We start from the raw sequence: 115,343 nt of genomic DNA, 5'->3' as shown, positions 1-115,343 counted from the left end.
AACGTCCTGTACGTGGTGGCGAACAACAGCGGGCAGCTCGCGCTCGTCGCCCCGCTGGCGTCGCTGTACCCGGCGAGCACGGTCGTGCTGGCGCTCGTCCTCGATCACGAGCGGGTACGCGGCTGGCAGCTGCTCGGCCTCGGTCTGGCCGGTACCGCACTGGCCCTGCTCGCCGCGACCGGATAGGAAAGAGCCATGCGGGTAGCGGTGTGCCAACTCAACACGCGGGACGATCGGGCGGCGAACCTCGCCGAAGCGCGGCGTCTGCTGGAACGAGCCGCGGCGGCGGGCGCCGATTTCGCGGTGCTCCCGGAGTTCGTCGACTACCTCGGACGTCGTCGCGGTGAACCGGAACCGGAGCCGGTCGACGGCGAGTTCGCCACGTTCTTCGCGGACGCCGCCCGGGACCTGAACCTCTGGGTGCTCGCCGGTTCGTTCCGGGAGCGCGCCGAGGACGGTGAGCGTGCCTACAACACCAGCCTGGTGTTCGACCGGTCCGGTGAGCGGGTGGCCGCCTACCGCAAGATCCACCTGTACGACGTGGAGATCCCCGGCCGCGTCTCGTACCACGAGTCGAAGACGATCGCGCCGGGCAGCGAGCTGGTCGTCGCCGACGTCGAGGGTGTCCCCGTGGGACTCTCGATCTGCTACGACCTGCGGTTCCCCGAGCTGTACCGCGCGCTGGCGGTGGCCGGTGCGCGGGTGCTGGTGGTCCCGGCGGCGTTCATGGCCCACACCGGCCGGGACCACTGGGAGGTCCTGCTGCGCGCCCGGGCGATCGAGAACCAGTGTTACGTCGTCGCCGCCGGCCAGATCGGTGACCACGAGCCGGACCGCACCTGCTTCGGCCGCAGCATGGTCATCGACCCCTGGGGCACGGTCGTCGCCCAGGCACCGGACGTTCCTGGCGTCGTCATCGCCGACCTCGACCTCGACCGGGTCGAGTCGGTGCGCGCCGAGTTGCCGAGCCTCGCCAACCGGCGCCTGCCCGATCAGGACGCCGTGCTGCGTAACTACAGCGCAAAGAGCCAGGTCTCGCCGGTCGCGACCGGACGGTAGCCGATCCGCTCGTAGACGCCGTTGCTGGTCGGGTTCGCCGCGTCGGTGAACAGCAGGACACCGCGGGCGCCGATGTCCAGCAGGTGCTGGCTGAGCTCGGCGGTCGCGGCCGCCGCGTACCCGCGCCGACGCTGCTCGGGGGGCGTGTAGACCATGCTGATCCGGTAGACGCCGGTGGCGGGCGGGCGGTTGACCAGCAGCGTCACCGGCTCGCCGCGAACCTCCCAGAGCCAGGCCAGGCGCGCGCTGAGCAGCTGGTCGACGGTGCGGACGGCGTCCTGCTCGGTGAACTCGGCCGGTTCGTCGCTCGGGGTGTCCCGCTCGAACCCGAGGACGGCGCGGATCAGCCAGGTGCGGTAGGTCCAATCCGCCTTGATCAGCCGGCCGGGGACGTCGGTGGGCGGCCGCAGCGCGTCGAGCACCAGGAGTTTTGTGGCCATGCCCGGCCGGATCACCGCGCCGGTCCGCGCGGCCCAGATCCGGGCCACCGCCGACGGGCCCGGCGACATCCCGGTGACGCCCGGCGGCGTGTCACCGGCCTCGATCAGCGCGTCGACGAGGGCGGTCGCGGCCGCGTCGTCGAGTTCGGGGACGAGGAGCAGGTGCGGGGGCGTCCAGGTCGCGACCCACTCGGGTGGCGCGCCTGCCCGCTCACGGAGCAGCGCCCAGACCGCGTCTGGCTCGGTGGGGAGTTCGCCGTCGGCTCTCTGGCTGACGACGGTCGCGAGGTGGTTGTGGCGTACCGGATCGCGGGTCAACCAGGCGGCGGCAGCGGGAACGAAGGCGGACAGGCCGATCGACCCGCGGAGCAGTTCACAACGCACCCTGGAATCCTGGTGCGCCGCGCGCTCGCGCGCACCGGGTTTCCGCGGTCAGGGCTGGACGACCGCGTTGCCCGGCGTGCGGTCGGCGGAGCCCGAGCAGCCCTCGGCCGCGACCCCGATCAGGACCACCGCGACGATTCCGCCGCCGACCGTGATCATCGCGCGGCGCATCGGCAGCGAGCCGGGACCCCGGAGGCGCACCGCCGCCGCGACGACCGCGACCAGTACGAGGAGGCCGATGAACGGTCCCCACATCGGGTCGACGAAGTCCACCGTCCCTACACCCCCCACCCGCCGCCCTGATGCGGAATTGGGTCGTCCCCTTCACCCTGCCACGCCGGACCCTCCGTGGCGAACGACCGCGCCGCCCGGGACGCAAACCCGATCGCGCTCCGAACTAGGATTCAGGCGTGACCACTGAGCCCGATACCCAGGCACCGCTGACGCCGTCGACCGAGCTGTCGACCAAGTACACGCCTGCGGAGGTAGAGGGGCCGCTCTACGAGCGGTGGGTCGAGGCGGGCTACTTCACTCCGGATTCGTCCAGCGACCGGCCGCCGTACTCGATCGTCATCCCGCCACCCAACGTGACCGGCACGCTGCACCTGGGTCACGCGCTCGACCACACGCTGATGGACGCGCTGACCCGGCGCCGCCGCATGCAGGGCTACGAGGTGCTCTGGCTGCCCGGCATGGACCACGCGGGCATCGCCACGCAGAACGTCGTCGAGCGGGAACTGGCCAAACACGAGGGCAAGTCGCGTCACGACCTCGGCCGCGAGGCGTTCGTCGAGCGGGTGTGGAAGTGGAAGGAAGAGTCCGGCGGCAAGATCACCGGCCAGATGCGCCGGCTCGGTGACGGCGTCGACTGGTCCCGGTCCCGGTTCACGATGGACGAGGGCCTGTCCCGCGCCGTCCAGACGATCTTCAAGCGGCTCTACGACGACGGCCTGATCTACCGTGCCGAGCGCATCATCAACTGGTGCCCGCGGTGCCAGACCGCGCTGTCCGACATCGAGGTGGAGCACTCCGACGACGAGGGCGAGCTCATCAGCATCCGGTACGGCGACGGGGAGAACGCGATCGTCGTCGCGACCACCCGGGCCGAGACGATGCTCGGTGACACCGCGGTGGCCGTGCACCCGGACGACGAGCGGTACGCGCACCTCGTCGGCACCGAGGTGGAGCTGCCGCTGACCAACCGGCGGATCCCGATCATCGCCGACGAGCACGTCGACCCGAGCTTCGGCACCGGCGCGGTGAAGGTGACCCCCGCGCACGACCCGAACGACTTCGAGATCGGTCAGCGTCACGGGCTGCCGAACATCACGGTGATGGACGAGAGGGCGGTCATCACCGCCTCCGGTCCGTTCTTCGGACTGGACCGGTTCGAGGCACGCCCGGCGGTGGTGGCCGCGCTCCGCGAGGACGGGCGGATCGTCGCCGAGAAGCGTCCGTACGTGCACGCCGTGGGGCACTGCTCGCGGTGCGACACGGTGGTCGAGCCGCGACTGTCGCTGCAGTGGTTCGTGAAGGTCGAGACGCTGGCCAAGGAGGCCGGCGACGCGGTGCGCGACGGCCGGGTGAACATCCACCCGCCGGAGCTGGCGAAGCGGTACTTCGACTGGGTCGACAACATGCACGACTGGTGCATCTCCCGCCAGCTCTGGTGGGGTCACCGGATCCCGGTCTGGTACTCGCCGGACGGCGAGGTGCGCTGCGTCGGCCCGGACGAGGAGCCGCCGGGGCGGGAGTGGACGCAGGACCCGGACGTGCTCGACACGTGGTTCTCGTCCGGCCTCTGGCCGTTCTCCACCCTCGGCTGGCCGGACGACACCGCCGACCTGCGCAAGTTCTATCCGACCAGCGTGCTGGTGACCGGCTACGACATCATCTTCTTCTGGGTCGCCCGGATGATGCTGTTCGGCCTCTACGCGATGGACGGCAAGCAGCCGTTCGACGTGGTGGCACTGCACGGCCTCGTCCGCGACAAGTACGGCAAGAAGATGTCGAAGTCGCGGGGCAACACCGTCGACCCGCTCGACTGGATGGACGCCTACGGCTCGGACGCGCTGCGCTTCATGCTGGCGCGCGGTGCGAACCCGGGGTCCGACCAAGCCTCCAGCGAGGAGTGGGTGGCCGGCGCCCGGAACTTCTGCAACAAGCTCTGGAACGCCACCCGGTTCGCGCTGCTCAACGGCGCGGACGCGAGCGCTGAGCTGCCGAGCGAGCTCTCGCCAGCCGACCGGTGGATCCTGTCGCGCCTGCACACGGTGCTCGCCGAGGTCGACGATCTCTACGAGCGGTACGAGTTCGCGAAGCTGACCGACATCCTCTACCACTTCGCGTGGGACGAGGTCTGTGACTGGTACGTGGAGCTGGCCAAGCCCGAGCTGGCGGCCGGCGGCGCCCAGGCCGACACCACCCGGGCCGTGCTCGGCCACGTGCTCGACCGGCTGCTGCGCGTGCTGCACCCGGTGACGCCGTTCGTCACCGAGGCGCTGTGGACGGCGCTGACCGGCCAGGAGTCGGTCGTCATCGCGGAGTGGCCGAAGGCCGACCCGAGCCGCCACGACCCGGCCGCAGAGGCCGAGATCGAGGCGTTGCAGCGGGTGGTGACCGAGGTCCGCCGATTCCGCTCCGACCAGGGCCTGAAGCCGACCCAGCGGGTGCCCGCCCGCCTCGACGGCCTCGACACGGCCGGCCTGGCCGCGCACTCGACGCTGATCCGCTCGCTCGTGCGGCTCGACCCGCCCGGTGACGAGTTCGCGCCGTCGGCGTCGGTGTCGATCGGTGGGTTCGCCGGCTCGGCGCAGGTGGACGTGGCGGTCGACACCTCCGGGACGATCGACGTCGCGGCCGAGCGTCGTCGGCTGGAGAAGGACCTGGCCGCGGCCGAGAAGGAGCGCGCGCAGAACGCCGGGAAGCTCGGCAACGAGGCGTTCCTGGCCAAAGCACCGGACGCCGTCGTGGTGAAGGTGCGGGAGCGGCTGGCCGCCGCCGAGTCCGATCTGACTCGGCTCCAGGCCCAGCTCGCCGCGCTGCCCACGGCGTGACCAGCGTTCGCGCTACGACGGCCCGCCCCGGTTCCGGCCGGGGCGGAGCCGCGGGGGAAGCGGGGGAGTCGTGGTGAGCAAGGACCGGGCCGCCGATCAGCGGGCGGCCGAGGAAGCGGCGGAGCTGGCACGGGCCGAGGCGGGCCTCAACGCCCGCGGCCCGGGCCGGATGGTGCCCGACCGGGAGCGGATCGTCGCGCTGCTCGACCTGCTCGGTAACCCGCAGCGGGCCTATCCCGCGATCCACCTCACCGGCACCAACGGCAAGACCTCGACGTCCCGGATGATCGACAGCCTCCTCAAGGCCTTCGGGCTACGGGCGGGCCGGTACACCAGCCCGCACCTGGAGTCGGTCACCGAGCGGATCTCGCTCGACGGCGACCCGATCCCGGCCGGGAAGTTCGCCGCGGCCTACGACGAGGTCGCGCCGATGGCCGACCTGCTCGACGCCAAGAACAGTGCTTCCCAGGCCGGTGGGGACCCGGTCACCTACTTCGAGTTCACGACCGCGATGGCGTTCGCCGCGTTCGCCGACGCCCCGGTCGACGTCGCGGTGGTCGAGGTGGGCCTCGGCGGCGAGTGGGACGCGACGAACGTCCTGGAGGCCGGCGTCGCGGTGGTCACGCCGATCAGCCTGGATCACGCCGCGCTGCTCGGGGGTTCGGTCACGAGCATCGCGACCGAGAAGGCCGGCATCATCCACGAGGGCGCCAGCGTGATCACCGCGGTGCAGCCGGCCGAGGCCATCGAGCCGCTGGTGTCTCGTGCGGCGTCGGTCGGTGCGTCGGTCGCCCGTGAGGGCGTGGAGTTCGGCGTCCTCGATCGGGCGATCGCGGTCGGCGGCCAGCAGCTCCGGCTGAAGGGTCTGGCCGGCGAGTACGACGAGATCTTCCTGCCGCTGTACGGCGCGCACCAGGCTCAGAACGCCGTGCTGGCGCTCGCCGCGGTCGAAGCCTTCCTCGGCGCGGCTCCCGGACGTCCGCTCGCCGCCGACGCGGTCCGGGACGGCTTCGCGGCGGTTCGTTCGCCCGGACGCCTGGAGCGGTTGCGCACGTCGCCGACCGTCCTCGTGGACGCGGCTCACAACCCGGCCGGGATGACCGCGACCGTGCAGGCGATGGCGGAGGCGTTCGCGTTCCGCAAGCTCGTCGCGGTGGTCGCGGTCCTCGACGACAAGGACTACCGGGGGATGCTGGAGCTGCTCGAACCGGTGGCGGACGCGATCGTGGTGACCGAGAACTCCTCGCCGCGGCGGCTGCCGGTCGACGCGCTCGCCGCGGTGGCGGTCGACGTCTTCGGCGCCGACCGGGTCGACGTCGCATCCCGGCTGGACGACGCGATCGAGTCGGCGGTGACGATCGCCGAGGAGGACGACGGCGGCGACGCACCGCTGGCCGGGGCAGGCGTGCTGGTCACCGGGTCGGTCGTCACCGCAGCGGACGCACGGAGGCTGCTGGCCCGATGACCGGTACCGACGACGACGTCCCGAACACGGACGAGGAGCCGGCGCGGCCGTCCGGGCTGAAGAATCCCGGCGCGGCGGTCCGTGGTGTCGGCGCGGCCACGCTCGGGCTCGAGTTCCTGGTGCTGCTGCTGGCGATCCAGCCGCTGCGCACGCTGGTCCCGGATGCCTCGGGCGCTGCGGCCGGGCTGGCCGGCGGGCTCGCGCTGCTCTGCCTGCTGGCCGCGGGGCTGCTCCGGTACAGCTGGGCCTGGACCGCGACGACCGTCCTGCAGGTTCTCATCGTCGTGAGCGGCGTCGTGCATTGGATGCTGGGCGCGGTGGGCATCATTTTCCTTCTCGTGTGGATCTATGTCCTCAACGTCCGGAAAACCGTGCTGGGTAGCGCGCAGTAATCAGCTGCACTCAATGAGTTATTTTTTGTAAGCCTGGATCGCTATCTGTGTGATTCGTGTGTTTCCTGAGTGACGAAAAATATTCGCTGAGGAGAAGCAACGTTCGGCGGTTCTCGGGCGTCTTACAGGTGTGCCACGAAACTCGCCCGAATCCGATCGCTCTGTCGAATGCGTAGCGATCTGGTGTCTTTCCGTAACCGTCGACCGGCTGCTCCGGTTGCGTCACGTATACAACGTGGAGTGTCAGTAGGGAAACACTGTGGTGTCCGCTCGGTGACGTATCAGGGCGCTGTGACCTGGCAGGATGCTCGATGAACGGGTGCTGCGGGGGCGCGAGAGGCCACTCTGGTCCGCGACGCCGTCACTACTCCCGGTAATTTTTTTCGTCCTCCGGGCGAACCGAGCCGACGGGGTGGACGTCTGAGTTTTAAGACGCCCGGCCCATATCGGATCTGTACCGGCGAGTCTCGTTCCGTCGAACAGTTGAGGTTCTATGTCAGATAGGTGACTTCGGATTAACAGTACTGTCCATGATGCCCGTTTCACCCCTCCATGTCCGTCCGAAAATGAACTAACTGGGGCGGAAGTCTTTCTTGTCGGTTTCGTTGACGTCTTTGAGATATCGCTTAAGGTGCACACGTGGAATCAGGGCTGAATTCCGATACGGTGCAGGTCGAGGTCTTACCTGAAGACATCGTCGTCGCTCCGGTTTTCGTGGACTCGACCGGTAAGCGCAAGCGGCGGTTTCGGACCCTCGGCTTCGTCGCTGGTGGCCTCGGCGTCGCGTACGCGGCCATGCTCGGACTGAGCTTCGCAGGCGGGCCGATCGCCCCCAACGCACTTCTTCCCGTTCCCGGCATGCCGACCGCCGCCCCGCTCGCGAACCCCGAGCCCGAGAGTTCGATGTCCGCGGTGAGCGACGAGCAGATCGCCCGTGGCGACAGCAACGAGCGCGGCTTCCGGATCGGCAGCACGGCCACACCCAAGCCCGGCTCGACGAGCGGCACCCCGAAGCCGGGGGCCCCGACGCCGAAGCCGAGTGCCACCACGGCGAAGCCGCCGGTGGTGCCCGCGCCGACCAAGACCACCGTGGTGCCGACGCCGAGCAAGACGACGCCCGCGCCGACCACCCCGGCACCGACGACGCCCGCCGCGACCACCCCGGCACCGACGACGCCTGCCGCGACCACCCCGGCAGCCACCACCGCTGCCCCGACGACGGGCACCGGCGGTGGCACCGGTGGCGGCGGGTCGCAGACCAGCGCTCCGGCCGACCCACCGGCGACCACGTCAGCGCCGACGACCGCCGCCCCCATCACCGCGACCCCTGAGTCCTCCACGGAGAGCTGACCGAGATGCAGCCTGGGCAATACGGGCGCGTCCCGCAGCCGACCCAGTACCCCCAGCCGCAGTACCCGCAGCAGCGCTACCCGCAGCCGGCCAACCCGGCTGCGGCCCCGTCTCCGCAGCAGGTGCCGCAGTTCCCGCAACAGCGTCCGCCGGTGAACCCACCGACGTTCGGTGAAGGCGGCGGACCCGCCAACCTGCCGCCCGGCGGCGGTGGCGGTGACGGCGGCGAGGCCCGCAAGGTCCCGCCGCGCCCGCGCTTCCTGTTCGTCGGGTTCCTGCTGCTCGTGCTGGTCGCGGTCCTGATGGTGCAGGCGTACGTCCAGGCGCAGGTGGCCACGCCGAAGAACATCCACAACTCGGGTGCGAACGACGAGGTCCCGGAGGACATCCTCACCGGCGGCCCGATCATCGACACCACGCACGACAAGCCGTACGACTACTCGTTGCCGGCCAAGCACATCGCGCTGACCTTCGACGACGGACCGGATCCCAAGTGGACGCCGAAGGTCCTCGATCTGCTTGCCAAGTACGACGTCAAGGCGACGTTCTTCGTCGTGGGCTCCGCCGTCACCGAGCATCCCGACCTCGTCGAGCGGATGGTCGAGGAAGGCCACGAGGTCGGCATCCACAGCTTCACCCACCCCGAGATGTCCGAGATGAGCGAGTGGGAGCGCAAGCTCCAGTACTCGCAGACGCAGATGGCGATCGTCGGCGCCGCCGGCGTCACGACGTCGCTCCTGCGCTTCCCGTACTCCTCGCAGCCGGGCGCGATCGACAACATCTACTGGCCGATCGTCGTGGAGGCCGGGAAGCTCGGCTACCTCAACGTCGTCAACGACACCGACAGCTTCGACTGGGAGAAGCCCGGCGCCGAGAAGATCGTCGAGAACGCCTACCCCAAGAAGGGGCAGGGCGCCGTCTCGCTGTTCCACGACGCCGGTGGCGATCGTCGGCAGACGCTCGAGGCGATGGAAATCATGCTGCCCCGGTTCAAGAACGAGGGGTACACGTTCGTCACGGTCGGCGAGGGCCTGAAGCTGTCGCCGGACTGGAACAAGACCGGCGGCAACACGTTCAACGCGATGCAGCCGGCGACGTCCGGGGAGATCTGGCGAGGCAAGGCCATGATCTGGGTCGTCCAGGCGTCCGGCTGGTTCGTCAAGGGCCTGGTGGCGCTGCTGACGGTCGTCGGAGTGCTGACGCTGGCCCGCCTGGTGCTGATGCTCGTGCTGGCCACGGTCCACGCCCGCAAACGAAGGTCGAAGAACTTCCGCTGGGGGCCGGAGGTCCTCGAACCGGTCTCGGTCGTGGTGCCTGCCTACAACGAGAAGGAAGGCATCGCAGCCGCTGTCAGATCGCTGGCGACCAGCAACTATCCGATGGTCGAAGTGATCGTGGTCGACGACGGCTCCAGCGACAACACCGCGGAGATCGCCGAGAGCCTCGGCTTCGCGAACGTCCGTGTGGTCCGAGTACCCAACGGCGGTAAACCCGCAGCGCTGAACATCGGCACCGCGTGGGCGCGCGCCGACATCATCGTCATGGTCGACGGCGACACGATCTTCGAGCCCGACTCGGTGTACGAGCTCGTGCAGCCGTTCGCCGACCCGCGGGTCGGCGGCGTCGCGGGCAACGTGAAGGTCGGTAACCGGCAGAGCATCGTCGCGCGCTGGCAGCACATCGAGTACGTGATCGGCTTCAACCTCGACCGGCGGATGTACGACATCCTCCAGTGCATGCCGACGATCCCGGGTGCGATCGGCGCGTTCCGCCGCGAGGCGCTCAATGACGTCGGCGGGGTCTCGCACGAGACGCTGGCCGAGGACACCGACCTCACGATCGCGATGGGCCGCGCCGGCTGGAAGGTCGTCTACGAGGAGAAGGCGCGCGCCTGGACCGAGGCGCCCTCGACGATCCAGCAGCTGTGGAAGCAGCGGTACCGCTGGAGCTACGGCACGATGCAGGCGATGTGGAAGCACCGCCACGCGGTGGTCGAGAAGGGCCCGTCGGGTCGGTTCGGGCGCTTCGGCCTGATCTTCCTCGGCATCTTCCAGGTCGGTCTCCCGCTGTTCGCGCCGCTGATCGACGTCTTCGCGCTCTACGGGCTGGTCGCGTACGACGCGGCGCTCTCCGCGGCGGCCTGGATCGGCATGCTCGCGCTCCAGTTCTTCCTGGCGGTCTTCGCCTTCAAGCTGGACAAGGAGAAACTCGGGCCGCTGTGGTCGCTACCGGCCCAGCAGTTCGTCTACCGGCAGCTGATGTACGCGGTCATGATCCAGTCGGTCGTGACGGCGCTGACCGGCGCCCGGTTGCGGTGGCACAAGCTGCACCGCACGGGGCTCACGGCCCCTGGCCAACCGAACTGATCGAACGACGAAGGGCCTGCCGGCGAACACCGGCAGGCCCTTCGTCGTGTGGTGCGCCGAGTCCGCGTGGCAGAGTGTCCGCGTGAAGGTGCTCGTGGTCGAGGACGACGCCGACCTGGGATACGCGGTCGCGGCGGCGCTGCGCGGCGCCGGGCTGGCCGTCGACCTGGTGGGGGACATCCCGGCGGCGGACGAAGCCGTGCTGATCAACGCGTACGCCTGTGTGGTGTTCGACCGCATGCTGCCCGCCGGCGACAGCGTCGACTACGTGGCCGGGCGGCGTCGGCAGGGCTGGACCACACCGGTGCTGTTCCTGACCGCGCGCGACAGCGTCGCCGACCGGGTGGCGGGCTTCGAACACGGCGGCGACGACTACCTGGTCAAACCGTTCGCGGTGGCCGAGCTCGTCGCACGGGTGCTGAGCCTCGGCAGGCGGTCGCTCGCGACCGGCCCACCGGCTTCGCCGGTTCTGCAGGTCGCGGACCTGGAGATCGACGTCCCCCGACGGCAGGTGCGGCGTGGCGGGGTGTTGCTGACGCTGACCGCGAAGGAGTTCGCGGTACTCGAGCTGCTGGCCAACCATGCCGGTGAGGTGGTCAGCCGCACGATGCTGATCGAGCACTGCTGGGACGCGATGGCCGAGCCGATGTCGAACGTCGTCGACGTGCTGGTGGGGCAGCTCCGGCGGAAACTCGGCGGGCCTTCGCTGATCCAGACCGTGCGCGGCGCCGGTTATGTGCTGGCGCGCGAGGACGCAGGCGACCGGGCGTACGGCTGACCGTGGTCGCCACCCCGCCGGTCGAGTCCCCGGCCCCCGCGTCGTCACCGCGACGGCGTCCGGGCCGCTGGTTCCGGCGGCGGCGGACGCCGCAGCAGGGCACGGTCGGCGTCCGCCGGTCGCTGCGGCTGCTGCGGTGGCGGCTGACCGTCCTCTACACGGTGGTGGCCGCCTGCGGGCTGGTCGCGCTGGCCGCCCTCGCGGTGAATACCGACACCCACCTGCGCGAGACCCGGCTCGACAACGCGATGGAGACCAGGGCGCGGACCGCGGTCGCGCTGCTCTACTTCACCGACTCCGGCATCCAGCTCCAGGACATCTCCCAGGACGAGGTGTCGTCCGGATCGCCGCAGCTGGTCGTGCTGCTGGGGACGCCGCCGCAACGGTCGGTGTTCACCAGCACCGATCCGGCGCTGGAGGTCCGGGCGTCCCGTCTGTACGCGATTGCGGCGGAGGCGGTGGACGAGGGCACGATCGTCCGGGGCGACGGTACGGACGACGACGGCGAACCCACCCGGCTGCTGGCAGCACCGCTCTACAACAACGAGGGGGACGCCGCAGGCGCGGTCGTGGTGGTCGGCGACCCGACCGAGGGCCAGGAGGAGCACGACAAGCTGGTCGCCGCGCTCATCCTCGGGTGCGTCACGCTCGTGACGCTGGCGGCGCTGGCCGGCCATGCCGTGTCCGGGCGGAGCATGCGGCCCGCGGTGGACGCGCTCGAACGGCAGGAGGCGTTCCTCGCCGACGCCGCGCACGACCTGCGCACGCCGGTCGCGACGCTCCGGACGCTGGCGGAGGCCGCCCTCGCCGACCCCGGGCAGCGGTCGGACCTGCTGCCCCGTGCGGTCGCGCTCTCCGCGCGCATGGGCGGCATCATCGACGACCTGCTGACCAGGGCCCGGCTCAACGCGGGCGTCCAGCACCTGAACAAGGAACCGCTCCGGCTCGATCAGCTGGTGGAGAGCATCGTCGAGCAGATGGTCGACCCGGTGGGCGGCCCCGGCGCCCGCGACCGGGTCACGTTCACCGCCGACGAGTGCACGATCCGCGCCGACGCCCACCTGGTGACCCGAGCGGTCGCCAACCTGATCGAGAACGCGCTGCGGCACGGCCACCACCCGGGCGTCCCGGCGGAGGTCGACGTCGTCGTACGGCAACCGGGCCGGATCACGGTCAGCGACCGGGGCCCGGGGGTGGATCCGGCGGTGGCCTCGGCCCTGTTCGGCCGGTTCCAGAGCAGCGGTGGATCGATCGGCCTGGGGCTGTCGATCACGCTGTGGGCCGCAGACCTGCACGGGGGGACGCTGACCGCGGCGCCGCGGCCGGGCGGCGGCGCCGTCTTCGACCTGTCCCTCCCGGCCTGACGCCCTCTCCCTCCCGGCCTGACGGTGGGCCGTCTCCGACGTCTCCCTCCCGCTTGACGCGGGGCGGTCTTCGGCCTTTCCCTCCCGTCTGACGTGGGGCGGTCTTCGACCTGTCCCTCCCGTCTGACGCGGGCGCCGGCGGGCGGGGCTGGTTACCGGTTGCGGGGCGGACCGCCGCGCCGCGAGGGACCATCGTTCGGGGGCTGCTCGGCCGGGTAGGCGCTCCAGCCGACCTCGCCGCGATGCTGATGCCGCGGCGGCTCGTCGTAACGCGGCTCCGGCGCTGATCCGTAACGCGGCTCCGGCACTGGCTCGTAGCGCGGCTCCGGCGTTGACCGGTAAGGCGCCTCCGGCGCTGGTCCACTGCGCGGCTCCGGCGCTGATCCGCGGCGCGGCTCCGGCGCTGATCCGCGGCGCGCCTCCGGCGCGGCGACGTGGGTGAGTACCACCGTGCTGTCGTGCAGACCCGCGGTCGCCGGGGCCTGCGCGGCACCGGCCTCGGGGGCGGCAGCCGGGGTCGGCGAGCCGGCCTTCTTGCCCAGGTCCTTCGGCAGCAGCTGCGGACGGCGCTGCGCGGCGACGTCCTCGATCCAGCCGAACGCGAGCATGCCCGCGAGCGTCAGCAGGATCGCGATCACCGCGCAGATCGCAGTACCCGCGGTCTCGCCGTACTGCCAGACGTTGATCTTGTCGCCGACCGGGTAGCTCAGCTCGATCGCGACGTTGTGCCACAGGTAGATGACCATCGCGCGGCCGTTGATGATCGTGATCGTCCGGTCGAGCGCCTTGCTGCGGCCGACCCAGCTGAACTTCGGGGCGAAGCGCAGCAGAATCAGCACGATGCCGAACGAGTAGATGGCCTGACCCGCCGGGATCAGGTTGAAGTCGTAGCTGTTCCCCTGCTGGTGAGTCAGTGCCCAGAACGTCGCGACGCCGGCGAGCACCAGGCCGAGCGTGACCACCGCCCAGACCGGGATCTTCTTCAGCATGCCCTCGCGGTGCGCGAAACCCAGCAGCCACAGCGAGAGGAACGTGAAGCCGTCGGTGAGCGCGCCCTCGGCCAGCTCACCGCCCCACCCGAAGCCGATCTTCCCGAAGGCGACCCCGACCATCACCGCGAGCGGAATCGCGATCATCGTCTTCGGATACCAGCGGAACAGAATCAGCAGCAGCGGCGAGAGCAGGATGAACCAGACGATGCTCCGCATGTACCAGAGCGGCTCGGTGAGCGAGGCGCCCCATTCGGAGCCCGGGGGGTCGCCGAGCGGGAAGATCCAGAACACCAGACGCCAGAGCGGCGGACGCTCATCGGCCGGCCAGCCGTGCCAGAACATCAGCGGGACACCGATGAGCCCGGCCAGCCAGAGCACCGGAAGCAGCCGCTGGAGCCGGTTCTTGATCGTCTGGAGCGCCCCACGGTCGAGCGATCGGACCATCAGCGAACCGGAGATGGCGAAGAGTAAGCCCATGGCGGGCCAGAATCCGAGCCAGGCTTGGGTCGAGAAGATGTGGTAGACGACCACCCACAGAATGCAGAGGAACCGGAGGACGTCGAAGTACCGGTCCCGGCTGCCGGTCGCAGCGCGCGCAGGCGTGGATTGTGTGGTCACCGGACCATGATCGCCTTCCTATCGGGCGCGCAAGGATGATTCGGCGACATAACACAAGCGCGCAATGTGTCTAGTTCACGGTTATAAACAGGTGTTCGTTGGCGTTCAGCGCTGCGCGGGATACCGGCCGCGGTCGGGCTGTCCCGCGTCCGGGTCGTCGTTCCGACCGCCCGGACGTGGTCGGGGCGCCGCGCCGTAGCGTGCGTCGTACCGGCCGTCAGCCGGAGCTCCGTGCTGCGGCGGCTGCGGGCTCGCCCGCCCGTACCGCGGATCGCTCACACGCGGATCGACGTACCCCGAGCCGCCCTGTCGCGGGTCGCTGTGCCGGGCGTCGCCGTGCCAGGCGTCGTCGTAGCGCGCGCCGCCTTGCTGAGGGTCGCCCTGTCGCGGGTCGCCCTGTCGCGGGTCGCCCTGTCGCGGGTCGCCCTGTCGCGGGTCGCTGTGGCGGGCGTCGTCGTAGCGCGCGCCGCCCTGCCGCGGGTCGGTGTGCTGGGCGTCGCTGTGCCGGGCGTCGGCGTACGGCGGGTCGTAGCGGGGCGCGTCGTAGCGGGGCGCGTCGTAGTGGGGCGCGTCGTAGTGGGGTGCGTCGTAGTGGGGTGCGCCGCCGTAGGCGGGGGCGGGCTGACCGGCTCGGCGGTACGGGTCGTACGGCTGCTGCGGCCCCGCGTGGCCGTACGGGGCCGCGGATCCGTAGTGACCGCCACTTACCGGCCCTGCCGGTGCCGGTGAAGCCGGCGCTGCGGTCTCCGGCGCGCCGGTACCCGGCGCGTCCGACGACCCCGGCTGAACGGAGATCGCGGGTGCCTTCGTCTTGCCGGGAAGCAGCTCCGGCTTGCGCTTGGCCGCGACGTCCTCGATCCAGCCGAACACCAGGACGGCGACGCCGATCAACACCCAGGCCAGCGGGAACCAGACGATCCAGGGGTACAAGCCGACCCGGTCGGTGATCCCCATCGCCACCACGAGCGCCGCGTTGTGCCAGAGGTAGATCGTCACCGCGCGGGAGTTGAAGATCGTGATGATCCGGTCGATCACCCGGTGGCGCTGGAGCCACTCCATCCGCGACGAATACCGCATCAGGATGAAGACGACCCCGAACGAGTACAGCGCCAGCGTGAGGCTGCTGTTCTCGACGAACCAGGCCTGTCCGCCCGCCTCGAGCGCCTGGGTGTTACCCGGCCCGGCCAGCCAGCCGAGCGCGGCGGCTATCGTCACGCCGCCGATCGCGAAGAGCGCGGGCAACGGCAGGCGCTTGATGATGCCCTCGGCGTGCGCGAAGCCGATCAACCAGCAGCCCAGGTAGACCAGCACGTCGTTCAGCGTGCTGCCCCACCAGTCCTCCATCGGCAGGATCCCGAGTTCGGCGAGGCCCAGCAGCGCGAACGGCGAGAGCAGCACCAGCCACGGCGCCTTACGGAACACCTTCAGCAGCAGCGGCGACAGCGCGACGAACCAGAGATACGTCTTCAGATACCAGAGGACGCCCCACGCGGTTTCGCCCCACTCGCTGCCGGGCGGGTCACCGAGCGGCAGGATCCAGAACGCCAGCTGCCAGATCGGGGAGTCGCCGTTCGTCCCGAAGCCCCACTCCGACGGTGCGCCGTCGTGCCAGATCATCAGCGGGATCCAGATCGCCGCGAACGCCCAGAGCACCGGGAGGAGGCGGCGGTACCGGCTCTTGACCGCCTGGAACGGTGACTTGTCGACCGATCGCACCATCAGCGTCCCGGCGAGCGCGAACATGACGCCCATCGCCGGGAACCAGGGGAACCAGGCGAAGCCGAACGCGTGGTAGGTGACCACGCGAATGATCGCCACCGCGCGCAGCGTGTCGAGATAACGATCTCGACCTTTTGCGGGCGCGGTTTTCGGCGCGGGGGCGGTCACGGACACGATCACATATTCCGTGAGCTACATGAGGTTTGGATGAGGCGAGCCCCTCGGGTTTGCTTTGAGTGTTCACAGGTGCGGGCGCAAAGCCGCTGTAATGCCGCGGATCGTCCCCCACACGGGGGCGTATGAGAGGGGTGTCACGCGGGCGGTACGCTCCGGTGGCGGGTCGATGCGCGTCTGCTGCCGGTGTTCACCCCCGGTGGCCCCTACCCGCCGAAGCTGTCCGCCGAGTGCCGCGACGCCCGGCCGAACGAGGAGTCACCCTGTGTCCGAGCGCACGCTGGTCCTGATCAAGCCCGACGCCGTCCGCCGCGGTCTGGTCGGGGAGGTGCTGGGGCGGTTCGAGCGCAAAGGCCTGACGATCGACGCGATGAACCTGCGGACGATCGACGCCGCACTCGCCGACGAGCACTACGCCGAGCACCTCGAGCAGGCCTGGTACCCGCCGCTGCGTGACTTCATCACGTCCGGGCCGCTGGTGGCGCTCGTCCTCTCCGGCGATCAGGCGATCTCGGTCGTCCGCGCGCTGATCGGCGCCACCGACGGACGCAAGGCCGCCGCCGGCACGATCCGCGGCGACTACTCGCTCTCCAACCAGCAGAACCTGGCGCACGCGTCCGACTCGCCCGAGTCGGCGGCGCGCGAGATCAAGATCTGGTTCCCCGAGGCCTGAGCCACCCGTGTTCACGCGAAAGCGGGCTTTAAGCGACGCTTAGAGCCCGCTTTCGCGTCAGTCGCTGCCGGGGGTTACGGCAGCAGACGCGGCGAGTCGGGGTCCGGGTCGTCCGGGCGGTCACGGGCCACGCGCTGGTTCGCGCGGGGCGCCGGGGAGACCGGTGCCGCGTCCAGCTCGGCGGGCGGGGGAGCCAGTAGTGCGGCGTCCGCGGCCTGATCCGGCGTCGGACGCCGCACCCCGCCCGGCAGCAGCTCGGGCTTCCGGCGGGCGGCAACGTCCTCGATCCAGCCGAACAGCAGGACCGCTGCGCCGATCAACACCCAGCCGAACGGGAACCAGATGTACCACTGGTAGACCCCGATCTGGGAGAACACGTTCACCGCGATAGCCAATGCGATGCCGTGCCAGAGGAAGATCGTCACCGCGCGTGAATTGAAGATCGTGATCGTGCGGTCGAGCAGCGGAAAGCGCGTGAGCCATTCCATGCGGAATGAGAAGCGCATCAGGATGAAAACGCTGCCGAAATAGAAGAGCCCGATCGCCAGGTTGCTGTTCAACAGTGACAGCGGGTTCTCACCGTTCGCCGTGGCGTCCGCATTGCCGGGACCGAGCAGCCAGGCGACGCCGGCCAGTGCCACCGCCCCACCGATTGCGAGCAGCGCCGAGAGGCGCATCCGCTGCAGTATCCCGTCGGCGCGGGCGAACCCGATGAGCCAGCAACCCAGGTAGGTCAGCGCGTCGCCGATCGAGGAGCCCCACCAGTCGCGGATCGGCAGCACCTCGGTCTCGACGAGCGCGAGCAAGACGAACGGCGCGGCCATCGTCACCCACGGAAGCCTGCGGAAAACCGGGAGCAGCAGTGGCGAGAGGGCGACGAATAGCAGATACGTCTTGATGTACCAGAGAACACCCCAGCCGATGACACCCCAGGTGCTGCCCACCGGGTTCCCCACCGGGATCAGCCAGAACACGAGCTGCCAGGTCGGTACCGAGCGGCCATCGGCGTCCACCCATTGACCCGGCGTGCCGTCGTGCCAGATCATTACCGGAATCCATATGGCACCAAAAACCCATAGGACAGGTAGGAGACGCCGTAGACGGTTGAGCACGGCCCGCGGAGCGGACTTGTCCATCGAGCGGACCATGAGCGACCCGGCGAGGGCGAACATGATGCCCATCGAGGGGAGCCATTTGAACCACATGACCGGGGATGCGTGGTAAGCGACCACCCGGAAGAGGGCTAATGCCCGGAGCGTGTCGAGGTACCGATCACGTCCTTGATGCGTGGCGGTGTTCGGCAGTGGCGCCGAGGCCGTCGAAGGCATGTCCTCATACTGGCGCAGCCCGGCGATGTTGTGCTGCGTCAGGGCGGCGTGGGTATTTCGACGTCGCGAACTCTGGCGATTGGTCGAATGAACTCGGCACACTTGGCGACTGGTTGAATGCGCAAGAAACTGCTAGTAATGCTCTACGCACTTTCTGTTTCGGACGCGTTTCGAAGAGCAGTCGACGAAAGGGCTCCATCCGAGCTGCGGATGAGGCCCTTTCACTGTGTTTCCGCTCAGTAACGCTCGCTTGGGCCGCCGTGGCGGGGTGCCGAGCGCTGGACCGGATACGCGTGCGTGGGCTGCTCCCGATACGGGCCCCGGGGTCGCGCGGCGGCGTGCTGGGGGCGCGCGGGGACCGGCGCAGCTCCGACGGGCGTCGGCGGCTCGGCCGCGGCGGCCCGCTCCGCGGCGTACTCTGCGCGCCGCTCCGCGGCGTACTCCGCCCGCCGTTGGGCGGCGGATGGACCGACCGGGAACAGCCGCGGCTTGCGCCGCGCCGCCAAGTCTTCCACCCAGCCGAACAGCACGACCGCCCCAGCGGTGAGGATCCAGATCATCAGGAAGTCCCAGGCCGGGCTCTCGACCACGCCTGCGACGGGCCCGAACCGCGTCAACCAGTCGTCGACCGGGAACGACGCGTCGATCATCACGTTGTGCCAGAGGTAGATCGTCACCGCCCTGGCGTTGACCAGCGCGACCAGACGCCCGAGGAACGGCGTCCGGCCGATCCAGCCGGCGTCCGGCGCGAACCGTAGCAGCGGGATGATGAACGCGATCGACCACAGCGCCTGCCCGAGCGGGATGCCGTTGAGGTCGTAGGTCGACCCCGGCTCACCCTCGATCGGGTGGTTGAGCGCCCAGGCCACACCCGCGACCCCGCACGCGGCCGCGATGCCGAGCAGCGCGGGCAGCGGAACCTTCGCCAGCTTGCCGGTGCGGTGCGCGAAGCCGAGCATCCAGCACGGCGCGAACATGCCGAGCGTCGACAGCAGGTCCCAGACCTGGCCCTCGTCCGGCCCCGGAATGATGCCGAACGACTGCACGACGACGATGGCCAGCGGCGCGATGAGCGTCGGCACCGGCCACCGGCGGAACGCCTTGAGCAGAAGCGGGCTCAGCGCGACCAGCCACAGGTACGTCCGCAGGTACCAGAGCACGACCGTGAAGTTCGTGCCGAACTCGTTGCCGGGCGGGTCGAAGACCGGCAGCACCCAGAAGACCAGCTTCCAGAGCGGCACCGGCTCGCCGGTGTTCGGGTCGGTCCAGGTGTTGAGCGCGCCGCCGCCCCAGATCATCACCGGGATGATGACGAGGCCGAACAGCCACAGCGCCGGGAGCAACCGGCGGAACCGGTTGCGCACCACGGTGAGCGCGGGCTGTCGGTCCAGCGACCGCACCATCAGGCCACCCGCGAGCGCGAACATCACGCCCATCGCCGGGAAGACCCAGCTCAGCCAGCTGCCACCGAACGTGTGGTACGTGACCACCCGGATGATCGCCGCAGTGCGGAGAGCATCCAGGTAGAGGTCGCGGTTACGGGTGGGGCGTTCGCTCACATCCGTGATCATCCGTCCGTCTCCATGAGAGGAACGTGAGGAACGATTCAGAACTCGCGCTGATCACTGCGCCGTCCGCGCTCCGGCTCGTCCTTGCCGGGGTAGGCCGACCACGCGACCTCGCGCACGAGCACCGGTGCCGGCCCGACCCTGACCTCGGCGCCCGCGATGCCGACCGCGTGGACCACCTGGATCGGGTGGCTCTGCTCCGCGGGGATCTGGTCGGCGCGGAGCAGGCGCAGCGCCCACGGGTCCCACGCGGTCTGCTCACCGGTGCCCTCGACGTCAGCCTGCTCCGCCGCCGCGCCCCCAGGCCCGGGGCCCGGACGTGCGTCTGCCGGCCCGGGGCTCGGACGTGCGTCTGCCGGCCCGGGGCCCGGACGTGCGTCTGCCGGCCCGGGGCCCGGGCCTTCGGCCGACGGCGCGGCGGTTTCTCGCCGTTCGGGCAGCCGAGGTAGCAGCATCGGACGACGTCCGGCGGACACGTCCTCCACCCAGCCCACGGCCACAACCCCCGCGCAGATCAGCACCAGCGTGATCACACAGCAGGCCGCCATGCCGCCCACGGTCCCGAGCGTCCAGACGCCGAGCGCCGTCCCGATCGGGAAGCTCAGCGCCAGCGCCACGTTGTGCCACAGGTAGATCACCACCGCGCGCCGGTTGACGACCAGCACCAGCCAGTTCACCGGCTGGTACGGCCACCAGCGACGCTCCAGCCCGGCCCAGCGCGGCGTGGCCCGCAGCAGGAGCAGCCCGATCCCGGCCGAGTACAGCAGCTGGGCCAGCGGGATCGCGTTGAGGTCGACCGAGCCGGACTCCGGGTGCGCCAGGGCCCAGACGACGCCGGCGAGTACGAGTGCCACCCCGCCGACCAGGACGAGCCGGCGTCGGGCGTGCGCGATCCACCCGTCCCGGTGGGCGAAACCGAGCAGCCAGCACGGGAGGTACACCGACGCGTCCCGCACCACCGCACCGAGGTGCGCGCCCAGCGTCCACACATCGAACAGGCCGGTGCCGATCGCGACGGCCACCGTGACCGGGACCAGCACCGTCGTCCGGGGAAAGCGCCGGAAGAGCGGCAGCAGCAGCGGGGACAGCAGGAGCAGCCAAAAATACGTGCGCAGGTACCAGAGGACCTCGGTGAGCGGACCGGCCCACGGCGCGCCGGGCGGGTCGGCGAACGGCACCACCCAGAACAGCAGTTCCCAGCCGGCGTCCGGACGCCAGCCGAGGCCGAGCATCAGCGGAACGGCGATCAGCGCGGCGACCCAGAGCGGCAGCAGCAGACGACGCAGCCGCGTGCCCACCGCCCGCCGGACGTTCGTGTCCAGCGACCGGGCGGTGAGCGAACCCGCGATCGCGAACAGCAGGCCCATCCGTGGCCAGTACGAGAGCACTGCCAGCGGAAACGTGTGATACAGCACGACGCAGGCGATGGAGGCGGCGCGGAGGACGTCGAAGTAGCGGTTTCGTTCCGATCTGCCCTTTTCCGGCGGGGGAGAGACGTGAGCTCGGACAGCGTCCGGTAAGTCGACGGCGGTTTCAGCGGTCTTCTCGAGAGCTGTTGCGGTCACCGCGCCATGGTGGGACGGGTCGCTGCCGGGCTGGGGGGCACATCATGGCGATCACCGCCAAAAGGGGGTGATCAGCCGTGTCATTGTGACCGGACGGACAGGCGTGATTCGGATTTACCTGTGTGGTTTGTGCGGCACCGAGGTGCTCGAGCGCCGGCTGTCAGGCCGGCCGTGCGCGCAGGACCTCGAGGGCCTTGTCGGCGTGGACGGACATGCGGAGCTCGCTGCGGATCACGGCGAGCAGGCGGCGGTCCACGTCGATGACGAACGTGTGGCGCTTGACCGCGAGCGGCCCGAGGCGGCGCTTGACGCCGTACTCGGCCGCGACGACGCCGCCGAGGTCGGACAGCAGCGGGTAGTCGAGGCTGTGGCGGCCGGCGAACTCCTGCTGGACCTCGACCCGGTCGTTGCTGATGCCGATCCGCTGGGCGCCGACCGCGGCGAACTCCTTGGCGAGATCGCGGAAGTGGCAGCTCTCGGCGGTGCAGCCGGGGCTCATCGCCGCCGGGTAGAAGAACAGCACGACGGGGCCGCCCTCGGCCAGCAGCGTGGTTAGCCGGCGTGGGACGCCGTCCTGGTCGGGCAGCTCGAAGTCCGGTGCCAGATCGCCTGTGTCCATCGTCGACCTCTGTCAGTGTGGATACGTCTGTGGCCACTCTGGCAGCACGGCCCGCGTCTCGCCAGTCAGTGCGGGCAAGACCACGCCCGCCCCGCGATCGAGCTGCGGAGCGGGCGTGAGTGGATCGATCAGGCGACCCGGCGGGGCCGACGACGGCGACCGCCGGAGCGCTCGCTGTGCGCGGCCGCGCCGCCGCTGTAGCCGCTGGTGCCGTCGCTGCTGGAGGTGTAGACGGAGCCGCCCCGGCCGCCTGCGCTCCGCCCGCTGGTGGTGCGGTCGCCTGCGGTGCGCCCACCAGCAGTCCGGCCGCCTGCGCTGCGGTCAACCGCACCCCGGCCGCCTCCACGCCCGCCGACGGCGCCCGCGCTACGGCCGCCGGTGTCCCGGCCGCCGACACCCGGGTCAACCGCGCCGCGGCCGTTCGTGCTCCGGCCACCGAGGTTCCGGCCGGCGCCGCTGCGCCCACCGGCGTTCGCGCCGTTGCGGCCACCGGCGATCCCGCCGTTGCGCCCACCGGCGTTTCCGCCGCTGCGGCCACCAGCGCGCCCGCCGCCGTTCGCGGCCGGTGCGGCCACCGGCGGCGTCACGTACTCCGCGGGCGGCCCGGTCAGCGCCAGGATCTCGGCCGCGCCCGGCCGCACCGTTACGGTCTTCGGCGCGATTCCCGCCTTCCGCGCGAGCACCCGCACGTCCGACTGCTGGTCGGGCGTCGCGATCGTGACCACGACCCCGTCCGCACCGGCCCGCGCGGTCCGCCCCGACCGGTGCAGGTACGCCTTGTGCTCGGCCGGCGGGTCGACGTGGACGACCAGCGTGACGTCGTCGACGTGCACGCCACGCGCCGCGATGTCGGTCGCGACCAGCACCTTCACCGAACCGGACGAGAACGCGGCGAGGTTACGCTCACGGGCGTTCTGCGCCAGGTTGCCGTGCAGGTCGACGGCCGGGACACCGGCGGCGGTCAGCGATCGTGCCAACCGGCGGGCGCCGCTCTTGGTACGGGTGAACAGCAGGCTGCGGTCCCGGCCCGAGGCCAGCTGCCGGACGACGTCCGCCTTCGTGTCGGCCGCCACCAGGAACACGTGGTGCACCATCGTCGCGACCGGAGCCACCGCCGGGTCGACCGAGTGCGTGACCGGCGCCGTGAGGTACCGGCGAACCAGCACGTCGACGCCGTTGTCGAGGGTGGCCGAGAACAGCAGCCGCTGACCGTCGGCCGGAGTGCGGTCGAGCAGGCGCTTGACTGACGGCAGGAAGCCCAGGTCGGCCATGTGGTCGGCCTCGTCGAGCACGGTGATCTCGACGCCGCCGAGGTCACAGTGCCCCATCCGGATCAGCTCCTCGAGCCGCCCGGGGCACGCGACCAGGATGTCGATGCCGCCGGCCAGCGTGCTGATCTGCTTTCCGAGGCCGACGCCGCCGAAGACGGTCGTCGTGGTGAGGCCGGTGGCGTCCGCCAAGGGACGGAGCGCCGCATGCACCTGGGTGGCCAACTCGCGGGTCGGGACCAGGATCAGCCCGCGCGGGCGACCGGCCCGACGCCGGGTGGGAGCCGCCGCCAGGCGGCTGACGACCGGGAGCACGAAGGCGAGCGTCTTACCGCTGCCGGTGCGTCCACGACCGAGAACGTCCTTACCGGCGAGCGTGTCGGGCAACGTGGCGGCCTGAATCGGGAACGGCGTCAGAACGCCGCCGGTCGCGAGTGCGTCGACAACGGGGGCGGGCACGCCCAGGTCGAGGAACGACGGCTCCTCGGGAGTGCGTTGGTGCGGGGTGGTGCGGGCACGGGTGTGCGACTGCTCGGTTGAGAGCAACGAAGTCCTTCCAGACGACGGCGTGGCCGCGCTGAGGTCGCCCGTTGGATGGCGGGGCACCGATCAGCCGGCCGTGCGGCGCCGACGTGACGCCGCTCGCGCGGTGACGAAACCTCTCGCGTCCAGGGCTCGCCACACTGCGCGCCTCTACACCCAACCGGCAACCAGGCCGGCGGATTCCGTCGTTCCGTCGCCCACTCTACCGGCACTGACGGCGCCGGGCCCGGTCGCGTGGCCGAGCCCGGCCACGCGACCGCGGATGGATCACACCGTGAGCGGCGGCGGAGTGTGCGTGGTGATCGCGATCCGGTTCCAGAGGTTGATCGTGCCGATGGCCAGGATCAGGTTCGCGAGTTCCTCCTCCGACCACACCGCGGCGGCCTCCTCCCAGACGTCGTCCGGGACGCCGTGCTCGCCGAGGCGGGTCACCGCGTCGGTCAGCGCGAGCGCCGCCCGCTCCCGGCGGGTGAAGAATGGCGCCTCCCGCCACGCGGCCACCGCGAACAGCCGCCGAGTGTCCTCACCGGCCGCGGCGGCGTCCCGCGAGTGCATGTCGACGCAGAACGAGCAGCCGTTCAGCATCGACGCCCGCAGCTTCAGCAGCTCGAACACGACGTGGTCGACCTTGCTCGCGACGTACTTCTCCAGCGCCAGCACCGCCCGGTAGCCCTCCGGCGCGAACTGGTGCACGGCGAGGCGCGGGGTGATCTCGACGCGGTCCGTGGTGTCCGTGGTCTCTGTAGTCATCATCATCTCCCGTTCGTGCGGACTGTCGAACGGAGGACTGGTCAGCCCGATCAGACGTGACGCGGTGTGACACAGGTAACTGGTTCGGTCAATTCCCGGGGCCGCGCTACGCTAGCCGGACAGGCATCGACCCGGCCATCACCGGTGAGCCTCCGGAAGAACGGCTCTCAGGAGCTCAGTAGAACCGGACGGGTAAGGCCCGTCACAGCCTCCAACGAGCGGATCTCTCGGCTGAGGGATCAAGCGAGGTGGTACCGCGGGCGTTCGCGCTCGTCCTCGCACACGTGTGACGACAGAGACCGTGTGCGAAGGGAACGAGCCGACCATGGCGTATCCGCAGAACGACCCGAAGAAGCCGGTTCCGGCTGCCGCGTCGTTCCCCGAGATCGAGCAGCGAGTGCTCGACCACTGGAGCAGCGACGCCACTTTCCAGGCCAGCATCGACACCCGCCCGGCCGGTGAGAACGGCAGCAACGAGTACGTCTTCTACGACGGCCCGCCGTTCGCCAACGGACTGCCGCACTACGGCCACCTGCTCACCGGGTACGTGAAGGACCTGGTTCCGCGCTACCACACGATGCGGGGCAAGCACGTCGAGCGGCGGTTCGGCTGGGACACCCACGGGCTGCCCGCCGAGGTCGAGGCCGAGCGTCAGCTGGGCATCTCCACCAAGGCCGAGGTGCTCGACCTGGGCATCGCGAAGTTCAACGAGGCCTGTCGCACCTCCGTCCTCCGCTACACCAAGGACTGGGAGCGGTACGTCACTCGCCAGGCGCGCTGGGTCGACTTCGAGAACGACTACAAGACGCTCGACCTCGACTACACCGAGAGCGTCCTCTGGGCCTTCAAGACCCTGTTCGACAAGGGGCTGGTCTACGAGGGCTTCAAGGTGCTGCCGTACTGCTGGCGCTGCGAGACGCCGCTGTCGAACACCGAGACCCGGATGGACGACGTCTATCGGGCCCGGCAGGACCCGGCGGTGACCGTCGCGTTCGCGCTGGAGACCGGGGAGAAGCTCTGGGTCTGGACGACGACGCCGTGGACGCTGCCGAGCAACCTGGCGGTCGCGGTGGGGCCGGACATCGATTACGCGGTTCTCGAGAAGGCGGGCGAGAAGGTCATCCTGGGCGCGGCCAGGGTCGGCGCGTACGAGAAGGAGCTGGAGGGCTACGAGCAGGTCGGCACCGTCAAGGGCGCCGATCTGGTCGGACGGAAGTACACCCCGCTCTTCGACTTCCTCACCGGCCGCGACGACGTCGCCAACGCCTGGCAGGTCCTCGCGGGTGACTTCGTCACGACCGAGGACGGCACCGGCGTCGTGCACATGGCGCCGGCGTTCGGCGAGGACGACCAGAACCTCTGCAACGCCAACGGCATCCCGACGATCGTCACGGTCGACGAGCACACGCGCTTCACCGCGCTGGTGCCCGCCTACCAGGGCCTGCAGGTGTTCGAGTCGAACAAGCCGATCTCGCGCGATTTGCGTGACCGGGGTCTCGTCGTCCGGCAGGACTCCTACGAGCACCCGTACCCGCACTGCTGGCGCTGCGACACGCCGCTGGTCTACAAGGCCGTGTCGAGCTGGTTCGTCCAGGTCACGAAGTTCCGTGACCGGATGGTCGAGCTGAACCAGCAGATCACCTGGGTGCCCGGCCACGTCAAGGAGGGCTCGTTCGGCAAGTGGATCGGGAACGCCCGGGACTGGTCGATCAGCCGGAACCGCTTCTGGGGTGCGCCGATCCCGGTCTGGAAGTCCGACGACCCGAACTACCCGCGGGTCGACGTCTATGGCTCGCTGGACGAGATCGAGCGTGACTTCGGTGTGCGCCCGACCGACCTGCACCGGCCGTACGTCGACGAGCTGACCCGCCCGAACCCTGACGACCCGACCGGACGCTCCACGATGCGGCGCGTCCCGGAGGTGCTCGACTGCTGGTTCGAGTCGGGCTCGATGCCGTTCGCCCAGGTGCACTACCCGTTCGAGAACACCGAGTGGTTCGAGAACCACTACCCGGGTGACTTCATCGTCGAGTACATCGGGCAGACCCGCGGCTGGTTCTACACGCTGCACGTGCTGGCCACCGCGCTGTTCGACCGCCCGGCGTTCACGACGTGCGTCTCGCACGGCATCGTGCTGGGCAACGACGGCACGAAGATGAGCAAGTCGCGCCGGAACTACCCGGACGTCTACGAGATGTTCGACGTCTACGGTGCCGACGCGATGCGCTGGTTCCTCATGTCGTCGCCGATCCTGCGCGGTGGGGACCTCGTCGTCACCGAGAGCGGCATCCGGGACAGCGTCCGCCAGGTGCTCAACCCGCTGTGGAACGCGTACTACTTCTTCACGTTGTACGCGAACGCTTCGGGCTACACGGCGTCCCGGCGCACGGACTCGGAGCACGTGCTCGACCGGTACGTGCTGGCGAAGCTGCGTGACCTGGTCGACGAGACGACCGAGGCGATGGATGTCTACGACATCTCCGGCGCCTGCGCGGACGTCCGGAGCTTCCTGGACACGCTGACGAACTGGTACATCCGCCGGTCGCGGGACCGGTTCTGGGCCGGCGACGCGGACGCGTTCGACACGCTCTACACGGTGCTGGAGACCGTGTCCCGGGTGGCGGCGCCGCTGCTGCCGATGCTGGCCGAGGAGGTCTGGCAGGGGCTGACCGGCGGCCGGTCGGTGCACCTCACCGACTGGCCTTCGGCCGACGAGCTGCCTGGGGACGCCGAGCTGGTGGCCGCCATGGACCGGGTGCGCGACGTGGCGTCGTCCGCGCTCTCGCTGCGCAAGGCGAAGAAGCTCCGGGTCCGGCTCCCGTTGGCGTCGCTGACCGTCGCTGTTCCGGACGCCGTGGCGCTGGAGCCGTTCCGCGAGCTGCTCGCCGACGAGGTGAACGTCAAGGAGGTGCGGCTCCAGCCGGACGTCGACATGGCGTGTTCGACCGTGCTGACCGTGGTGCCGCGCGTACTCGGCCCGCGGCTGGGCAAGGACGTGCAGCGGGTGATCAAGGCGGTGAAGGCCGGTGACTGGTCGTCCGCGAGCGGAACCGTCGTCGCCGGCGGCGTCGAGCTGAACGAGGGCGAGTACGACCTCAAACTGGTGCCGGCCGAACCGGACCGGTCGGCGGCGCTGCCCGGCAACGTCGGCGTCGTCGTGCTCGACACCGACCTGACGCCGTCGCTGCAGGCCGAGGGCGTCGCCCGGGACGTCGTCCGCGCGGTCCAGCAGGCCCGCAAGGACGCCGGGCTCGACGTCTCCGACCGGATCACGCTCCGGCTGGAGGCTCCGGACGAGGTCGTCGAGGCGGTGAAGGAGCACCAGGACTTCGTCGCGGCCGAGGTACTGGCCGAGGAGCTCGTTTACGGCCCGCTCGGCGACGTCGACGCGGTGCACGAGGCCGAGGTGGGCGAGCGCGCGGCGATCCGGGTCGGCGTCGCCAAGCTCTGACGGTCGGCTTTCACCACCGTGACCGTTATGTACCATTGGTGACGTGCTGGGGGAATGGCGACTGGGGGTCGGGAAGAGTACCGGGGGAGCGATCCTTCTGGTCTCGGTGGTGCTCGCGGGTGCGCTGGTGTTCACCGGCTGGCAGATCGGTCAGACTCGTAACGAGGGCCCGCTGCTCGTCAACCGCGGGCCGGTGCGGCAGGGTCCGACGGTCTGGCCCACCGCGTCCGAACCCGGCGGTGAGCGGGCCGAGCAGGGCGCGATCGCGCCCGGCCCGCCACCGGAGTCCGTCCAGCCCACCGCGTCCCCCAGCCCGACCCGGCCGCGCCGCCCGGTCCCGGTTCCGACCGGGCGCTGGGCGGGGCCGGCCAGCATCACGGTGACCGGACAGGAGCTGGGCTGCCGCGCGGTCACCAAGACGTTCCGGATGCCGGCGACGCTGCGCATCGAGGCGCCGCTTCCGGGCGACGACAACGCGGTCCGGATCACGCTGGAGACCGACAACCCGGCGGCCGAGGGCTCGTTCCGGCTGGCGTCCAGCGTGGCGTCGACCGGCCCGCGCGGCTCGGTGGGCTACTGGACCCTGTCCGGCGACGGTGCCGGCGGTTTTGTCGGCCGGCTGCGGCGTCCCGCGTCGGCACCGGTGCAGCAGGCGGGCGAGCTGGACAACCTGCTGTTCGCGACCCGGGGCCTGGACGACCAGTGCGGCGCGCTGCTCTCCGCGCCGCTGAGTTATCCGATGGCGTCCGGTTCGGCGTTGCGGCTGACCGGCGCCGGAACCCGGCGCAGCCTCCAGGTGACCGGCCGGACCAGCGACAACACCCGTACGTTCCGGATCGCCTGGGCCTCGCTCTGACGGCTCAGCGCCGCGGTGTCCGGATGAGCAACGCGGCCTCGACGTCGTCCGCGCCGGCCGCGTAGGTGTGCGGTGTGTCCGCGGCCCACCGCAGGTAGCCGCCCGCGCTCGCCCGGAGCGATGCGTCGACCGGGCCCGCCGTCACCTCGCCGCGGAAAACGGTCAGGTGCTCGGTGACGCCGGCCGGGTGTGCCGGGGAGACCTGGGTGGCGCCGGCCCGGACGCGGATCCGGTAGAGCTCGTACGTCGCGTCCGGATCGTCGAAGACCTCGAGCAGCGTCGCTTCGACCGCCGCGCCGTGCACGACGACCGGCGCGTCGGTCTGTGGTTGGCCCGCGGCCTGCGGGCCGAGCAGGGCCGCGAGCGGGACGCCCAGCTGCCCGGTGACCGCGTACAGCGTCTCCAACGTCGGGTTGCGGACGCCGGTCTCCAGGCCGGAGAGCGTCGCCTTGCCGATGCCCGCGCGCCGCGCCAGCGCGGACAGCGAGATGCCACGTTCCTCGCGTAGCGCCCGGATCCGCCGTCCGACGACGGCCGGATCATCGGAGAACGCGCTTGGAGGTTGCTCGGCCATCCGGCTATCGTTCCGCATCGAGCGAGCGTTCCGTTTATGGAACGCCTGCCGTGGCGGAGGAGGCGGGATGCGCGGAGTGCTCCAGCCGGTGCTGGCCGGTGTCGTGACGGCGCTGGTCGGCTTCGCCAGCTCGTTCGCGGTGGTGGTCGCCGGGTTGCGGGCGGTCGGTGCCGACCCGGGTGAGGCCGCGTCCGGTCTGCTCGCGGTCTGCCTGGCGACCGCGGCTGCCGCGCTCTGGCTCGGGTTGCGGTACCGGATGCCGATCACGATCGCCTGGTCGACGCCGGGCGCCGCGCTGCTCGTCTCGACCGGCGCCGTGCCCGGCGGGTTCGCTGCCGCGGTCGGGGCGTTCCTGATCTCCGCCGCGCTGATCGTGGTCGCCGGGATGTTCGCGCCGCTGGCGCGGTGGATCGCCGCGATACCGGCGCCGGTGGCCAGCGCGATGCTCGCCGGGGTGCTGCTCGATCTGTGCCTCTCGCCGGTGCGTGCGGTGGTCGAGACCCCGCTGCTGGCGCTGCCGGTGATCCTCGTGTGGGCGGTGCTCACCCGGTTCGCCCGCGCGTGGGCGGTGCCCGCGGCGCTGGTGGTGGCCGCGATCGGCGTCGGCGTGACGCAGTGGGACGACGGGTTGGACGCGACGCTGCGGCCGGTCGTCGACCTCACCGCGCCGACGTTCGGGGTGAGTGCGGTGGTGAGCATCGCGCTGCCGCTGTTCCTGGTGACGATGGCGGCTCAGAACGTGCCGGGCATGGCGGTGATGGCCAGCTACGGGTACCGGCCGCCGCTGCGTCCCGCGCTCGTCACGACCGGATTGGGCAGTGCGCTCGCGGCGCCGTTCGGCGGCCACGCGATCAACCTCGCGGCGATCAGCGCCGCGCTCGCCGCCGGGCCGGACGCGCATCCGGACCCGGAGCGGCGGTGGATCGCGTCGGTCGCGGCCGGCGCGGGGATGGCCGTGCTCGGGCTCGGAGCCGGGCTGGCGACCGCGCTCGTCGTGCTGGCACCGCCGGTGCTGATCGAGGCGGTGGCCGGGTTGGCGTTGCTGGCGGCGCTCGGGTCGGCGTTGACCGCGGCGCTCACCTCCGCCGACGCCCTGCCCGGCGGACGCGAGGCCGCGGTCGTGACGTTCGTGGTGACGGCGTCGGGCGTGACGCTCGCGGGCATCGGCGCCGCGTTCTGGGGTCTCGTCGCCGGCGGCGCCTTCCTCCTGCTCTTCCGCCGCCGCGCGTTATCGGGCGTAGTGGGGGATGTACTTCGGACCGATGAAGCAGCCGACGGCGCACAGGACGTAGCCGAACGACGCTAGGTACGCCCCGGGCTCGGCGTCGACCGGTGAGTCATCGAACAGCGTCGCCACCGTGGCCAGGTGCAGCAGCGCGAACGCGAACAGGCCGAGCCCGGCGAGGATCCGGTAGGCGAGGCCGCGCAGCTTGAACACGAGGAACACGCTCAGGATCAGCACGGCGAAGATGATCAGCGCACCGATGATCACGATCGCCAGCTTGCCGCCGTCCGTGCCGCTGGACGACGTCGAACCGGAGCTCGTGCTGACCGTGGAGCTCGCGGCCATCAGCGCCAGGACACCGAGCAGCATCATGCCGAGCAGCCCCACCGAGCACAGCGTGTAGATGACGCCGTAGGTGATGCGGAACCCGGCGTTGTCCAGCGTCCCGGCGAACGCGACGAACGCGGCCCACACGAGGACGAACGGCCAGGCCCACTTGACGTACTGCACGCCCCAGTCGTCACCGGCGGCAGACCCGGCTTCCCAGAGGTTGTCCATCAGTTCCCAGAGCGAGAAGCTCTCCGTACCCGAGTCGATCCACGGGAGCGTGGGGCAGACCAGACCCGCGATGAACAGGCCGAGCAGCGGGAAGATGATCGAGAACGACGCCTTCGACCGGCGGACGATCCGCAGGCCGGGCGGCGGCGGCGCACCGATCAAGTGCGGCGGCACCGGCTGGCCGGGGAACGGCCCGGCTGCCCCGTAGGGCGCGGGGCCGTACGCCGGATACGGCGCTGCGGCCGGGTAAGGGGGATACGGGGCGGCAGGTGGGTATCCGCCCGGGTAGCCGGCCGGTGGGTAACCCGGCGGAGCGGACTGCGGTAAGCCGCTCTGCGGCGCGGCGGCGTGGAAGCCCGGTGCCGGGTAGGAGCTGTGGGGCGCCGCGGACGTCGGATCGACGTAACCCGGAGACGCGTACGGATCGCTGGACACCGGCGCCGGGACGGCGGAAGGGCCGTAGTGCTGGCCAGGCTGCATGACTAACTCCCCGTAAGACGAGTCGTCAGCCTATCGACCCAGTCACACAAGTTGACCGGAGTCTCGTGTGATCTGCGGATTCCGCGCTACCCGCCGGTCACGGGCCGGAATCCTGGTCCGCACGCGTGAGGCGGGCGCGCAGGCCGTCGATCATGAGCCCGAGCCCGAACCGGAACACCGCGTCGTCGAGCCCACCAGCACCTTCGGGGGAATCGGCGCTGTCCGGGCCGCGGCCGCCGTTCGCGAGGAGCTCGGCGACCGCGGCGGCGAGCGTGGGGTAACGCTCCGCGTCCTGCATCAGCCGGAACGTCTCGGTCTCGGTGTCGGTGGGCTCGCGTGCCTCTGCGGACTGCCGTTCCAGCACACCGCCGAGCAGATAGTTGCCTGCGGCCAGCGTGAACAGCAGCGCCTCGCCGGGGGGAACCCCGCCGGCGGCCAGTGAGGACAGGGTGGCATCGGAGGCCGGGAGCGCATCCGGCGTCGGGCGGTTGCCGGCGGCGATCAGCGCGCTGTCCCGGTGCGACAGCAGGGTGCGCCGCCCGTCGAGCAACCGCTGTTCGATCCACTCCCACCACGGCTGACCGTCGTCCGGCGCGGTGCCGGAGGTCGACCGCTGTTCCGCGACGAGGTGCGTCGCGACGGCGTCCAGAAGTTCGCGTTTGTTCTTGAAGTGCCAGTACAAGGCCGGTGCCTGCACGCCCAGCTCGGCGGCGAGCTTGCGCAGCGTGAGCGAGTCGAGGCCTCCCTCGTCGATCAGCCGCAGTGCGGTGCGCACCAGCGTCTCCCGATCGAGCGCCATCTCCACCTCCCGGACCCGGTTGACAGCTTAACAATGTTAGAGCCATCCTTAACAGCGTTAAATTTAACAACGTTAAGGAGGTCCGATGGAGACCGCGATACGCGCCGAAGGGCTCACGAAACGATTCGGGACCGTGCAGGCGCTCGACGGCGTCGACCTGGCGATCCCGGCGGGCACGGTGTACGCGCTGCTCGGCCCCAACGGCGCAGGCAAGTCGACGACGATCCGGGTGCTCGCGACGCTGCTGCGGCCCGACGCGGGGCGCGCCACCGTGGCCGGGTTCGACGTCGTCGACCAGGCCGAGGAGGTCCGGCACCGGATCGGGCTCGCCGGCCAGTACGCGGCCGTTGACGAGCTGCTCACCGGGGCGGCGAACCTGCGGTTGGTCGGCCGGCTGTCGCGGCTGACCCGGCGGGAGGCCCGGCGCCGGGCCGACGAGCTGATCGAGCGGTTCGACCTGGTCGCGGTTGCGGACAAGCTGGTGCGCACGTACTCCGGTGGCACCCGCAGGCGGCTCGACCTGGCCGCCAGCCTGCTCGTCGCGCCGGACGTCCTGTTCCTGGACGAGCCGACGACCGGCCTCGACCCGCGCAACCGCGCCGTGATGTGGGACCTGATCCGGGAGCTCGTCGCCGAGGGCACCACCGTGCTGCTGAGTACCCAGTACCTGGAGGAGGCGGACCGTCTGGCCGGGCGGATCGCGGTCATCGACCAGGGGCGGGTCGTCGCCGACGGCACGCCCGCCGAGCTCAAGGCGACGGTGTCCGGCGAGCGGATCGACGTGGTCGTCGTCCACCCGGACGGGATCCCGGTCGCGGTCGACGTGCTGCGGCGCGTCACCGACGCCGAGCCTGCCGTCGAGGAGGACACGCTGCGGATCTCGGCGCCGGCCGCCGGTGTCGGGACGCTGCTCGGGGTGGTTCGCGAGCTGGACGCCACCGGGGTGGCACTGGCCGACGTCGGACTGCGCGAATCCACACTAGATGAGGTGTTCTGCAGCTCACCGGCGGTTCCCGGACCCCGGCGGCGGTGCGATGAGCACGCGGTTGGGTCGGGCCGTCAGCGACACCGGGGTCATCGTCACGCGGCACCTCCTGCACATGACCCGGGTGCCGGAGGAGGCCGCCGCCGGGCTGGTGATGCCGGTCGTGTTCGTGGTGCTGTTCGCGTACGTGTTCGGGAGCGCGGTCGTGCTGCCGGGCGGCGGTAACTACCGGGAATTCCTGATGCCCGGGATCTTCACCCAGTCGATGGCGTTGATGTGCACGGCGATGGCGGTCGCGGTGGCCACCGATCGGACCAGCGGTTTCATCGACCGGCTGCGGTCCCTGCCGATGGCCCGGTCGGCAGCGCTGGGCGGGCACGTGCTGTCGGTGATGCTGCAGGCCGTGCTGGGACTGGTGACGATGGGCCTGCTCGGATATCTGGTCGGCTGGCGGATCCGGACCGACGTCGCGCACGCGGCGGCCGCCTACGGGCTGCTGCTCCTGCTGGCGCTGGCGATGCTCTGGGTCGGCGCGTTCACCGGGCTGGTCGCCCGGTCCGTGACGATCGCCGACCAGGCGACGTTCGCCTGGGCGTTCCCGCTGACGTTTCTGGCGAACACGTTCGTGCCGTCGCAGGGCCTGCCCGGCTGGCTACGGCCGCTGGCCGAGTGGAACCCGGTGGCCTCCACGGTCGCCGCGGTGCGGACGCTGTTCGGCAACCCGGTGCCGCCGCACGGCCACTCGTTCCCGCTCGACCATCCGGTGCTCATGTCGCTGTGCTGGTCACTGGCCCTGCTGGCGGTTTTCGCCCCGCTCGCGGTACGGCGCTTCCAGCAGGCGTCGCGCTGACTGTGCGTCACGCCACGCGCCGGCCACCGCACCAGGGCCACCGGGGACGCGCACGTAGAGTGTTCGCCGTGGCCGTCGACTACGAGTACTTCGTCGCTTCTCCCGACCGGATCGCCGCGCTCGACCTCGGGAAGAGCCCGGTCAGCCAGCTCCCGGCCGAGGAGGTCGCCGAGCTGCCCGGGGTCGATCCGACCGTTGTTCTGCTCGGCCTGGTCGAGGTGCTGAGCACCCGGGAGTACGACGATCTGCTCGCGCAGACGTCCGGCGAACTCGTGCACGACGGCGGCGACGCCGGCCCCTGGGTCACCGCGGTCGACGGTTTTGTCGTCGCCGCGATCCAGGGAGCCGACGGCGATCCGGAACTGGAGTGGGAGGACGCCGTCGAGCAGTGGAATGTCCTGGTCGGCGACGAGTTCGGCGACGGGGACGTCGACCAGGAAGCGCTGCTCGAGACCACCGACGAACTGCGACGCCTCTGCGGCAACGTCCGGGGCGACCGCCGGCTCTACTGCTGGACCCAGCTCTGAATTTCCGTTTCACCCTTAAAGTTGCATTAACGGCGCAACCTTCGTACGGGCTCACCTCACTTACACAGTGGAATCCGCTGTTGAGGAGGAACCATGCGTAGGCAGCACTGGCGACGATGGACCGCCGGAGCACTCGGCATAGCGTTACTGGGAGCTACGGTGACCCACGCGGGTGGCGCCTCGGCGGCGGAGGAGAGTGTCTTCGGACGTTCCCCGGCCGCCGACGCCGCACTCGCCACCGCACTCCGAAAAGCCGTCGATGCCCAGCAGTTCGCGGACGTCCTCGACACCGTGCCACCGTCCACCGCGGCTGCCACGCAGCTCTACCGGACACAGGTCGCTCCCGGGGACGCGGCCAAGATCCCCGCGGCCCCGGCGATCGCCGCCGCGGCCCCGATCCACCAGACGCCGCAGCTCGACGCGACCGTGATCAAGCTCGACCGGTCCGGACGCCCGGTCGCCGCCGCGGACGTCCTGCTCAGCCCCCAGTACCCGAACGGCAAGATCATTCCGCTGGACAAGAACCTGACGACCACGCAGGTGCGGTGGCGCCAGTGGGACGACGCCACCTGGGACAACAACAACGCCCAGGGCACGATCGACATCGTCCCCGGCAGGGAGAGCGCGCCGGTCGACTTCATGTCGCCCTACCCCGCGTCGGTGCTGAAGCTGATGGTCGCGTTCGGCATCCTGCGGATGGTGGACGCCGGCGAACTCAGCCTCGACGACACCTACACGTACACGCCGGTCGGCACGCCCAGCTCGCTCTGCGGGGGAGCGCGTACGGCGACGTCGATCACGCAGCTGTTCGACGAGATGATCACGGTCTCGTCGAACCCGTCGACGTGTGCGCTGATCAAACTGATGCATGAGCGGGGCAAGATCGACGGGCTCAACCAGCAGTTCGTCGACCTCGGGCTGCCGACGCTGCGCCTGGCCGGTACCAACCCGAACACCGGGGGCACCTGGGCGAACGCGGTGACGATGAGCTCGATCGACACCGCGAAGCTGCTGCTGCTGTTCAACGGATCGCCCGGCGTGCTGTGGCGGACGCCGTCCGGAACGCGGGTGACCGCGTCGGTGCTGAGCGCCTCGTCGCGGACGTACGTGCTCGGGAAGCTCGGCGAGCAAGGGCTCAACCAGGTGCTGTCGACCACGAACTACTGCGGACGCGAGTACCCGGCGCAGGGGATCCCGCAGACCACACCGGCTCGCTGGATCAACCCGGCCGACGGCACGGTGACGGTCGGGACGCGCTCCTACGGGCAGGACGTCCGGCCGTGCAACGCCGCCGCGCAGGTGACGTTCGCGCACAAGACCGGGCTCGCCGACACGTCCGGCAACGACGCCGGGATCGTGAAGTCGTTGCCCGGTAAGCCGTTCGAGTCGTACATCGTCTCGGTGCACTCGAACCTCGGCTACCGCTACATCGACCCGGACCGCCCGGCCGACCCCGCGGGCACCTACCCCGTCCAGTACACCGAGAAGCTAGCCCTCCTAGGCGCCGCCATCCACGCCCTGTAGTGCACGGCCCGCCGAGGGGCGAGCCTGACGGCCGCGCGCAACGACTTGAGACGCCAAGGCCAAGGTCGCGGCGTCGTTGCGCGCGGACGCCAGCCTCGTCCTCGGCGGGCTCCACGTTCGAGCTAGCGGGCTGTGCCCGCGATCCAGCGGTCGACCACGTCTCCCAGGACGGCCAGGGGGAGGGAGCCGGCGCCCAGGACCGTGTCGTGGAACGCCTTGAGGTCGAACGCCTCGCCCAGCTCCTTCGACGCCCGCGCGCGGAGCGTCAGCAGTTCCAGGCGGCCGACCATGTAGGACAGTGCCTGGCCCGGGTACGCGATGTAGCGGTCGATCTCGGTCGCGGTCTCCTGGTCCGACAGCGGCGTGTGCGTCCGCATCCAGGTCAGCGCCTCGTCGCGCGACCAACCGAGCGCGTGGAGCCCGGTGTCCACGACGAGCCGCGCCGCCCGCCACGAGTCGGCGCTGAGCATGCCGAGCCGCGCGACGTCGTCCGAATAGAGGCCCATCTCGTCCGCGAGGCGTTCGCAGTACAGGCCCCACCCCTCGGCGTACGCGGTGTCGGCCAGCAGCCGCCGCGCTAGCGGCAGACCGGTCATCTCCTGCGCGATCGAGATCTGGAAGTGGTGGCCGGGCACGGCCTCGTGGAACGCCACGACCTCCGCGGTGTGCCGGAACCGTTCGGTCGGCGCGTAGGTGTTGAGGAAGTACGTGCCCTGCCGGGAGCCGTCGATCGCGCCGGGCAGGTAGTACGCCGGGGGCGAGCCGGGCGCGGCAGCGGCCGGAACCGGCTCGACGACGCACTCGGTCGACGGACGGTGCCCGAACCAGGCGGGTGCCGCCGCCCACGCCCGCGCCACCGCACTCCGCGCCTGCTCGAGCATCTCCTCGGCGGATGCGTAGCGCAGCACCGGGTCGGTGCGCAGCCGGGCGAAGATCTCCGCCTGGTCAGCGGTGCCGAACACCCGGCGGCCGATCTCCGCGTACTCGCTCTCCAGCGCCGCGATGATCTGCAGACCGACCGCGTGCAGCTCTTCCGGCGTGCGGTGGGTCGAGGTGTGCTTGCGGGCCAGCGTCGCGTAGATCTCCGTGCCGCCCGGGAGGTAGTAGGCGCCCGGCTGCTCGTCCGGACGGCCGGCGGGCAGGATCTCGTCCTGCAGCACGGTGCGGTACGCGGTGAGCGCCGGAACGACCGCCTCGGCGAGCAACCGGTCGCGCTCGGCGGTGAACGCCTCCTGGTCAGTGACGCCCGGCCCGCCCGGCACCCGCAGACCGGCCAGGTTCTCGTCGGCCAGCACCCGGTCGAGGTGGCCGATCGCGGCCCGGACCAGCGAGGCGACCGGCGTCCGGCCGGCGGCGAGCCCCTCGCGGTGGCGGTCGGCGACCGCGGCGAGGAAGGCCGGGAAGCGGCCGAGGCGGTCGAGGAATCCGCTCGCCTTCTCTGGCGTGACCAGCGGGACCCGCGGCAGCAGGTCGACCAGCGCCGCGGCCGGGGCGGCGAAGAAGTCGGTGATCGTCCACTCGACCGTGTGCAGCGCGGCCGCGTCCCGCTCGGTGCTCGCCAGGTGGGCGATGAAGTCACGGGTCTGCCGGTCGACCTCCGAGAGCCCGTCCGGATCGAGGGCGAGCGCCCGCTCGGCGAGCTCACCGAACGCCACGCCCAGCCGGGCCTCCTCGTTCGCCGAGGGGTCCGCGAGGCCGTCGTCGTACCCCGGAAGCCCCAGCAGCGACGCACCGAGCGGGTCCGCGGTACAGACCAACGCGAGGAGTTCGTCAGCGAGTGAGGACGCCGTTACGGTGAGATCTGAGGTCACGTGAAAAACCGTACGTCAAGCGGCGGCGCGATGTTCCTCGATCCAATCGTCGATCCGCTCCCACCAGCCGTAGAGCCACTCGACCTGCTGCTCCGGATTCGCTCGCGGCACCTCGGCCGCAGGCACCAACCAGAACCGCATCGTGATCGTCTTGTCCATCGGCAGCTCCCGCCATACGTCGGCGACCGTGAGCATGTGGTCGAGCCCGGTGTGCGCGACCAGCAGCACGTCCGCGTCCGGTGGCGCGGCCCCGAGCGCGGCGACCACGCCGCCCGGCCGGGGAGCCAGAACGTGGATCATCTCCTCGGCGCGTCGCGCGGCGGAGTGCAGACCCTTGCGGCGCAGGCTCTCGATGATCTTCGTGCGGCGGTTCGGGGTGAAGTTGCCGCCCTCCGGGAAGATCACGAACGCGTCGTTCTCGTCCAGGCCGGTCGCGAGCGTCGCGATCTGATCCTCGACGGCGTCGCCGGACGAGCCGGGGTTGGGCGAGATGAACCGGCTCGGCAGCCGGTTGAGCAGGACGTCGACCGCCGGATCCCACTGCAGCGTGTCCTTCAGGACGATCCGCGGCTCGCGTGCGTACTGGTTGATCAGCGCGTTGGTCAGCAGGAACGAGTCGCCGGGGCCGGCGTGCCTGGAGAGCACGATCAGCGGACGCCCCGGATGTGCGTCCGGGTCCGGCCCGTCGGTGCGCACCCGCAGCTTGAGGACGCGACCCGCCTGCCGATAGGCGATGTTCAAAACCCAGGCGACGAGCTGGTAGTGCCGTACCTGAAACTTCGGGCTCCGGACGCGACGCGCGCTGCACCCGGCGGCGAGCCAGAGTCCGAAGAGCTCCAGCAGCACCACGAGTTCCAGGACGCAGTACAGCGTCCCGAGCCAGACGACGCGCAGTAACCTGCGCCGCCCCTTCAGCCCGATCGAGACCAGGCCGACGACGATCAACCAGAGCGGCATCGTCAGCAGCAGCCCGGAAAGGATGCAGACGGCGGCCGGTGCCACGATGACACGGCGGAACCAGCGGGGGATCGGCATGACTCAGGCCAGTCCGTTCTCGGCCAGGTAGGCGGTGCTGGCCTGATAGGCGCGGTCGATGCGGCGGTCGATCAGCCCGAACGACCGGTACGCCAGCGGGGACAGGTCGGTCAGCGCCCGGTCGGCCTTCGTCTCGATGGGCTCGCCGAGCCCGGTCGGCAGCACGTGGACGTCGGTGTTGTCCGGTAGGGACGCCATGTCGCGCGCGAACCGGTGCCGCCTGGCGATCTCGAACGCCACCATCGCCACCTCCCACGGCTTGGAGGGTGCTCGCAGCGGTCGCTCGATCCGGCCGACCTGCAGGACGAACACCTGGTCGGCGCCGAGTTCGAGGGCGCGGCCGACGGGGATGCTGTTCACCAACCCCCCATCAAGGTAGTGCTCGTCCTCAATGCGCACGGGCGGGAGTAAACCCGGCACCGCGCAGGAGGCCATCACGGCGTCGATCAACGGCCCGGAGGTGAACCACCGCTCGGCGGCCCGCTCGATCGAGGCCGCGCAGCACTGGAACGGGACGCGCAAATCCTCGAAGCGCAGGCCCTCCAGCGGCTTCAGCAACGCCCGCAGCGGCCCGGACGAGTGAGCGTGCGTCCCGGTGCGAACCAGCTGCCCGACCTGGCGCGCCATCGACGCGCGGAAGACGTCGCGGGCGGCGCTGGACGACCAGAGTTCGGTCAGGCGGTCGGTAGCCTCGTCGATCGGTGCCGCGGCGAGAACGACGCCGTTCAGCGCGCCGATCGAAGTCCCGACGACAAGATCGGGGTAGATGCCCGCGTCGTAGAGCGCCCGGATCATGCCGACCTCGACGGCGCCGAGGACGCCGCCACCCCCGAGCACGAATGCGACGGTCCGACCCATGGTTCGATCCTCACACGTCGGTAGCGGTTCTCCGATGTGGACGTCTTTGTGTGCCGGTGCAGTTACTCGAAGTGAACGGAACCGTCCGATCGGGCGGCGCTCACCTGACTCTTCGGGGGAGCTAACCGGAGACCGAGGGTCCATGCATCAGTCTGAGGTCCGGCCTTTACTTTTGCCCGGGAGGTAACGGAGGACGCTGGAGTCCCGCTGTTCCGCACTGCACGTGAGACAAGGATGGTCATGCCGGGCGACTACCCGCCAGAGCACCGATCGGCGTCGAGGCCGCCTTCGGACGGTTCGCCGCACGCCCGATCGGTCGGGCGGTCCCCGGGCGACGCCCCGGTCTCCGGCAGCCCTCCGTCCGGCCCGGCGCCGTCCGGGCCCGTGCCGTCCGGCCCGGCGCCGTCCGGGCCCGTGCCGTCCGGGCCCGTGCCGCCCGGGCCCGTGCCGCCCGGGCCCGTGCCGCCCGGGGCTCAGCCGTCCGGGCCGGCGCCGTTCGGCGGTCAGCCCCCGGAGGCTGGGCCGTCCGGGGTTGGACCCGGATCGGCCGGGCCCGGGCCGTCGGGGAGCGCGCCTTCGGGAGGCGAGCAGCAGGACCCGAGTGCCACCGGTCTTTTGGGCCGAACGGGTCTGATCCAGCGCATCGAGCAGCGGCGGAACCGGCCCGACGAGCGGGGCCGGCATCCGGACGACGGAGACTATTACTTGGACTACCTGCACACGTCGGGGCACCGGGTCCTCGGTCCGACGGACGTGCCGGAGGACGAAGCTGCCTACGACGAGGGTGCCTTCGATGACCGTGCCTCAGCCGGCTACGAGGCGTCGGCGCGCTACGACGGGGCTTACGACCGCGGGCCGGGCCGGGATGACCGAGAGAGCCGCCGCGCCGAGGACCGTCGGCACGAGGACCGCCACAGCGAGGAGCTTCGCGGCGAGGAGCGCCGCAGCGGCGACCGCCGAGACGGTCGTCGGGTCGAGGACCGTCCGGAGGAGGGCCGCTGGGCCCAGGATCGGCGGGAGGACGCTCGCCGGGTCGAGGATCGTCGGGAGGACGCTCGCCGGGTCGAGGACCCCCCGAAGGATGGCCGCTGGGCTGAGGATCGTCGGGAGGACGGTCGCTGGGCGGAGGATCGGCGGGAGGACGGTCGCTGGGCTGAGGATCGTCGGGAGGACGGTCGCTGGGCGGAGGATCGGCGGGAGGACGGTCGCTGGGCTGAGGATCGTCGGGAGGACGGTCGCTGGGCGGAGGATCGGCGGGAGGACGGTCGCTGGGCTGAGGATCGTCGGGAGGACGGTCGCTGGGCGGAGGATCGGCGGGCGGACGGTCGCTGGGTCGAGGATCGGCCGGAAGAGGGGCGCCGGGCAGAGGGTCGTCGAGGCGAGGACCGGCAGGGCGATGGCCGCCGGGCCGAGGATCAGCAGGGCCAGGATCGGCGAGGCGAAGATTGGCGTGGTCCTATGCGCGAGGATCGCCTGAGCGGTCGATACGACGAACCGCCCGTAGAGCCAGGCGGTTACCCGGAGCGGGAGGGCCACCCGGAACGGGAGAGCTACCCCGAGCGGGAAGGGCGTCGCTCCGGGCGCCGGGCGAGCGACGAGGGCAGGCAGGCCGATGCGCGGCCGGCCGAGGGGACGCGGGCGGCGGCGCGGTTGGCGCGAGAAGCGGCCGAGCGGGCGCGCCGCGACGACGACCCCTCATCGGCCGCCCCTGACGAGCGACGCTACGACCACGACGTCCGGACGCACGACCGGGATGACCGGCCGCTCGAGCGGAGCGGCCGGCCCCACGACCAGGACCGGCCCTACGAGCGCGCCGACCGATCCCACGACCAGGGCGGCCCTTACGACCAGGGCCGGTCTTACGACCAGGGCCGGGCTTACGACCAGGGCCGGTCTTACGACGAGGATCGGCCCTTCGGTCGCGACGATCGGGTCTTCGACCGGGACCGGGCATATGACCAGGAGCGGGCTTACCAGCGCGACGATCGGGCCTACGAGCGCGACGACCGGGGGTACGACCCCGCCTACGAGCCGGATGATCAGGTTCACGAGCGCGACGACCGGGCATACGAGCCGGCCGGTCAGCCCCGTGCCGGGCGGTCTCGGCGTCCGCGGTACGACGCCGACGAGCCCGACTGGATCACCGGAGACGTCGATCCGGAGTGGGACGACGCGCGGGGCCACGCCAGTGCGGCGGGCAGCGCGAGCGTGCCGGGCTCCGCGCCCAGCGGCCGGGCGAGCGCGGCGGTGCCGCGCCAGCGTCCGGGGCGCGAGTGGGAGACCGGTGATCGTGATGCGATCCGCGATCCCGGCGGACACCCCGGCCGGGCGGCCGTCTCCCCGGTGAGCGGCGCGGCTCCCATGGGCGGCGCGGTTCCGGTCAGCGGTGCGGCTCCCATGGGCGGTGCGGCCCCGGTCAGTGGCGCGGCTCCGGTGTATGGGGCGGCACCCGTGAGTGGTGCGTCTCCCAGGAGTGGCGCGGTTCCGGTCAGCGGTGCGGCTCCCATGGGCGGTGCGGCCCCGGTCAGTGGCGCGGCTCCGGTGTACGGGGCGGCACCCGTGAGCGGTGCGTCTCCCAGGAGTGGCGCGGTTCCGGTCAGCGGTGCGGCCTCGGCGCATCGGGCAGCGCCTCCCGGCGGGGCAACACCCGTGAGCGGTGCGGTTCCCGTGAGCGGCGCAGCGCCGGTCAGTGGCGCTGCGCCGGTGTACGGCGCAGCTCCGGTGGGTGGTGCAGCGCCGGTCAGCGGGGCATCACCTCCATATGGCGCGGCACCGGTCAACGGCACGGCGCCGGTGAGCGGAGCAGCACCGGCCTACGGTGCCGCGCCGAGCTATGGTGCGGCGCCCACCAACGGTGCGGCTCGCGTCAGCGGTGCAATTCCGACTGGCGCGGCCGCGGCGGCTCCGGTCAGCGGCGCGGCACCTGTGAGCGGCGCCTACGGCGCGATGCCCGTGAGTGGCGCACCGACCAGCGGAAACCCGTCCGGCCCGATTGGCCCCGTGGGCTGGAACGTGAGCGGCGAGGTTCCGACCGCCTGGTCGGACGACCGCCCACGCGGAGCATCCCTGGAACCCCCGGACCCCGGTCCCAGCGCAACCCAACCGATCTTCACCAAGCCGATGCTCGCCGGCCTCCTCGGTGCCGGCGCGGTGATCGCCCTGGTGTCGTGTCTCGTGGGCTCGGTGGTGGGCATCCCGCTGCGTGGTGAGCCCGCGCCCGACGTCACGGTGAAGGTCACGGTCTCGCCATCGCCGGTGTACGTCACGTCGCCACCCGCTGCCACCCCCGACGGCGTCCAGGAATCTCCCGCCGACGGCACAGAGCCGACGCCCACCCCATGATCAGGCGCGTTCCGCAGCCCGGATAGCGGTGAGGGCGCGACGAACGCGGATTGGTCCTGCCCTGACTGGACCAATCCGCTTTTCATCCGGAGCGGCCCCGCCGGCCGCGGCCGCCCCGCCGCGGCCGCGCTGCCCGCCGCCGCCCGCGCGGCGCGCTCGCGGCCGCCCCCCGCGCGGCGCGCTCGCGGCTGCCCGCGCCGCAGCGACCTCCGCGCACGGAAAAGGCCCATAGCTTCTTCGCTATGGGCCTTTGCTGTCTACTGTGGTGCCTTCGTCGGCCGTTCGACAGCTGCTCGATTGATCAGATCTCGGGGCGGACGGTCAGTCGAGGTCGGTCTCGATGCCGTGCCGCGTGAGGGTCCGCACGGCGGCGTCCGAGCCACCCGCGAACGAAGCCAGCTCCGCGAAAGCGCGGCGCTCGCCCTTCTCGTCGACGAGACGGGCCCAGGCGTCCCGGGCGTGCCGGGCCGACCGTGCGCGCACCAGCGCGTTCGCGGCGGTTCCGGAGAAAAACATGTCGACACTCCTACTCTGTCGGGCGCTCCCTGCGCCCACATCGACTGTAACGATCCAGAAGGCCATCGTCATCCGGATACGCACGTGACGGTGGTCATGCACCGGAGTTATTTGTCCACTCACCGACCTATCGGCGAGGCGCGATACGTCGATGAGCGGACAATCGGCCGAGGGGCCGCCGGCACCACGCGGCCAGTAGGCTGGTGGGCACTATGAGCGTCCAGTCGGTCTTCCCTCGTCTCGAACAGCTGCTGCCGAAAGTGCAGAAGCCGATCCAGTACGTCGGCGGGGAGCTGAACTCCACGATCAAGGACTGGGACGCCCACCCCGTGCGGTGGGCACTCATGTACCCCGATGCCTACGAGGTGGGTCTGCCCAACCAGGGCGTCCAAATTTTGTACGAGATCTTGAACGAGCGGCCGGACGCGCTCGCAGAGCGCACCTACGCCGTCTGGCCTGACCTCGAGAAGCTCATGCGCGAGTACGGCGTCCCTCAGTTCACGGTCGACGCCCATCGGCCCGTCCAGGCTTTCGACGTGCTCGGTGTGAGCTTCGCCACCGAGCTCGGTTACACGAACCTGCTCACCGCGCTCGACCTCGCAAACGTCCCGCTCAAGGCGGCCGACCGCACCGAGGACCACCCGATCGTCCTGGCTGGCGGTCACGCTGCGTTCAACCCCGAGCCGATCGCCGACTTCATCGACGCGGCAGTGCTCGGCGACGGCGAGGAAGCCGTCAACGAGATGACCGACGTGATCCGGGAGTGGAAGGAGCAGGGGCGTCCGGGTGGCCGCGACGAGGTCCTGCTCCGGCTCGCGCGCACCGAGGCGGTCTACGTTCCGCGCTTCTACGACGTCGACTACCTGCCCGACGGCCGGATCCAGCGAGTGGTGCCGAACCGCGCCGACGTCCCGTTCCGCATCAACAAGCGCACGACGATGGACCTGGACGCCTGGCCGTACCCGAAGCAGCCGCTGGTGCCGCTCGCCGAGACCGTGCACGAGCGCGCCAGCGTGGAGATCTTCCGCGGCTGCACCCGGGGATGCCGGTTCTGCCAGGCCGGGATGATCACCCGCCCGGTGCGTGAGCGGTCGATCACCGGCATCGGCGAGATGGTCGACGCGTCGCTCAAGGCCACCGGTTTCCAGGAGGTTGGCCTGCTCAGCCTGTCGAGTGCCGACCACACCGAGATCGCCGAGATCACCAAGGACCTGGCCGACCGCTACGAGGGCACCAACACCTCGCTGAGCCTGCCGTCGACCCGGGTGGACGCGTTCAACATCGACCTGGCCAACGAGCTGTCCCGCAACGGGCGCCGCTCCGGCCTGACGTTCGCGCCCGAGGGTGGCAGCGAGCGCTTGCGCCGCGTCATCAACAAAATGGTGAGCAAGGACGACCTGATCCGCACGGTCACGGCCGCCTACTCCGCCGGCTGGACCCAGGTGAAGCTGTACTTCATGTGCGGTCTGCCGACCGAGACCGACGAGGACGTCCTGGAGATCGCCGAGATGGCGCACGACGTCATCCGTGCCGGTCGTCAGGCGGCCGGCCGAAAAGACATTCGCTGCACGGTGAGCATCGGCGGGTTCGTCCCCAAGCCGCACACCCCGTTCCAGTGGGCCGCGCAGGAGGACCCGGAGGTCGTCGACGACCGGCTGCGGAAGCTGCGGCAGGCGATCAACGCCGACCGCAGCCTCGGCAAGGCGATCGGTTACCGCTATCACGACGGCAAGCCCTCGCTGATCGAAGGCCTGCTCTCGCGGGGCGATCGTCGGGTCGGCCGGGTCATCCAGCGGGTCTGGGAGGAGGGCGGCCGCTTCGACGGCTGGCATGAGCACTTCTCCTACGAGCGCTGGATCGACGCCGCGAAGGTCGAGCTCGAGCCGCTCGGCGTCTCACTGCAGTGGTTCACCACCCGGGAGCGCGAGGAGCTCGAGGTCCTGCCGTGGGACCACCTGGACTCCGGTCTGGACAAGGAATGGCTATGGGCGGACTGGCAGGACGCGCTCGACTCGGTCGAGCAGGACGACTGCCGCTGGACGCCGTGCTTCGACTGTGGTGTTTGTCCCACGATGGACACCGAGATTCAGATCGGCCCCACCGGTAAGCGACTTCTGCCACTTACGGTAGTTAACACGTAAAGGAGCCTGCGCTGTCCCGAATGCCCGACGGTCCGCCGCCGCCCCCCGTCGTCCAGCGAGTGCGTTTGCGGTACGCGAAGCGTGCCCGCCTGCGGTTCACCTCGCATCGCGACTTCGCCCGCGCGTTCGAGCGGGCGCTCCGGCGCGCAGGCGTACCGATGGCGTATTCGGCCGGTTTCACACCGCATCCGAAGGTCTCCTACGTCGGCGCCGCCCCGACCGGCGTCGCCAGCGAAGCGGAGTACCTGGAGATCGGCCTGGCGCGCGAGGTCGACGTCGAGCAACTGCGGTCCGCTCTCGATCGCGCGCTGCCGCCGGGGATCGACATCGTCGAGGCGGTCCGGGCGACCGGCGGTTCGCTGCCGGAAAGAATTGACGCGTCCGAGTGGCAGATCGAGCTTCCCGGGGTAGACCCCTCCCAGGCACGGACTGCGGTGGCCGCGTTGCTGGCTGCCGAGACGGTGCCGGTCGAGCGCCGGACGAAGGCCGGGCAACGCTCGATCGATGTGCGATCCGCGCTGGTCAGCGCCGTTGTAGCGGAGGAGGTGGGGCTCGCCGGAGGTGACGGTGTTGCCCCCCTCTCGGGGGTCGCCCCGGCTGAGCTGGGAGTGTCCACGGCTGTCACGGGCAGCCCCTGTGCGATAATCATTTGCGTTGTACGGCATCTGACACCCGCTGTACGACCCGATGACTTCCTGACCGGTCTACGCCAGGTGGCCGATCTGGACCCGGCGGAGTTTCCGGTGCCGCCCCGAGCCACTCGGATGGCACAGGGGGCCCTCACCGCCGAAGGCCGGATCGCCGATCCGCTCGATGCAGACCGCGGCGGGCTCGCCATCGGAACGCCGACCTAACCGGCGTGAGAGAAGAGACTCGGCGGTCGCCGGAGGTTCCGGTAGCCGCTTGACAGCACCGATACGACACGCCCCTGCGTGGCCGCGGACACGCGCCCGGGGGCGGACGGGAGACTTGCCCGGATGCTCGACAACGAGCCGACCGGGGTTGGTCCGGCAGGGATTTCCCCTGCCGGAGCGACCACCGGTAGCACGAATAGTGACAGCGCAGCCGACGCCGAGGCGTCGCTGACCGCCCGACCCGCGCGGAGACGTGCGGCCCGTCGGCCTGCCGGTCCACCTGCCGACCCGCCGTCGCCCAGTTCCGATACTGCTTCTTCGGACGCTGTGAGCAGCAGCTCGCTGCCCCCCGACGCCGCTGTGACGCGCGACACCGCCGCAGCCCCCTCGCGCAGCCGCACCCGCGGCGCCGCGTCCGGTGGCTCGGCTTCGGCCGGTTCGGTGGCCGACAGCGCTCCTCCGGCAGGGGCTGCGTCCGGCGCTGAAGGGACCACTGTGACCAGCGGGGATGCCGCCGCCGACGAACCGGCGCCGCGTCGCCGCGCGACCCGCTCGCGCCGCCGCACCGCGGAGCCGGCGGCCGAGAGTGACGCCGCCGACACGTCCGCAGCAGTGACATCGGCGCCGGAGACCCCGGCGACGGAGTCCTCTGCCACCGACGACCCGACGCCGCCTGACGTGGCGGTCGAGGTGACAGCGCCGCGAACCCGCCGTCGTCGTCGCACCACCGCAGCGGAGGCCGACAACGCTTCCGCCGACACCGCCTCCCCGGGCACCGCTTCGACGGGCACCGCTTCGACGGGCACCGCTTCGACGGGCACCGCCTCCACGGGCACCGCGGCAGCGGTCGGCGAGGCCACGCCTGCCGCCGGCGAGAGCAAACCGACCGACGAGGAGGCGCCTGCGCCCACGTCGCGTCGCCGTCGCCGATCGTCGTCCGCCGCCGCAAGCGCCTCCGAGCCCCCGGCCGACGCCGCGGCGGCCGGTATTGCACCTGCCGGGAGCGCTGTCGGAACCGCGGCCGCTTCTGCGGCGCCCGCCGGAACCGTGCCCGCCGGAACCGTGCCCGCCGGAACCGAGGCTGCCGGAAGCGCGGCTGCTGGGCCGGCGCCTGCTGGTAGCACGGCTGCCGGGAGCGCGGCTGCCGGGAGCGCTGCTGCGGCAGCGCCTGCTGGAGGCGCGTCCGGCGGTAACGCGCCCGCTGGAGGCGCGGCTGCCGGCGTGGCACCTGGCGAGGAGACGTCTGTCGGAACCTCGCGTGCCGACGCTGGGCGGACCGCTCCGGCTGCCGGTGACGCCGACCGGGGCGCTCAGCCGACCGTGGCTGCTGCGGCGTCGCCGTTCGCCCCGTCGCAGCCTGCGGAGGCCGCCGAGGAGTCGACGACCCGCCGCACCCGCGTCCGGCGTGCACCGATGGTCACGTTCATGGCGCCCGAGCCGTCCGCGGTCCCGATCCGCGCGGTGGAGCCGGTGGCGCCCGTGGTCGCGGAGGACATCGAGGACGAGACCGAGGACGACGTCGACATCGAGGACGTCACCTCCACCGACGCCGAAGCCGAGGCCGAAAACGAGGCCGAAACCGACGCAGACGCGGACGAAGAAGGCGGCGAGGACGGTCGCCGTCGCCGTCGGCGCGGTCGTCGTGGCCGTGGTCGCGGGCGCGGTGAGAACGGCGCCGACTCCGCGGACGGCGACGCGGACGAGCCCACCGGCGCGGATGATGCGTCCGAGGACGACGCGGAGGCCACCGCGTCCGATGACGAGGCCGATGACGAGGCGGCGGAGGCCGCCGACGGCACCACCGACGGTGACGACGAGGCAGGCGGCGGAACGCGGCGCCGTCGCCGCCGTCGTCGGCGGGGCGCCGGCGAGAGCGAATCCGGCACCGACGACCCGCCGAACACCGTGGTCAAGGTGCGGCAGCCGGCCCCGGCTACTACCCGGTCGATCGAGGACGAGGTCCAGGGCGTCAAGGGCTCGACCCGGCTGGAGGCCAAGCGCCAGCGTCGGCGCGAAGGCCGGGAGAGCAACCGGCGGCGTCCGCCGGTGCTGTCCGAGGCCGAGTTCCTGGCTCGCCGCGAGGCCGTCGAGCGCGTGATGGTCGTCCGCCAGATCGGTGACCGCACGCAGATCGCCGTGCTCGAGGACGACGTCCTGGTCGAGCACTACGTCACGAAGGCCAGCTCCACGTCGTACGCGGGCAACGTGTACCTCGGCCGGGTGCAGAACGTCCTGCCGAGCATGGAGGCGGCGTTCGTCGACATCGGCAAGGGCCGCAACGCGGTGCTCTACGCCGGTGAGGTGAACTGGGACGCCGCCGGGATGGAAGGCCGTCCGCGCAAGATCGAGGTCGCGCTGAAGAGCGGCGACTCGGTGCTGGTGCAGGTCACCAAGGACCCGATCGGACACAAGGGCGCCCGGCTGACCAGCCAGGTGAGCCTGCCGGGACGGTTCCTGGTTTACGTCCCCGAAGGCCAGATGACCGGCATCAGCCGGAAGCTGCCGGACACCGAGCGCAAGCGCCTCAAGGACATCCTCAAGAAGATCGTGCCGGAGAACGCCGGTGTGATCATCCGCACCGCAGCCGAGGGCGCCAGCGAGGCCGAGCTCACCCACGACGTCGAGCGTCTCGAGGCGCAGTGGCAGGCGATCAAGGAGAAGGCCACCAAGGGTGGCGCTCCCGCTCTGCTCAACGCCGAGCCCGACCTGGTCATCCGGGTGATCCGGGACGTCTTCAACGAGGACTTCTCGAAGCTCGTGGTCTCCGGCACCGAGGCGTGGCCGGAGGTGGAGGAGTACGTCCGCGACGTCTCGCCGGACCTGGCTGAGCGGCTCGTGCACCACACCGCCGAGACCGACGTGTTCGCCGCGTACCGGATCGACGAGCAGATCACCAAGGCGCTCGACCGTAAGGTCTGGCTGCCCAGCGGTGGTTCGCTGGTGATCGACCGGACCGAGGCGATGACGGTCGTCGACGTCAACACCGGCAAGTTCACCGGGCAGGGCGGGAACCTCGAGGAGACGGTCACCCGCAACAACCTGGAGGCGGCCGAGGAGATCGTGCGTCAGCTCCGGCTGCGCGACATCGGCGGCATCATCGTCATCGACTTCATCGACATGGTGCTCGAGGCGAACCGTGACCTGGTGCTGCGGCGCCTGACCGAGTGCCTCGGGCGGGACCGGACGAAGCACCAGGTCGCCGAGGTCACGTCGCTGGGCCTCGTGCAGATGACCCGGAAGCGGGTCGGTCAGGGTCTGCTGGAGGCGTTCAGCGAGACGTGTGAGGTCTGCCGCGGTCGCGGTGTGATCATCCACAACGAGCCGCTGATCGGACGCCAGAGCTCCGGGGGCAACGGGAACGGCGGTCACCAGCACGCTGAGCCGGTCGTCGCCGAGGCCAAGGAGGGTCGTCGGGGCCGTCGCAAGCGCGGCGGCGGCGAAGCGGTGGGGACCGTGACCGCTCCGGCGGTGGCAGCGGTCGCCGCGATCCACGCGGCCAGTGCTCGCGCGGTCGCGGTCGCGCCCGAGGACGAGTCGCCTGCCGAGGTCGCAGCGGACGCGACGGCCGAGGCGCTGATCGTCGACGACCTGGCGCGGGAGGCGATCGAGGACGGCGACAGTGCGCTCGCGTACGACGTCGCCGACGCCGAGGTCGTGGACGTCGCTCCGGTGGCGGAGCCCACCCGGCGGACGCGGGGGCGGCGAGCCGCCCAGCGCGCGGCCGGATCGCCGACCGCCGGCCGTTCAACGACAGCCGACAGCAGCCCGGCCGCCGCAGCCGACAGCAGCCCGGCCGCCGCAGCCGACAGCGGCCCGGCAGCAGCCGACGCTGGCAGCCCGGCCGCCGCGGATGGCGGCACCCCGGCGGCCGCGGATGGCGGCAACTCGGCGGCCGCTAGCGACGGCAGCCCGGCGGCCGCAGACGGCGGCAGCCCGGCGGCTGGCGGTGGCGCTGCGCCGGCTGGCGGCAGTGCTGTAGCGGATGGCGGCGCGGCGGACGTGGCTCGCGGTGGCGCGGAGGTGCATCCGACCGGGGTCGGTACGGCACATGCGGTGGCGGCGTCGACGGGTGACGCCGGCGCGAACGCTGACGTCGGCGGTGGTGCGGAGGTGTATCCGACCGGGGTCGGTACGGCGCACGCGATTGCCGCGTCGGCGGACGCCGGTGCGGAGCCGGTGAAGCCCGCCGATCAGATGGTGGTCGACGGTGCCGAGCCGACTCCGATCACCCCGGCGGCCACGAGCCGACCGCGCCGTGCCCGGCGAGCGGCGTCCCGGCCTGCCGGTCCGCCGGAGGGGGTCGACACCGAGTGACGACCCCCACGAGCCGGGGCGGAGGCCTCGGTTCGCTGATCGCGCGTCCGGTACGGTAGTCTTTCCGTTGGCGCGTTCACCGCGCCCCCGCTGCCTGCGCAGACAGCGCCCTTACCGGGTGTTCGTTCGGTCAGGCATGCATGTCAGTCATTGTCTTCCAGAGCAGGTAGGAGACCCGCGTCTCATGTACGCCATCGTCAAGACCGGCGGCAAGCAGTACAAGGTGGCGGTCGGCGACGTCGTCGAGGTCGAGAAGATCTCGGGCGCGCCCGGTGACGCGATTACGCTGCCGGCCCTGCTCGTCGTCGACGGTGAGGGTGACAAGGTCAACGTCACCCACGAGGCTGCGAAGCTCGCTTCGTTCACGATCTCCGGTGAGGTCGTTGCCCACACCAAGGGCCCGAAGATCAAGATCCACAAGTACAAGAACAAGACCGGCTACCACAAGCGTCAGGGTCACCGTCAGCCGCTGACCCAGATCAAGGTCACCGGTATCGAGAGCGGGAAGTAGGGCTTAGCGACATGGCACACAAGAAGGGCGCATCGTCCTCCCGTAACGGGCGCGACTCCGCCGCCCAGCGGCTGGGTGTGAAGCGCTTCGGCGGTCAGGTCGTGAAGGCCGGCGAGATCATCGTCCGCCAGCGCGGCACCCACTTCCACCCGGGCGACCTGGTCGGCCGCGGCGGCGACGACACGCTGTTCGCGCTCGCGCCGGGCGCGGTGACGTTCGGGTCGAAGCGCGGTCGCAAGACCGTCAGCATCGTCCCGGTGGAGGCCTGAGCCCGCCGGGGTAACGCATCACAAAGGCGGGTCGGGCTTTCCCGACCCGCCTTTGTCGTGTCGCGGCGCGGCGCCCACCCCGAGCGGTGGTTCGCCGCGGTGACGGTGGCGCGCCCGGGGTAGCCCGGCGGTAGCTCGCCTCGCGGCGGTGCTGCGGTTGGGACCCTGGCGGGGCGGTGCCAATGGAAGGCGCTGCTGGAGGGCGGTGGGACCGTCCGGCGGTGGCGCTCGGCATAGCGTCGATCTAGAAGGAACAGCACGTCGGTGACGGCGGTTGTTTTGGGAGGACTCGGCCGGAACGGCCGAGCAGAGAGGCAGAGGAGTCACCGTGGCGACGTTCGTCGACCGAGTGGTGCTACATGTCACCGCCGGTGATGGCGGCCACGGATGTGCTTCCGTGCACCGCGAGAAGTTCAAGCCGCTCGGCGGCCCCGACGGTGGTAACGGCGGGAAGGGCGGCGACGTCGTCCTGGTCGTCGACCCGAACGTGCACACGCTGCTCGACTTCCATTTCCACCCGCACGCCAAGGCCACCAACGGCCGGCCGGGCCAGGGTGGTAACCGCTACGGGGCGAACGGCACCGACCTGGAGCTGCGGGTCCCCGACGGCACTGTCGTCCACGGCAGCGACGGCGAGGTGCTCGCCGACCTGACCGGCGCGGGCACGCGTTTTGTGGTCGCCCAGGGCGGTCACGGCGGGCTGGGCAACGCGGCGCTGGCGACCGCGAAGCGCAAGGCGCCCGGCTTCGCGCTGCTCGGTGAGCCGGGCGAGGCCGAGGACGTCGTCCTCGAACTGAAGAGCATGGCCGACGTCGGGCTGGTCGGGTTCCCGAGCGCGGGCAAGTCGTCGCTGATCGCGGTGGTGTCCGCCGCGCGGCCGAAGATCGCCGACTACCCGTTCACGACGTTGGTCCCGAACTTGGGTGTGGTCACCGCCGGTGAGACGGTGTTCACGATGGCGGACGTGCCGGGCTTGATTCCCGGTGCGGCCACGGGACGCGGGCTCGGGCTGGAGTTCCTCCGGCACATCGAGCGGACGGCCGTGCTCGTGCACGTCGTCGACACCGCGACCGAGGAGCCCGGGCGCGACCCGGTCGCCGACATCGACGCGCTCGAGGCGGAGCTCGCGGCCTACGGCGGTCTCGAGGACCGGCCGCGGCTGGTGGTGCTGAACAAGGTCGACGTGCCGCACGGGCGGGACCTGGCCGAGATCATCCGGCCCGACCTGGACGCCCGCGGCTATCGAGTGTTCGAGGTCAGCACGGTGACCCGGGAGGGGCTCAAGCCGCTGCTGTTCGCGTTGGCGTCGATCGTCGAAGAGGACCGGGCACGCCGGGGCGCGCCGGATCCGACCCGCATCGTGCTGCGTCCGCCCGCGGTGGACGAGACGCCGTTCACGGTGTCCGAGGACGGCGAGGGCGGGTACGTGGTGCGCGGCGCGAAGCCGGAGCGCTGGATCAAGCAGACCGACTTCCAGAACGACGAGGCTGTGGGGTACCTGGCCGATCGGCTGGCCAAGCTCGGTGTCGAGGAGGCGCTTGCGGAGGCCGGTGCGCACGCCGGTGACGCGGTGACGATCGGCGGCGTGACGTTCGACTGGGAGCCGACGCTGGGCGGGGCGGCCGAGGTGCTGCTCACCCGCCGCGGCGAGGACCCGCGGCTGGCGCTCACGGATCGGGCCGGCGCGTCGGACCGGCTGCTCGCCCGGCGCCGGCGTCGCGGTCAGGACCCGGAGAAGGGCGGCGAGCGCGGAGCTTACGACTACGGCGACGACCTATGAGGTCGGCTATCGCCGATGCCCGCCGGATCGTCGTCAAGATCGGCTCGTCGTCGTTGACGCTGCGCAACAACGGTCTGGCGACCGACCGGATCGACGCGCTGGTGGACGTGCTCGCCGAACGGCAGAAGGCCGGGGCGCAGGTCGTGCTGGTGTCGTCCGGGGCGATCGCGGCCGGGATGGCGCCGCTCGGGTTGGCGCGGCGTCCGCGTGATCTGGCGACCCAGCAGGCCAGCGCGTCGGTCGGGCAGATGTTGCTGGTGGCGCGCTACGCGACGTCGTTCGAGCGGTACGGGCTGACCGTCGGCCAGGTGCTGCTCACCGCCGACGACGTGATCCGGCGGGCGCACTATCGGAACGCGAGCCGCAACTTCGAGCGGCTGCTGGAGCTGGGCGTCGTCCCGATCGTGAACGAGAACGACGCGGTGGCCACCGACGAGATCCGGTTCGGCGACAACGATCGGCTGGCCGCGCTGGTGGCGCATTTGCTGCGCGCCGACGCGCTGGTGCTGCTGTCGGATGTGGACGGTCTGTACTCCGGGGATCCGCGTCGGCCCGGTGCGCAGCTGGTGCCGTTCGTCAGTTCGGCTTCGGATCTCCTCGACGTCGTCGCGGGCTCCACTGGAGCCTCGGGCGTCGGTACCGGAGGCATGGCGAGCAAGGTCGCGGCCGCTCAGGTCGCGACGTCGGCGGGCGTACACGTGGTGCTGACGTCGGCGACCCACGCAGCCGGTGCACTGGTCGGCGAGGACGTCGGCACGTACTTCGCGCCGACCGGCCGGCGGCTGCCGACGCGCCTGCTGTGGCTGCGGCACGCGACGACGCCGCGCGGCCAGCTGCTGCTCGACGACGGGGCGGTGGAGGCCGTGGTCTCGCGGCGCGCGTCGCTGCTGTCGGCGGGGATCACCGGGGTCACCGGGGATTTTGTGGCCGGGGATCCGGTTGATCTGGTGTCTCCGGCCGGGGTTTCGGTGGCGCGCGGGCTGGTTGCCTACGACGCCGCGGAGCTGCCGCCGTTGCTCGGGAAGTCGACGCATGCGGTGGGGCCGAAGTATCGCCGGGAGGTCGTCCACCGGGACGATCTGGCGTTGCTCTGAATCTCTCTTGGGCGGCGCCGTAAGATTGTTGAACAATCTTAGGTGAGGAGCGCAGGATGACGACCGAGCAGGAGGTCCGCGCCGTAGCGGCCCGGTCCAAGGAAGCTGCTGCGGAGCTGGCGCCGCTGACGCGCGCGGAGAAGGACGCCGCGCTGCACGCGATGGCGGACGCCCTCGTCGCTGCGTCCTCGACGGTGCTGTCGGCGAACGAGCAGGATCTCGAGGCGGGCCGTGCGGCCGGGCTCTCGAGTGGCCTGCTCGACCGGCTCGCTCTGTCACCGGAGCGGATCGAGGGTATGGCCCAAGGGCTCCGCGACGTCGCGGCGCTGCCCGACCCGATCGGCGAGGTCGTCCGCGGCTACACGCTGCCGAACGGGCTCGAGGTGCGCCAGATCCGGGTGCCGCTCGGCGTCATCGGGATCATCTACGAGGCCAGGCCTAACGTCACGGTGGACGCCGCCGGGCTGTGCGTGAAGAGCGGAAACGCGGCGCTGCTGCGGGGCTCGGCGTCCGCGTACCACTCGAACACCGCGCTGGTCGCGGTGCTGTCCGAGGCGGCGGCGAAGGCGGGTCTGCCCGCGGACGCGATCCAGCTGGTGCCGGGGACCGACCGGGAGTCGGTGACGCACCTGATGCGGGCCCGAGGGCTGGTGGACGTGATCATTCCGCGCGGTGGTGCGGGGCTGATCAAGAACGTCGTGGAGAACTCGATCGTGCCGGTGATCGAGACCGGGGTGGGTAACTGCCACGTCTACGTGGACGCGGCGGCCGACCTGGAGATGGCGTCGTCGATCACGCTCAACTCGAAGCTGCACCGTCCTAGCGTGTGCAACGCGGCGGAGACGCTGCTGGTGCATTCGTCGGTGGCGAAGGCATTTCTCCCGTCGATAGCGGCCTCGCTGCACGCGTCCGGCGTGACCCTGCACGTGGACGCCGCTACTGCGGAGCTGGTTCCGGCGGGTCCGCTGACCGTGCCGGCGACCGATGCCGACTGGGAGACCGAGTACAACTCGCTGGATCTGGCGGTGCGGGTGGTCGACTCGGTGGACGAGGCGGTCGCACACATCCGCCGGTGGGGGAGCGGGCACACCGAGGCGATCGTCTCCTCGGACACCAGGGCGGTGCGGCGGTTCAGTTCGCGGCTGGACAGCGCGGCGGTGATGGTGAACGCGTCGACGCGGTTCACCGACGGCGGGGAGTTCGGGTTCGGGGCCGAGATCGGCATCTCGACGCAGAAGCTGCACGCCCGGGGGCCGATGGGGCTGCCGGAGATGACCAGCACGACGTATCTCGTCACCGGCGACGGTCACGTGCGCTGAGGCTTGCGTCCCGGCGCGGATTCACGCGAAACCGGCCTCTACGGGCTTCGTAGAGGCCGGTCTCGCGTGCATCGGCGCGGCGGTTCAACGACGTGAGGAGACTCGCAGAACGCGCGGCTCTTCGGGTACGTCACGGTCGGGATGCGAAGATTTCGGGATGAGCGAACGGCGTCCGCCAGCCCGGCGGGTCGGGGTCATGGGCGGCACGTTCGACCCGGTCCACCACGGTCACCTGGTCGCGGCGAGCGAGGTCGGCAGCCTGTTCGGCCTCGACGAGGTCGTGTTCGTCCCGACCGGTAACCCGTGGCAGAAGGACGACGCCACGGTGAGCGCCCCCGAGGACCGCTACCTGATGACCGTCATCGCGACGGCGTCCAACCCGCGCTTCTCGGTCAGCCGTGTCGACATCGACCGACCCGGCCCGACCTACACGATCGACACGCTGCGCGACCTTCGCCGGCTCTGGGGTCCGGACGTCGAGCTGTTCTTCATCACCGGCGCCGACGCGCTCTCGGCGATCCTCTCCTGGAAAGACGTCGACGAGCTGTTCGACCTGGCGCACTTCATCGGCGTGACCCGGCCCGGCTACACGCTGTCCGGCGCTCACCTCCCGGAGGACGCGGTGACGCTGGTCGACGTCCCGGCGATGGCGATCTCGTCGAGCGGGTGCCGGGACCGGGTCCGGGCGGGCCTGCCGGTCTGGTACCTGGTACCGGACGGGGTCGTCCAATACATCGAGAAGCGCCGCCTGTACCGACCGTGACGCGTTGATCTGCGGCGTCCACACCCGACTGAACGCATGTTTCGTCGGCCCTGTTCGGCGGGCACTGAGACGTCAAGCAGGCTCACAGGACATGGCGCAGGAAGGGCGTGCCGGAAATGGCGTACCGCAGCGGATACCGCTCGTCGACCAGCCGGGCGGTGATGGCGATCACGACGGCGCTCGTCGTGATGATCGTTCTCGGAATCGTATTCGTTCTGCTCAACGCGAACCAGGCGAACATGATCGTGGACTTCGTGCTCGACGTCGGCCGGTGGCTGACCAGGCCGTTCGCGAACCTGTTCCAGATGGACACGGTCGATCAGGCAGTCCTCGTCAACTGGGGGATCGCGGCGGTCGTCTACCTGTTCATCGGTTCGGCACTGGCGCGGCTCGCCCGCGGTTGAGCCGTATTCCCACGGGGCGTCCGGCTTTTGCCGGGCGCCCCTTTGGTTTCTCGATCGGGCTCGGTTCTCGATCCGGCGGGCAGAGTTTCAATTCTGTTACCTAGCGCGCCACGTTTCTGCCAGCAGAGTCCGTTTCGGTGGCAACGGGGTTGTTTTCATCGTTTCTCGCTTTGTGCTCTCGGCGGTCGATGGCGACCGGCACCGGCGATCCTGCGCGGAACGTGAGACGCTAGTAGTTCGGAATTGTCAGTTACAGGAAGGGGCCGCCGTGGCCGTCTCCGCCCGTGCGAACGAGCTGGCGCTCGCCGCCGCCCAAGCCGCCTCCGACAAGCTCGCGACCGACATCGTCGTTCTCGACGTCAGCGAGCAGCTCGTCATTACCGACGCGTTCGTCATCGCGTCGGCCCCGAACGAGCGTCAAGTGTCGGCGATCGTCGACGCGGTGGAGGAGCGGCTGCTCGGTCTGGGAGCCAAGCCGGTACGCCGGGAGGGCGAGCGCGAGGGGCGCTGGGTCCTGCTCGACTTCGTCGACATCGTGGTGCACGTGCAGCACGCCGAGGAGCGGTCGTTCTACGCCCTCGAGCGCCTGTGGAAGGACTGCCCGACGATCCCGTTCGTGGACGCCGCGCTGGCCACCGGTGGCGACACCGGTAACTCGCAGTGACCGCGCGTCGCGTCCTGATCTGGCGGCACGGGCGGACCGAGTGGAACGCCGCCGGCCGGATCCAGGGGCAGACCGACGTCCCGCTCGACGAGATCGGCGTCCAGCAGGCGATCCAGGCGGCACCGCTGCTCGCGGCCGAGGGTCCGGACGCGATCGTCAGCAGTGACCTCCAGCGGGCCAAGCGCACCGCCGACGCGTTGGCGGCCGTGACCGGTCTCCCGGTCAGCGTCGACGCCCGGCTGCGAGAGACCGGCTTCGGGCCCTGGCAGGGCCTGTCCCACACTGAGCTGGCCGAGCGGTGGCCGGACGAGTACGCGGTGTGGAAGCGGGGTGAGACGCCCGAGCTTCCCGGGATCGAGCGGCCGGCCGACGTCATCGCCCGGATGCGGGAGGCGCTGACCGACGCGCTCGGCGCGGTCGAGGGGACGCTCGTCGTGGTGTGCCACGGTGGTGCGGCTCGGCGTGCGGTGCAGGCGCTCACCGGTTGGTCGGACGAGGTGGCCGCGCAACTGGCGGCGCTGGGCAACTGCCGCTGGTCTGAGCTGCGGCACTCCACGACGCGCGGCTGGCGTCTGCACGCGCACAACGTCGGTCCGCTGAGCGGTGCGGCCGCGAACGACGAGCCGTCCACGGCCGCCGACGCCGAGCCGGCCGCCGAGGAGGAGCTGACCTCGTCACCGCGGAGTTGAACCCCCAGGTCTGAGCGGGGGTTAGTGTTCGCGCATGGCTCGCCGCGTTGCCGTCGTCACCGATTCCACGTCCGACATCCCGCGCGAGCTGGTGGCCCGGTACGAGCTGACCGTGGTCCCGACCTACGTCACGATCGGTGAGGCCACCGGCCGGGAAGGGCTCGACATCAGCTCGGCCGACGTCGCGGTCGCGCTGCGGCAGGGCCGGGTACCGGTGACGACGTCCAGGGCGACGCCGCACTCGTTGGGCGAGGCATATCGGGAGGCGTTCGCCGGTGGTGTCGACGCGGTGGTGTCGATCCACCTCTCGGCGACGCTCTCCGGGACGTACGAGGCCGCGTTGCTGGCGGCGGCGTCCAGCGCGGGCCCGGTGACCGTGGTCGACTCCCGCTCGATCGCGATGGGCCTCGGCGCCGCGGTGCTCGAGGCGGCGAGCGTCGCGCAGGACGGTGGTTCGGCCGAGGAGGTCCGGGACGCCGCGCTCGACGCGGTCGACCGGACCACGCTGCTGTTCTACGTGGACACGCTGGAACACCTGCGGCGTGGCGGGCGGATCAGCGCGGCCGCCGCGTTGATCGGGACGACGCTGTCGGTGAAGCCGATCCTGCGGCTGGAGGACGGGCAGATCGTCGTCGCGGAGCGGGTCCGGACCGCGCAGCGCGCGCTGGCGAAGCTCGAGGAGATGGCGGTCCTCGCCGCGGGCTCGGACGGGGTGGATCTGACGGTGCAGCACCTGGCCGCCCAGGAGCGTGCGGACGCTCTGCGCGAGCGGTTGTTCGTCCGGGTGCCACGGATCGGGCGGATGCTGACCGGTGAGGTGGGGCCGACCGTCGGTGCGCACGTCGGACCGGGGCTGGTGGGTGTGGCGGTGACGCGGCACCGGTAGCACATCCGGGCCGGTGGAGGAGGTTTTCCACCGACGGGCGAGTTGTCCACAGCGCGCGTCGTCGCCGGTGGGGTGGGGCGGTCGGGGCGCTTACGGTCGGCCGGCATGGAACGCCGACAGGTAACCGACGCCGCTCTGATCGCCCGGTCACGGGTGGCCGCGCTGTCACGTACCGGGCCGGACGTGCTGGATTCGCCGCTCGGTCCGAGCCGCCGTGGGGTGATCGTGCTCGCGACGGTCGCGGTGCTGGTCGCGCTGATCGCCGGGGTTGCGGCCTGGCGCGCCCGTCCGGATACCGAACCGGTGGTGACCGCGTCGATCGTCGACGCGCCGTCTGCCGTCTCCTCGTCGGCGGAGGCCCCGGCCGAGGCGGTGGTCGCGGTGAGTGGGCGGGTGCGCCGTCCCGGGCTGGTGCGGCTCCCTGCCGGTTCCCGGGTCGCGGACGCGGTGGAGGCGGCCGGTGGCGCGCTGCCGGGTGCGGACCTCGGAACGCTCAACCTGGCGCGCAAGGTGGTGGACGGGGAGTTGATCGCGGTCGGGGTCCCGGCGCCGGCCGGTGCGGCTCCGGGCGCTGGGCCGTCGAGCGGTACGGACGCGCCGCTCGATCTGAACCTCGCCACCGCCGAGCAGTTCGACGCGTTGCCCGGGGTCGGCCCGGTGCTCGCCGAGCGGATCGTGGAGTACCGCACCGAGCACGGCGGTTTCCGGTCGGTGGACCAGCTGCGCGAGGTCGAGGGGATCGGCGACACGCGGTTCGAGAAGCTCCGTGAGCTGGTGCGGGTGTGAGGTCGGGTGAGCGGCGCGCGCCCGGCGGCGCCCCGGCTCCCGGCGGCGCCCCGGCTCCCGGCGGCGCCGCTCAGGTCGCCGCTCCGGCGGCCGCGCCGAGCCGCGAGGCAGCGGCGGGCGCGGGGCGGCCGCCGGTGGACTTACGGCTGGCGGGGGTGGCGCTCGGGGCGTGGATCACCGTGTGGTGGTGCCTGGGCCACGGGCCCGGCGCAGCGGCCTGGGCGGCCGCAGGCGCGGCCCTGGTGGCGGCCATCGCCGCCGCGACCGGCACAACCCTCCTCCGCGCCGCCGATGCGGCCGCGCGCGCGGGTGGCGCGACCGTGAGTGCGGCCGGCGTCGCCGTGCGCGCGGGCCGCGCCGCGCCCGTGAGGGGCGGGCCGGGCGCGCGAGGGCGGGTGGCGCGACCCGCGTGGGGCCGCGCGGTGGGCGTGGGCGGCGCGTCGGGCGCGCGAGGGCGGGTGGCGCGACCCGTGTGGGGCCGCGCGGTGGGCGTGGGTGGGTTGGGGCAGGGGCGGGGGATTTGGGTGGGTGGGCTGGCGCTCGGGATCGCCGGGGTGGCGCTGGGCGCGGCCACCGGCGCCGTCGCTGCGCTCCCGCGGCTCGTGGAACGGGACACCGGGCCGCTCGCCCGTGCGGTGGTGCGATCGGGAACGGTCAGCGTCCGGCTGGTCGTGCGGGATGATCCGCGCCCGTCCGCCGTCCGGCGCGGTGGGGTTCCGCTCTGGGTCGTCCCGGCGTCGGTGGAGGAGCTCACCGCCGACGGCGTCCGCCACGCGACCGGCGGCCGGATCCTCGTCCTCGGACGCGACGCCGGGTGGGAAGGGCTGCTCCCGGGCCAGGCCGTCGCCGTCGGCGGACGCCTGCTCGCGCCCCAGCGGCGGGACCTCACGGCCGCGGTGCTCTCGACCACGGAAGCGCCGCAGCGGCTCGGCGAGCCACCCTGGCTGCAGCGCGCCGCTGGCGACCTGCGCGAAGGGCTCCGGGACGCCTGCGCACCGCTCCCCGACAAACCCGGTGGCCTGCTGCCCGGTCTCGTCGTCGGTGACACGTCCGAGCTCGACCCCGGCGTCGAGGAAGCGTTCCGGCAGACCGGGATGACGCACCTGACCGCGGTGTCCGGCGCGAACCTGGCGATCATGGCCGGGCTGGTGCTGGTCACCCTCCGCGGAGTGCGCGTAAGCCCGGGCTGGTCGGCGGCCCTCGCCGCGGTCGCGGTCGCGGGGTTCGTCGTGCTGGCACGCCCCTCGCCGAGCGTCGTCCGGGCGGCGGCGATGTGCGGACTCGGACTGCTGGCGCTCGCGCTGGGGCGACCCCGCGCCGCGGTTCCCGCGCTCTGCGTCTCGGTGGTGGCCCTGGTCCTCGGCGACCCGGCGTTGGCCGCGGCGCCCGGCTTCGCGCTCTCGGTGGCCGCCACGGCCGGGCTGCTGCTCCTCGCGCCGGTCTGGTCCGCCGCGATGCAGCGCCGACACGTACCCGTGCCCGCCGCGGACGCGCTGGCCGTGCCCGCCGCAGCCCAGGCCGCCTGCGCGCCGCTGCTCGCGGCGTTGACCGGGACGGTCAGCTTGACCGCGATCCCGGCGAACCTCCTCGCGGCACCCGCGGTCGCCCCGGCCACCGTGCTCGGGCTACTCGCGGCGGTGGCCGCGCCGGTCGCGGAGCCGGTCGCGATCGGGATGGCCTGGCTGGGACAGTGGCCGGCCCGGTGGCTCGTCGTGGTCGCGGAGCGGGGCGCCACCGTGCCCGACGGCCTGGTGCCGTGGCCGGACGGCGCATTCGGCGGCTGGGCGCTCGCGGCACTACTCGCCGGGGGTGCGTTCCTGGCTCGGTGGCGGTTACCGCGCCGGCTCCTCGCGGTGGTGACCGCCGCCGTGGTCGTCGCGGTCCTGCCGATCCGGGTGGTGGCGCCCGGCTGGCCACCGCCGGGCTGGGCACTGGTGGCATGCGACGTCGGGCAGGGCGACGCCGTGGTCCTCCGCGCCGGTGCGGGCTCCGCGGTGGTCGTCGACGTCGGCCCCGACCCCGCACCGGTCGACGGGTGCCTCCGGCGGCTCGGGATCCACCAGGTGCCGCTGCTGGTGCTGAGCCACCTGCACCTGGACCACATCGGTGGCCTCGACGGGGCGCTACGAGGCCGGACGGTCGGTGTGATCGCGCTCGGCCCGTACGCGGAACCGGCGGAGGGCGCTGCGGCGGTGACCCGATCGGCCCGCCGGCATGGCGTCCGCATCGTGCAGTTGACGGCAGGGCGGGAGCTGATCGCGGGAGCCGTCGCACTACGGGTGCTCGGGCCGCTGCGGGTGCTGCGGGGGACCCGCAGCGATCCGAACAACAACAGCCTGATCCTCCGCGCGGACGTGGCGTCGGTCTCGGTGCTGCTCCCCGGCGACGCCGAGCACGACGCCGAGCGGGCGCTGCTGGACGCGGGTGTGCCGCTGGCGGTGGACGTGCTGAAGGTGCCGCACCACGGCTCGGCGTGGTCGGAGCACGCGTTCCTGGACGCCGCCGCAGCCCGGGTGGCGGTGATCCCGGTGGGCGCCGACAACGAGTACGGGCATCCCGACCCCGGCGTTCTCGCGTACCTGGCGCGGCGGGGCGCGCGGGTGCTGCGGACCGACCAGAGCGGCGACCTGGCGGTCGTGGCGCACCGGGACGGGTCGCTGTCCACCGCCGCCCGGCCACCTTGACCTCGTTTCCGGGGGCGTACCACGCCTGGGGAAAAGCGGCTCGCCACCTGGGTTGATGCACCGATAACCCCGTAAAGCGCGTACGCGGGACCGCAACCTTCCGCGCACCGTGCAACGATGTGCGACATGCCTGGCTCGGCTGCCTCTTCGCCCCCGGCCACACTCGCGCCGCTCCACCTCGTCCTCGGAGACGAGAGCTTCCTCGCGGGCCGTGTGGTCGCCGACGTGATCGCCGCCGCACGCGCGGCCGACCCGGAGTGCGACGTCCGCGAACTGGATCTCTCCCAGCTCACCCCCGGTGCGCTGCCGGAGCTGTTCAGCCCGTCCCTGTTCGCCGAGGCGCGGGTGCTCGTCGCCCGCGACGCCCACACCGCGGGCAAAGACCTGGCAGCCGCGCTGCTCAAGCACGGCACCGCACTCGCCAAGGACCCCAGCAGCGGCATCGTGCTGGTCGTCACCCACCTCGGGCAGGCACGCGGTAAGGCGCTGAGCGACGGGCTGAAGAAGGCGGGCGCGGTCACCACCAGCGTCGCGAAGCTCACCAAGCAGCGCGACAAGGTCACGTTCGTGCGCGACGAGATCCGGCGGGCGGGCGGTAAGGCGAGCGAGGAGGTCGCCTCGCTCATCCTCGACGCGGTCGGCTCCGACCTGCGTGAGCTGGCCTCGGTGTGCAGCCAGCTGGTCGCGGACACCGGCGGGCGCGTCGACGCGGAGGCGGTGCGGCAGTACCACCGCGGGCGGGCGGACGTCAGCGGCTTCACGGTCGCCGACGCGGTGATGGTCGGCGACACCGCCGGTGCGCTCGAGGCCCTGCGGTGGGCGCTGACGATCGGCGTCGACCCGGTACCGATCGCGGACGCGCTGGCGGACGGCGTCCGGAGCGTCGCCAGGGTCGCCGGTGCGCGGGGGAGCGGGTACCAGCTCGCGAGCACGCTGGGCATGCCGCCGTGGAAGGTCGAGCGCGCGCAGCGGCAGGGCCGCGGGTGGTCGCAGGCCGGGCTGGCGGCTGCTGCCCGGGCGGCGGCCGTCGCCAACGCCGACGTCAAGGGTGGCGCCGACGATCGGAACTACGCGCTGGAACGGGCGGTGCTCGCGATCGTCTCCGCCAGGGAAGTCCGGTGACGGCGCGGTTACTCGCGGCGCTCCGGGAGCGGTCGGATCCGGCGGTGCGGGACGCGGCGCGCCCGCTCTACGCGCGGGTGCTGCGGCTGCGGCACCTGGAGCCGGGCAAGTTGCTCTGCGCGCTGTACTTCGAGGGCTCGATCGTCCTGGCGATGCTGCTGGCGTTCGCCGACCTGGTGAGCTGGTGGGGTGTGCTGGCGACGCCGGCGACGGTCGCGGCGATGGTGAAGCTGAACGACGTCGTCGCCGGGCGGCTGCCGGACCCGCACGCGGCCCGGCGTCCCCGGTCCCGGAACGACGCGGCGATCTCCGGTAACGCCGCGCTCGACGAGGAGCCCGACACCGCCGTCCTCGGGATCGTGCACGTGCGGCCGCCCCGCCCGCCCGAATAGAGCCGCCCGCCCGAATAGAGCCGAAACGACGAAGGCACCGTCCCCCGGAGGGGCGGTGCCTTCGTGGTGCGCGTCAGAGCGTCAGAGCGACTCGGCCCGCTTCGCCATGGCCGACTTCTTGTTCGCGGCCTGGTTCTGGTGGATGACGCCCTTGCTGGTGGCCTTGTCGAGCGCACGGGACGCGTTGCGCAGCTCGGTGAGAGCCGTCTCACGGTCACCGGCGTCGGCCGCCGTCCGGAACTTCCGGATCGCCGTCTTGAGCGACGACTTGACGGCCTTGTTGCGCAGGCGCGCCTTCTCGTTGGTCTTGATGCGCTTGATCTGGGACTTGATGTTCGCCACGCGTAAGCCTCGGGTTTGGTCGTGTTGTGCTGGCAAGTTCGAACGATGGCGGGGGTGCTCGAGACTCTCGTCGAGGGCCTCGTCGAGCAGCGCACATCGCGCGCCCGCCGCGCGAAAACCCAGGTTACCAGCTCCCACGCGATCCCATCAAAACGCCCGAGCCGCGCCGACGCGGTGTCAAATCCCCGGGGCTATCACGACCAGGATTTGCCACCGCTCAGCGCGCGCCACCGCGCGGCGCCCGCGCGCCCCCGCGCGGCCACCGCGCGGCCACCGCGCGCCACCCCAGGGGCGGGGGACACCGCCGCGAGACGGGCACCGTGGGCGCGTGGGAGAATTGGGGGAACGTCGCCCCGCGACCGGTGCACACGGCGGCCCGAACGCCGCGCACCACTCACGTCTCCAGAGGAAGAGAGGGACACCCGCGTGCCCCCGACGCCGCGCCCGGGATCGACAGACCCGAGCCTGATCCGCAACTTCTGCATCATCGCGCACATCGACCACGGCAAGTCGACGCTGGCCGACCGCATGCTGCAGAAGACCGGCGTGGTCAACGAGCGGCAGATGCGCGCCCAGTACCTCGACCGGATGGACATCGAGCGCGAGCGCGGCATCACGATCAAGTCGCAGGCCGTCCGTCTCCCGTGGGAAGCCCAGGGCCAGACCCACATCCTGAACATGATCGACACCCCGGGGCACGTCGACTTCACGTACGAGGTGTCCCGGAGCCTCGCTGCCTGCGAAGGCGCCGTCCTCCTCGTCGACGCCGCCCAGGGCATCGAGGCGCAGACGCTCGCGAACCTCTACCTGGCGCTCGAGAACGACCTGCACATCATCCCGGTGCTCAACAAGATCGACCTGCCCGCCGCCCAGCCCGAGAAGTACGCCGAGGAACTCGCGAAGCTGATCGGCTGCGAGCCCGAAGACTGCCTCAAGGTCTCCGGCAAGACCGGCGAGGGCGTCGAGCACCTGCTCAACGAGATCGTCCGCCAGTTCCCCCCGCCGACCGGCAACGCGGACGCCCCTGCCCGGGCGATGATCTTCGACTCGGTCTACGACACCTACCGCGGCGTCGTCACCTATATCCGGGTCATCGACGGCCAGCTCAACGCCCGCGAGCGCATCAAGATGATGTCCACCGCGGCCACCCACGAGCTGCTCGAACTCGGCGTCATCTCGCCCGAGCCGGTGCCGTCCGACGCGCTCGGCGTCGGCGAGGTGGGCTACCTGATCACCGGGGTGAAGGACGTCCGTCAGTCCAAGGTCGGTGACACGGTCACCAACAACGCGAAGCCGGCCCAGCAGAGCCTCCCCGGCTACGCCGAAGCCAAGCCGATGGTGTTCTCCGGCCTCTACCCGATCGACGGCTCGGACTACCCGATCCTCCGCGAGGCGCTCGACAAGCTCCAGCTCAACGACGCCGCACTCGCCTACGAGCCGGAGACCTCCGCCGCGCTCGGGTTCGGCTTCCGCGTCGGCTTCCTCGGCCTGCTGCACCTGGAGATCATCCGGGAGCGGCTGGAGCGCGAGTTCGGCCTCGACCTGATCGCGACCGCGCCGAACGTCGTCTACCGCGTGATCATGGAAGACAAGACCGAGCACATCGTCACGAACCCGAGCGAATTCCCGCACGGGAAGATCGACGAGGTGTACGAGCCGATCGTCCGCGCCACCGTCCTGGCGCCCAGCGACTTCATCGGCGCGATCATGGAACTCTGCCAGTCCCGCCGCGGCGTCCTCCAGGGCATGGACTACCTCTCCGAAGACCGCGTCGAGCTGCGCTACACGCTCCCGCTCGCCGAGATCATCTTCGACTTCTTCGACCAGCTGAAGTCCCGCACCAAGGGTTACGCGAGCCTCGACTACGAGCCCATCGGCGAGCAGACCGCCGCGCTCGTGAAGGTCGACATCCTGCTCCAGGGCGAGCAGGTCGACGCGTTCAGCGCGATCGTGCACAAGGACAAGGCCTACAACTACGGCACGACGATGGCCCAGAAGCTCCGCGAGCTGATCCCGCGGCAGCAGTTCGAGGTGCCGATCCAGGCCGCGATCGGTTCCCGGGTCATCGCCCGCGAGAACATCCGCGCGATCCGCAAGGACGTCCTCGCGAAGTGCTACGGCGGTGACATCTCCCGGAAGCGCAAGCTCCTCGAGAAGCAAAAAGAGGGCAAGAAGCGGATGAAGATGGTCGGCCGCGTCGAGGTCCCTCAGGAGGCGTTCATCGCTGCGCTCTCCACCGGAGAAGGCCCCAAAGACAAAGCCAAATAAACCTCTTTACGCCCCCACCGCGCCGCCGGGAGCTCATCCAGCTCCACCGCACGGGCGCACCACCGTCAGCGCACACACCGCCCGGGGTCACCCGGCTGCGGGGCGGTGCAGGAGGGACCACGCGGGGAGCACGGTCGCGCCGAGCGCCAGCGCCAGACACACCAGCGCCGACACCCCGATCGAGCCCCACGGCACCACCGGAGCGGCGTCCTCGACCGAGCGCCCCAGCGCGTTGGCAAGACCGAGCAGACTGAACACCGTCGCGGCGACGGCCATCCCGACCCCGACCAGCACCACCAGCACCGCCTCGCCGGCCACCACCCGGACGCCCTGGCGCGGCGTCGCACCGGACAGCCGCAGCAGCGCCAGCTCCTGCCGCCGGTCGAACGTCGCCATCAGCAGCGTGTTCACGATCGCCAGCCCGGTGTAGAGCAGCGCGACGCCCAGCAACGCGATCAGCGCCAGCTGGTTCCCCTCGTTCGCCTCCGCGCTCCGGGCGTCGGCGTACGCGACCCGATCGATCACGTCCACACCGAGCCCGCCGACGGCCGCGCGGACGGCGTCGGGGGACGAACCCCGGACGTACACGGCGGGTGCCAGCGCCGCCGGATCGTGCGCGCGGACCGTGTCGATCGGCAGGAGCACGCTGGTCGATTGGAGCGAGGACACCACCGCGGCCACCCGCAGCCGTTCGGTCGCCCCGTCGGCGAACGTCACCGCGACCGTGTCACCGACGCCCAAACCGGTGGCGTCCGGCACGGTGATCGTGCCGGGGCGGAGGTCGGCCAGTGACCCGGCGACGACCGCGGGGTTCAGCGTGCGGCGCAGCGTCGTCGGGTCGACGCCGAGCGCGTCACCGGTGATCCCGTGACCGAGGCGGCCGGCCCCGTCCGGCTCGGCAGGTGCGACCTCCCACACCGTGGTCGCCAGCGGGGCGGACACGACGGCGTCGGGCGCAGCAGCGGCCACCGCGGCCGGCACCCCCGCATCCACGCCGGATCCGGACGCCGCGACCACGACGGCGTCGGCGGTCAGCCGGGCGCGCAGGTCGGCGTCGGTGGCGTGGGCCAGGGTCGCGATCGCGCCGATCATCGAACCGGCCACCCCGACCGTGACCAGCACCGGCGCGGCCGTGGACGCGACCCGGCGCACCGCGGTCAGCGCGCCCTGGCGCACCAGCAGCGGCTCGGCTCCGCGCGATGCCGCCAGCGGCCAGCTGACCAGCCGGATCACCGGCGGCAGCAGCACCGGCGCCAGCAGCGCGAACGCGACCACGAACAGCTCGCCGACGAAGACCGTCAGCGCGATCGCGCCCTCCTCCTCGACGTACCCGGCGACCACGATCATCGCCACCGCGCCGGCGAGGAACAGCAGCCCCCAGAACCAACGGCCCAACGTCATCGGACGACGCTCGACGCCCGCCTCCCGCATGGCCTCCACCGGCGACACGCGTCCGGCGCGGCGGGCAGCGGTCCAGGACCCGAGCAGCGCGACCACCAGCCCGATGCCGAACCCGAGCGTCAGCGGCCAGAACCGGGCCTCCGGTGCGAACGACGACGGCACCAGCTCGGCCCGCTCCAGCCCCCACGCGTAGGCGCTCATGAGCGGGATGCCCAGCAGCGACCCGCCCGCGGCGGCGGCACCGCCGGCCAGCAGCGCCTCCAGGTAGACCATTCGCCGTACCTGCCGGGGGAACGCGCCGACGAGACGCAGCAGCGCGAACTCCCGCCGACGCTGCGAGACCGCGAACGCGAACGTCGAGGCCACCACGAAGATCGCGACAAATCCGGCCAGCCCGGCGGAGATGCCGAGCAGCGCGGTTGCGTCGTCGAGCTGCACACGGTCCGGGTTCGGCTCGGCCAGCCGCCGATCGTCGCCGGTACGGACCACGACGGACGGTCCCACCGCCTTCCGGATGGCCGCTGCCAGAGCGTCCACCGGGGCGTTCGAGACGAGAAGGCCGACGGCGCGCACCGTTCCCCACCGGGCCGCATCGCGGTCGGAAACGTAGAAACCGGGCCGATCGAGGACACCGGAGACGCGCAGCCGGTGCTCGCCGTCCGCCGCCCGTAGCCGCACCACCGCACCGGGGGCCAGACCCGACGACCGTCCGACCACCACCTCACCCTCGGCGGGCGCAGTACCACCCACCAGCGACGCCCCGGCCAGCCGCACGCTCGACCAGCCGCGCCCCTCGACCGGGCCCCGGTCCAGCTGCGCCGGGAACACGACGTCCGGGATCGCGGCCGTCACCCCGGGGACGGCAGCCAACCGCGGCGCCAGCCCGGGCGGCGGCGGGGGCTGGTCGGCGAGCTGGTCGTCGGACATCCGGGCGCCCTGCACGACGATCGGCGCCGCCGCGTACCGGGTGAGCGCGGTGTCGAGGCCGTCCCGCTCGCCGACCGCGGCCAGCAGCGACGCGGCGCCGCTGATCAGCGCCGCGCCGAGCGCGACCGCGACCATCGTGCCGAGCAGCCCGGCCCAGCGGCTCCGTAGCGTGTCCAGCGCGAGCATCAGGACTCCAGATGTGCGAGGCGGGCCGCGACCGCGTCGGCAGTGGGGTCGGCGAGCTGACCGACGACACGACCGTCGGCGAGGAACACGACCCGGTGGGCGTAGGAGGCGGCGATCGGGTCGTGCGTGACCATCACGATCGTCTGACGCTCCCGGTCGACCAGCCCGCGGAGCAGCGTCAGCACCTCGCGCGAGGTGGTGCTGTCCAGCGCGCCGGTCGGCTCGTCGGCGAAGAGCACCGCCGGGCGGCTGATCAGCGCACGGGCGATCGCCACCCGCTGCTGCTGCCCGCCGGACAGCTCGGTCGGGCGGTGCTTGGCGCGGTCGGCGAGCCCGACGGCGGCCAGCGCGTCCCGGATCTGAGCACCGGACGGGCGGCGGCGCGCCAACCGCAGCGGCAGCTCGACGTTCTGCGCGGCGGTCAGCGACGGCAGCAGGTTGAACGACTGGAACACGAAGCCGATCCGGTCGCGGCGCAGCAGCGTCCGCTGGGTCTCGTTGAGCTTGGTGACGGTGACGCCCGCGACCTCGACCGTGCCCTCGGTGGGGGAGTCGAGCCCGGCCGCGCACTGCAGCAGCGTCGATTTCCCGGAACCGGACGGGCCCATGACCGCGGTGAACGTCCCCGCGGGGAACACGATCGTGACGCCGTCGAGCGCGGTGACCCGCTGGCTCCGGGTGCGGTAGATCTTCCGGACGCCATGGAGCGCGGCGGCGACCGCGGTGGTCTGGTCGGTGGCGAGCATGCTCCGAGCCAACCGCGATGCGGGCCGCCGATCACCACAGCCCACCGGAGGCTTCGTGGTAGAGCCAGCTCCACCACTCCACAATGGGCGGTGCGCGAACTGTCGTACGGGTGCCCTAGCGTGCTGCGCATGGCACTCGATTTGATCTCTCTGTTGCCCGAGCCGTGGCAGGCCGCGCTGACGCCCTTCCTCGACCGGGAGCGGGTCGCGGCGCTCGGCGAGTTCGTCGAGCGCGAATACGCCGACCAGACCGTGTACCCGCCGGTCGACGACCTGTTCGCGGCCTACCGGCTCTGCGCGCCCGAGCAGGTGCGAGTGCTGCTGCTCGGGCAGGACCCGTACCACGGTCCGGGGCAGGCGCACGGGCTGTGCTTCAGCGTCCGGGCGGGCACGCGGGTGCCGCCGTCGCTGCGCAACGTGTTCAAGGAGATGGCGGCCGACGTCGGCAGCGCGATGCCCACCAGCGGCGAGCTGACCGGGTGGGGCGAGCAGGGCGTGCTGCTGCTCAACGCGGTGCTCACCGTGCGCGGCGGCAAGCCCGGCTCGCACGCCAACAAGGGGTGGGAAGAGTTCACCGACGCGACGATCCGGGCGGTGAACGCGTTCGACCACCGGGTGGTGTACCTGCTGTGGGGCAGCTACGCCCGGAAGAAGGCCGCGCTGGTCACCAACCCGAACCACGTGGTCCTGGAAGCCGGGCACCCGAGCCCGATGAACCCGAAGGGCTTCCTGGGCACCCGCCCGTTCAGCGCGACGAACAAGGCACTGACCGACGCCGGCCTGCCGGAGATCCAGTGGGATCTGACGACGGTTTAGGAGGCTCGACCGGGAGTAGTAGGCCCAGCTCTACCGACACCGGGCAGGGCGGCACCTACCGTCGGTGACATGACCAGCAGCAGCCCCACCCTGGCCGTGGCCGCGCCACCGGGACGGACATCGCAGTTCGGCCGGGGTGAACGCCCCCGGACGGCGTGGCAGGCGCTGACCCGCCCGCCGGGGCGGTTCCTGCTGTCGTCGTGGCCGTGGCGAGGGTTCGTCTACCTGGTGTCCGGCAGCGCGCTCGGCCTGGTCGTCGCAGTCGGGCTGTTCGTGGTCGTGGTGACCGGTGCGGTGCTCGCGCTGTTCATGTTCGGGCTGCTCATCCTGGCGGTCGTCCCGCTCGTCGGCCTGGTCGTGGCGCCGATCGAACGGTGGCGGCTCCGGCTGGTCGACGAGGTGCCGATCGTCGATCCGCACCACCCGCCGCCGCGGCCGGGCCCCTGGGCGTGGTTCACCCACCGGTACCGCGAGGCGGCCACCTGGCGCGATCTGGCCGCCACACTGCTGCTCACGGTGCTCGGCATCGCAGACATGATCGGGCTGTCGATCGCTGTCACGCTCGTGGGTGTTCTGCTCACGGCACCGTTGATCGTCCTCGCGGGCCAGTCGGAGGGCAGCGGGACGATCCAGATGGGGCCCGACTGGGAGATCGAGACCGCCACCGAGGCTCTCCTGCTGGTCCCCGTCGGGCTGGTCCTCCTCGTCGTGTTCGCCTACGCGGTCACGGCCTGGGCGGCCGGGCGGGCACAGCTCACCCGGTTGCTGCTGGCCGGCCGGGATGCCGAGCCGGGCGAGCGGGTCGTGGCACTGACCCGCTCGCGTGCCCGGCTGGTGGACGCGTTCCAGGCCGAGCGCCGCCGGATCGAGCGTGACCTGCACGACGGCGCCCAGCAGCGGCTGGTCGCGCTCACCGTGGAGCTCGGGCTGGCTCGCCTCGACCTGCCCGCGGACTCGGACGCGGGGCGGCGGGTGGCGTCCGCGCACGACCAGGCCAAGCTGGCGCTCGGCGAGCTACGCGAGCTGATCCGCGGCGTGCACCCGCAGCTGCTCACCGACCGCGGCCTCGCGCCGGCGGTGGCCGATGTGGCCAGTCGGACGTCGGTGCCGGTGACCGTGGAGATCGTCACGCCGCGCCGGCTCCCGCGCGAGATCGAGGCGGCTGCGTACTTCGTCGTCACCGAGGCGCTGACCAACGTCGACCGGCACAGCGGCGCAGCCAGCGCCATCGTGCGCGGCCGGATCGACGACGGGCGGCTGATCGTCGAGGTGATCGACGACGGCGTCGGCGGTGCGGACGCCGCACGGGGCACCGGGCTGGTCGGGCTCGCTGACCGGGTTTCGGTGGTGGACGGGGTCCTCACGCTGGTGAGCCCGATCGGTGGCCCTACGCTGCTGCGGGTGGAGATTCCCTGCTGATGGGTCGCCGTACATGAGCACCGTGCTCCGGATCGTCCTGGCCGAAGACAGCGTGCTGCTGCGCGAAGGGCTGGTCGCGCTGCTCACCCGGTACGGCCACGAGGTCGTCGCCGCGGTCGGTGACGCACCGGCGCTCGACGCGGCGGTCGAGGAGACGCAGCCGGACCTGGTCGTCACCGACGTCCGGATGCCACCGACCCACACCGACGACGGCCTGCGGGTCGCCGTCACGCTGCGCACCAGGCGTCCGACGCTGCCGGTGCTGGTGCTCAGCCAGTACGTCGAGCAGACGTACGCCGCCGAGCTGCTCGACACCGCGGACGGGGCAGGCGTGGGCTACCTGCTCAAGGACCGCGTCGGTGACGTCGACGACTTCGCCGATGCGGTGGCGCGGGTGGCGAGCGGTGGCACGGTGGTCGACCAGGAGGTCATCCGGCAGCTGCTGCGCCGACGCTCCGACCCGCTCGACCGGCTCACCGCGCGGGAGGCCGAGGTGCTCGCGCTGATGGCCGAGGGACGGTCGAACGCCGCGATCGCCCGGTCGCTGGTCGTCACCGAGGCGGCGGTCACCAAACACATCGGCAACATCCTCTCCAAGCTCGACCTGCCGCTGGACGCCGACGATCACCGTCGTGTGCTGGCCGTTCTCGCCTATCTCCGTAGGCTCGAAGCATGATCCTCCCCGCGGCAGGCGCCGTTCAGTCCGTCAACATCGGCGTCCTCCGGGTCGTCCCGTGGACCCAGAGCGTGGGCAGCACCGGCATCGACAAGCGTCCGGTCGACGGCCGGGTGCGGGCAGAGGGTGTCGGGCTGGTCGGCGACGTGATCGCCGACACGAAGAACCACGGTGGTTACGACCAGGCCGTCTACGCGTACGCCCGGGAGGACGCGGCCTGGTGGGCCGCCGAGCTCGACCGGGAACTGCCGTTCGGCGCGTTCGGCGAGAACCTCTCGACGACCGGCGTCGACTGCACCGGCGCGGTGATCGGCGAGCGCTGGGCGGTCGGGAGCACGGTGCTGGAGGTCAGCCGGCCGCGGATCCCGTGCCGGACGTTCGCCGGCTTCTGGGACGTGCCGGACCTGATCAAGCGGTTCACCCATCGGGCGGTGCCCGGCGCCTACCTGCGGATCATCGAGGAAGGCGAACTCGGGGCAGGCGACGAGGTCCGGGTGATCTCCCGGCCCGGCCACGGCGTGACGATCGGCGAGGTGTTCCGCGCGCTCACCGGCGAGCGCAGCCTGGCGCCGCGTCTCCTGGAAGCACCCGAGCTGCCGTCCGAGCTCCACGACCGGGCCCGCAAGTTCCTCGCCCCGGCTAGCTCGCGGCGGCCATCCTGACTTCGACGTAGGCCTCGCCGGGCGCGGACGTGTCGCGCTGCCACTTACCGCTGTCGGCGGTCCAGACGTCACCGGCGAACGCCACCCGCCGGACGCCGTACTCGTGTGCCTTCGCGACGAACCAGTGCGCGGACTGCCACCCCAGCCGCGACTTGCCGCCGCCGCCCACCGCGACTGTGAGGATCGGCACGTCGCCGTCGACGCTCGGGTTGACGGTCAGCTTGCCCAGGTCGGCGGCGAGTTCGGCGACCAGCGCTGTGGTCGCCTGCGGCCCGACCCGGTCCGGCGGACGCCGTAGCTGGCAGGTGACCGCGCCCGCTTCGTCGCCCAGCAGCGCGGCGGCCAGCGTCGACGCGTCGCCCTCCCACTTCTGGTACAGCTCGGGATGGGCGCTGCGCTGCACGGCCTGCGCGGCGTCGGTGAGTCGCATCTTCTGCCAGCCGGGCACCTTGACCAGGTGCTCGTAGAACTCACCGGCGGCATACCGGGGGTCCTGCAGCTGCTCGGGCGTGCCCCAACCCTGCGAGGGGCGCTGCTGGAACAGGCCGACCGAGTCACGGTCGCCGGTGGTGAGGTTGCGGAGCTTGGACTCCTGGAGTGCGGTGGCGAGCGCGATAGCGGCCGCCCGCTCGGGAAGATCGCGGCGCACGGCCGCCGCCACGATCGTCGCCGCGTGCGTCAGCTGGTCGGGGGCGAGCCGGACCACGTTGTCGGCGGCGTAGCTGCGGCAGGTGTCGGACAGGAACGGCACATGGAGTTTGGTGAGCCTCGACACGCTGATCACGGTCACCGCGGCCAGTGCTGCCAACACGACCGCGATCACGGCCGCTTTCCGCATCCGCCGTCCTCCGTCCCTGGAATCAGCCGTCGCCTAGGGAAACACCGTGTGTTTGTGAACGCTCGTGGGCGGGTACCGAAACACGCCCGGCACCGAGCCTACGACGTCCGCGTAAGCCTGCGGTGAGCAGGAAGACGCTCTCACTGCAAAACTCCTGACACACTGGAGAGATGGCTGGACCACCGCCCGACGGGCAACCCGCCCCGGACGACGGCCACCTCCCCGAGAGCGCGCTCGAACGACTCGGTGAGCGTGGCTTCGGGATCTACGTGCACGTGCCGTTCTGCGCCGCCCGCTGCGGATATTGCGACTTCAACACCTACACGCCGGGTGAGCTGGGCGGCGCGGGCCGCACCGACGCCGACAGCTGGCTGGACGCCGCGCTCGCTGAGATCGATCTGGCGGGCAGCGTGCTCGGTGCGGCGCCGCACGGTCTGCCCAGGGTGGACACGGTGTTCGTCGGCGGCGGCACCCCGACGTTGCTGCCCGCCGACCACCTCGCGCGGGTCCTCGGCCGGATCGACGACGTGTTCGGGCTCACCACCGGCGCCGAGGTGACCACCGAGGCGAACCCCGAATCGGTCGACCCTGCCTCGCTCGCCGCGCTGAAGGCCGCCGGGTTCACCCGGATCTCGCTGGGCATGCAGTCGGCGCGGTCGCACGTGCTGGCCGTCCTCGATCGGCGCCATACCCCGGGGCGGGCGGTACAGGCCGCGCAGGAGGCCCGCGCCGCCGGTTTCGCGCACGTCAACCTCGACCTGATCTACGGAACGCCGGGAGAGACGCACGAGGACTGGGCGGCCTCGCTGGAAGCCGTGACCGCGGCCGGGGTCGACCACGTCAGCGCCTACGCGCTGATCGTGGAGGACGGCACGCGGCTGGCCAGGCAGATCGCCCGCGGTGTGCTCCCCGCTCCGGACGACGACGTGCTCGCCGACCGGTACCTGATGGCGGACGCCGCTCTCTCGGCGACCGGGCTGCACTGGTACGAGGTGTCGAACTGGGCGTCCGACGACGCCGCGCGGTGCCGGCACAACGAGCTGTACTGGCGCAGCGGCGACTGGTGGGGCGTCGGTCCCGGGGCACACAGCCATGCGGGCGGCGTCCGCTGGTGGAACGTGCGCCACCCGGCGCGGTACGCCGACCGCCTGGCGGTCAAGGCCTCACCCGCGCAGGCCAGGGAGGTGCTGGAGCCGGAGGACCGGCGGGTCGAGGACGTGCTGCTCCGGCTCCGGCTGGCCGACGGCCTGCCGTTGACGGTGCTGGACGACGCCGGGCGCGCCGCCGCCGGGCAGGCGGCTGCCGACGGGCTGCTCGAGGAGGCGGCGCACCGCGAGGGCAGGGCGGTGCTGACGCTGCGCGGACGCCTGCTGGCCGACGCGGTGGTGCGGGCCCTGCTGCCGTGAGCGGCGGCTACTTGATCAGCCGGACCGACAACGGGTACCGGTAGAGTTCGTCGTTGGCGGCCTTGACGCCGGCGATGATGCCGAACACCACCGCGATCAGGAACGTCGCCAGCGGGAACACCCAGAGGATGATCGCGCCGAGCCCGAGCGTGATCGCGCTGCCGCAGAAGAAGATCGTCAGCGCGATGACGTTCGCGACCGCCCACGTGATGTGGAAGTTCAGCGCTTCGACTGAGTGGGCGCGGACGCTCGCGTTCGTGTTCCCTTTCGACGCGTACGCGATGAGCGGCGCCACCCACCCGGCGACCGTGCCGCCGATCGCCACACCGGCGACGCCGCCGAAGTGCGAAACGAGGTTCCAGGTCTTCGTGTCGTCGGCCGGCTTGGCGGTCGGGTAGGCGCCGTAACCGGCCTGCTGCCCGTACGGCGGCTGCTGTCCGTAAGGACCGGGCTGACCATACGGCGGCTGCTGTCCGTACGGTGCCTGCTGGCCATAGGGCGGCTGTCCGTAGCCGCCCTGGTGTCCGTAACCGCTGGGCTGCCCGTAGGGCTGTTCGTAACTGCCGGGAGGGCCGTAGTCGCCCGGTGCCCCGTACGCACCACCCGAGGTCGGCGCACCACCGGAGGAGGTCGGGTAGGACGGTCCGGACGTCGGGTACGAAGGCCCCGAACCGGGATACCCCGGACCGGATGCGGGTGGCGTGCTGAACGGCTCAGATCCGGAAAAACCGGGCGGCCGTGGAGCGGTGGGATCGGTCACGTCGGCAGCGTACGGCCGACGCCCCGGAGCGGCTGTCGGCGCTGTGACAGAAGTTCCCTGCTCATCCCCGGTGGGGTCGGATGCTGAACCAGTGACAGACGCCCCGCTCGAGTACCCGGTCTGACACGGCGATCGGGTTAGGCTTCGGGACGCTGATGGAGGCGGGCGAGCGAAGGTGGTCGGCGTGGCGGAGACGCGGTGGCTCAGCCCGGATGAGCAGCGCACGTGGCGTGCGTACATCGAAGCCAACCGGTTGCTGAACGAGGCGCTCGACCGCCAGCTGCAGCGTGACGCCGGTATGCCGCACACGTACTACGAGATCCTCGTCCGCCTCTCCGACGTCCCGGGCCACCGGCTGCGGATGAGCGAGCTGGCGCACTCGTCGCTGTCGTCCCGGAGCCGGTTGTCGCACGCCGTCTCCCGGCTGGAGGAGCGCGGCTGGGTCCGGCGCGAGAGCTGCCCGACCGACGGCCGCGGCGCGCTGGCCGTCCTCACCGACGAGGGGTTCGCGGTGCTCAAGGCCGCTGCCCCGGCCCACGTCGAGGAGGTGCGGAAGCGCCTGATCGACCGGCTCACCCCGGAGCAGGTGGCCCAGCTCGGCGAGATCGCGAGGACGATCTGCGAGGGCCTCACCGACACGGCAGCCGCCCGGGTGTGACGCCGTAACGACGTCGGTACGGCGGGTGATTTCGCCGTTCGGCGCGTGATTCTCCGCGCACGAAGGAAGCGGACCACCGTATCTGCCCCGTATGCTTGGCACTCTCATCAGCGGAGTGCCAAGATCGGGAGGTCCGCTCCGCGGAGCGGGATGGGTCGGGAGGTGACAGCGTGACGCTTGACGAGCGAAAGCTGGCCGTCCTCCGGGCGATCGTCCAGGACTACGTCAACACCGAGGAGCCGGTCGGCAGCAAGGCACTGGCCGAGCGCCACCAGCTGGGTGTGTCCCCGGCGACGATCCGCAACGATATGGCGGTGCTGGAGGAAGAGGGCTACATCGCCCAGCCGCACACCAGCGCCGGCCGGATTCCGACCGACAAGGGGTACCGGCTGTTCGTCGACCGGCTGGCCGGCGTGAAGCCGCTGTCGGTGGCCGAGCGGCGCGCGATCCACACGTTGCTCAACGGCGCGATCGACCTGGACGACGTCGTTGCGCGCACCGTGCGGTTGCTCGCGCAGCTGACCCGTCAGGTCGCGGTCGTGCAGTACCCCAGCCTGACCCGGAGCTCGGTCCGGCACATCGAGCTGGTCCAGCTCTCCGCGAACCGGCTGCTGCTGGTCCTGATCACCGACACCGGCCGGGTCGACCAGCGGACGGTCGAGTTCCCGGCGGGTATCGGCGACGACGACGTCAACGTGCTCCGGGCCACCGTGAACAGCGCGTTGGGAGGACAGCGTCTCTCCGACGCGCCGACGCGGGTGGAGGAGCTGCTCGACACGATCGCGCCCGCACTGCGTCCGGCGCTCACCACCGTCGCCAGCGTCCTGCTCGAGACGCTCGTCGAACGACGCGAGGAACGCGTCGTCCTGGCGGGCGCCGCCAACCTCACGCGCAGTACGGTGGACTTCCGGGGGTCGGTCTTCCCGATCCTGGAAGCGTTGGAGGAGCAGGTGGTGCTCCTCAAGCTCGTCGGCGAGGTCGAATCGCCGAGCATGTTGCGGGTCCGGATCGGCGACGAGAACCAGGTTGAGGAGTTGCGGGGCATTTCGGTGGTGACGACGGCCTACGGTGCTGGTGACACCGCGCTGGCTGGTCTCGGGGTGGTCGGTCCGACCCGGATGGACTATCCCGGCACGATCAGTGCGGTCCGCGCCGTAGCGCGGTACGTCGGTGAGATTCTCGCAGGGAACTGAGCGGGGCTGGCAGGGATATGCCTTCCGGAGTTGGGGACACACACGTGGCGAAGGACTACTACGGCATCCTCGGAGTGGCGCGCGACGCGACGCCCGAGGAGATCAAACGGGCCTACCGCCGGCTCGCGCGCGAGTTGCATCCGGACGTGAACCCCGACGCTGCGGCGCAGGAGCGCTTCAAAGAGGTCTCGGCCGCCTACGAGGTGTTGTCCGACCCGGCCAAGCGTGAGCTCGTCGATCTCGGCGGTGACCCGTTGGCGCCCGGTGGCGGCAGCGGACCCGGCGGTGGTCCCGGTGGCCCGTTCACGATGGGCTTCCAGGACATCATGGACGCGTTCTTCGGCGGCGCCACCACGCGCGGCCCGCGTCCGCGCACCCGCCCCGGCTCGGACGCGCTGATCCGGCTCGACCTCGACCTGGTCGACATGGCGTTCGGCGTCAACCAGGAACTCACGGTCGACACCGCGGTGCGCTGCACCACGTGTTCCGGCGCGGGCACCGCGCCCGGCACCCACCCGGCCACCTGTGAGGTCTGCGGTGGGCGCGGCGAGGTGCAGACCGTCCAGCGTTCGTTCCTCGGCCAGGTCATGACGTCCCGCCCCTGCGCGGCCTGCCAGGGCTTCGGCACGGTCATCCCGCACCCCTGCCCGGGGTGCGCCGGCGACGGCCGGGTGCGCAGCCGCCGGACGCTGACCGTGAAGGTCCCGGCCGGTGTCGAGGACGGCATGCGGATCCGGCTGGCCGGCGAGGGTGAGGTCGGCCCCGGCGGTGGTCCGCCCGGAGACCTGTACGTCGAGGTGCACGAGCGTCCGCACGACGTCTTCACCCGGCAGGGCGACGACCTGCACTGCCGCGTCTCGCTCCCGATGACCGCGGCGTCGCTCGGCACCAACTTGAATCTCAAGACGCTCGACGGTGAGGAGCAGATCGAGGTCAAGGCGGGCACCCAGCCCGGCACGGTGGTGCGGGTCCGGGGGCGCGGCGTCCCGCACCTGCGCGGCAACGGCCGGGGCGACCTGCACGTCCACCTCGAGGTCCGGACGCCCACCCGGCTCGACGCCGAGCAGGAGCGCCTGATGCGTGAGCTGGCCAAGCTCCGCGGTGAAGAGCGTCCGGAGCCGATGCGGCAGCAGGGCGGGTTCTTCTCCAAGGTCCGCGACGCGTTCAACGGGCACGCTTGACTGACCCCGTCTTCCTCGTCGCCGAGTTGCCCGCGGTCGGCCCGACCGTGCTCGACGGGCCCGAGGGCAGGCACGCCGCGCTGGTGCGCCGCCTCGGGCCGGGGGAGACGTTGCTGCTCGCCGACGGTGTCGGTGGCCGGGCGTTCTGCGTCGTCGTGGCGGCCGAGCGTGATTCGCTGCGGCTCGACGTCCGCAGCATCGAACGGGTGCCGCGCTCGACGCCGACCGTCACCGTCGTCCAGGCGCTGCCGAAGGGTGATCGCGGCGAAGCCGCGGTCGAGATGATGACCGAGGCCGGTGTCGACGCGGTCGTGCCGTGGCAGGCGTCGCGGTCGGTGACCCGGTGGAAGGAAGCGCGCGGCGACAAGGCGCTCGCCCGGTGGCGGAGCACGGCGCGCGAGGCCGCGAAGCAGGCCCGGCGGCTCTGGCTGCCGGAGGTCGCGGATCCGGCCTCCACTGCGGACGTCAGGAAGCTGCTGGCCTCGGTCGATGCGGCGTTCGTGCTGCACGAGGAGGCGGTCGAGCCGCTGGCGATCATCGCGCTGCCGTCCGAACTCGGGTCGGTGGCGCTGGTGGTGGGCCCGGAGGGCGGTATCGCGCCGGACGAGCTGGAGGCGTTCGTCGCGGCAGGTGCGGTACCGGTGCGGCTGGGGCCCACTGTGCTCCGGACGTCGACCGCGGGTGTGGCGGCGCTCGCCGTCGTCAACGCCCGAACCGGCCGCTGGACCTGAGCGTAACCGCATGAGGACGCTGCGTAATGAGCAGCCTCCTAACTGGCACGGAAGCGTCACACTGTCGGTGTAACCGGCATAACAGTACGGACAGATGGTTACCCTCTCGGGTGCGGCGGTGAGAGGAGAACCGGGATGACACCGACCGACCAGGCAACGGCTGCCTGCGAGCGGATCGTACGTACGCTCCAAGCCGATGAGCGAGTGCCGGCCGTGGCCGCCGTAGTGGCTCGGGCCGATCGTCCGGACTGGAGTCTCTACATCGGAGACGCGGGCGACGGCGAGGCGGTTCGACCCGAGACGCAGTTCCGGATCGGATCGGTCACCAAGACGTTCACCGCGCTCCTCGTCCTGCAGCTCCGCGACGCCGGCATGCTCGACCTCGACGACCAGATCGACGCCCACCTCGCGCTCCCGGCGCACGGCCAGCTCACGATCCGCAGCATCCTCAACCACACCTCCGGCCTCCAGCGCGAGCCGTGGGGCAACATCTGGGACACGCTCGACGTCCCGGACGACACCCGGATGCTCGAGGAGGTCGCCAAGGCCGAGGCCGTGCTGAGCCCGCGCCGCCGCTGGCACTACTCGAACCTCGGGTTCGCGCTGCTCGGGCACCTGATCTCGGCCAAGACCGGAGCCGGCTGGGACGAGGTGCTGACCGACCGGCTGCTCACCCCACTGGGGCTGACCGACACCACGGTCGCGCCGCGCGAACCGTTCGCGCAGGGCTACTTGATCGACGAGTACTCCGACCACGCCCGTCCGGAGCCGCACTTCGACCTGCGTGGTGCGGCGGCGGCCGCGCAGCTCTGGAGCACCGCGGGCGACATGGCGCGCTGGGCCCTGTTCCTGGCGAAGCCCGATCCGGCGGTGCTGGCCCGCTCGACGCTGGAGGAGATGTACGAGCCGGTCGTCGTCACCGACCCGGTGGACTGGCACACCGGGTGGGGGCTCGGGCTGCAGGCGAAACCGCAGGGCAGCGGGTCCGACCGGGCGCTCGACATCGGCCACAACGGCGCGATGCCCGGCTTCCTCGCCGGGGTCTGGTGCCGCCGTGGTGTGACGATCGGCGCGGCCGTCCTCGGCTCGTCCGGCACCGCCGGGGGCATCACCGCCGCGCCGCACCGGCTCATCGCCGCCAGCCTGGAGCACGACCCGGTCGACATCGCGCCCTGGACGATCGGCGACCCGGTGCCGAAGGAGTACGTCGGCATCCTCGGCCGCTGGTGGTCGGAGGGCAGCGAGTTCGTGTTCCGCTGGCACCGGGGGCATCTGGAGGCCCGGTCGGTGAGCGCGGTCGCCGCCGCCCCGCCGGCGATCTTCGCGTTCGAGGCGCCCGACCTGCTGCGGACGGTCTCTGGCCGGGAGGCGGGGGAGCGGCTGGAGCTGTTCCGCGCCCCGGACGGCGAGATCGAGCTCATGCGCTGGGCCACCTACCGCTTCACCCGCGACCAGCAGACTTACGACGAGTGGGCGGCCCACTGAGGGCTCCAGGTCAGGACGCGAGCGACTGTGCCGGTCTCCTTGATTCTCGCGAGGCAGTTGAGGGCTTGGCCGGTAGGATTGAAGGGCAGAAGATTCCCGAGTACGAGAGCAGGCGGAAGCGGCCTCCCGGCCGGCCCATGGCAGACAAAAACGCAGCGCCCGCGCCCCTGGCTGACAAGCCTGCGGCGCCCGCGGCGCAAACCCGCATCGTCGTCCCTGACGCCCACGCGATGGTCAGCCTGCTGGGCTCCGGTGACGCCATTCTGAGTCTGATCGAGCGTTCGGTCGCCGCCGACGTCCACGTCCGCGGCAACGAGATCACGCTGACCGGCACCCCCGCCGACAACGCGTTCGCCGAGCGGCTCTTTGCCGAGCTGCTCACGCTGGTGGAGCGCGGCGAGGTGCTGACACCGGACGCTGTCAACCGCACGATCGCGATGCTGAAGTCGGGCAGCGCGGAGCGTCCGGCTGAAGTTCTCACCCTCAACATCATCTCGAGGCGTGGGCGCACGATCCGTCCGAAGACGCTCAACCAAAAGCGTTACGTGGACGCGATCGACGACCACACGATCGTCTTCGGCATCGGCCCGGCCGGTACCGGCAAGACGTACCTCGCGATGGCGAAGGCCGTGCAGGCGCTCCAGGCCAAGCAGGTCAACCGGATCATCCTGACCCGGCCGGCCGTCGAGGCCGGTGAGCGGCTCGGCTTCCTGCCCGGCACGCTCTACGAGAAGATCGACCCCTACCTGCGTCCGCTCTACGACGCGCTGCACGACATGGTCGACCCCGACTCGATCCCGCGCCTGATGCAGGCCGGGACGATCGAGGTCGCGCCGCTGGCGTACATGCGCGGGCGCACGCTCAACGACGCGTTCATCATCCTCGACGAGGCCCAGAACACCACGGCCGAGCAGATGAAGATGTTCCTGACCCGGCTCGGGTTCGGCTCGAAGATCGTCGTCACCGGCGACGTGACGCAGGTCGACCTGCCGGGCGGTGCCACCAGCGGCCTCCGGGTCGTCCGGGAGATCCTGGACGGCGTCGAGGACGTGCACTTCGCGGAGCTCTCCAGCACCGACGTCGTGCGGCACCGGCTGGTCGGCGACATCGTGGACGCGTACGCACGGTACGACGCGGACAATCCGCCGGCCGGTGGTCGGCGGGCAGCCGGAGGCCGTCCCGGCCGACGCAGCTGAATCCTTCGCCCCCGCGTGCCCGCTCGAGCGGGCACGCGGTGTTGGATAGAGGGAGTCGGACGAGCGACAGAGCTGGAGACGCTGTAAACGATGTCGATCGAGATCTCGAACGAGTCGGGCCACGAGGTCAACGAGACCGCGTTGCTGGCCGTCGCCAGGAACACCCTGGACGAAATGGGTGTCAACCCGATGGCCGAGCTGTCGCTCCTGCTCGTCGACATCGGTTACATGGCCGAACTGAACCACCGGTGGATGGAGAAGACCGGCCCGACCGACGTGCTCGCGTTCCCGATGGACGAGCTCGACGCCGACCGCGGCCCCGGCGCGGACGAGGACGGCCCCGAGCCCACGCTCCTGGGTGACGTCGTCCTCTGCCCCGAGGTGGCCGAACGGCAGGCCAAGGTCGCCGGCCACGCGACCGGGGACGAGTTGATGCTGCTCACCGTCCACGGCATCCTGCACCTGCTCGGCTACGACCACGCCGAGCCGGAGGAGGAGCGCGAGATGTTCGGCCTGCAGAACCGGCTGATCAGCGCATACCGGCGCAGCATCGGCATCCTGGCCGTCGCTGATATCCCGCTCAAGCCGACGATCTCCGACCACTGATGAGCACGCCGGGCTTGCTGGCCGCGGCCGCCGGGCTCGTGGTCGTCGCCGGTGCGGTCGCGGCCGCCGACACCGCGTTCAACCAGATCTCCCGCGCCCGCGCCGAGGAGATGCAGCGCGCGGGTACCCGCGGTGCGGCGAACCTGGTCGCGCTGGTCGGCAACCTGCCGGTGCACGTCAGCCTGCTGCTGCTGATCCGCCTGGCCTGCGAACTCACCGCGACGACGCTGGTCGCGCTGGTGGCGATCGACCGGTGGGGGCCGGGCTGGGTCGCCGCGCTGGTCACCGCGGGCAGCATGACCGTCGTCAGCTTCGTGCTGGTCGGTGTCGGCCCACGGACGATCGGCCGCCTGCACCCGTACCCGGTGGCGCTGGCCAGCGCCGGGATCACCCGCTGGCTGGGCCGCGTGCTCAACCCGCTGGCCCGGCTGCTGATCCTGGTCGGCAACATGGTGACGCCGGGTCGGGGTTTCCGTGAGGGCCCGTTCGCCACCGAGACCGAACTGCGCGAGCTGGTCGACCTCGCCGAGGAGCGCGGGGTTGTCGAGAGCGACGAGCGCGAGATGATTCATTCGGTCTTCGAGCTCGGCGACACGATCGTCCGCGAGGTCATGGTGCCGCGGCCGGAGATCGTCTGGATCGAAGGCACGAAGACGGTTAGGCAGGCGACGTCGCTGGCGCTGCGCAGCGGCTTCTCCCGGATTCCGGTGCTCGGCGAGAGCATCGACGACATCGTCGGCGTCGCGTACCTCAAGGACATGGTGCGGCGGGTCCAGGGCCAGCCTGAGGCCGACCGGCAGATCCGGGTCGAGCAGGTGATGCGGGATGCCGAGTTCGTGCCGGAGTCGAAGCCGGCGGCCGACCTGCTCCGGGAGATGCAGCAGCGGCGCATCCACATGGCGATCGTGATCGACGAGTACGGCGGCACCGCCGGCGTGGTGACGATCGAGGACATTCTCGAGGAGATCGTCGGCGAGATCGCGGACGAGTACGACAACGAGCGTCCGCCGGTCGAGGAGCTGGACGACGGGTCGGTGCGGGTCACCGCCCGGCTGGCGGTCGAGGACCTCGGTGAACTTCTCGACGTCGAACTGCCGGATTATTCGGACGACATCGAGACGGTCGGTGGCCTGCTCGCGCACGAGCTGGGCAAGGTGCCGATCCCGGGAGCGAGCGTCCGGATCCAGGACCTGGAGCTGACCGCGGAGAGCGCCGGGGGCCGCCGGAACCGGATCGACACCGTGCTGGTCCGGCGCCTGGAGCCGCAACCGCAGAACGAGGAAGAACCGAGCGAGGAGACCCGTACCGCCGATGTCTGACCTTTCTGCCCTCGACCCGGAAGACGCGAAGATCGTCACGCTCGCCCGTTCGACTCGGGCGCGCACCGGTGCCGCCGAGGGGGCGGCGGTGCGCGACACCGACGGCCGCACGTACGCGGCAGCCACGGTCTCGCTGCCGTCGCTGCAGCTCTCGGCGTTGCAGGTGGCCGTGGCGATGGCGGTCTCCAGTGGCGCACCGGGCCTGGAGGCGGCGGCCGTGGTCACTGCGGCGCCCAAGCCCGAGCCACTCGGCGTAGCGGCCGTGCACGACCTCACGCCGGACGCACCCATCCTCGTCGCGGACCCGGCCGGCGCGATCCGTGCGCGCACCTGACCACCAGCGCCCCGGCGCTCCGCGAGCTGACGCGTAACCGGCCTCTAAGAAGCCCTTACACCCCAGTAACGCGTCCTCGGGCGGGAGCGCGCAGCCTGCGCTGGGCTGCGTGGTCGGCGTGAGTGGGACAATGAACTGGTGAGCGATTTTCATGCCGGGTTCGCGTGTTTTGTGGGCCGACCTAACGCGGGCAAGTCCACGCTGACGAATGCGCTGGTTGGCACCAAGGTCGCGATCACCAGCAGCAAACCTCAGACCACGCGGCACACGGTCCGGGGCATCGTCCACCGGCCGGACGCCCAACTCGTCCTCATCGACACCCCGGGGCTGCACAAGCCGCGGACGCTGCTCGGCGAGCGTCTCAACGACCTGGTGCGTACGACCTGGTCCGAGGTCGACGTGATCGCGCTGTGCGTACCCGCGAACGAACCCGTGGGGCGCGGTGACCGGTTCATCGCCGACGAGATCGCCGGGCTCAAGCGCAAGCACACGCTCGCCGTCGTCACCAAAACCGACCTCGTCGACAAGAAGCGACTCGCCGAGCAGCTGCTCGCGGTCTCCCAGCTGGGGGAGTTCGCCGAGGTCGTCCCGGTGTCAGCGAAGTCCGGTGAACAGGTCGGACTGCTCACCGACCTGCTGGCCAAGTACCTGCCGGAGTCGCCGCCGCTCTACCCCGACGGCGAGCTGACCGACGAACCCGAGCAGGTGATGGTCGCCGAGCTGATCCGCGAGGCCGCGCTGGAGGGCGTCCGCGACGAGCTGCCGCACTCGCTCGCGGTCGTCGTCGAGGAGATGGAACCGCGTGAGGGCCGCGACGACCTGCTCGACGTCCACGCGACCGTGTTCGTCGAGCGTCCGAGCCAGAAGGCGATCGTGGTGGGCGCGGGTGGCGAGCGGATCAAGCACGTGGGGTCGACGTCACGCCGGCAGATCGAGGCGTTGCTCGGCACCCGGATCTTCCTCGACCTGCGGGTGAAGGTCGCCAAGGACTGGCAACGCGATCCTCGGCAGCTGCGGCGGCTAGGTTTCTGAGTGCCCCTCTACCGGGACATCGGCGTCGTCCTCCGGGTACAGCAACTCGGTGAGGCCGACCGGATCATCACGCTGCTGACCCGGCGGCACGGCCGGGTCCGTGCGGTGGCCAAGGGCGTGCGGAAGACCAAGAGCCGGATCGGCGGCCGGCTGGAGCCGTTCAGCCACGTGGATCTGCAGCTCTACGAGGGTCGCTCGCTGGACGTCGTCAGCCAAGTGGAGACCGTCGAACCGTTCGGGAAGCACATCGTCGACGACTACGGTCGGTACACGGCGGCGTCCGCGATCGCGGAGACCGCGGAGCGGTTGACCGCCGAGGAACGGGAACCGGCGCTCCGGCTCCATCTGCTGACGGTCGGCGCGCTGCGGGCGCTGGCAGCGGGTGAGCACGACGCGCCGCTGATCCTCGACGCGTACCTGCTGCGGGCGATGAGCTACGCGGGGTGGGCGCCGGCGCTGATGGCGTGCGCGGTCTGTGGGCTGCGCGGTGCGCACCGGGCGTTCTCGGTGCAGGCGGGCGGCTGCGTCTGCGCGAACTGTCGTCCGCCGGGCTCGGCGTCACCGTCGGTGGAGTCGCTCGAGCTGATGGTCGCGTTGCTGGACGGCGACTGGAACCACGCCGGTGACACCGACGGGTCCACGCGCCGGGAAGCCAGCGGGCTGGTGGCGGCCCACCTGCAGTGGCACCTGGAGCGAGGCCTACGCTCGTTGCCGCTGGTTGATCGCACGAACGTAGGGGAGAACTCCCGATGAGGAAGCGGCGTGGGCCCGTCAGCCCGCCGGCTCCGCACCCGAGTGGTGTGCGTCCGCCGCCGATCCCGGCCGACCTGGTGCCGCGGCACGTCGCGCTGATCATGGACGGCAACGGACGCTGGGCCAAGCAGCGCGGCCTGCCCCGGACCGAGGGCCACAAGCGCGGCGAGGACTCGCTGTTCGACGTCATCGAGGGCTGCATCGAGGTCGGGGTGAAGTACCTCTCGGCCTACGCGTTCTCCACGGAGAACTGGAAGCGCTCACCGGATGAGGTCCGGTTCCTCATGGGATTCAACCGGGACGTGATCCGGCGTCGGCGCGATCAGCTGCACGCGATGGGCGTCAAGGTGCGGTGGGCCGGGCGGCGTCCGAAGTTGTGGCGGAGCGTGATCGCCGAGCTCGAGGACGCCGAGGAGATGACTCGCGGCAACGACGTTCTCACGTTGCAGTTCTGCGTGAACTACGGCGGCCGGGCCGAGATCGCGGACGCCGCTGCGGCGATCGCGCGAGACGTCGCGGCCGGGCGGCTCTCGCCGGAGAAGGTCAACGAGAAACTGTTCGCGCGCTACCTGGACGAGCCGCAGATTCCGGACGTCGACTTGTTCGTGCGCTCCTCCGGTGAGCAGCGGATATCCAACTTCCTGCTGTGGCAGTCGGCGTACGCCGAACTGGTCTTCGACGACACGCTGTTCCCGGACTTCGACCGCCGCAACATTTGGCGAGCGTGCGAGATCTACGCGTCCCGCGACCGTCGGTACGGAGGTGCCGTGCCCAACCCGGTGCCGGAGGGTCAGCCCGCCATCTGACCGTAAGTGAAAGTGAGTGAACGCTACGTCACTCTACCGATTAAGCGCCGCGCAGGGTCCCATGGAGTCGGGCGGTCTCGCCCGACGGTCGCGGGGTACGCCTCGCCGGGGAGCGTCGGGTGGAGAGCGGTCGGGTGCCAGTTCCCGGTCTGGCGCCCGGCCGCGCGTCTCAGCGGTCCGGCGGCGGATACTCCGGACGCCGCTGGTCGCGGTCCGCTCTCCCCGGTGTTCGTTGCGGGCCCTTCGGACGCCGGGTGAAGATCCGGGCGCGACGGCTACGGAAACCCCACCTGTGCCGTCGTGCTCGGGCGGACCCGCCGACCGCCATGGGCTGAGGGCGATGCAGCTCATGGCGGCTCGGCGAGTCAATCAGCCATCGGCTGAGGGCGATACTGCCCGGTCATGGCGGCTCGGCGGTCTATCAGCCATCGGCTGAGGGCGATACTGCCCGGTCATGGCGGCTCGGCGGTCTATCAGCCATCGGCTGAGGGCGATACTGCCCGGTCATGGCGGCTCGGCGAGTCAATCCGCCGCAGTCATCCAACTCCACAAGGGAGGCACAAAATCACCGTCCTGCGGTGCGCGAGGGGTGCGCCGCAGGACGGTGTCAACCGTTGGTAAGTGCGACACCGTCTCGGAGGTGGCGACCCCTACCGAGACGATGCCGCTGGCCGATAGTGTGCTCCCGCTCACACTCTGCCGCAGGATGTTCGCCGAAAACAATGAATGTCTTATTCACGTTTGGTGCCTGTGGGTAACCCCGACGCGATCGGGGTGCGACGGTAGGGTCCGAAGCGATGTCGATTCAGGACGCCCCCGCTCCCGCCCCCACGCGCCGTCGTCGGCTCGGCTCGGTCGAGGTCCTGGCGGCCGTCCTCATCGTCGTCGTGCTGTTCCGCGGCCCGCTGGTCGACCTGTTCGACACCCCGGCCGCCCGCACCTGGGCCACGATCTTCGTCTCGATCGTCGTGCAGGCGTTGCCGTTCCTGGTCTTCGGCGTCCTGATCAGCGCGGCGATCGCGGTTTTCGTCCCGACGTCGTTCTTCCTCCGCGCGCTCCCACGCCGCCCGGCGCTCGCGGTGCCGGTCGCCGGCGTCGCGGGGGTGGCGCTGCCCGGCTGCGAGTGCGGCTCGGTGCCGATCGCCGGCGGGCTGGTCCGGCGCGGCGTGGCACCCGCCGCGGCGCTCACGTTCCTGCTCTCGGCGCCCGCCGTGAACCCGGTGGTGCTGGTCGCCACCGCGGTGGCGTTCCCCGGGCGGCCGGAGATGGTGCTCGCCCGGTTCGTCGCCTCGGTGCTCACCGCGGTGGCGGTGGGCTGGCTCTGGTTGCGGTTCGGGCGGGCCGAGTGGATCCGGATCCCGCCGCGCCCCGATCTGACCGGTGTCTCGCGCTGGACCGGCTTCTGGTTGTCGGTGCGTCACGACGCGATCCATGCCGGTGGGTTCCTCGTCGTCGGCGGGCTCACCGCGGCGTTCCTCAACGTCACGGTGCCGCGGCAGTGGCTGGACGCGATCGCCGAGCAACCCGTGCTCGCGGTGCTCGCGCTGGCCCTGCTCGCCGTGCTGCTGTCGATCTGCTCGGAGGCGGACGCGTTCGTCGCGGCGTCGCTGAGCCAGTTCTCGCTGACCGCGCGGCTGGCGTTCCTGGTCGTCGGCCCGATGATCGACGTCAAGCTGTTCGCGATGCAGGCCGGCACGTTCGGCCGCGGGTTCGCGCTGAGGTTCGGCCCGCTGGTGTTCACGGTGGCGGTCTTGGTCAGCGTGGCGGTGGGGAGTCTGCTGCTGTGAATCGTGAGGCACAGAGCATCGTCCTGCTGCTCATCGGTGGTGCGCTCCTGCGTATCACGGTGTTCTCGGACGTCTACCTGCGCTACGTGAAGCCCGGCCTGCGGTGGTACCTGGTCGCCGCGGGCGTCGTGCTGGTCGTCGCGGCGGCGATCACGCTGTACCGGGAGCTGTTCGGGCAACCGGCTGACGAGCACGACCACTCGCACGGCGGCCCCCGGGTGGCCTGGCTGCTGCTCCTGCCCGTTCTGACGATCTTCCTGATCGGGCCCCCGTCGCTCGGCTCGTACGCCGCGGAGAAGCAGGGAGCGGCCGCGGTCGGGCAACCGAGTTCAGACTTGCCACCGCTGCCGGCCGGCGACCCGGTGAAACTCTCGGTGCTGGACTACGTCACGCGCGCGCTCTGGGAGGACGGCGCTTCGCTGCGCGGACGTGAGGCGCGGCTCACCGGCTTCGTCACGGTCGGGCCCGACAGCACGGTGTACCTGACCCGCATCGTGCTGAGCTGCTGCGCGGCCGACGGACGCCCGCTCAAGGTCGCGCTGAACGGCGTCCAGCCCGCGACCCTGGAGCGGGACGCCTGGATCACGGTGGTCGGCACCTACGACCCGGCCCGGCGCACCGATCCGGTCAGCCGCGAGGCGGTGCCGACGATCACGGTGCGGACGCTCGACCGCATCGATCCGCCCGCCGAGCCCTACGACAGCTAGAGCGACGCGATGATCGTGTCCACCTCGGAGGCGTACAGCAGGCCGGCGTCGAAGCGCATGGGTCCGAACGCGCCCTGGATCTCCAGGCTGAGCACACCGTGCAGCCGCGACCACCCGATCACGGTCGCGCGCACCAGGTGCGGCGGCACGGACGAGTCCGCGTACCAGAGCACCAACTGCTCGTCCAGGGGCGTCGGCGCGGGCGGCGTCCGCGTGGGGTCGGCACGGTCTCGTTCAGCGGCCACGTCCACCATCGTGCGCAGGACGGCCGTGAACATCCGTGCGGCGGCCGCGATCGTGACGTCCGGGGCCCGATAGGCGGGAACCGGCGTACCGAACAGCAACTGGTACCGGTGCGGCTCGGCGATCGACCAGGCGCGGAACGCGCCGAGCACGGCCCGTAGCCGCGCCTCGGGCGGCTCGTCGGCGGCGTCGGCCGCGGCCTGGTCCAGCACGTCCCCGACCGCGGTGAAACCGTCGAGGACCAGCGCGGTGAGCAGCGCGTCCCGATTGGCGAAGTAGCGGTAGAGCGCCGGGCCGGAGAGCCCGATCTCCCGCGCGATCGCGTTGAGCGAGAGGCCGCCGGTGCCGGACTCGGCGAGCTGCCGCAAGGCGACGGCTTTCGCCTCCTCACGGGTCTGCTCCCGATATCGCTCGCGGCGATCGACCACCGGATTCGACTTGCTCATCACTCACCCCTCCTCTCGCGCTTGACAGAGCCACCGTAACAGCTTCACTCTTGAGTTAGAGGTTCTAACGGAACGGAGAGGGTGTGTTCATGAAGACGCGCGCAGCGGTGCTGACCGGACCCGACGGCCCGGCCGGGCTGGTCCTCCAGGAACGCGACGTGCCCCAGATCGGGCGGCGCGACGTGCGCATCGCGGTGGAGGCCGCGGGCGTGATGTTCGCCGAGGTGCAGATGGCGCTGGGCCGCTATCCGGGGCAGCCGCGGTACCCGTTCGTCCCCGGTTACGACCTGGTGGGCACGGTGACCGACGCCGGCGCCGCGAGCGGCCTCCGTCCGGGGCAGCGCGTCGCGGCGATGACCCGCACCGGCGCCTGGGCCGAGCACGTGGTGCTGCCGGCCGCGGGTCTGGTCGCGGTGCCCGACGAGCTCGACTCCGCCGACGCGGTCGCGCTCGTCACCAACGGCGTCACCGCCCACCAGCTGGTCCACCGGTCGGCGGTGGTGCGGCCGGGTGAGACCGTGCTCGTCCTCGGCGCCTCCGGCGGCGTGGGGACGCTACTCACGCAGCTGTCGGTCGCGGCAGGCGCACGCGTCCTCGGCGCCGCGTCGCCGGCCAAACACGACCGGGTGCGGACGCTCGGCGGCGAACCGATCGACTACCACGGTGACGACCTGCCTGCCCGGATCCGCGCGCTGGCGCCCGACGGCGTCGACGTCGTCTTCGATCCGATCGGCGGTGCCGGTCTGGGCGACTCCTGGGCGCTGCTGCGGCCGGGCGGGCGCCTGGTCTGGTACGGCAGCCAGTCGACGCTGAACAACACCGGGTTCCGGTTCGCACCCGCGCTGACCGCGCTACGGAAGATCGCCGGCTGGAACCTGCGCAGCCTGATCCGGCGGGACGGGCGGCGCGGATCGCTCTACTACATCCGCACGGGGACGCCCGCGTTCCGCGCCGATCTCGCCACCGTGTTCGCGGAGGCCGCAGCCGGGAGGCTGGATTCCGCGGTGAGTGCGCGGTATCCGCTGGAGCGCGCGAAGGAGGCGCTGGTGGCGCTCGCCGAGGGTCGGATCACCGGCAAGGCCGTGCTGCTGCCTGCCGCGGGTTCAGGCGCGGGCGGCGCACTCGGCGCAGGTGCCGAAGATCTCCAGGGTGTGTGAGACGTCGGCGAAGCCGTGCTCGGCCGCGACCCGGTTCGCCCAGCTCTCCACGGTCGGGCCGGCGACCTCGACGGTGCGGCCGCACGCCCGGCAGACCAGGTGATGGTGGTGTCCGCTGGAGCAGCGGCGGTAGAGGTGCTCACCGCCGGGCGGGCGCATGACGTCGATCTCCTCGGCGTCGGCGAGCGCCTGGAGCGTGCGGTAGACGGTGGTCAGCCCGACCGACTCGCCGCGCTGCCGGAGCAACTCGTGCAGTTCTTGAGCGCTGCGGAACTCTTCGACTTCGGAGAGCAATGCCATGACTGCCGTGCGCTGACGCGTAGTACGGCCGACACTCGCCTGCATAGTGCATCCTCTCCGGCCCGCCGGACGGGCTCGCCGTCCATCCTCTCAGGTCGCGGACGTAACGGCGATGTGCCGCCGCACCTAACCGATCACGCCGGGGAATGTGCGGAGTGGGCGACCGCGTCCCGCACCACGTGCGCGACGTGGGAATCGGCGAGCGAGTAGGCGACCTCGCGTCCGCGCCGGTGGGGCACGACGACGCCGGCGTCACGCAGCACACGGAGGTGCTGGGAGACCAGCGGCTGCGGGACGCCGAGCGCGTCGACCAGCTCGTGGACGCACTGGTCGGCGTCGTCGAGTCGCATCACGATCGCGATCCGTAGCGGCGACGCGAGCGCCCGCAACAACTCCGCCGCCGGCGCATAACTCCCGACCTCGCCTTCCGGCCCGCGCTCCGAGCCGTCGCCGATCCGTTGCTCCGCCCGCTGCGCGTCGGCCGACGCCGAGCGCTCCGCCGGGTGCGCGTCGTCGGCGAATGCCTGGCGCTCCGCAGGCCGCTCGGCGTCTGCCGCGAGCGGTCGCGCGGGCGGTGCCGCCGGGGTTTCGTCGGCATCGGACGTGAGGCCGAGCTCGGGGGCCGTGCGGCGGGTCATCGGCTCGGCGCGCCCGCGCGGCTCGCGTCGGTCGGCGCCGCGCCGGCCCCCGCCGGAGGCGTTTCGGCCCCGGCCCCGGCCCCGGCCCCGGCCCCGGCCCCGGCCCCGGCCCCGGCCCCGGCCCCGGCCCCGGCCCCGGCCCCGGCCCCGGCCGCAGCCGCGGCCGATCCAGCGCCCGCGGCCGGGCTGGTGGCTGCGGCCGGGGGGTGATCGGGGTGGGTGACCGCGGAGCGGCGCTGCAGGCGGCGTCCGACCGCGGTCGCCACCGCGACCACGACGAACACCAGCACGGCCAGGACGACGATCGACGCGCCGGACGGAACGTCCAGGTAGAACGAACCGACCGCGCCGCTCAGCGCGACCGTGACGCTGAGCGCCATCGCACCGGCCATCGTGGCCGCGAAGCCGCGCGCCACCTGCTGCGCGGTCGCCACCGGGATCACCATCAGCGCGCTCACCAGCAGGACGCCGACCACCCGCATCGCGACGGTCACGGTCACCGCCGCGGACACCGCCAGCAGGATGTTGAGCAGCCGCACCGGGATGCCGGAGACTCGGGCGAACTCCTCGTCGTGGCAGATCGCGAACAGCCACGATCGCAGCCCGACGGTGAACCCGAGCACCAGCGCCGCGAGTATCCCCATCGCGATCAAATCGGACGGCGCCGTGGTCAACAGCGAACCGAACAGGTACCCGAGCAGGTTCACGTTGCCACCGCTCGGCGCGAGGCTCATCAGCAGGACGCCGCCCGCGATTCCGCCGTAGAACAGCAGCGACAACGCCACGTCGCCGGACGCCCCGCCGCGCGAGCGGATCAGCTCCACCGCCACCGCGCCGAGCGCAGCCACCACGACCGCGCTGAACACCGGCGAGTTGCCGGTGAGGAACCCGAGCGCGACGCCGGTGAGTGCGATGTGGCCGATGCCGTCACCGACCAGCGACATCCGCCGCTGCACCAGGTAGATCCCGACCGCGGGCGCGGTCAGCCCGACCAGCACCGCCGCGATCAGCGCCCGGACCATGAAGTCGTAGTGCAGGATGCTCACTGCGTTCACCGCCTCGACTTCGCGGGCCCGGCGTGGTCCGGGGTGCCGTCCCACTCACCGGCCGGACTGGTCGTCGGGTTGCCGTGGACGTGGTGCCGGTCGGTGTCGATCCAGTAGCCGCCGAGGTGCCCGTCGGCCCACGGGACGCCGTCGTGGGCGACGCGTCCGTGGTCGAGCACGACCGTGCGGGTGATCAGGTCGGCGAGCGGGCCGACCTCGTGCAGTACGACGAGGAGCGTGGTGCCGCGCTCGACCAGCCGGGCAACGGTGTCGGCAAACGCGCGCTGGCTGGCGGCGTCCACCCCGGCGTTCGGTTCGTCGAGGACGAGCAGGTCCGGCTCTCCGGCCAGCGCACGGGCGATCAGGACTCGCTGCTGCTGGCCGCCGGAGAGCGTGGACACGCGTTCCCGGGCGCGCTCGGCGAGCCCGACGGTCTCCAGCGCCTCGGTGACCGCGGCCCGGTCGGCAGCGGACGCGAAACGGAGGAAGCCGCGGCGGGCCAGTCGCCCGCTGGTGACCACTTCGCGGACGGTTGCCGGCACGCCCGTGGAGGCACCGGCCCGCTGCGGCACGTACCCGATGCGACGCCAGTCGGAGAACGCCGTGAGCGGGGTCCCGAACAGTCGGACGTCACCCTCGGCGAGCGGCACCAACCCCAGCAGCGTCCGGACCAGCGTCGACTTGCCGGACCCGTTGGATCCGAGCAGTGCGACGACCTCGCCGCCGGTGACCGCGAGCGAGACGTCGCGGAGCACCGGCCGCTCGCCGAGCACGACGGTCGCGTGCTCGGCGGCGATCACGGGCTGTGCCGGGGTCGGCGGACTCACTGGCACGACAATGCGCCTCGCAGCGTGGTCAGGTTCGTGCGCATCACCGAGAAGTAGTCGTCGTTGCTTTCCTTGGCGATGCCCTCGATCGGGTCGAGCACCTCGGCCTTGGCCCCGACCTCACTGGCCAGCGCCTGGGCGATCTTCGGGCTGACCAGCGTCTCGAAGAAGATCACCGTGACCCCGTTCTCTTTCGCGTACTTGGCCACCTCGGCCAGGCGAGCCGCGGACGGCTCCTCCTCCGGCGTGAGCCCGGTGATCGGCACCTGGGTCAGACCGTACCTCGCAGCGAGGTAACCGAACGCGTTGTGGCTCACGACTATCGTTTTCTGCTTGCAGCTCGCCAGACCCGACTTGTACTCGGCGTCGAGCGTGCCCAGCTTCGTGTTCAGCGCCTTCGCGTTGGCCGTGTATTCCGCGGCGTGATCGGGGTCGAGGTCGCCGAGCTTCTTCGCGACCGCGTCCGCGATGCCGGCCAGCCGGGTGGGGTCGAGCCAGACGTGCGGGTCCTTACCCTTCTCGTCCTCGTGCAGTTCGCCCTCCTCGAGCGGCACGTAGCCGTCCGAGAGCGGTGCGACGCCGGCCACGTCGAGGGACTTGTTCTTCGCCCCGCTGTCGACCGCGTCGTCCACCGCGGGCTGGAACTCCCGCAGGTAGACGACCGCGTCCGCGTCGGTGACCTGGGCAACTTGCTTGGGGCTCAGCTCGACGTCGTGCGGCTCGGTGCCGGGCTCGACGAGGTTCGTCACCGAGACGTGGTCGCCGCCGACCTGCTGCGTGACGTACTGCAGCGGGTAGAACGCGGCGACGACGCCGAGCTTGCCGTCGGCAGCAGCGCTGGAGTCGGAGGAGGAGCAGCCGGTTGCCGCCGCAGCGACGCCGACAGCGAGCAGCGCGGTGACGACCGCGCGGAGGGGTCCGCTGTACATGACAACGATTCTCATTACAGACGACATTGATTGTCAAACTCGCTAGGGAGCGATTGGGGAGTTACGCTGGGTGATTCTGCCCACTTCCACCCTCGATGGGCGTCCCTCAGAATTTGGTGAGCGCGAAGGCGAGCAGGACCGCGACCGCCACCACCCGCCCGGCGCGGGCTCCGGAGGAGGCCGACCTCCAGGCGAGCCGGGCCAGCCAGGCGAGCAGCGCGGCGATCGCCAGCACCAGCACCGCTCCGGGGATTCCGGGGAGGAAAGCGCCGGCGAGCAGGATCGCCATCACGCCCAGGACCAGCACAAACCGCGGGAGACGGAGCAGGAAGGCCAGAAGCGCTGCCGAGCGCGGTCCGAGTGGGGGCTGGGCTTCGGACACGGAGACTCCCCGGATGGGTAGCGTGTGGGCCACATCGTGGAAGGGACAGCGTAGTGCTGGTCATCAGCCGATTCGACGTGCCGGAAGCGGAAGGCGCCGGGTTCCTGGAGCGTGCGCGTGCGGCGCTGGGCGCCTTTGCGGCCCGGCCGGGGTTCGTCCGAGGGCGGGTGGGGCGTTCCGCCGACGTACCGACCGCGTGGGCGCTGACCACCGAGTGGGACTCGGTCGGCAGCTTTCGGCGAGCGCTGTCGGATTTTGACGTGAAGGTCCACGCGAGCACGCTGCTGGCCGAGTCGAGCGACGAGCCGAGCGCGTTCGAGGTGATGGGGGCGTGGGACGGGTCGGCCGAGACGGTCGGACGCACCGACCGCGCGCCGGACGCCGACGTGACCCGGGTCGGTGAACCGCCCCGGTAGGGGACTCCGCTATCCGTACGTGCTGCGGTTTGGCAGGCTGAGGGGGTGCGGAGTGATCGGTCATGACTTGGGTGCCACCGTCTAGCGGTGGTTATGGCTCATCGGGTGAGCAATCGCCCGGATCGGGCACTCCCGCGTACGGGGCTCCGGGCACGCCTGGCAGCCCCGGCGCCTATCCGGGATCTCCGGGCGCCCATCCGGGTTCCCCGGCCGGCTACCCCGGCGCGCCTGCCGGCCCCGGCGCCTACCCCGGCACCCCCGGCGGTTATCCAGGCGCCCCCGGCGGTTATCCAGGCGCCCCTGGCGGTTATCCGGGCGGTCCCGGTGTGCCGGGCGGACCCGGCATGCCCGTCGGCACTGGTATGCCCGGCGGTCCGCCGGTCGCGGTGAGCGAGCGGGAGATCCGGGCCGAGCGCGCGCTGCGTGCGCTGCCACCTCCGCCGAGCCCGCCGCCGGGTATGGGTGCGGTGCCGGCGTTCGCTCCGCCGGTGCCGCGCGCGAACCGGACCGTGCTCATCGTCTCGCTGGTGCTCGGCGCGACGCTGCTGCTCTGCTGCGGCGGCGGGGTGTTCGGCGTCGGTGGCCTGTTCTACTACAGCTACAACACCCTGCAGGACGACGCGGTCGCGACGGTCGAGGGGTACCTCGGTGACCTGCAGGCCGGCCGCTATCCCCAGGCGTATGACCGGCTGTGCGTCGAGGCCAAGGCTCAACGCAGCCTCGACGCGTTCACCGGTGAGCAGGAGTCCGCCGGCCAGGTGACCTCGTACCAGGTCGGCTCGGACATCGAAGTGGACCAGGAGAGCAACTGGCTGGTCACGGCGCAGGTCGTGCGGCAGGGTGGCGCGTCGGGCTCGGAGACGTTCCCGATCGTGTTCAACGACGCGAACGCGGCACAGATCTGTCCCCGCTGATCCGGACGAAAGCCGACACACCGGGATTGGCCAGGGCGTAATGGGGTGGCGGGTGCCCGGCGTCGGCGGGGTAGCCTGGCTCGTCATAGCCGCCGAACTGCCAGTCCGGATGGAGAATCCCGGTGCCCGCCGACCGCATGGACGTCATCGTCAACCTGAGTAAGCGACGGGGCTTCGTGTTCCCGTCGAGCGAGATCTACGGAGGCCTGCGCGCCTCCTGGGATTACGGTCCGCTCGGCGTCGAGCTGAAGAACAACGTCAAGCGCCAGTGGTGGAAGACGATGGTGACCGGCCGTGACGACGTCGTCGGTCTGGACTCCTGCGTGATCCTGGCGCCCGAGGTCTGGAAGGCCTCCGGACACGTCGAGACGTTCACCGACCCGCTGACCGAGTGCCAGAGCTGCCACAAGCGTTTCCGCGCCGACCACCTGGAAGAGGCGTACGAGGCCAAGCACGGGTCGTTGCCGGCCAACGGCCTCGCGGACGTGAACTGTCCGAACTGTGGCACGAAGGGCGCGTTCACCGTGCCGCGCCAGTTCTCCGGCCTGCTGAAGACGTTCCTGGGCCCGGTCGAGGACGAGACCGGCCTGGCCTACCTGCGGCCCGAGACCGCGCAGGGCATCTTCATCAACTTCCTCAACGTCCAGCAGACGTCCCGGAAGAAGCCACCGTTCGGTATCGCCCAGCAGGGCAAGAGCTTCCGGAACGAGATCACGCCCGGAAACTTCATCTTCCGGACGCGGGAGTTCGAGCAGATGGAGATGGAGTTCTTCGTCGAGCCCGGCACCGACGAGGAATGGCACCAGTACTGGATCGACACGCGCCTGCAGTGGTACGTCGACCTGGGCATCAACAAGGAGCGGCTCCGGCTCTACGAGCACGCCAAGGAGAAGCTCTCGCACTACTCGAAGCGCACGGTGGACATCGAGTACAAGTTCGAGTTCGCCGGCACCGAGTGGGGTGAGCTCGAGGGCATCGCGAACCGCACCGACTTCGACCTGGGCGCGCACGCGAAGGCCTCCGGTGCTGACCTCTCCTATTTCGACCAGGGGAAGAGCGAGCGCTGGACGCCGTACGTCATCGAGCCGGCGGCCGGTGTGGACCGCACCGTGCTCACGTTCATGCTCGACGCGTACGCCGAGGACCAGGTGCCGAACGCCAAGGGCGTGATGGAGGAGCGCAAGGTCATGCGCTTCGACCCGCGGCTGGCGCCGGTGAAGGCGGCGGTGCTGCCGCTCTCCCGCAACGCCGACCTCTCGCCGAAGGCCCGTGACCTGGCGGCTACGTTGCGCCGCAACTGGAACGTGGACTTCGACGACGCGGGGGCCATCGGCCGGCGGTACCGGCGTCAGGACGAGATCGGCACGCCGTACTGCATCACGGTCGACTTCGAGACGCTCGAGGACCAGGCCGTGACGATCCGGGAGCGTGACTCGCGGTCGCAGGAGCGGGTGGGGCTCGACGCGGTCGAGGGGTATCTGGCGACGCGCCTTCTGGGCTGCTGATGCGCGAGCTCGGGCGGACGGTTGTGGAGTGGCTGGACGGCGGCCACCGGGTTGCCGTCGCCCGGGTCGTGGACGTGCGCGGGTTCGGCGCGGTGCCCGCCGGCGAAATGCTGGCGGTCCGTGACGACGGCGCGCGCGTGGGAGGCGTTCTCCGCGGGGTCGCCGACCCCGTCGTCGACGGGGTGGTTCCGGCTGCGCTGTCCGGTTCCTCGTCGGTCGTGCGTGCTCCCGTCAGCGAGTCGGACGCTGTGGCGGCCGGCCTCGCGTGCGCCGGGTCCGCGCGGGTGCTGGTGCACGCGGTGTCCGACCGAGCGGTGTGGGAAGCGCTGGCAGCCGGTTCGCCGGTGGCGCTGGCAACGGACCTCGACTCGGGTTCGTGGCTGGCGGTGGAGGAGTCCGGCGTCACCGGTTCGCTCGGCGCCGCCGACCGGGACGCTTCTGCTATCGACGAGGCGTCCCGGCTGCTCGCGGCGGGTGCGAGCAGCCGGTCGGTGGTCAACGACAACGTCTTGGTGGACGCGTGGGTGCCGACGCCGACCGTGGTGACCGTCGGCGGTGGGTTGCTGGCATCAGCGCTGGCCGCGCAGGCTTCGCTGCTGGGGTGGTCTGCGCGGGACGTGTCCTCGGTCGAGGACGCGGTGGCCGCGGTCTCCGCGTTCTGGGCGGCGGACGTGCTCGTGCTGCTCGACCACGATCCGGCGATGGACGAGGTGCTGCGGGTGGGGTTGGCCCACGGCCGCGGGTTCCTCGGTGCGCTGGGGTCCCGCCGCACCCAGGCCACTCGGCGTCAGCGCTTGCTGGCGGCGGGGGTGCCGTCCGAGCAGCTCGACCGCATTCATGGCCCGGTAGGGCTGGATCTGGGCGCGCGCAGCCCCGCCGAGACCGCGGTGAGCATCGTCGCCGAGGTGCTCGCCACCCGCTCCGGCCGGGCGGGCGCGGCATTGCGCTCGTCGGACGCCGCCATCCACTGACGCAGCTCCGCTCGCGCTCGGCGTCCGCGATGAAACGCGGATCGGTCCAGCGCTGGCTGGACCGATCCGCGTTTCATGCCCGGGAGGACCGCCGACCGCGAGGCTATCCGCGACGGGAGCGCGGCGGGTTACTCCGCGCGCGTGAGACGCTGGAGGGCGTGTCTTCTGCTCTGACCGCCGCTCGTCCGCTCACCGTCGGCCCGCACCTCGTCGACCCGCCGGTGGTGCTGGCGCCGATGGCCGGGATCACGAACGTCGCGTTCCGCCGGCTCTGCCGCGAGCACGGCGCCGGGCTCTACGTCAGCGAGATGATCACGACCCGGGCGCTGGTCGAGCGCAACCAGAAGACGATGAACCTGATCACGTTCTCGCCGGACGAGCAGCCCCGCTCGATCCAGCTCTACGGCGTCGACCCGGACATCGTCGGGCGGGCCGTCGAGATGGTCGTGCAGGAAAACCTGGCCGACCACGTCGACCTGAACTTCGGCTGCCCGGTGCCCAAGGTGACCCGCCGTGGGGGCGGCTCGGCGCTGCCGTTCCGGCGCAAACTGTTCGCAAAGATCGTGGAGCGGGCGGTTCGGGCCACTCGAGGCACCGACGTGCCGGTCACCGTGAAGCTGCGCATCGGCATCGACGAGAACCACGTCACGTTCCGCGACGCTGGACGCGCGGCCGAGGACGCCGGGGTGGCCGCGGTCGCGCTGCACGGCCGCACCGCCGCGCAGTTCTACGGCGGCCGCGCGAACTGGGAGCCGATCGCGGAGCTGGCGGCGACACTGCAGGTGCCGGTGCTGGGGAACGGCGATATCTGGGAGGCCGACGACGCGGTCCGCATGGTGGCCGAGACCGGCTGCGCCGGCGTGGTCGTCGGACGGGGCTGCCTGGGCCGCCCGTGGTTGTTCGCGGACTTGGCGGCGGCGTTCGCCGGGCGTCCGGAGCGGGTGCGCCCCCGCCTGGGCGAGGTCGCGGTGACGATGCGACGGCACGCGGAGTTGCTGGCGGAGTGGATGGGGGAGGACCGCGGTTTGCCGGACTTCCGCAAACACGTCGCCTGGTACCTGAAGGGTTATCCGGTCGGGTCGACGCTGCGCCGGGAGATGGGCATGGTGAGCAGCCTGGCCGAGCTCGACGACCTGCTGGCGCGTCTCGATCCGGCGGCACCGTTCCCGGCAGCGGAGGTCGGCGAGCCCCGCGGACGCACCACCGGCGCCCGGCGCGTGGTGCTGCCCGAGGGATGGCTCGACGACCCCGACGCGCTCACCACGCCCACCGACGCCGAACTAGACGTCTCCGGCGGGTAGGTGCACTGCGACGGTGGTGCCGGTTTGGGGCTCGGAGCGCACCGTTGCCGTGCCGCCGTGCGCCTCGACTATCTCGGCGACGATCGCCAGCCCCAGCCCGCTCCCCGCCGTCGCGGACGCCCCGCGCGCGAACCGGTCGAACGCCCGCGCGGCGGTCCGTTCGCTCATCCCTGGTCCGCGGTCGGCGACCTCGAGACGCACGGTTGTCTCGTCGGCGGTGAGTGAGATCCGGACCGGTGCGTCCGGCGGCGTGTGCACGCGGACGTTGCCGAGCAAGTTGGCCATCACCTGACGCAGGGCGTCGGTGTCGCCGGACACCTCGCAGCGTTGCGGCAGGTCGAGTTCGGTAGGGCGCCCGGGCTGCGCGGCGAGGGCGTCCGACACCGCGTCCCGGACGAGCGCGACCAGATCCACTCGGTCGGCCCGCAGCAGCGGTTGCACGTCGAGCCGCGCGAGGTACAGCAGGTCGTCGACGATCGCGCTCATCCGGACGGCTTCCTCGTCGGTGCGGCGCAGCACGTCCGGCCGGCGGCGCTCGTCGACGATGCCCTGGCGCAGCATCTGCACGTACCCCCGGATCGAGGTCAGCGGCGTCCGTAGCTCGTGGGACGCGTCCGCCACGAACCGGCGCAGCTGGTCCTCCGAACGGCTCCGGGCCGCGACGGCGTCCTCGATGCGCGCGAGCATGCCGTTGACGGCGGCGGTCAGCCGACCGACCTCGGTTCGGTCGGCGCCCTTCCGGGCCGGGACCCTCCGATCGAGGTCACCACCGGCAATCGCGGACGCCGTGCGAGTGACCGCCTCCAGCGGGCGCAACCCACGGCGGACCAGCAGCAGCGCGAACAGACCCAGGAGCAGCAGCACCGCCGCGCCCGCCGCGATCTGAACGAGGGCGAGGCGGCGCACGGTCTCCTCCACCGGGCTGAGCGAAAGAGCGACCACCACGACCGCGGACGCGCCACGGACGGTGAGGACCCGGTACCGCCCGTCGAGCACGGTCGCCGGTCGGGACACCGTGGTGTCCGGCCGGGGCGCCGGAGCGGCGTCGATCAGCAGCTCTTCCGGCAGTGGTTCGAGGCCCGCGCGGCGCACGAGCCTGCCGCCGGGGGCGCGGATCTCCAGCAGATAGTCGGTCGGCGCGAGCATCTGCTGCGCGCCGAGCCGGGTCCCCGGCGTGTTCATGCGCTGCTCGACGTAGGACGCGGCGAGCCGCAACTGGACGTCGGTCCGGGCCACCAGGTCACCGCGCAGCGCGACCAGGTTGGTGGCGCCGGCGATCCCGAGCGCCACCGCCGTCAGCACGAGCAAACCGATCAGCAGCGACGACCACAGCGGCAGGCGCGTCATCGAGGCGCCTCGAGGACGTACCCGAAGCCGCGCCGGGTCGAGATCACCGGCGGGCCGAGTTGCTCCAGCTTGCGCCGCAGGTAACCGACGTAGGTATCGACCACGTTGGACGTCCCGGCGAAGTCGTAACTCCACACCGCGTCGAGGATCTGCCCGCGGGACAGCACGCGGTTGGGGTTCTGCATCAGGTACCGCAGGAGCTTGAACTCGGTCGGCGAGAGCGGGACGAGGCGCCCGCCGCGCCGGACCTGGCAGGCGTCGTCGTCCAGCTCGACGTCGGCGAAGACCAATACGCTGGACGAAGCCCCGGCCGCAGCGGGTCGCACGCGCCGCAACACCGCCCGCACCCGCGCCACCAGCTCGTCCACCGAGAACGGTTTGGTCAGGTAGTCGTCGCCGCCGAACGAGAGCCCGGCGACCTTCTCCCCGGTGCCGTCGCGCGCGGTGAGAAAGACGATGCCGACGTCGTGCCCGTCCGCGCGCAGCGTGCGGCACACCTGGAACCCGTCACCGTCGGGCAGCAGGACGTCGAGCACGACGATGTCCGGCCGATCAGCCGCCGCGCGGCGTAACGCCTCGGCGGCGGTGCCCGCTGTCGTGACCGCGAACCCGTGGAACCGCAGGACGGTCGCGACCATATCGACGATGTTGGCCTGATCGTCGACGATGAGGACGCTCGGCTGTCCGCTCATCCGCTCGATCAGATCAGAGCGGGATGAGAGTTCGATGAGAGTCCTATGTAGTCGGCACCTGGAGCACCATGCCGAGGCACATCTCGTCGCTGGTGCCCTCGCCCCAGACCACGTACCGCGCGGGCTGGCCCTTCAGCTGCGGCAACTGTCCGCGGAGGCTCGCGTCGTGCGTGCACGTGACGCGGTACGTGTCGCCGGCCTTGACCTGGACGGGCGTCGCGAGCGGCCGGATCGACTGGTCGTCGAAATCGTAGGCCGGGACGTCGAGCAGCGTCTTCGCGGTCGGCGTGCCGGGGTTGAGCTCGATCTTGATCGACCGGCCGAGCAGGTGCATGTGCCCGGCCGCCGCGTACACCGTGGCGTTCTTCTTGGCACGGAAGTCGCACTGCTGGGTCGCGCCGGCGACGGGTGGCTTACCGCTGCGGCAGAGCTGGTTGAGGCCGGCCACCCGGCGCGGCGCCTTCGGGCCGAACCGCTTCGTGACGTCGGCGACGGCGGCCTTCCGATCGCAGAGCGGACCGGATTCCGCGGCGGTGCAGGGCAGCTCCACCGGCGCCGCGACCAGCCTGGCGCCCAGCCGCTTCATCCCGGAGACGTCGTCGTTGAGGCGCAGCCGGATCGAGCTCTGGTCCGAGGGCGCGGCACCGTCCACGCCGAGCAGGTTGTAGTGGACCTGCATGACGAGTTGGGTGCCCGGCGGCAGGGGGAAACCCAGCGTCGGGTCGAGCAGCTTCTCGTTGGCGCCCGGCGCCCAGGACGCGACCCAGCCGGCGGCGTCGATACCGGCGTTACCGAAGCAGGTCCATCCCACGCCCGGCGTCGCCGCGTCGGCTTTGTGGGCTTTCGACAGGTCGGCAGGCTTCAGCCGGAAGAAGATCGCGTGGTGGACGAGATCGGTGTTCTCAGGCATGAACTGACTACCGGTCAGGAAGGTCTCGGCGGTCAGCTTCGGGTCGACGAGGAAGCAGCGGTAGTCGTCGGTACCGCCGCTCGGCGCGGCCGGCGAGTAGGGCTCCGGCATCTCGAGCGTCAGGAACCGCTCGCCCGGCCGCAACGGTTCGGGTGACGGTGCGTTGGCGTGCGTGTGACCGGTGGTCGGCGCCGAGCGCGTGTCGTCGGCAGCGCCGTCACCGGAGCACGCTGCGGCCAACAGGACGACGACCGCGAGCAGGCTGCGCTTCCACATCGGGACCTCCGATTGCCTCGGCATGTCCGGCGATGCTCGCGAACGAACTCGGCAACGGCGTCCGGATCCGATGGGAATCGGATGTGAGTTCCCGGTGATCGAGGTGTGGGTTACTCCGAGCGGACCGGGGTGGCCTCGGTGACGGCGGACATCGGCAGCGCGCCGTAGTAGTGCGGGTACGCCTCGCCGCCGGTGCTCGTCTCCCACCGCAGCGCGTCGCCGAGCGTCTCCGCGTCGACGGCCAGCAACATCAGCCCGGTCTCGCCGCCGAAGTGCCGGTCGAGCGTCCCGGGCAGCTGGGTGGCGGTGGAGAGGTGGACGAAGCCGTCGCGCAGGTCGTCCGGAGACCCCTCGTACTGCTCGGTGGCCTGCGCGGCCGCCCACTCGTCGGCGCGGAGAACTTTGTACACGGTTGTCACCCGCATACGGTATCGCCCGATCAGGCCTGCACCCAGACCCGCGCCAGGTCGGGCACCGCCCAGAGCTTGCTGACGAACACTCCGCGGACGTTCGAGCCGGTCAGCGTCCAGCGCCGCTGGTCGAAGAACGGGATCGCGGGCGCCCACTCGGTGCGGAGGCGGTTGGCGAACGCCGCGTACTCCCGCGCGGCCCGGGTGCGGTCGGGCAGCGCAGCGATCCGGTCCAGCTCGGCGTCGACGGCCTCGACGCGCAGGTAGCTCATGTTCGTGTTGCCGTCGGTGCGCAGGACTCGGCTGGAGTAGAGGTGCGGCAGCATCGCGTTGCCGTCCAGGTAGTCCGGCGTCCACTCGCAGAGGTAGAGGTCGTACGGGTTGTCCGCGCGTCCGATCGCCGCCAGGAAGTTCTCCTTCACCGGGCGAGGCACGACGGTGACGCCGGCGCGGGCGAACGCCGTGACGACGGCCGTGGCCAGCCGCCGGTGTTCGCCAGTGTCCTTGTGGGCGAACACCAGCGTCACCTCGGCACCGTCCAGCGCCTCGGACGCGGCAGCGGGGTTACCGGAGCGCAGGGCGCGGGACTGGTCCTCCGGATACCCCGGTAAGCGGGGCGAGAGCAGGCTGGTCGTGAAGTCACCCACGTAGTTGCCACCGAGCGCGGCCAGTGCCGACTCCGGGTTGAACGCCAGGCTCAGTGCCCGGCGCTGCTTGACGTCCGGGACGCGCTGGGTATTGAAGCAGAGGTCGCGGTGGCCGGATCCGACGCCGTCCACGAGCCGGTTGTCGAGCCCCATCTGGTAGGCCTCGTCGGCCTGGCTCGAGTCGATCGTGCTGAGCTGGACGCCGGCCGGGGCCTCGTCGCGCATCATCAGGCGGGTGACGTCCGTGCGTTCCGCCCCAAAGCGGACGACGTACCGGTCCGGGTAGTTGGTGCGCACAGGGTCGGTCTCGGGCTTCCAGGCCGGGTTCCGGGTGAGCGTCAGCGTGCGGTCGGGTGCGACCGAGGCGATTCGGTAGGGGCCGGTGATCGGGACCGGGTCGTTCTCCCTCGGCTTCCAGGTCGCCGCGACCGCCGCGGTGAACGGCAGCGCGGCGACGGCCGGAAGATCCGGGTGCGGCGCGGGGAACCGCAGCCGGAGGGTCTGCGCGTTGGGCGCCTCGACGCCGGGTGGGTACGGTGCGTCGCTGGTCGGGCCGGAGTAGACGGCGCGGAAGTCGGTCCGGCCGGTCAGCCACTCCTGCAGGTACGTCATTCCCTTCGCCCGGGTGCTGAACGCCCGGGCGATGCCGTGTGCGACGTCCTGCGCGGTCACCGGCGTGCCGTCCGCGAACGTCACCCCAGACCGGATCGTGAACTCCCAGGTGCGGCCGCCGTCCGTGCTGCGGCCGGTGTCGGTGGCGAGGTCACCGACCAGCGTCGGCTCCTTCGAGCCGTTCTCCCGGTACGCGGTGAGCGTGCGGGCCAGCAGCCGCGAGCTGGCCATCATGCCGTCGGTGTACTGGTTCTGGACCGGGTCGAGTTCCCAGAAGTCCGCTGCGGCGTAGAGCTCGACGGTGCCGCCGCGCACCGCACCGGGGACGGCCGGGGCGGGGCCGGTGGCGTCGTCGTCGGCGGAGAACTGCCGGACGGTGCTGTCGGAGGCCGCGGCCGGTGGGGACGAGTCCGACCTTTGGGTGTCCGAGCCGCGTTGGCCCACCCAGAGGACCGCGGCGCCGGCCAGCACCGCGAGGACCACCGCGGCGGCGGCCGTCCGGAGCACGACCGTGCGCCGCCGGGTCTTCTTCGCCGGGATCGGAGGCTGCGGGGATCCGTCGGACGCCACCCGGACGGTGGTATCGCCGGCGCCGACGTCGGTCACCCCGGCGTCCCCGGCCCCGGCGTCCCCGGCCCCGGCGGTTCCGGCCCCGGCGGTTCCGGCCCCGGCCCCGGTGGTTCCGGCTCCGGCGGTTCCGGCCGCCGCGGACGCGCCCGCGGGCAGCGGGGGCACCGGGATCGACGGTGCGGCGTCCGGGCGCCGCAGCGTCAGCGCCGCGAGCAGGTCACGCGCGCTGGGCCGCTCGCCGGGCGCCTTGCGCAGCGCCGCGCCGGCGAGGTCGCGCAGCGTCTCGTCCAGCGCGGACAGCTCCGGCGCCTGCTCCAGCGTCCGGTAGAGCATCACCTCGGGTGCGCCGATCCCGAACGGCGGTTTGCCGGTGCCGGCGAAGCACACCGCCGCGCCCCACGCGTGGATGTCGGTCGCCGGGGTGATCGCCTCGCCGCGGAACTGTTCCGGTGCCATGTACGGCGGCGACCCGATCGCCCCGCTCGTCAGCCCGCTCATCGCGTCGGCGGCCCTGGCGATGCCGAAGTCGATCACCCGCGGCCCGAACCGGGACAGGATCACGTTGCTCGGCTTCAGGTCGCGGTGCACGATGCCGGCTTCGTGGATCGCCACCAGCGCGGTCGCGATCCCGATCGCCACCGCGTCGAGCGCCCCACCGGTCAGCGGTCCCTGATCCTCGACGACCTCCTGCAGCGTCGGTCCGTCGACGAACTCCGTGACGAGGAACGGCTGCTCGCTCTCGACGTCCACATCGAGGACAGCAGCCGTGCTGAAGCGGGCCACCCGGGCCGCGAGGGTCGCCTCGGACCGGAACCGGGTCCGGAATTCGGGGGCATCCGCCAGGTGCGGGTGGATGACCTTCACCGCGACCTTGCGCTCGCGTCCGTCCGGCAGCTCGTCGAGGCCGGCGTAGACGATTCCCATCCCGCCGGAACCCAGGCGTCCGGTCAGGCGATACCGACCGAGTTGTCGCGGATCGTTCTTCCGAAGGGGCTGCGCCGTGCTCACGCGTACCTCTCTCCGATGGGCCGCTCGATCCCGCGCGCAGCGTAGCGATCCTCCGCCAGGCTTCCGCTCAACGGGTTACCGCTCGATGTCGGAGAGACTACGTGCGACCCTTCTCACGTGCGGTTTTAGAGGTTTCCGGGTAACCCGTCGCGTCTGAATCGGAACAGTCTGACCAACTCGGGTGCGTCTGCTCACAACGGGCACCAGCAGGGGGAGGGCCTCATTAACCTCTGGCCATCCCAGCGCCGGTGACGAGGGAGAACGATTCGTGCCTGAACCCGTGACTCTCCGCGACGGCGCGCTCGGTAACTCACCGGTTGACGGACACCCAGGGAGGTCGCGTTGAAGGACGATCGCACCAAGTACGTCTACGACTTCGCCGAGGGCAATAAAGAGCTGAAGGACCTCCTCGGCGGCAAGGGCGCCAACCTCGCCGAGATGACCAACCTCGGGCTGCCGGTGCCTCCCGGGTTCACGATCACCACCGAGGCGTGCACGATCTACCTCGACACCGGCGCCACCCCGGACGGCCTCGACGACGAGATCGCGACCCACCTGGCGACGCTGGAGAAGGCCCGCGGCAAGACGCTCGGCGACCCGGACGACCCGCTGCTGGTCAGCGTCCGGTCCGGAGCGAAGTTCTCGATGCCCGGGATGATGGAGACCGTCCTCAACGTCGGCCTCAACGACCGGTCGGTCGAGGGCCTGGCCCGCCAGGCCGACAACGAGCGGTTCGCCTGGGACTCCTACCGCCGGCTGATCCAGATGTTCGGCAAGACCGTCCAGAACATCGGTGGCGAGGCCTTCGAGGACGCGCTGGAAGAGATCAAGCGCGCGAAGGGCACGAACAACGACCTCGATCTGGACGCCGACGACTTACGGCAGCTGGTCGACGTCTACAAGCGCATCGTGCGGGAGCACACCGGGGCGGACTTCCCGCAGGACCCGCGGGAGCAGATGACCGCGGCGATCAACGCGGTGTTCGAGTCCTGGAACTCCGACCGCGCCGTGCTGTACCGGCGGCAGGAGCGCATCCCGGCCGATCTCGGTACCGCGGTCAACGTTGTCGCGATGGTCTTCGGCAACATGGGCATGGACTCCGGCACCGGCGTGGCGTTCACCCGCGACCCGGGCACCGGCGAGCAGGGCGTCTACGGCGACTACCTGCAGAACGCCCAGGGTGAGGACGTCGTCGCGGGCATCCGGAACACGGTGCCGCTCCAGGACCTGGAGAAGATCGACAAGACCTCCTACGACCGCCTCCTCGAGATCATGGCGACGCTGGAGGGGCACTACCGCGACCTGTGTGACATCGAGTTCACGATCGAAGCCGGTCAGCTCTGGATGCTGCAGACCCGGGTCGGGAAGCGCACCGCGGCCGCCGCGTTCCGGATCGCGTCGCAGCTGGTCGACGAAGGCGTCATCGATCTGGACGAGGCGATCCAGCGGGTCACCGGTGAGCAACTCGTCCACCTGATGTTCCCGCAGTTCGACACGTCGGCGAAGACGCACCAGCTCGGCCGGGGTATGTCCGCGTCGCCGGGTGCGGCGGTCGGCAAGGCGGTCTTCGACTCGTACACCGCGGTCAAGTGGTCGCGGTCGGGGGAGAAGGTCATCCTGGTTCGCCGGGAGACCAACCCGGATGACCTGAACGGCATGATCGCCGCCGAGGGCATCCTGACCAGCCGCGGTGGCAAGACCTCACACGCGGCGGTGGTCGCGCGTGGCATGGGCAAGACCTGTGTCTGTGGTGCCGAGGAGCTGCAGGTCAACACGAAGCGGCGGTTCCTCACCGCCCCGGACGGCACCGAGGTGCACGAGGGCGACGTGATCTCGATCGACGGCTCGACCGGGCGCGTCTACCTCGGTGAGGTACCGGTGGTGGATTCGCCGGTCGTCGAGTACTTCGAAGGTCAGATCGAGAATCCGGACGACTTGGTCCAGGCCGTCGACCGCATCATGAAGCACGCGGACGGCACCCGCCGGATGGGCGTCCGGGCCAACGCCGACACCGCCGAGGACGCGGAACGGGCACGCCGGTTCGGTGCCGAGGGCATCGGGCTGTGCCGGACCGAGCACATGTTCCTCGGCGAGCGGCGTCAGCACGTCGAGCGGCTGATCCTGGCCGAGGACGAGGAGCAGAGGGACGCTGCGTTGGAGGCACTGCTTCCGTTGCAGCGCTGGGACTTCCTCCAGTTGCTCACCGCGATGGACGGGTTGCCGACGACGATCCGGCTGCTCGACCCGCCGCTGCACGAGTTCCTGCCGAACATCACCGAGCTGTCGGTCCGGGTGGCGCTGGCCGAGTCCCGGGGCGAGAAGAACGAGAACGACCTGCGGCTCATGCAGGCCGTCCACCGGCTGCACGAGCAGAACCCGATGCTGGGTCTGCGTGGCGTCCGGCTCGGGCTGGTCGTGCCGGGCCTGTTCGACCTCCAGGTGCGGGCGATCGCGGAGGCGGCGGCCCAGCTGGTCAAGCTCGGCAAGGACCCGAAGCCGGAGATCATGATCCCGCTGGTCGGGTCGGTCCAGGAGCTGGAGATCATCCAGGCCGACGCGAAGAAGGTCCTCGCGGAGGTCGCCGAGCTGACCGGCGTCGACCTGCAGATCCTGATCGGGACGATGATCGAGTTGCCCCGTGCGGCGCTCACCGCCGACCAGATCGCCGAGGCCGCGCAATTCTTCTCGTTCGGCACCAACGACCTGACCCAGACGACGTGGGGCTTCTCCCGCGACGACGTGGAGGCGGCGTTCTTCTCCACGTACCTGGAGGTCGGGATCTTCGGCGTCAGCCCGTTCGAGACGATCGACGCGGACGGCGTCGGCGAGCTGGTGCGGATCGGCACCGAGAAGGGCCGGGCGACCCGTCCGGACCTCAAGGTCGGCGTCTGCGGTGAACACGGCGGCGACCCGGATTCGGTGCACTTCTTCAACAAGGTCGGGCTGGATTACGTGTCGTGCTCGCCGTTCCGCGTGCCGGTGGCGCGGCTGGAAGCGGCCCGCGCCACCGTGGTTCAGGAGGGCGGCTCGGACAGCCGCTGAGGTTTCGGGAATGACCTACCGCCGTGTTCACGGCGGTAGGTCTCTCCGAACGGAACTGCTCGATCAGCACCGGGTAGCCCTCCGCGGCCGCCCCGGCCACTGCCGTGGCGTGCAGGAAGTCGTTGAGCGCTCCGCTCGCAGGCGTCCTGCGGAGTGCCCGACGTCAGTGACCAGCGCCCGGCCGTCGAGATCGGCGTCGCCCAGGGTGCGGCGGACCGCGTCGTCGTCGGAGAGGCAGACGACGCCGAGCGGGCTCGCGGCGGCCTAGCTCAGGCCGGGGATGCGGTAGAAGTCGATCGCGGTGCCGCCGAGAATCGCGTCGCGGTCAGCGTCGTCCAGAGGTGCGAGCAGCTCTTGCATCGCGTCCCAAGCCCGGCGATAGCCGCCGGCCAGCACCGACACGGGCCAGTCGCTACCCCACATCAGCCGGCGGGGACCGAAGACCGTCAGCCCGTGATCGACGTAACGCCGCAGGTCGTCGGCGGTCCAGCCGGGCGCGGCGGCGGTGCCGAGGCCGGAGAGCTTCGCGAAGACGTTCGGGTACTCGGCCGCGCGCGCCAGCAACCCTGCCCAGGGTTCCCAGCCCCCGTCGGCGATCGGCGGATTCGCGAGGTGGTCGATGACGATCCGCAGGTCAGGGTGGTTCTCGGCGAGCCTCGGTACGTGTTCGAGGTGCCGGGGGAGCGTGGAGATCTGGTCCCAGGTCAGGCCGCGCGCGGCGACGATCCCGAGCGACTCCTGGACGGCCGGCCGCAGGATCCAGCCCGGGTCGGGTTCGTCGTGGACCAGGTGCCGCACTCCGACGTAGCGCGGGTCCTTCGCGTACCGGTCGAGCGCTTGTGCTGTCTCCTCGGGGTCGAGCAGCGGCACCCATCCGACGACCGCGGCGAGCCGGGGATGCCGGTCGGCCAGCGCGAGCATCGAGTCGGTGTCCGCGAAGCTTCCTTCGGACTGCACGAGCACGGTGACGTTGACACCGCACTCGTCGAGCTGCGGTTCCAGCTCGGCGTACTCGAACGTCCGGTAGATCGGACCGGCGTCCGGGGTGAGCCAGGCATATTCGAGCGCGTCGATGTCCCAGAAATGCTGGTGTGCATCAACCACGGGGGCCATGCGCGACTCTTTCGTCGTGGGGCGGATGGCCGGAACTGTAGGTCAACGCTCAACGAGCACAAACCGCGCACCGCGCGCACCCGCCCCGCCCCGGCCGCCCCGCCCCGCCCCGCCCGCCCGCCAGCGCGCTGCCCGCGGCACCCGCTGTGCGCGGCACCCGCTGTGCGCGGCAGCTCCCATTGGAGCGGTGCCCCGTCCCAGAGATCGGGACGGGCCGTCCGTTTCCCGCGAACGTGGTGCCGCTTTCGTCACCGCTGTCGGGTTCGACAACCGTTGACGAGGCAACTGGCCCCACTTGGGCGAGCTAGAACTGGCCCAGGTGGGTCCGCTTCCCCGGGAGCGCCACGCCGCCCGCCCGAGAGCCACCGGTGTTGCGGCAGCAGGGCGCGTTACCGCGTGCCCTGGACCGCATCGTTCGGACCTGGCTACCGGCGCGTCAGCAGTCGGGCGCCGCGTCTCGGCATTCGAGCGGCCAGGTCCGAAACCCGCGTACCGGAGCCCGATTCGTCACCTGAGTCCTATTCTTTGGCTGCCCGCTCGCAGATGGATGTCCCCGCGTGGGTGCCCCCACACCCACTACCGGTCAACCATTCACCGCACACCCCCACGATCCGACAACCATCCAAAGATCGGCCCCCGCGGGCTGGACGTACGGACATCCACCGGGTGCCCGAAGCCGCCGGGGCCGCCCCGCCCAGGTCAGCCGCCCAGGTCAGCCGCCCAGGTCAGCCGCGCAGGTCAGCCGCGCAGGTCAGCCGCGCAGGTCAGCCGCGCAGGTCAGCCGCGCAGGTCAGCCGCGCAGGTCAGCCGCCCAGGGCCCGTCGGCGGCTACCCAGTGCTGCTCCGCCGAGGTCCGCGCGGGCGCCGGCCGCGACGCCGGCGCCGTGCCCGCTGCCGGTGAGCACCCGGCGCGGTGCCGAGCGAAGCTTCGGGAACGCCTCGGCGAACCGCTGGTCGACGGTGCGTTGCCGGTCGGCGAGCACCAACTCGGCCGAGCGGCCCGTCGCACTGGTGGACGCCGTCGCGGTGGCTTCCGCCCGCGCCCGGTACTCGGCGTCCGCGAGCCGGACGTGCACGGTCGCGCTGAACCCGGCCAGCCACGCACGCCGGTACGCGGCCTTGTTCTCCCGCGCGGGCACGCGTGCGGCGGCAAGTCCACGGGCGGCCTGCACGAGCAGCGAAGTGAACAGGATCTCGGTGCGCTCGATGTCAGACGAGTACCCGAACAGCAGCGCGGAGAGCTCCTTGCCCCGCGCGCCGAACCCGGTGCGCTGGACCACCTGCAGGCCGAGCGCCCGCGCGATGCCGCTGAGCAGCCCGATCTTGTCCAGCGCATAGGGCGGATCGAGGTCGATCACCCGGTCGGCGATCGCGTCGACGGTCTCGTCGCCGTCGGCGAGCATCGCGCGGTCGACGCCGTACCGAGCCATCAACTCGGCGGCTTTCGCGGTGAACGTTTCGGCCTCGGCCGGACTGGCGGCTGCGTCCTCGGCCTGGGCAAGCAGCTTGCGGATCGTCGCGAGCTTGGCTTCGGAAGCGGACATCGGAAACTCTCCTGGTAGCGCGCTCGTGCGGATGACAACGAGAACTTTGACAGCCCACGACGACCTTCCGCTGCGACGGCCGGAGTCGCTGTGGACAACCGCCCTGGTTAGGGTCGACGCATGCCGCAAGAGCTGCTGGTGGTCGTGAACGAGGGTGCTGGCAGTACCGAGCTTGCCGCTGTCGACAAGGCGGTGGAGGTCCTGCGGCGGGTCGCCGATGTCATCGTGGTCCGCACGGCCGACCTGGACGCTCTCGGCGCCGCGCTCCGCGTCCACCGGGAGCGGTTGACCGTGCTGGCCGGCGGTGACGGGTCGTTGCACGCGGCGGTGCAGTTGCTCTTCAACGCGCACCTGCTCGACCCCGGGCGTCCGTTCGGGCTGCTCCCGCTCGGCACCGGCAACGACCTCGCCCGGACGCTGGGCATTCCGCTCGACCCGGTCAGCGCCGCCGAGACCGTACTGGACGGCCGTCCACGGACCCTCGACATCGCCGTCGACGACACCGGCGAAGTGCTGGTCAACGCCGCGCACGCGGGCGTCGGCGCGGAAGCGGGCCGGCTGGCCAGTGGCTGGAAGCCCACACTGGGGGTGGCGGCGTACCCGCTCGGTGGGCTGGTCGCCGGGTTCTCCAGCGAGGGCTGGGCGATGGACGTCGAAGTGGACGGTGTGCGGGTACACGATGCCGGCCAGCCGATCCTGATGCTGGGGGTCGGCAACGGGCGGTCGATCGGCGGAGGAACGCCGCTGGCCCCGAACGCGGAGCCGGACGACGGGCTGCTGGACGTGGTGGTGGCTGCGGTGCATGGTCCGCGCAACCGCTATGCGTACGGAATGGCCCTGCGGGACGGCGTCCACATCAGGCGTGAAGACGTTCGGGTACATCGCGGCCGGCACGTCTCGCTGTCGGTGCCGGAGGGCGCCGAAGGTTTTCGGGTGAACACCGACGGCGAGGTCAGCGACCTGGTGCACCATCGCTCGTGGGAGGTCCACCAGGGCGTGTGGTCAGTGCTCGTGTCGGGGTCCGCTCGGGCGGTCTGGTAGCCACCATGGATGACGACGCGGGCTGGGATGAATGGGGCGCACAGCGCCGCGTCGCGGAGCCGGCGAAGGACCCCGGCACCGGCCGCACCCCGTTCCAGCGCGACCGTGCCCGCGTCCTGCACTCCGCGGGCTTCCGGCGACTCGCCGCCAAGACCCAGGTGATCACCGCCGGCCAGGACGACTTCCTCCGCACCCGGCTCACGCACTCGCTCGAGGTCGCCCAGATCGCCCGCGAGATGGGCGTCGCGCTCGGCGCCGACCCGGACATCGTCGACACCGCGGGACTC

Annotated in this window: 100 protein-coding genes and 2 pseudogenes (2 of these 102 running past the window's edge); 64 read left to right on the top strand and 38 right to left on the bottom strand. The window is 71.3% G+C overall.

The window, feature by feature from the left end; genetic code table 11:
- Positions 1-186 carry the end of an EamA family transporter gene (locus BUB75_RS45185; RefSeq protein WP_073257779.1) on the top strand. 654 nt of this gene lie to the left of the window's left edge, so the window shows 186 of its 840 coding nt (coding positions 655-840); its start codon lies off the left edge, out of view; its stop codon occupies positions 184-186.
- Positions 187-195: 9 nt separating this feature from the next.
- A pseudogene (locus BUB75_RS15680) lies at positions 196-987 on the top strand (carbon-nitrogen hydrolase family protein); the annotation flags it as partial.
- 26 nt (positions 988-1,013) lie between these two features.
- Here BUB75_RS15680 and BUB75_RS47130 read toward each other — a convergent pair.
- A complete protein-coding gene (locus tag BUB75_RS47130; protein WP_073257777.1) occupies positions 1,014-1,883 on the bottom strand; it encodes a GNAT family N-acetyltransferase in 870 nt (289 codons plus the stop codon).
- Positions 1,884-1,931: 48 nt separating this feature from the next.
- Positions 1,932-2,156 (bottom strand): hypothetical protein, encoded by a 225-nt coding sequence (locus BUB75_RS15670; RefSeq protein WP_073257776.1) that lies wholly within the window; start codon positions 2,154-2,156, stop codon positions 1,932-1,934.
- A 137-nt stretch (positions 2,157-2,293) separates the two neighbouring features.
- On the opposite strand from BUB75_RS15670, the gene BUB75_RS15665 reads away from it, so the two are divergent.
- The 7 genes from BUB75_RS15665 (at position 2,294) to BUB75_RS15635 (ending at position 12,654) form a co-directional block, all read left to right on the top strand.
- Positions 2,294-4,939, top strand: a complete 2,646-nt coding sequence (locus BUB75_RS15665) for a valine--tRNA ligase (protein WP_084741225.1) — start codon at positions 2,294-2,296, stop codon at positions 4,937-4,939.
- A gap of 169 nt (positions 4,940-5,108) precedes the next feature.
- A complete protein-coding gene (locus BUB75_RS15660; RefSeq protein ID WP_084741370.1) occupies positions 5,109-6,404 on the top strand; it encodes a glutamate ligase domain-containing protein in 1,296 nt (431 codons plus the stop codon).
- Positions 6,401-6,796 (top strand): DUF4233 domain-containing protein, encoded by a 396-nt coding sequence (locus BUB75_RS15655; protein WP_073257774.1) that lies wholly within the window; start codon positions 6,401-6,403, stop codon positions 6,794-6,796. The genes BUB75_RS15660 and BUB75_RS15655 overlap by 4 nt, the downstream gene beginning before the upstream one ends.
- A gap of 639 nt (positions 6,797-7,435) precedes the next feature.
- On the top strand, positions 7,436-8,146 hold the full coding sequence (locus BUB75_RS15650; protein WP_143175231.1) for a hypothetical protein: 711 nt from the start codon (positions 7,436-7,438) through the stop codon (positions 8,144-8,146).
- A 5-nt stretch (positions 8,147-8,151) separates the two neighbouring features.
- Positions 8,152-10,512: a bifunctional polysaccharide deacetylase/glycosyltransferase family 2 protein gene (locus BUB75_RS15645; protein WP_218617540.1), complete on the top strand. Its 2,361-nt coding sequence runs from the start codon at positions 8,152-8,154 to the stop codon at positions 10,510-10,512.
- Positions 10,513-10,600: 88 nt separating this feature from the next.
- Positions 10,601-11,290: a winged helix-turn-helix domain-containing protein gene (locus BUB75_RS15640; RefSeq protein ID WP_073258436.1), complete on the top strand. Its 690-nt coding sequence runs from the start codon at positions 10,601-10,603 to the stop codon at positions 11,288-11,290.
- A gap of 2 nt (positions 11,291-11,292) precedes the next feature.
- Entirely contained in the window at positions 11,293-12,654 is a 1,362-nt protein-coding gene (locus BUB75_RS15635) for a sensor histidine kinase (RefSeq protein ID WP_084741223.1), read from the top strand.
- A gap of 152 nt (positions 12,655-12,806) precedes the next feature.
- Here BUB75_RS15635 and BUB75_RS15630 read toward each other — a convergent pair whose 3' ends face one another.
- Together BUB75_RS15630 and BUB75_RS47125 are read right to left on the bottom strand one after the other, a co-directional pair.
- Positions 12,807-14,264: an acyltransferase family protein gene (locus BUB75_RS15630; protein ID WP_073257770.1), complete on the bottom strand. Its 1,458-nt coding sequence runs from the start codon at positions 14,262-14,264 to the stop codon at positions 12,807-12,809.
- A 105-nt stretch (positions 14,265-14,369) separates the two neighbouring features.
- Positions 14,370-16,151 carry an acyltransferase family protein gene (locus BUB75_RS47125; protein WP_281248326.1) on the bottom strand — a complete coding sequence of 594 codons (1,782 nt, stop codon included), beginning with the start codon at positions 16,149-16,151 and terminating at the stop codon, positions 14,370-14,372.
- A gap of 271 nt (positions 16,152-16,422) precedes the next feature.
- Here BUB75_RS47125 and ndk point away from each other — a divergent pair, with 271 nt between their 5' ends.
- On the top strand, positions 16,423-16,830 hold the full coding sequence (gene ndk, locus BUB75_RS15620) for a nucleoside-diphosphate kinase (protein WP_073257766.1): 408 nt from the start codon (positions 16,423-16,425) through the stop codon (positions 16,828-16,830).
- A gap of 74 nt (positions 16,831-16,904) precedes the next feature.
- Here the strand turns inward: ndk and BUB75_RS15615 are convergent, their stop codons facing one another.
- The 6 genes from BUB75_RS15615 to BUB75_RS15590 all read right to left on the bottom strand — a co-directional run bounded on the left by BUB75_RS15615 (position 16,905) and on the right by BUB75_RS15590 (position 24,474).
- A complete protein-coding gene (locus BUB75_RS15615) occupies positions 16,905-18,158 on the bottom strand; it encodes an acyltransferase family protein (protein WP_073257765.1) in 1,254 nt (417 codons plus the stop codon).
- A 236-nt stretch (positions 18,159-18,394) separates the two neighbouring features.
- Positions 18,395-19,729: an acyltransferase family protein gene (locus BUB75_RS15610; protein ID WP_073257763.1), complete on the bottom strand. Its 1,335-nt coding sequence runs from the start codon at positions 19,727-19,729 to the stop codon at positions 18,395-18,397.
- A 35-nt stretch (positions 19,730-19,764) separates the two neighbouring features.
- The gene (locus BUB75_RS15605; RefSeq protein WP_073257761.1) at positions 19,765-21,291 is read right to left on the bottom strand and encodes an acyltransferase family protein; all 1,527 of its coding nucleotides are present in this window, start codon (positions 21,289-21,291) and stop codon (positions 19,765-19,767) included.
- 160 nt (positions 21,292-21,451) lie between these two features.
- Positions 21,452-21,910, bottom strand: coding sequence for a peroxiredoxin (locus BUB75_RS15600; protein ID WP_073257759.1), 459 nt, complete (start codon positions 21,908-21,910; stop codon positions 21,452-21,454).
- A gap of 128 nt (positions 21,911-22,038) precedes the next feature.
- Positions 22,039-23,724 carry a DEAD/DEAH box helicase gene (locus BUB75_RS15595; protein WP_084741219.1) on the bottom strand — a complete coding sequence of 562 codons (1,686 nt, stop codon included), beginning with the start codon at positions 23,722-23,724 and terminating at the stop codon, positions 22,039-22,041.
- A 264-nt stretch (positions 23,725-23,988) separates the two neighbouring features.
- Positions 23,989-24,474 carry a carboxymuconolactone decarboxylase family protein gene (locus tag BUB75_RS15590; protein WP_425430890.1) on the bottom strand — a complete coding sequence of 162 codons (486 nt, stop codon included), beginning with the start codon at positions 24,472-24,474 and terminating at the stop codon, positions 23,989-23,991.
- Positions 24,475-24,796: 322 nt separating this feature from the next.
- Between BUB75_RS15590 and ileS the strand changes: the two genes are divergently transcribed.
- A complete protein-coding gene (ileS, locus tag BUB75_RS15585; protein WP_073257757.1) occupies positions 24,797-27,922 on the top strand; it encodes an isoleucine--tRNA ligase in 3,126 nt (1,041 codons plus the stop codon).
- 43 nt (positions 27,923-27,965) lie between these two features.
- Positions 27,966-28,778 carry a hypothetical protein gene (locus BUB75_RS15580; protein ID WP_143175230.1) on the top strand — a complete coding sequence of 271 codons (813 nt, stop codon included), beginning with the start codon at positions 27,966-27,968 and terminating at the stop codon, positions 28,776-28,778.
- Between the two features lie 4 nt (positions 28,779-28,782).
- On the opposite strand, the gene BUB75_RS15575 is transcribed toward BUB75_RS15580, so the two are convergent.
- The gene (locus BUB75_RS15575; RefSeq protein ID WP_073257753.1) at positions 28,783-29,352 is read right to left on the bottom strand and encodes a helix-turn-helix domain-containing protein; all 570 of its coding nucleotides are present in this window, start codon (positions 29,350-29,352) and stop codon (positions 28,783-28,785) included.
- 67 nt (positions 29,353-29,419) lie between these two features.
- On the opposite strand from BUB75_RS15575, the gene BUB75_RS15570 reads away from it, so the two are divergent.
- Positions 29,420-30,658, top strand: a complete 1,239-nt coding sequence (locus tag BUB75_RS15570; RefSeq protein WP_073257751.1) for a benzoate/H(+) symporter BenE family transporter — start codon at positions 29,420-29,422, stop codon at positions 30,656-30,658.
- On the opposite strand, the gene BUB75_RS15565 is transcribed toward BUB75_RS15570, so the two are convergent.
- Together BUB75_RS15565 and BUB75_RS15560 are read right to left on the bottom strand one after the other, a co-directional pair.
- The gene (locus tag BUB75_RS15565) at positions 30,581-31,615 is read right to left on the bottom strand and encodes a hypothetical protein (protein ID WP_073257749.1); all 1,035 of its coding nucleotides are present in this window, start codon (positions 31,613-31,615) and stop codon (positions 30,581-30,583) included. The genes BUB75_RS15570 and BUB75_RS15565 overlap by 78 nt on opposite strands.
- A gap of 97 nt (positions 31,616-31,712) precedes the next feature.
- A complete protein-coding gene (locus BUB75_RS15560) occupies positions 31,713-32,414 on the bottom strand; it encodes a TetR family transcriptional regulator (protein WP_073257748.1) in 702 nt (233 codons plus the stop codon).
- An 85-nt stretch (positions 32,415-32,499) separates the two neighbouring features.
- On the opposite strand from BUB75_RS15560, the gene BUB75_RS15555 reads away from it, so the two are divergent.
- The 4 genes from BUB75_RS15555 (at position 32,500) to BUB75_RS15540 (ending at position 36,300) form a co-directional block, all read left to right on the top strand.
- Positions 32,500-33,624: an ATP-binding cassette domain-containing protein gene (locus BUB75_RS15555; protein ID WP_073257746.1), complete on the top strand. Its 1,125-nt coding sequence runs from the start codon at positions 32,500-32,502 to the stop codon at positions 33,622-33,624.
- Positions 33,515-34,249: an ABC transporter permease gene (locus BUB75_RS15550; protein WP_084741215.1), complete on the top strand. Its 735-nt coding sequence runs from the start codon at positions 33,515-33,517 to the stop codon at positions 34,247-34,249. The genes BUB75_RS15555 and BUB75_RS15550 overlap by 110 nt, the downstream gene beginning before the upstream one ends.
- Positions 34,250-34,317: 68 nt before the next feature.
- Positions 34,318-34,776 (top strand): hypothetical protein, encoded by a 459-nt coding sequence (locus BUB75_RS15545; protein WP_143175228.1) that lies wholly within the window; start codon positions 34,318-34,320, stop codon positions 34,774-34,776.
- 159 nt (positions 34,777-34,935) lie between these two features.
- Positions 34,936-36,300 (top strand): serine hydrolase, encoded by a 1,365-nt coding sequence (locus tag BUB75_RS15540; protein ID WP_218617537.1) that lies wholly within the window; start codon positions 34,936-34,938, stop codon positions 36,298-36,300.
- A gap of 122 nt (positions 36,301-36,422) precedes the next feature.
- On the opposite strand, the gene BUB75_RS15535 is transcribed toward BUB75_RS15540, so the two are convergent.
- The 5 genes and pseudogenes from BUB75_RS15535 to BUB75_RS15510 all read right to left on the bottom strand — a co-directional run bounded on the left by BUB75_RS15535 (position 36,423) and on the right by BUB75_RS15510 (position 42,188).
- Positions 36,423-38,111: a DUF885 domain-containing protein gene (locus BUB75_RS15535; RefSeq protein ID WP_073257738.1), complete on the bottom strand. Its 1,689-nt coding sequence runs from the start codon at positions 38,109-38,111 to the stop codon at positions 36,423-36,425.
- Positions 38,112-38,126: 15 nt separating this feature from the next.
- A complete protein-coding gene (locus BUB75_RS15530; protein WP_073257736.1) occupies positions 38,127-39,146 on the bottom strand; it encodes a lysophospholipid acyltransferase family protein in 1,020 nt (339 codons plus the stop codon).
- A gap of 3 nt (positions 39,147-39,149) precedes the next feature.
- Positions 39,150-40,004 carry a patatin-like phospholipase family protein gene (locus tag BUB75_RS15525; protein ID WP_073257734.1) on the bottom strand — a complete coding sequence of 285 codons (855 nt, stop codon included), beginning with the start codon at positions 40,002-40,004 and terminating at the stop codon, positions 39,150-39,152.
- 842 nt (positions 40,005-40,846) lie between these two features.
- Positions 40,847-41,317: pseudogene (locus BUB75_RS48840) on the bottom strand (penicillin-binding protein); the annotation flags it as partial.
- Between the two features lie 382 nt (positions 41,318-41,699).
- Entirely contained in the window at positions 41,700-42,188 is a 489-nt protein-coding gene (locus BUB75_RS15510; protein ID WP_073257730.1) for a hypothetical protein, read from the bottom strand.
- Positions 42,189-43,016: 828 nt separating this feature from the next.
- Between BUB75_RS15510 and BUB75_RS15505 the strand changes: the two genes are divergently transcribed.
- Positions 43,017-43,346 carry a hypothetical protein gene (locus tag BUB75_RS15505; RefSeq protein ID WP_143175227.1) on the top strand — a complete coding sequence of 110 codons (330 nt, stop codon included), beginning with the start codon at positions 43,017-43,019 and terminating at the stop codon, positions 43,344-43,346.
- A gap of 321 nt (positions 43,347-43,667) precedes the next feature.
- Here the strand turns inward: BUB75_RS15505 and BUB75_RS15500 are convergent, their stop codons facing one another.
- Positions 43,668-43,862: a hypothetical protein gene (locus BUB75_RS15500; protein WP_073257726.1), complete on the bottom strand. Its 195-nt coding sequence runs from the start codon at positions 43,860-43,862 to the stop codon at positions 43,668-43,670.
- A gap of 212 nt (positions 43,863-44,074) precedes the next feature.
- On the opposite strand from BUB75_RS15500, the gene BUB75_RS15495 reads away from it, so the two are divergent.
- The 17 genes from BUB75_RS15495 to BUB75_RS15415 all read left to right on the top strand — a co-directional run bounded on the left by BUB75_RS15495 (position 44,075) and on the right by BUB75_RS15415 (position 64,534).
- Positions 44,075-46,003: a TIGR03960 family B12-binding radical SAM protein gene (locus tag BUB75_RS15495; RefSeq protein WP_073257724.1), complete on the top strand. Its 1,929-nt coding sequence runs from the start codon at positions 44,075-44,077 to the stop codon at positions 46,001-46,003.
- A gap of 20 nt (positions 46,004-46,023) precedes the next feature.
- Positions 46,024-46,857, top strand: coding sequence for a TIGR03936 family radical SAM-associated protein (locus tag BUB75_RS15490; protein WP_073257722.1), 834 nt, complete (start codon positions 46,024-46,026; stop codon positions 46,855-46,857).
- Positions 46,858-48,078: 1,221 nt separating this feature from the next.
- On the top strand, positions 48,079-51,171 hold the full coding sequence (locus tag BUB75_RS15485) for an Rne/Rng family ribonuclease (RefSeq protein ID WP_073257720.1): 3,093 nt from the start codon (positions 48,079-48,081) through the stop codon (positions 51,169-51,171).
- A gap of 184 nt (positions 51,172-51,355) precedes the next feature.
- Positions 51,356-51,682: a 50S ribosomal protein L21 gene (gene rplU / locus BUB75_RS15480; protein ID WP_073257718.1), complete on the top strand. Its 327-nt coding sequence runs from the start codon at positions 51,356-51,358 to the stop codon at positions 51,680-51,682.
- An 11-nt stretch (positions 51,683-51,693) separates the two neighbouring features.
- Entirely contained in the window at positions 51,694-51,951 is a 258-nt protein-coding gene (gene rpmA / locus BUB75_RS15475; protein ID WP_073257717.1) for a 50S ribosomal protein L27, read from the top strand.
- Between the two features lie 328 nt (positions 51,952-52,279).
- Positions 52,280-53,731, top strand: a complete 1,452-nt coding sequence (gene obgE, locus BUB75_RS15470; protein ID WP_073257715.1) for a GTPase ObgE — start codon at positions 52,280-52,282, stop codon at positions 53,729-53,731.
- The gene (gene proB / locus BUB75_RS15465; protein WP_073257714.1) at positions 53,728-54,825 is read left to right on the top strand and encodes a glutamate 5-kinase; all 1,098 of its coding nucleotides are present in this window, start codon (positions 53,728-53,730) and stop codon (positions 54,823-54,825) included. Before obgE ends, proB begins: the two co-directional genes overlap by 4 nt.
- Positions 54,826-54,881: 56 nt before the next feature.
- On the top strand, positions 54,882-56,144 hold the full coding sequence (locus BUB75_RS15460; RefSeq protein ID WP_073257712.1) for a glutamate-5-semialdehyde dehydrogenase: 1,263 nt from the start codon (positions 54,882-54,884) through the stop codon (positions 56,142-56,144).
- Positions 56,145-56,301: 157 nt separating this feature from the next.
- A complete protein-coding gene (gene nadD, locus BUB75_RS15455) occupies positions 56,302-56,907 on the top strand; it encodes a nicotinate-nucleotide adenylyltransferase (protein WP_073257710.1) in 606 nt (201 codons plus the stop codon).
- Positions 56,908-57,014: 107 nt separating this feature from the next.
- Positions 57,015-57,311: a hypothetical protein gene (locus tag BUB75_RS15450; protein WP_143175226.1), complete on the top strand. Its 297-nt coding sequence runs from the start codon at positions 57,015-57,017 to the stop codon at positions 57,309-57,311.
- A 268-nt stretch (positions 57,312-57,579) separates the two neighbouring features.
- On the top strand, positions 57,580-57,975 hold the full coding sequence (rsfS, locus tag BUB75_RS15445; RefSeq protein ID WP_073257707.1) for a ribosome silencing factor: 396 nt from the start codon (positions 57,580-57,582) through the stop codon (positions 57,973-57,975).
- Positions 57,972-58,664, top strand: coding sequence for a histidine phosphatase family protein (locus tag BUB75_RS15440; protein ID WP_073257705.1), 693 nt, complete (start codon positions 57,972-57,974; stop codon positions 58,662-58,664). The genes rsfS and BUB75_RS15440 overlap by 4 nt, the downstream gene beginning before the upstream one ends.
- Positions 58,665-58,698: 34 nt before the next feature.
- The gene (locus tag BUB75_RS15435) at positions 58,699-59,550 is read left to right on the top strand and encodes a DegV family protein (protein WP_073257703.1); all 852 of its coding nucleotides are present in this window, start codon (positions 58,699-58,701) and stop codon (positions 59,548-59,550) included.
- Positions 59,551-59,655: 105 nt separating this feature from the next.
- Complete coding sequence (locus BUB75_RS15430) at positions 59,656-60,336, top strand: ComEA family DNA-binding protein (RefSeq protein ID WP_073257701.1); 681 nt, start codon at positions 59,656-59,658, stop codon at positions 60,334-60,336.
- Between the two features lie 320 nt (positions 60,337-60,656).
- Positions 60,657-63,020, top strand: coding sequence for a ComEC/Rec2 family competence protein (locus tag BUB75_RS15425; protein WP_073258428.1), 2,364 nt, complete (start codon positions 60,657-60,659; stop codon positions 63,018-63,020).
- Positions 63,021-63,146: 126 nt separating this feature from the next.
- Positions 63,147-64,142, top strand: a complete 996-nt coding sequence (gene holA / locus BUB75_RS15420; RefSeq protein ID WP_073257698.1) for a DNA polymerase III subunit delta — start codon at positions 63,147-63,149, stop codon at positions 64,140-64,142.
- Positions 64,139-64,534 carry a hypothetical protein gene (locus tag BUB75_RS15415; RefSeq protein WP_073257696.1) on the top strand — a complete coding sequence of 132 codons (396 nt, stop codon included), beginning with the start codon at positions 64,139-64,141 and terminating at the stop codon, positions 64,532-64,534. Before holA ends, BUB75_RS15415 begins: the two co-directional genes overlap by 4 nt.
- Before the next feature lie 81 nt (positions 64,535-64,615).
- Here BUB75_RS15415 and rpsT read toward each other — a convergent pair whose 3' ends face one another.
- Positions 64,616-64,876 carry a 30S ribosomal protein S20 gene (gene rpsT, locus BUB75_RS15410; RefSeq protein ID WP_073257695.1) on the bottom strand — a complete coding sequence of 87 codons (261 nt, stop codon included), beginning with the start codon at positions 64,874-64,876 and terminating at the stop codon, positions 64,616-64,618.
- A gap of 426 nt (positions 64,877-65,302) precedes the next feature.
- On the opposite strand from rpsT, the gene lepA reads away from it, so the two are divergent.
- A complete protein-coding gene (lepA, locus tag BUB75_RS15405; RefSeq protein WP_073257694.1) occupies positions 65,303-67,144 on the top strand; it encodes a translation elongation factor 4 in 1,842 nt (613 codons plus the stop codon).
- A gap of 87 nt (positions 67,145-67,231) precedes the next feature.
- On the opposite strand, the gene BUB75_RS15400 is transcribed toward lepA, so the two are convergent.
- Together BUB75_RS15400 and BUB75_RS15395 are read right to left on the bottom strand one after the other, a co-directional pair.
- Entirely contained in the window at positions 67,232-69,658 is a 2,427-nt protein-coding gene (locus tag BUB75_RS15400; RefSeq protein ID WP_073257692.1) for an FtsX-like permease family protein, read from the bottom strand.
- The gene (locus BUB75_RS15395) at positions 69,658-70,404 is read right to left on the bottom strand and encodes an ABC transporter ATP-binding protein (protein ID WP_073257690.1); all 747 of its coding nucleotides are present in this window, start codon (positions 70,402-70,404) and stop codon (positions 69,658-69,660) included. Before BUB75_RS15395 ends, BUB75_RS15400 begins: the two co-directional genes overlap by 1 nt.
- 129 nt (positions 70,405-70,533) lie before the next feature.
- Between BUB75_RS15395 and BUB75_RS15390 the strand changes: the two genes are divergently transcribed.
- The 4 genes from BUB75_RS15390 to BUB75_RS15375 all read left to right on the top strand — a co-directional run bounded on the left by BUB75_RS15390 (position 70,534) and on the right by BUB75_RS15375 (position 73,977).
- Entirely contained in the window at positions 70,534-71,220 is a 687-nt protein-coding gene (locus BUB75_RS15390; RefSeq protein WP_073258426.1) for a uracil-DNA glycosylase, read from the top strand.
- 69 nt (positions 71,221-71,289) lie between these two features.
- Positions 71,290-72,639, top strand: coding sequence for a sensor histidine kinase (locus BUB75_RS15385; RefSeq protein ID WP_143175225.1), 1,350 nt, complete (start codon positions 71,290-71,292; stop codon positions 72,637-72,639).
- A gap of 13 nt (positions 72,640-72,652) precedes the next feature.
- Entirely contained in the window at positions 72,653-73,315 is a 663-nt protein-coding gene (locus BUB75_RS15380; RefSeq protein WP_073257689.1) for a response regulator, read from the top strand.
- Positions 73,312-73,977, top strand: a complete 666-nt coding sequence (locus BUB75_RS15375) for an MOSC domain-containing protein (protein WP_073257687.1) — start codon at positions 73,312-73,314, stop codon at positions 73,975-73,977. The genes BUB75_RS15380 and BUB75_RS15375 overlap by 4 nt, the downstream gene beginning before the upstream one ends.
- On the opposite strand, the gene BUB75_RS15370 is transcribed toward BUB75_RS15375, so the two are convergent.
- Complete coding sequence (locus tag BUB75_RS15370; RefSeq protein WP_073257685.1) at positions 73,955-74,815, bottom strand: hypothetical protein; 861 nt, start codon at positions 74,813-74,815, stop codon at positions 73,955-73,957. The genes BUB75_RS15375 and BUB75_RS15370 overlap by 23 nt on opposite strands.
- 170 nt (positions 74,816-74,985) lie before the next feature.
- On the opposite strand from BUB75_RS15370, the gene hemW reads away from it, so the two are divergent.
- Complete coding sequence (gene hemW, locus BUB75_RS15365) at positions 74,986-76,221, top strand: radical SAM family heme chaperone HemW (protein WP_073257683.1); 1,236 nt, start codon at positions 74,986-74,988, stop codon at positions 76,219-76,221.
- A gap of 7 nt (positions 76,222-76,228) precedes the next feature.
- On the opposite strand, the gene BUB75_RS15360 is transcribed toward hemW, so the two are convergent.
- Positions 76,229-76,981 carry a DUF4870 domain-containing protein gene (locus BUB75_RS15360; RefSeq protein WP_073257681.1) on the bottom strand — a complete coding sequence of 251 codons (753 nt, stop codon included), beginning with the start codon at positions 76,979-76,981 and terminating at the stop codon, positions 76,229-76,231.
- A 184-nt stretch (positions 76,982-77,165) separates the two neighbouring features.
- On the opposite strand from BUB75_RS15360, the gene BUB75_RS15355 reads away from it, so the two are divergent.
- The 14 genes from BUB75_RS15355 to BUB75_RS15290 all read left to right on the top strand — a co-directional run bounded on the left by BUB75_RS15355 (position 77,166) and on the right by BUB75_RS15290 (position 90,769).
- Entirely contained in the window at positions 77,166-77,639 is a 474-nt protein-coding gene (locus tag BUB75_RS15355; RefSeq protein ID WP_084741209.1) for a MarR family winged helix-turn-helix transcriptional regulator, read from the top strand.
- 170 nt (positions 77,640-77,809) lie between these two features.
- Positions 77,810-78,832 (top strand): heat-inducible transcriptional repressor HrcA, encoded by a 1,023-nt coding sequence (hrcA, locus tag BUB75_RS15350; RefSeq protein WP_073257678.1) that lies wholly within the window; start codon positions 77,810-77,812, stop codon positions 78,830-78,832.
- 44 nt (positions 78,833-78,876) lie between these two features.
- On the top strand, positions 78,877-80,013 hold the full coding sequence (gene dnaJ / locus BUB75_RS15345; RefSeq protein WP_073257677.1) for a molecular chaperone DnaJ: 1,137 nt from the start codon (positions 78,877-78,879) through the stop codon (positions 80,011-80,013).
- The gene (locus BUB75_RS15340; RefSeq protein ID WP_073257675.1) at positions 80,010-80,744 is read left to right on the top strand and encodes a 16S rRNA (uracil(1498)-N(3))-methyltransferase; all 735 of its coding nucleotides are present in this window, start codon (positions 80,010-80,012) and stop codon (positions 80,742-80,744) included. Before dnaJ ends, BUB75_RS15340 begins: the two co-directional genes overlap by 4 nt.
- Before the next feature lie 135 nt (positions 80,745-80,879).
- Positions 80,880-82,229, top strand: a complete 1,350-nt coding sequence (locus tag BUB75_RS15335) for a serine hydrolase domain-containing protein (RefSeq protein WP_073257673.1) — start codon at positions 80,880-80,882, stop codon at positions 82,227-82,229.
- 137 nt (positions 82,230-82,366) lie between these two features.
- Positions 82,367-83,425: a PhoH family protein gene (locus BUB75_RS15330; RefSeq protein ID WP_073257671.1), complete on the top strand. Its 1,059-nt coding sequence runs from the start codon at positions 82,367-82,369 to the stop codon at positions 83,423-83,425.
- A 90-nt stretch (positions 83,426-83,515) separates the two neighbouring features.
- Positions 83,516-84,031, top strand: coding sequence for an rRNA maturation RNase YbeY (gene ybeY, locus BUB75_RS15325; protein WP_073257669.1), 516 nt, complete (start codon positions 83,516-83,518; stop codon positions 84,029-84,031).
- Positions 84,031-85,350 carry a hemolysin family protein gene (locus BUB75_RS15320; protein WP_073257667.1) on the top strand — a complete coding sequence of 440 codons (1,320 nt, stop codon included), beginning with the start codon at positions 84,031-84,033 and terminating at the stop codon, positions 85,348-85,350. The genes ybeY and BUB75_RS15320 overlap by 1 nt, the downstream gene beginning before the upstream one ends.
- Complete coding sequence (locus BUB75_RS15315) at positions 85,343-85,684, top strand: cytidine/deoxycytidylate deaminase family protein (protein WP_073257665.1); 342 nt, start codon at positions 85,343-85,345, stop codon at positions 85,682-85,684. Before BUB75_RS15320 ends, BUB75_RS15315 begins: the two co-directional genes overlap by 8 nt.
- Before the next feature lie 138 nt (positions 85,685-85,822).
- Positions 85,823-86,716: a GTPase Era gene (gene era / locus BUB75_RS15310; protein ID WP_073257663.1), complete on the top strand. Its 894-nt coding sequence runs from the start codon at positions 85,823-85,825 to the stop codon at positions 86,714-86,716.
- Positions 86,717-87,469 carry a DNA repair protein RecO gene (gene recO / locus BUB75_RS15305; RefSeq protein ID WP_073257661.1) on the top strand — a complete coding sequence of 251 codons (753 nt, stop codon included), beginning with the start codon at positions 86,717-86,719 and terminating at the stop codon, positions 87,467-87,469.
- Positions 87,466-88,275 (top strand): isoprenyl transferase, encoded by an 810-nt coding sequence (locus BUB75_RS15300; RefSeq protein ID WP_073257659.1) that lies wholly within the window; start codon positions 87,466-87,468, stop codon positions 88,273-88,275. Before recO ends, BUB75_RS15300 begins: the two co-directional genes overlap by 4 nt.
- 797 nt (positions 88,276-89,072) lie before the next feature.
- Positions 89,073-90,062 carry a permease gene (locus BUB75_RS15295; RefSeq protein ID WP_073257658.1) on the top strand — a complete coding sequence of 330 codons (990 nt, stop codon included), beginning with the start codon at positions 89,073-89,075 and terminating at the stop codon, positions 90,060-90,062.
- Entirely contained in the window at positions 90,059-90,769 is a 711-nt protein-coding gene (locus tag BUB75_RS15290) for a TIGR03943 family putative permease subunit (protein ID WP_073257657.1), read from the top strand. Before BUB75_RS15295 ends, BUB75_RS15290 begins: the two co-directional genes overlap by 4 nt.
- On the opposite strand, the gene BUB75_RS15285 is transcribed toward BUB75_RS15290, so the two are convergent.
- Positions 90,766-91,458: a TetR/AcrR family transcriptional regulator gene (locus BUB75_RS15285; RefSeq protein WP_073257655.1), complete on the bottom strand. Its 693-nt coding sequence runs from the start codon at positions 91,456-91,458 to the stop codon at positions 90,766-90,768. The two genes, BUB75_RS15290 and BUB75_RS15285, sit on opposite strands and share 4 nt — an antisense overlap.
- 89 nt (positions 91,459-91,547) lie before the next feature.
- Here BUB75_RS15285 and BUB75_RS15280 point away from each other — a divergent pair, with 89 nt between their 5' ends.
- Positions 91,548-92,615 (top strand): zinc-binding dehydrogenase, encoded by a 1,068-nt coding sequence (locus tag BUB75_RS15280; RefSeq protein WP_084741369.1) that lies wholly within the window; start codon positions 91,548-91,550, stop codon positions 92,613-92,615.
- Here BUB75_RS15280 and BUB75_RS15275 read toward each other — a convergent pair.
- From BUB75_RS15275 to BUB75_RS15245, 6 genes are all read right to left on the bottom strand, one after another.
- Complete coding sequence (locus BUB75_RS15275) at positions 92,562-92,960, bottom strand: Fur family transcriptional regulator (protein ID WP_073257651.1); 399 nt, start codon at positions 92,958-92,960, stop codon at positions 92,562-92,564. The genes BUB75_RS15280 and BUB75_RS15275 overlap by 54 nt on opposite strands.
- An 89-nt stretch (positions 92,961-93,049) precedes the next feature.
- Positions 93,050-93,370 (bottom strand): ArsR/SmtB family transcription factor, encoded by a 321-nt coding sequence (locus BUB75_RS48835; protein WP_073258422.1) that lies wholly within the window; start codon positions 93,368-93,370, stop codon positions 93,050-93,052.
- Positions 93,371-93,549: 179 nt separating this feature from the next.
- Complete coding sequence (locus tag BUB75_RS15260) at positions 93,550-94,599, bottom strand: metal ABC transporter permease (protein ID WP_245806263.1); 1,050 nt, start codon at positions 94,597-94,599, stop codon at positions 93,550-93,552.
- Between the two features lie 5 nt (positions 94,600-94,604).
- Positions 94,605-95,426 (bottom strand): metal ABC transporter ATP-binding protein, encoded by an 822-nt coding sequence (locus BUB75_RS15255; protein WP_073257649.1) that lies wholly within the window; start codon positions 95,424-95,426, stop codon positions 94,605-94,607.
- Positions 95,423-96,355, bottom strand: a complete 933-nt coding sequence (locus BUB75_RS15250; protein ID WP_073257647.1) for a metal ABC transporter substrate-binding protein — start codon at positions 96,353-96,355, stop codon at positions 95,423-95,425. Before BUB75_RS15250 ends, BUB75_RS15255 begins: the two co-directional genes overlap by 4 nt.
- Before the next feature lie 106 nt (positions 96,356-96,461).
- Entirely contained in the window at positions 96,462-96,737 is a 276-nt protein-coding gene (locus tag BUB75_RS15245; protein ID WP_073257645.1) for a DUF6703 family protein, read from the bottom strand.
- 53 nt (positions 96,738-96,790) lie between these two features.
- Between BUB75_RS15245 and BUB75_RS15240 the strand changes: the two genes are divergently transcribed.
- From BUB75_RS15240 to dusB, 5 genes are all read left to right on the top strand, one after another.
- A complete protein-coding gene (locus BUB75_RS15240; protein ID WP_073257643.1) occupies positions 96,791-97,153 on the top strand; it encodes an antibiotic biosynthesis monooxygenase family protein in 363 nt (120 codons plus the stop codon).
- Positions 97,154-97,497: 344 nt separating this feature from the next.
- Positions 97,498-98,067, top strand: coding sequence for a hypothetical protein (locus BUB75_RS45165; protein ID WP_178379873.1), 570 nt, complete (start codon positions 97,498-97,500; stop codon positions 98,065-98,067).
- A gap of 137 nt (positions 98,068-98,204) precedes the next feature.
- Positions 98,205-99,572: a glycine--tRNA ligase gene (locus BUB75_RS15230; RefSeq protein WP_073258420.1), complete on the top strand. Its 1,368-nt coding sequence runs from the start codon at positions 98,205-98,207 to the stop codon at positions 99,570-99,572.
- Complete coding sequence (locus BUB75_RS15225; protein WP_073257639.1) at positions 99,572-100,543, top strand: XdhC family protein; 972 nt, start codon at positions 99,572-99,574, stop codon at positions 100,541-100,543. The genes BUB75_RS15230 and BUB75_RS15225 overlap by 1 nt, the downstream gene beginning before the upstream one ends.
- 158 nt (positions 100,544-100,701) lie before the next feature.
- Positions 100,702-101,844, top strand: coding sequence for a tRNA dihydrouridine synthase DusB (dusB, locus tag BUB75_RS15220; protein WP_073257637.1), 1,143 nt, complete (start codon positions 100,702-100,704; stop codon positions 101,842-101,844).
- Here the strand turns inward: dusB and BUB75_RS15215 are convergent.
- From BUB75_RS15215 to BUB75_RS15195, 5 genes are all read right to left on the bottom strand, one after another.
- Positions 101,824-103,191, bottom strand: a complete 1,368-nt coding sequence (locus BUB75_RS15215; RefSeq protein ID WP_073257636.1) for a sensor histidine kinase — start codon at positions 103,189-103,191, stop codon at positions 101,824-101,826. The genes dusB and BUB75_RS15215 overlap by 21 nt on opposite strands.
- Positions 103,188-103,883 carry a response regulator transcription factor gene (locus tag BUB75_RS15210; RefSeq protein WP_073257635.1) on the bottom strand — a complete coding sequence of 232 codons (696 nt, stop codon included), beginning with the start codon at positions 103,881-103,883 and terminating at the stop codon, positions 103,188-103,190. Before BUB75_RS15210 ends, BUB75_RS15215 begins: the two co-directional genes overlap by 4 nt.
- A 43-nt stretch (positions 103,884-103,926) precedes the next feature.
- Positions 103,927-105,093, bottom strand: a complete 1,167-nt coding sequence (locus tag BUB75_RS15205) for a monooxygenase (protein ID WP_218617533.1) — start codon at positions 105,091-105,093, stop codon at positions 103,927-103,929.
- A gap of 86 nt (positions 105,094-105,179) precedes the next feature.
- Positions 105,180-105,488, bottom strand: a complete 309-nt coding sequence (locus tag BUB75_RS15200) for a DUF952 domain-containing protein (RefSeq protein ID WP_073258418.1) — start codon at positions 105,486-105,488, stop codon at positions 105,180-105,182.
- Positions 105,489-105,508: 20 nt separating this feature from the next.
- Entirely contained in the window at positions 105,509-108,316 is a 2,808-nt protein-coding gene (locus BUB75_RS15195) for an ABC transporter substrate-binding protein (protein WP_178379872.1), read from the bottom strand.
- A 342-nt stretch (positions 108,317-108,658) separates the two neighbouring features.
- On the opposite strand from BUB75_RS15195, the gene ppdK reads away from it, so the two are divergent.
- Positions 108,659-111,358, top strand: coding sequence for a pyruvate, phosphate dikinase (gene ppdK, locus BUB75_RS15190; RefSeq protein ID WP_073257629.1), 2,700 nt, complete (start codon positions 108,659-108,661; stop codon positions 111,356-111,358).
- Between the two features lie 264 nt (positions 111,359-111,622).
- On the opposite strand, the gene BUB75_RS15185 is transcribed toward ppdK, so the two are convergent.
- Entirely contained in the window at positions 111,623-112,471 is an 849-nt protein-coding gene (locus tag BUB75_RS15185) for an amidohydrolase family protein (RefSeq protein WP_073257627.1), read from the bottom strand.
- An 803-nt stretch (positions 112,472-113,274) separates the two neighbouring features.
- Positions 113,275-114,015 (bottom strand): DUF2786 domain-containing protein, encoded by a 741-nt coding sequence (locus BUB75_RS15180; RefSeq protein WP_073257625.1) that lies wholly within the window; start codon positions 114,013-114,015, stop codon positions 113,275-113,277.
- 120 nt (positions 114,016-114,135) lie between these two features.
- On the opposite strand from BUB75_RS15180, the gene BUB75_RS15175 reads away from it, so the two are divergent.
- Positions 114,136-115,056 carry a diacylglycerol/lipid kinase family protein gene (locus BUB75_RS15175; RefSeq protein WP_073257623.1) on the top strand — a complete coding sequence of 307 codons (921 nt, stop codon included), beginning with the start codon at positions 114,136-114,138 and terminating at the stop codon, positions 115,054-115,056.
- Positions 115,050-115,343, top strand: partial view of a deoxyguanosinetriphosphate triphosphohydrolase gene (locus tag BUB75_RS15170; protein ID WP_425430889.1) — the beginning only. 951 nt of this gene lie beyond the right edge of the window; the window shows 294 of its 1,245 coding nt (coding positions 1-294); the start codon lies at positions 115,050-115,052; its stop codon lies beyond the right edge, outside the window. Before BUB75_RS15175 ends, BUB75_RS15170 begins: the two co-directional genes overlap by 7 nt.

This window comes from Cryptosporangium aurantiacum, from assembly GCF_900143005.1.
Classification (GTDB): Bacteria; Actinomycetota; Actinomycetes; order Mycobacteriales; family Cryptosporangiaceae; genus Cryptosporangium; species Cryptosporangium aurantiacum.
Note: the sequence above shows the minus strand (reverse complement) of the source record. Positions and strands in the feature narration are given on the sequence as shown.

Excerpts from the sequence above, each read along its gene's own strand:
- BUB75_RS15660 (WP_084741370.1), top strand. The coding sequence starts at position 5,109 with ATGGTGCCCGACCGGGAGCGGATCGTCGCGCTGCTCGACCTGCTCGGT.
- BUB75_RS15655 (WP_073257774.1), top strand. The coding sequence starts at position 6,401 with ATGACCGGTACCGACGACGACGTCCCGAACACGGACGAGGAGCCGGCG.
- BUB75_RS15645 (WP_218617540.1), top strand. The coding sequence starts at position 8,152 with ATGCAGCCTGGGCAATACGGGCGCGTCCCGCAGCCGACCCAGTACCCC.
- BUB75_RS15615 (WP_073257765.1), bottom strand. The coding sequence starts at position 18,158 with ATGCCTTCGACGGCCTCGGCGCCACTGCCGAACACCGCCACGCATCAA.
- BUB75_RS15610 (WP_073257763.1), bottom strand. The coding sequence starts at position 19,729 with ATGATCACGGATGTGAGCGAACGCCCCACCCGTAACCGCGACCTCTAC.
- BUB75_RS15600 (WP_073257759.1), bottom strand. The coding sequence starts at position 21,910 with ATGGACACAGGCGATCTGGCACCGGACTTCGAGCTGCCCGACCAGGAC.
- BUB75_RS15590 (WP_425430890.1), bottom strand. The coding sequence starts at position 24,474 with ATGATGACTACAGAGACCACGGACACCACGGACCGCGTCGAGATCACC.
- ileS (WP_073257757.1), top strand. The coding sequence starts at position 24,797 with ATGGCGTATCCGCAGAACGACCCGAAGAAGCCGGTTCCGGCTGCCGCG.
- BUB75_RS15575 (WP_073257753.1), bottom strand. The coding sequence starts at position 29,352 with ATGGCCGAGCAACCTCCAAGCGCGTTCTCCGATGATCCGGCCGTCGTC.
- BUB75_RS15570 (WP_073257751.1), top strand. The coding sequence starts at position 29,420 with ATGCGCGGAGTGCTCCAGCCGGTGCTGGCCGGTGTCGTGACGGCGCTG.
- BUB75_RS15565 (WP_073257749.1), bottom strand. The coding sequence starts at position 31,615 with ATGCAGCCTGGCCAGCACTACGGCCCTTCCGCCGTCCCGGCGCCGGTG.
- BUB75_RS15560 (WP_073257748.1), bottom strand. The coding sequence starts at position 32,414 with ATGGCGCTCGATCGGGAGACGCTGGTGCGCACCGCACTGCGGCTGATC.
- BUB75_RS15555 (WP_073257746.1), top strand. The coding sequence starts at position 32,500 with ATGGAGACCGCGATACGCGCCGAAGGGCTCACGAAACGATTCGGGACC.
- BUB75_RS15550 (WP_084741215.1), top strand. The coding sequence starts at position 33,515 with ATGACCCGGGTGCCGGAGGAGGCCGCCGCCGGGCTGGTGATGCCGGTC.
- BUB75_RS15530 (WP_073257736.1), bottom strand. The coding sequence starts at position 39,146 with ATGCCGATCCCCCGCTGGTTCCGCCGTGTCATCGTGGCACCGGCCGCC.
- BUB75_RS15525 (WP_073257734.1), bottom strand. The coding sequence starts at position 40,004 with ATGGGTCGGACCGTCGCATTCGTGCTCGGGGGTGGCGGCGTCCTCGGC.
- BUB75_RS15500 (WP_073257726.1), bottom strand. The coding sequence starts at position 43,862 with ATGTTTTTCTCCGGAACCGCCGCGAACGCGCTGGTGCGCGCACGGTCG.
- BUB75_RS15495 (WP_073257724.1), top strand. The coding sequence starts at position 44,075 with ATGAGCGTCCAGTCGGTCTTCCCTCGTCTCGAACAGCTGCTGCCGAAA.
- BUB75_RS15490 (WP_073257722.1), top strand. The coding sequence starts at position 46,024 with ATGCCCGACGGTCCGCCGCCGCCCCCCGTCGTCCAGCGAGTGCGTTTG.
- rplU (WP_073257718.1), top strand. The coding sequence starts at position 51,356 with ATGTACGCCATCGTCAAGACCGGCGGCAAGCAGTACAAGGTGGCGGTC.
- rpmA (WP_073257717.1), top strand. The coding sequence starts at position 51,694 with ATGGCACACAAGAAGGGCGCATCGTCCTCCCGTAACGGGCGCGACTCC.
- proB (WP_073257714.1), top strand. The coding sequence starts at position 53,728 with ATGAGGTCGGCTATCGCCGATGCCCGCCGGATCGTCGTCAAGATCGGC.
- BUB75_RS15460 (WP_073257712.1), top strand. The coding sequence starts at position 54,882 with ATGACGACCGAGCAGGAGGTCCGCGCCGTAGCGGCCCGGTCCAAGGAA.
- nadD (WP_073257710.1), top strand. The coding sequence starts at position 56,302 with ATGAGCGAACGGCGTCCGCCAGCCCGGCGGGTCGGGGTCATGGGCGGC.
- BUB75_RS15435 (WP_073257703.1), top strand. The coding sequence starts at position 58,699 with ATGGCTCGCCGCGTTGCCGTCGTCACCGATTCCACGTCCGACATCCCG.
- BUB75_RS15430 (WP_073257701.1), top strand. The coding sequence starts at position 59,656 with ATGGAACGCCGACAGGTAACCGACGCCGCTCTGATCGCCCGGTCACGG.
- holA (WP_073257698.1), top strand. The coding sequence starts at position 63,147 with ATGCCTGGCTCGGCTGCCTCTTCGCCCCCGGCCACACTCGCGCCGCTC.
- BUB75_RS15400 (WP_073257692.1), bottom strand. The coding sequence starts at position 69,658 with ATGCTCGCGCTGGACACGCTACGGAGCCGCTGGGCCGGGCTGCTCGGC.
- BUB75_RS15395 (WP_073257690.1), bottom strand. The coding sequence starts at position 70,404 with ATGCTCGCCACCGACCAGACCACCGCGGTCGCCGCCGCGCTCCATGGC.
- BUB75_RS15390 (WP_073258426.1), top strand. The coding sequence starts at position 70,534 with ATGGCACTCGATTTGATCTCTCTGTTGCCCGAGCCGTGGCAGGCCGCG.
- BUB75_RS15385 (WP_143175225.1), top strand. The coding sequence starts at position 71,290 with ATGACCAGCAGCAGCCCCACCCTGGCCGTGGCCGCGCCACCGGGACGG.
- BUB75_RS15380 (WP_073257689.1), top strand. The coding sequence starts at position 72,653 with ATGAGCACCGTGCTCCGGATCGTCCTGGCCGAAGACAGCGTGCTGCTG.
- BUB75_RS15375 (WP_073257687.1), top strand. The coding sequence starts at position 73,312 with ATGATCCTCCCCGCGGCAGGCGCCGTTCAGTCCGTCAACATCGGCGTC.
- BUB75_RS15370 (WP_073257685.1), bottom strand. The coding sequence starts at position 74,815 with ATGCGGAAAGCGGCCGTGATCGCGGTCGTGTTGGCAGCACTGGCCGCG.
- hemW (WP_073257683.1), top strand. The coding sequence starts at position 74,986 with ATGGCTGGACCACCGCCCGACGGGCAACCCGCCCCGGACGACGGCCAC.
- BUB75_RS15335 (WP_073257673.1), top strand. The coding sequence starts at position 80,880 with ATGACACCGACCGACCAGGCAACGGCTGCCTGCGAGCGGATCGTACGT.
- BUB75_RS15330 (WP_073257671.1), top strand. The coding sequence starts at position 82,367 with ATGGCAGACAAAAACGCAGCGCCCGCGCCCCTGGCTGACAAGCCTGCG.
- ybeY (WP_073257669.1), top strand. The coding sequence starts at position 83,516 with ATGTCGATCGAGATCTCGAACGAGTCGGGCCACGAGGTCAACGAGACC.
- BUB75_RS15320 (WP_073257667.1), top strand. The coding sequence starts at position 84,031 with ATGAGCACGCCGGGCTTGCTGGCCGCGGCCGCCGGGCTCGTGGTCGTC.
- BUB75_RS15315 (WP_073257665.1), top strand. The coding sequence starts at position 85,343 with ATGTCTGACCTTTCTGCCCTCGACCCGGAAGACGCGAAGATCGTCACG.
- BUB75_RS15300 (WP_073257659.1), top strand. The coding sequence starts at position 87,466 with ATGAGGAAGCGGCGTGGGCCCGTCAGCCCGCCGGCTCCGCACCCGAGT.
- BUB75_RS15295 (WP_073257658.1), top strand. The coding sequence starts at position 89,073 with ATGTCGATTCAGGACGCCCCCGCTCCCGCCCCCACGCGCCGTCGTCGG.
- BUB75_RS15285 (WP_073257655.1), bottom strand. The coding sequence starts at position 91,458 with ATGAGCAAGTCGAATCCGGTGGTCGATCGCCGCGAGCGATATCGGGAG.
- BUB75_RS15280 (WP_084741369.1), top strand. The coding sequence starts at position 91,548 with ATGAAGACGCGCGCAGCGGTGCTGACCGGACCCGACGGCCCGGCCGGG.
- BUB75_RS15275 (WP_073257651.1), bottom strand. The coding sequence starts at position 92,960 with ATGCAGGCGAGTGTCGGCCGTACTACGCGTCAGCGCACGGCAGTCATG.
- BUB75_RS15250 (WP_073257647.1), bottom strand. The coding sequence starts at position 96,355 with ATGTACAGCGGACCCCTCCGCGCGGTCGTCACCGCGCTGCTCGCTGTC.
- BUB75_RS45165 (WP_178379873.1), top strand. The coding sequence starts at position 97,498 with ATGCCCGTCGGCACTGGTATGCCCGGCGGTCCGCCGGTCGCGGTGAGC.
- BUB75_RS15230 (WP_073258420.1), top strand. The coding sequence starts at position 98,205 with ATGGACGTCATCGTCAACCTGAGTAAGCGACGGGGCTTCGTGTTCCCG.
- BUB75_RS15225 (WP_073257639.1), top strand. The coding sequence starts at position 99,572 with ATGCGCGAGCTCGGGCGGACGGTTGTGGAGTGGCTGGACGGCGGCCAC.
- BUB75_RS15215 (WP_073257636.1), bottom strand. The coding sequence starts at position 103,191 with ATGACGCGCCTGCCGCTGTGGTCGTCGCTGCTGATCGGTTTGCTCGTG.
- BUB75_RS15210 (WP_073257635.1), bottom strand. The coding sequence starts at position 103,883 with ATGAGCGGACAGCCGAGCGTCCTCATCGTCGACGATCAGGCCAACATC.
- BUB75_RS15205 (WP_218617533.1), bottom strand. The coding sequence starts at position 105,093 with ATGCCGAGGCAATCGGAGGTCCCGATGTGGAAGCGCAGCCTGCTCGCG.
- BUB75_RS15185 (WP_073257627.1), bottom strand. The coding sequence starts at position 112,471 with ATGGCCCCCGTGGTTGATGCACACCAGCATTTCTGGGACATCGACGCG.
- BUB75_RS15180 (WP_073257625.1), bottom strand. The coding sequence starts at position 114,015 with ATGTCCGCTTCCGAAGCCAAGCTCGCGACGATCCGCAAGCTGCTTGCC.
- BUB75_RS15175 (WP_073257623.1), top strand. The coding sequence starts at position 114,136 with ATGCCGCAAGAGCTGCTGGTGGTCGTGAACGAGGGTGCTGGCAGTACC.